At 69.9% G+C, this 115343-nt stretch carries 105 protein-coding genes and 2 riboswitches (2 of these 107 running past the window's edge); of the genes, 36 read left to right on the top strand and 69 right to left on the bottom strand.

Features of this window, described 5'->3' with window-relative positions; genetic code table 11:
• The 3 genes from OG266_RS33085 to OG266_RS33075 form a co-directional block, all read right to left on the bottom strand.
• Positions 1-870: the 5' portion of an RluA family pseudouridine synthase gene (locus OG266_RS33085; protein WP_266465290.1), read on the bottom strand. Its footprint begins 75 nt before the window's first position; only the first 870 of its 945 coding nucleotides appear in the window; its start codon is at positions 868-870; the stop codon falls past the left edge of the window.
• A gap of 112 nt (positions 871-982) precedes the next feature.
• Positions 983-1642: a signal peptidase II gene (gene lspA, locus OG266_RS33080; RefSeq protein WP_266465288.1), complete on the bottom strand. Its 660-nt coding sequence runs from the start codon at positions 1640-1642 to the stop codon at positions 983-985.
• Between the two features lie 88 nt (positions 1643-1730).
• The gene (locus OG266_RS33075; RefSeq protein WP_371550171.1) at positions 1731-2735 is read right to left on the bottom strand and encodes a TraR/DksA family transcriptional regulator; all 1005 of its coding nucleotides are present in this window, start codon (positions 2733-2735) and stop codon (positions 1731-1733) included.
• A 606-nt stretch (positions 2736-3341) separates the two neighbouring features.
• Here OG266_RS33075 and ileS point away from each other — a divergent pair.
• The gene (gene ileS / locus OG266_RS33070) at positions 3342-6485 is read left to right on the top strand and encodes an isoleucine--tRNA ligase (protein WP_371550169.1); all 3144 of its coding nucleotides are present in this window, start codon (positions 3342-3344) and stop codon (positions 6483-6485) included.
• A gap of 447 nt (positions 6486-6932) precedes the next feature.
• Here the strand turns inward: ileS and OG266_RS33065 are convergent, their stop codons facing one another.
• The 16 genes from OG266_RS33065 to rsmH form a co-directional block, all read right to left on the bottom strand.
• Entirely contained in the window at positions 6933-8111 is a 1179-nt protein-coding gene (locus OG266_RS33065) for a DivIVA domain-containing protein (protein WP_371550167.1), read from the bottom strand.
• Between the two features lie 46 nt (positions 8112-8157).
• Positions 8158-8442, bottom strand: a complete 285-nt coding sequence (locus OG266_RS33060) for a YggT family protein (RefSeq protein WP_028803186.1) — start codon at positions 8440-8442, stop codon at positions 8158-8160.
• A 62-nt stretch (positions 8443-8504) separates the two neighbouring features.
• A complete protein-coding gene (locus OG266_RS33055; protein ID WP_266465278.1) occupies positions 8505-9146 on the bottom strand; it encodes a cell division protein SepF in 642 nt (213 codons plus the stop codon).
• 129 nt (positions 9147-9275) lie between these two features.
• Positions 9276-10001, bottom strand: a complete 726-nt coding sequence (locus OG266_RS33050; protein ID WP_266465275.1) for a YggS family pyridoxal phosphate-dependent enzyme — start codon at positions 9999-10001, stop codon at positions 9276-9278.
• The gene (pgeF, locus tag OG266_RS33045; RefSeq protein ID WP_371550163.1) at positions 10001-10741 is read right to left on the bottom strand and encodes a peptidoglycan editing factor PgeF; all 741 of its coding nucleotides are present in this window, start codon (positions 10739-10741) and stop codon (positions 10001-10003) included. The genes OG266_RS33050 and pgeF overlap by 1 nt, the downstream gene beginning before the upstream one ends.
• On the bottom strand, positions 10738-11928 hold the full coding sequence (ftsZ, locus tag OG266_RS33040; RefSeq protein ID WP_266465270.1) for a cell division protein FtsZ: 1191 nt from the start codon (positions 11926-11928) through the stop codon (positions 10738-10740). Before ftsZ ends, pgeF begins: the two co-directional genes overlap by 4 nt.
• A gap of 275 nt (positions 11929-12203) precedes the next feature.
• The gene (locus tag OG266_RS33035; protein ID WP_371550162.1) at positions 12204-12989 is read right to left on the bottom strand and encodes a cell division protein FtsQ/DivIB; all 786 of its coding nucleotides are present in this window, start codon (positions 12987-12989) and stop codon (positions 12204-12206) included.
• A 25-nt stretch (positions 12990-13014) separates the two neighbouring features.
• Positions 13015-14106 (bottom strand): undecaprenyldiphospho-muramoylpentapeptide beta-N-acetylglucosaminyltransferase, encoded by a 1092-nt coding sequence (murG, locus tag OG266_RS33030; RefSeq protein ID WP_266465266.1) that lies wholly within the window; start codon positions 14104-14106, stop codon positions 13015-13017.
• Positions 14107-14112: 6 nt separating this feature from the next.
• Positions 14113-15477, bottom strand: coding sequence for a putative lipid II flippase FtsW (gene ftsW / locus OG266_RS33025; RefSeq protein WP_371550159.1), 1365 nt, complete (start codon positions 15475-15477; stop codon positions 14113-14115).
• A gap of 146 nt (positions 15478-15623) precedes the next feature.
• Positions 15624-17051 carry a UDP-N-acetylmuramoyl-L-alanine--D-glutamate ligase gene (gene murD, locus OG266_RS33020; protein WP_266465260.1) on the bottom strand — a complete coding sequence of 476 codons (1428 nt, stop codon included), beginning with the start codon at positions 17049-17051 and terminating at the stop codon, positions 15624-15626.
• Positions 17033-18106, bottom strand: coding sequence for a phospho-N-acetylmuramoyl-pentapeptide-transferase (gene mraY / locus OG266_RS33015; protein ID WP_266465257.1), 1074 nt, complete (start codon positions 18104-18106; stop codon positions 17033-17035). Before mraY ends, murD begins: the two co-directional genes overlap by 19 nt.
• Positions 18103-19509 (bottom strand): UDP-N-acetylmuramoyl-tripeptide--D-alanyl-D-alanine ligase, encoded by a 1407-nt coding sequence (gene murF / locus OG266_RS33010; RefSeq protein WP_266465254.1) that lies wholly within the window; start codon positions 19507-19509, stop codon positions 18103-18105. Before murF ends, mraY begins: the two co-directional genes overlap by 4 nt.
• A 4-nt stretch (positions 19510-19513) precedes the next feature.
• Positions 19514-21037, bottom strand: a complete 1524-nt coding sequence (locus OG266_RS33005) for a UDP-N-acetylmuramoyl-L-alanyl-D-glutamate--2,6-diaminopimelate ligase (RefSeq protein ID WP_329550271.1) — start codon at positions 21035-21037, stop codon at positions 19514-19516.
• A gap of 188 nt (positions 21038-21225) precedes the next feature.
• On the bottom strand, positions 21226-23178 hold the full coding sequence (locus tag OG266_RS33000) for a penicillin-binding protein 2 (RefSeq protein WP_329548146.1): 1953 nt from the start codon (positions 23176-23178) through the stop codon (positions 21226-21228).
• Between the two features lie 5 nt (positions 23179-23183).
• Positions 23184-23723 (bottom strand): hypothetical protein, encoded by a 540-nt coding sequence (locus OG266_RS32995; RefSeq protein ID WP_371550156.1) that lies wholly within the window; start codon positions 23721-23723, stop codon positions 23184-23186.
• A 276-nt stretch (positions 23724-23999) separates the two neighbouring features.
• On the bottom strand, positions 24000-24956 hold the full coding sequence (rsmH, locus tag OG266_RS32990; protein ID WP_266465248.1) for a 16S rRNA (cytosine(1402)-N(4))-methyltransferase RsmH: 957 nt from the start codon (positions 24954-24956) through the stop codon (positions 24000-24002).
• 449 nt (positions 24957-25405) lie between these two features.
• Between rsmH and OG266_RS32985 the strand changes: the two genes are divergently transcribed.
• The 4 genes from OG266_RS32985 (at position 25406) to OG266_RS32970 (ending at position 31010) form a co-directional block, all read left to right on the top strand.
• Positions 25406-25954 (top strand): carbonic anhydrase, encoded by a 549-nt coding sequence (locus OG266_RS32985; protein ID WP_266465246.1) that lies wholly within the window; start codon positions 25406-25408, stop codon positions 25952-25954.
• A gap of 261 nt (positions 25955-26215) precedes the next feature.
• Positions 26216-27256, top strand: a complete 1041-nt coding sequence (locus tag OG266_RS32980; RefSeq protein WP_371550153.1) for an AAA family ATPase — start codon at positions 26216-26218, stop codon at positions 27254-27256.
• Positions 27253-28617, top strand: coding sequence for a DUF58 domain-containing protein (locus tag OG266_RS32975; RefSeq protein ID WP_266465240.1), 1365 nt, complete (start codon positions 27253-27255; stop codon positions 28615-28617). Before OG266_RS32980 ends, OG266_RS32975 begins: the two co-directional genes overlap by 4 nt.
• Complete coding sequence (locus tag OG266_RS32970; protein WP_371550151.1) at positions 28614-31010, top strand: DUF3488 and DUF4129 domain-containing transglutaminase family protein; 2397 nt, start codon at positions 28614-28616, stop codon at positions 31008-31010. The genes OG266_RS32975 and OG266_RS32970 overlap by 4 nt, the downstream gene beginning before the upstream one ends.
• Positions 31011-31354: 344 nt before the next feature.
• On the opposite strand, the gene OG266_RS32965 is transcribed toward OG266_RS32970, so the two are convergent.
• The 3 genes from OG266_RS32965 to OG266_RS32955 all read right to left on the bottom strand — a co-directional run bounded on the left by OG266_RS32965 (position 31355) and on the right by OG266_RS32955 (position 33550).
• Positions 31355-31753 (bottom strand): DUF3040 domain-containing protein, encoded by a 399-nt coding sequence (locus OG266_RS32965; protein ID WP_266465234.1) that lies wholly within the window; start codon positions 31751-31753, stop codon positions 31355-31357.
• A gap of 275 nt (positions 31754-32028) precedes the next feature.
• Positions 32029-32799 (bottom strand): methyltransferase, encoded by a 771-nt coding sequence (locus OG266_RS32960; protein WP_266465231.1) that lies wholly within the window; start codon positions 32797-32799, stop codon positions 32029-32031.
• Between the two features lie 211 nt (positions 32800-33010).
• Entirely contained in the window at positions 33011-33550 is a 540-nt protein-coding gene (locus OG266_RS32955; protein ID WP_266465229.1) for an SAV_6107 family HEPN domain-containing protein, read from the bottom strand.
• A gap of 192 nt (positions 33551-33742) precedes the next feature.
• Here OG266_RS32955 and OG266_RS32950 point away from each other — a divergent pair, with 192 nt between their 5' ends.
• The 5 genes from OG266_RS32950 to OG266_RS32930 all read left to right on the top strand — a co-directional run bounded on the left by OG266_RS32950 (position 33743) and on the right by OG266_RS32930 (position 39829).
• Positions 33743-34540: an ATP-binding cassette domain-containing protein gene (locus OG266_RS32950; protein WP_371550148.1), complete on the top strand. Its 798-nt coding sequence runs from the start codon at positions 33743-33745 to the stop codon at positions 34538-34540.
• A complete protein-coding gene (locus OG266_RS32945; RefSeq protein WP_371550146.1) occupies positions 34512-36596 on the top strand; it encodes a YhgE/Pip family protein in 2085 nt (694 codons plus the stop codon). Before OG266_RS32950 ends, OG266_RS32945 begins: the two co-directional genes overlap by 29 nt.
• Before the next feature lie 35 nt (positions 36597-36631).
• Positions 36632-37261 (top strand): TetR/AcrR family transcriptional regulator, encoded by a 630-nt coding sequence (locus tag OG266_RS32940; protein ID WP_329548139.1) that lies wholly within the window; start codon positions 36632-36634, stop codon positions 37259-37261.
• A gap of 387 nt (positions 37262-37648) precedes the next feature.
• Positions 37649-38263, top strand: a complete 615-nt coding sequence (locus tag OG266_RS32935; RefSeq protein ID WP_371550143.1) for a DUF4126 domain-containing protein — start codon at positions 37649-37651, stop codon at positions 38261-38263.
• Positions 38264-38320: 57 nt separating this feature from the next.
• Positions 38321-39829 (top strand): phytoene desaturase family protein, encoded by a 1509-nt coding sequence (locus tag OG266_RS32930; RefSeq protein WP_371550141.1) that lies wholly within the window; start codon positions 38321-38323, stop codon positions 39827-39829.
• 54 nt (positions 39830-39883) lie between these two features.
• Here OG266_RS32930 and OG266_RS32925 read toward each other — a convergent pair whose 3' ends face one another.
• The 6 genes from OG266_RS32925 to OG266_RS32900 all read right to left on the bottom strand — a co-directional run bounded on the left by OG266_RS32925 (position 39884) and on the right by OG266_RS32900 (position 44904).
• On the bottom strand, positions 39884-40864 hold the full coding sequence (locus OG266_RS32925; protein ID WP_329548137.1) for a hypothetical protein: 981 nt from the start codon (positions 40862-40864) through the stop codon (positions 39884-39886).
• Positions 40865-40920: 56 nt separating this feature from the next.
• Positions 40921-41844, bottom strand: a complete 924-nt coding sequence (metF, locus tag OG266_RS32920; RefSeq protein WP_266465211.1) for a methylenetetrahydrofolate reductase [NAD(P)H] — start codon at positions 41842-41844, stop codon at positions 40921-40923.
• A gap of 132 nt (positions 41845-41976) precedes the next feature.
• A complete protein-coding gene (gene thiE / locus OG266_RS32915) occupies positions 41977-42648 on the bottom strand; it encodes a thiamine phosphate synthase (protein ID WP_371550138.1) in 672 nt (223 codons plus the stop codon).
• 91 nt (positions 42649-42739) lie between these two features.
• A complete protein-coding gene (locus OG266_RS32910; protein WP_266465206.1) occupies positions 42740-43105 on the bottom strand; it encodes an Rv2175c family DNA-binding protein in 366 nt (121 codons plus the stop codon).
• Between the two features lie 122 nt (positions 43106-43227).
• On the bottom strand, positions 43228-44391 hold the full coding sequence (locus OG266_RS32905) for an NAD(P)/FAD-dependent oxidoreductase (RefSeq protein ID WP_371553044.1): 1164 nt from the start codon (positions 44389-44391) through the stop codon (positions 43228-43230).
• Between the two features lie 108 nt (positions 44392-44499).
• A complete protein-coding gene (locus OG266_RS32900) occupies positions 44500-44904 on the bottom strand; it encodes a hypothetical protein (RefSeq protein WP_371550136.1) in 405 nt (134 codons plus the stop codon).
• Positions 44905-44956: 52 nt separating this feature from the next.
• Positions 44957-45070: riboswitch (TPP riboswitch) on the top strand.
• On the opposite strand from OG266_RS32900, the gene thiO reads away from it, so the two are divergent.
• From thiO to OG266_RS32870, 6 genes are all read left to right on the top strand, one after another.
• Positions 45068-46291 (top strand): glycine oxidase ThiO, encoded by a 1224-nt coding sequence (gene thiO / locus OG266_RS32895; RefSeq protein ID WP_371550134.1) that lies wholly within the window; start codon positions 45068-45070, stop codon positions 46289-46291. It overlaps the preceding riboswitch by 3 nt.
• Complete coding sequence (gene thiS / locus OG266_RS32890) at positions 46288-46500, top strand: sulfur carrier protein ThiS (RefSeq protein ID WP_329548132.1); 213 nt, start codon at positions 46288-46290, stop codon at positions 46498-46500. The genes thiO and thiS overlap by 4 nt, the downstream gene beginning before the upstream one ends.
• A gap of 3 nt (positions 46501-46503) precedes the next feature.
• A complete protein-coding gene (locus tag OG266_RS32885) occupies positions 46504-47298 on the top strand; it encodes a thiazole synthase (RefSeq protein ID WP_326723697.1) in 795 nt (264 codons plus the stop codon).
• 216 nt (positions 47299-47514) lie between these two features.
• Entirely contained in the window at positions 47515-49470 is a 1956-nt protein-coding gene (gene pknB, locus OG266_RS32880) for a Stk1 family PASTA domain-containing Ser/Thr kinase (RefSeq protein WP_266465197.1), read from the top strand.
• Positions 49471-49546: 76 nt separating this feature from the next.
• Positions 49547-50413 (top strand): deoxyribonuclease IV, encoded by an 867-nt coding sequence (locus OG266_RS32875; RefSeq protein ID WP_371550131.1) that lies wholly within the window; start codon positions 49547-49549, stop codon positions 50411-50413.
• Positions 50414-50482: 69 nt separating this feature from the next.
• Positions 50483-50974 carry a DUF4396 domain-containing protein gene (locus OG266_RS32870; protein ID WP_329548130.1) on the top strand — a complete coding sequence of 164 codons (492 nt, stop codon included), beginning with the start codon at positions 50483-50485 and terminating at the stop codon, positions 50972-50974.
• A gap of 31 nt (positions 50975-51005) precedes the next feature.
• Here the strand turns inward: OG266_RS32870 and OG266_RS32865 are convergent, their stop codons facing one another.
• Positions 51006-51638: a sulfite oxidase-like oxidoreductase gene (locus tag OG266_RS32865; RefSeq protein WP_266465188.1), complete on the bottom strand. Its 633-nt coding sequence runs from the start codon at positions 51636-51638 to the stop codon at positions 51006-51008.
• A 156-nt stretch (positions 51639-51794) separates the two neighbouring features.
• Between OG266_RS32865 and bfr the strand changes: the two genes are divergently transcribed.
• On the top strand, positions 51795-52274 hold the full coding sequence (gene bfr / locus OG266_RS32860; protein ID WP_371550128.1) for a bacterioferritin: 480 nt from the start codon (positions 51795-51797) through the stop codon (positions 52272-52274).
• Between the two features lie 8 nt (positions 52275-52282).
• On the opposite strand, the gene OG266_RS32855 is transcribed toward bfr, so the two are convergent.
• From OG266_RS32855 to OG266_RS32845, 3 genes are all read right to left on the bottom strand, one after another.
• Positions 52283-52567: a bacterioferritin-associated ferredoxin gene (locus tag OG266_RS32855; protein WP_371550127.1), complete on the bottom strand. Its 285-nt coding sequence runs from the start codon at positions 52565-52567 to the stop codon at positions 52283-52285.
• A 171-nt stretch (positions 52568-52738) separates the two neighbouring features.
• Positions 52739-54094 (bottom strand): class II 3-deoxy-7-phosphoheptulonate synthase, encoded by a 1356-nt coding sequence (locus tag OG266_RS32850; RefSeq protein WP_266465179.1) that lies wholly within the window; start codon positions 54092-54094, stop codon positions 52739-52741.
• Positions 54095-54229: 135 nt separating this feature from the next.
• Positions 54230-55243 (bottom strand): glycoside hydrolase domain-containing protein, encoded by a 1014-nt coding sequence (locus tag OG266_RS32845; protein WP_371550125.1) that lies wholly within the window; start codon positions 55241-55243, stop codon positions 54230-54232.
• 30 nt (positions 55244-55273) lie between these two features.
• Between OG266_RS32845 and OG266_RS32840 the strand changes: the two genes are divergently transcribed.
• The 3 genes from OG266_RS32840 to OG266_RS32830 all read left to right on the top strand — a co-directional run bounded on the left by OG266_RS32840 (position 55274) and on the right by OG266_RS32830 (position 57614).
• Positions 55274-55420 (top strand): hypothetical protein, encoded by a 147-nt coding sequence (locus tag OG266_RS32840; protein ID WP_371550124.1) that lies wholly within the window; start codon positions 55274-55276, stop codon positions 55418-55420.
• Positions 55421-55566: 146 nt separating this feature from the next.
• Positions 55567-55623 carry a trp operon leader peptide gene (locus tag OG266_RS32835; RefSeq protein WP_073723848.1) on the top strand — a complete coding sequence of 19 codons (57 nt, stop codon included), beginning with the start codon at positions 55567-55569 and terminating at the stop codon, positions 55621-55623.
• A 110-nt stretch (positions 55624-55733) separates the two neighbouring features.
• Positions 55734-57614 (top strand): anthranilate synthase family protein, encoded by a 1881-nt coding sequence (locus tag OG266_RS32830; protein ID WP_371550122.1) that lies wholly within the window; start codon positions 55734-55736, stop codon positions 57612-57614.
• On the opposite strand, the gene OG266_RS32825 is transcribed toward OG266_RS32830, so the two are convergent.
• The 5 genes from OG266_RS32825 to OG266_RS32805 form a co-directional block, all read right to left on the bottom strand.
• Complete coding sequence (locus OG266_RS32825; protein WP_329548126.1) at positions 57566-58561, bottom strand: 2-hydroxyacid dehydrogenase; 996 nt, start codon at positions 58559-58561, stop codon at positions 57566-57568. The two genes, OG266_RS32830 and OG266_RS32825, sit on opposite strands and share 49 nt — an antisense overlap.
• Positions 58562-58668: 107 nt before the next feature.
• Complete coding sequence (locus OG266_RS32820; RefSeq protein WP_266465162.1) at positions 58669-59697, bottom strand: 6-phosphofructokinase; 1029 nt, start codon at positions 59695-59697, stop codon at positions 58669-58671.
• Positions 59698-59840: 143 nt separating this feature from the next.
• A complete protein-coding gene (locus OG266_RS32815; protein ID WP_371550119.1) occupies positions 59841-60521 on the bottom strand; it encodes a response regulator in 681 nt (226 codons plus the stop codon).
• On the bottom strand, positions 60518-61780 hold the full coding sequence (gene macS, locus OG266_RS32810; RefSeq protein ID WP_371550117.1) for a MacS family sensor histidine kinase: 1263 nt from the start codon (positions 61778-61780) through the stop codon (positions 60518-60520). Before macS ends, OG266_RS32815 begins: the two co-directional genes overlap by 4 nt.
• A 31-nt stretch (positions 61781-61811) precedes the next feature.
• A complete protein-coding gene (locus OG266_RS32805) occupies positions 61812-62606 on the bottom strand; it encodes a 1-acyl-sn-glycerol-3-phosphate acyltransferase (RefSeq protein WP_266465153.1) in 795 nt (264 codons plus the stop codon).
• Between the two features lie 175 nt (positions 62607-62781).
• Between OG266_RS32805 and OG266_RS32800 the strand changes: the two genes are divergently transcribed.
• The 3 genes from OG266_RS32800 (at position 62782) to OG266_RS32790 (ending at position 65051) form a co-directional block, all read left to right on the top strand.
• Complete coding sequence (locus tag OG266_RS32800) at positions 62782-63591, top strand: carboxylesterase (RefSeq protein WP_266465148.1); 810 nt, start codon at positions 62782-62784, stop codon at positions 63589-63591.
• Positions 63584-64204, top strand: coding sequence for a hypothetical protein (locus OG266_RS32795; protein WP_371550114.1), 621 nt, complete (start codon positions 63584-63586; stop codon positions 64202-64204). Before OG266_RS32800 ends, OG266_RS32795 begins: the two co-directional genes overlap by 8 nt.
• Before the next feature lie 76 nt (positions 64205-64280).
• Entirely contained in the window at positions 64281-65051 is a 771-nt protein-coding gene (locus tag OG266_RS32790; protein WP_371550111.1) for an endonuclease/exonuclease/phosphatase family protein, read from the top strand.
• A 65-nt stretch (positions 65052-65116) separates the two neighbouring features.
• Here OG266_RS32790 and OG266_RS32785 read toward each other — a convergent pair whose 3' ends face one another.
• The 5 genes from OG266_RS32785 to OG266_RS32765 all read right to left on the bottom strand — a co-directional run bounded on the left by OG266_RS32785 (position 65117) and on the right by OG266_RS32765 (position 69405).
• Positions 65117-66070 (bottom strand): ROK family glucokinase, encoded by a 954-nt coding sequence (locus OG266_RS32785; RefSeq protein ID WP_266465135.1) that lies wholly within the window; start codon positions 66068-66070, stop codon positions 65117-65119.
• Positions 66071-66124: 54 nt separating this feature from the next.
• Positions 66125-66598, bottom strand: a complete 474-nt coding sequence (locus OG266_RS32780; protein ID WP_266465131.1) for a DUF5304 domain-containing protein — start codon at positions 66596-66598, stop codon at positions 66125-66127.
• Positions 66599-66656: 58 nt separating this feature from the next.
• On the bottom strand, positions 66657-67829 hold the full coding sequence (locus OG266_RS32775) for an ArsA family ATPase (protein ID WP_266465128.1): 1173 nt from the start codon (positions 67827-67829) through the stop codon (positions 66657-66659).
• A gap of 250 nt (positions 67830-68079) precedes the next feature.
• The gene (locus tag OG266_RS32770; RefSeq protein WP_371550109.1) at positions 68080-68526 is read right to left on the bottom strand and encodes an SRPBCC family protein; all 447 of its coding nucleotides are present in this window, start codon (positions 68524-68526) and stop codon (positions 68080-68082) included.
• A 123-nt stretch (positions 68527-68649) separates the two neighbouring features.
• Positions 68650-69405, bottom strand: a complete 756-nt coding sequence (locus OG266_RS32765) for a metallophosphoesterase (RefSeq protein ID WP_371553042.1) — start codon at positions 69403-69405, stop codon at positions 68650-68652.
• Between the two features lie 339 nt (positions 69406-69744).
• Between OG266_RS32765 and OG266_RS32760 the strand changes: the two genes are divergently transcribed.
• Positions 69745-71541 carry a long-chain fatty acid--CoA ligase gene (locus tag OG266_RS32760; RefSeq protein WP_266465120.1) on the top strand — a complete coding sequence of 599 codons (1797 nt, stop codon included), beginning with the start codon at positions 69745-69747 and terminating at the stop codon, positions 71539-71541.
• Positions 71542-71739: 198 nt separating this feature from the next.
• Here the strand turns inward: OG266_RS32760 and OG266_RS32755 are convergent, their stop codons facing one another.
• Positions 71740-72882: a glycosyltransferase family 4 protein gene (locus tag OG266_RS32755; protein ID WP_371550107.1), complete on the bottom strand. Its 1143-nt coding sequence runs from the start codon at positions 72880-72882 to the stop codon at positions 71740-71742.
• A 190-nt stretch (positions 72883-73072) separates the two neighbouring features.
• On the opposite strand from OG266_RS32755, the gene OG266_RS32750 reads away from it, so the two are divergent.
• On the top strand, positions 73073-74269 hold the full coding sequence (locus OG266_RS32750; protein ID WP_371550106.1) for a glycosyltransferase 87 family protein: 1197 nt from the start codon (positions 73073-73075) through the stop codon (positions 74267-74269).
• On the opposite strand, the gene OG266_RS32745 is transcribed toward OG266_RS32750, so the two are convergent.
• Positions 74230-75540 (bottom strand): MATE family efflux transporter, encoded by a 1311-nt coding sequence (locus OG266_RS32745; RefSeq protein WP_371550105.1) that lies wholly within the window; start codon positions 75538-75540, stop codon positions 74230-74232. The two genes, OG266_RS32750 and OG266_RS32745, sit on opposite strands and share 40 nt — an antisense overlap.
• Positions 75541-75655: 115 nt before the next feature.
• On the opposite strand from OG266_RS32745, the gene OG266_RS32740 reads away from it, so the two are divergent.
• A complete protein-coding gene (locus OG266_RS32740; protein ID WP_371550103.1) occupies positions 75656-76180 on the top strand; it encodes a PadR family transcriptional regulator in 525 nt (174 codons plus the stop codon).
• 21 nt (positions 76181-76201) lie between these two features.
• Here OG266_RS32740 and OG266_RS32735 read toward each other — a convergent pair whose 3' ends face one another.
• From OG266_RS32735 to OG266_RS32715, 5 genes are all read right to left on the bottom strand, one after another.
• Positions 76202-77398 (bottom strand): hypothetical protein, encoded by a 1197-nt coding sequence (locus OG266_RS32735; RefSeq protein ID WP_371550101.1) that lies wholly within the window; start codon positions 77396-77398, stop codon positions 76202-76204.
• A gap of 31 nt (positions 77399-77429) precedes the next feature.
• On the bottom strand, positions 77430-78452 hold the full coding sequence (locus OG266_RS32730) for an NlpC/P60 family protein (RefSeq protein ID WP_371550099.1): 1023 nt from the start codon (positions 78450-78452) through the stop codon (positions 77430-77432).
• A 216-nt stretch (positions 78453-78668) separates the two neighbouring features.
• On the bottom strand, positions 78669-79700 hold the full coding sequence (locus OG266_RS32725; RefSeq protein WP_266465100.1) for a C40 family peptidase: 1032 nt from the start codon (positions 79698-79700) through the stop codon (positions 78669-78671).
• A gap of 344 nt (positions 79701-80044) precedes the next feature.
• The gene (locus OG266_RS32720) at positions 80045-81394 is read right to left on the bottom strand and encodes an NYN domain-containing protein (protein ID WP_371550098.1); all 1350 of its coding nucleotides are present in this window, start codon (positions 81392-81394) and stop codon (positions 80045-80047) included.
• 32 nt (positions 81395-81426) lie between these two features.
• A complete protein-coding gene (locus OG266_RS32715) occupies positions 81427-81666 on the bottom strand; it encodes a hypothetical protein (RefSeq protein ID WP_266465096.1) in 240 nt (79 codons plus the stop codon).
• Between the two features lie 154 nt (positions 81667-81820).
• On the opposite strand from OG266_RS32715, the gene OG266_RS32710 reads away from it, so the two are divergent.
• Both OG266_RS32710 and OG266_RS32705 read left to right on the top strand, forming a co-directional pair.
• Positions 81821-82552, top strand: a complete 732-nt coding sequence (locus OG266_RS32710) for a rhomboid family intramembrane serine protease (RefSeq protein ID WP_329548109.1) — start codon at positions 81821-81823, stop codon at positions 82550-82552.
• Positions 82549-82830: an Lrp/AsnC family transcriptional regulator gene (locus tag OG266_RS32705; RefSeq protein ID WP_266465093.1), complete on the top strand. Its 282-nt coding sequence runs from the start codon at positions 82549-82551 to the stop codon at positions 82828-82830. Before OG266_RS32710 ends, OG266_RS32705 begins: the two co-directional genes overlap by 4 nt.
• Positions 82831-82843: 13 nt before the next feature.
• On the opposite strand, the gene OG266_RS32700 is transcribed toward OG266_RS32705, so the two are convergent.
• The 7 genes from OG266_RS32700 to OG266_RS32670 all read right to left on the bottom strand — a co-directional run bounded on the left by OG266_RS32700 (position 82844) and on the right by OG266_RS32670 (position 92271).
• Entirely contained in the window at positions 82844-84976 is a 2133-nt protein-coding gene (locus tag OG266_RS32700) for a PQQ-binding-like beta-propeller repeat protein (RefSeq protein ID WP_371550095.1), read from the bottom strand.
• Positions 84977-85046: 70 nt separating this feature from the next.
• Positions 85047-86408, bottom strand: coding sequence for an aminotransferase class V-fold PLP-dependent enzyme (locus OG266_RS32695; protein WP_371550093.1), 1362 nt, complete (start codon positions 86406-86408; stop codon positions 85047-85049).
• Positions 86409-86595: 187 nt separating this feature from the next.
• Positions 86596-86712, bottom strand: a riboswitch (SAM riboswitch).
• Positions 86713-86849: 137 nt separating this feature from the next.
• Entirely contained in the window at positions 86850-87914 is a 1065-nt protein-coding gene (gene trpD, locus OG266_RS32690) for an anthranilate phosphoribosyltransferase (protein WP_266465082.1), read from the bottom strand.
• A gap of 154 nt (positions 87915-88068) precedes the next feature.
• A complete protein-coding gene (locus tag OG266_RS32685; protein WP_266465081.1) occupies positions 88069-89715 on the bottom strand; it encodes a cytochrome bc complex cytochrome b subunit in 1647 nt (548 codons plus the stop codon).
• Positions 89712-90779: a Rieske 2Fe-2S domain-containing protein gene (locus OG266_RS32680; protein WP_371550091.1), complete on the bottom strand. Its 1068-nt coding sequence runs from the start codon at positions 90777-90779 to the stop codon at positions 89712-89714. The genes OG266_RS32685 and OG266_RS32680 overlap by 4 nt, the downstream gene beginning before the upstream one ends.
• Positions 90779-91585, bottom strand: a complete 807-nt coding sequence (locus tag OG266_RS32675) for a c-type cytochrome (RefSeq protein WP_266465075.1) — start codon at positions 91583-91585, stop codon at positions 90779-90781. Before OG266_RS32675 ends, OG266_RS32680 begins: the two co-directional genes overlap by 1 nt.
• Positions 91586-91650: 65 nt before the next feature.
• Positions 91651-92271 (bottom strand): heme-copper oxidase subunit III, encoded by a 621-nt coding sequence (locus tag OG266_RS32670; RefSeq protein ID WP_266465072.1) that lies wholly within the window; start codon positions 92269-92271, stop codon positions 91651-91653.
• Between the two features lie 187 nt (positions 92272-92458).
• Between OG266_RS32670 and OG266_RS32665 the strand changes: the two genes are divergently transcribed.
• Positions 92459-92860, top strand: a complete 402-nt coding sequence (locus OG266_RS32665; protein WP_371550090.1) for a hypothetical protein — start codon at positions 92459-92461, stop codon at positions 92858-92860.
• 23 nt (positions 92861-92883) lie between these two features.
• Here the strand turns inward: OG266_RS32665 and OG266_RS32660 are convergent, their stop codons facing one another.
• The 4 genes from OG266_RS32660 to coxB form a co-directional block, all read right to left on the bottom strand.
• Positions 92884-94146 (bottom strand): Ig-like domain-containing protein, encoded by a 1263-nt coding sequence (locus OG266_RS32660; protein ID WP_329548104.1) that lies wholly within the window; start codon positions 94144-94146, stop codon positions 92884-92886.
• 129 nt (positions 94147-94275) lie between these two features.
• Positions 94276-94674, bottom strand: a complete 399-nt coding sequence (locus tag OG266_RS32655; protein WP_266465063.1) for a cytochrome c oxidase subunit 4 — start codon at positions 94672-94674, stop codon at positions 94276-94278.
• Positions 94671-96410, bottom strand: coding sequence for a cytochrome c oxidase subunit I (ctaD, locus tag OG266_RS32650; RefSeq protein ID WP_326723660.1), 1740 nt, complete (start codon positions 96408-96410; stop codon positions 94671-94673). The genes OG266_RS32655 and ctaD overlap by 4 nt, the downstream gene beginning before the upstream one ends.
• Positions 96407-97366 (bottom strand): cytochrome c oxidase subunit II, encoded by a 960-nt coding sequence (coxB, locus tag OG266_RS32645; protein ID WP_266465056.1) that lies wholly within the window; start codon positions 97364-97366, stop codon positions 96407-96409. Before coxB ends, ctaD begins: the two co-directional genes overlap by 4 nt.
• Before the next feature lie 340 nt (positions 97367-97706).
• Here coxB and OG266_RS32640 point away from each other — a divergent pair, with 340 nt between their 5' ends.
• Positions 97707-99089, top strand: a complete 1383-nt coding sequence (locus OG266_RS32640; RefSeq protein ID WP_371550087.1) for a cysteine desulfurase/sulfurtransferase TusA family protein — start codon at positions 97707-97709, stop codon at positions 99087-99089.
• Here the strand turns inward: OG266_RS32640 and OG266_RS32635 are convergent, their stop codons facing one another.
• The gene (locus OG266_RS32635; protein ID WP_371550086.1) at positions 99090-100064 is read right to left on the bottom strand and encodes a carbohydrate kinase family protein; all 975 of its coding nucleotides are present in this window, start codon (positions 100062-100064) and stop codon (positions 99090-99092) included.
• Positions 100065-100210: 146 nt separating this feature from the next.
• On the opposite strand from OG266_RS32635, the gene OG266_RS32630 reads away from it, so the two are divergent.
• Both OG266_RS32630 and OG266_RS32625 read left to right on the top strand, forming a co-directional pair.
• Positions 100211-100420, top strand: coding sequence for a hypothetical protein (locus OG266_RS32630; protein ID WP_266465046.1), 210 nt, complete (start codon positions 100211-100213; stop codon positions 100418-100420).
• 179 nt (positions 100421-100599) lie between these two features.
• A complete protein-coding gene (locus OG266_RS32625) occupies positions 100600-102150 on the top strand; it encodes a hypothetical protein (protein WP_371550085.1) in 1551 nt (516 codons plus the stop codon).
• A gap of 212 nt (positions 102151-102362) precedes the next feature.
• Here OG266_RS32625 and OG266_RS32620 read toward each other — a convergent pair whose 3' ends face one another.
• Positions 102363-102719: an iron-sulfur cluster assembly accessory protein gene (locus OG266_RS32620; protein WP_266465040.1), complete on the bottom strand. Its 357-nt coding sequence runs from the start codon at positions 102717-102719 to the stop codon at positions 102363-102365.
• Positions 102720-103050: 331 nt separating this feature from the next.
• Here OG266_RS32620 and nadA point away from each other — a divergent pair, with 331 nt between their 5' ends.
• On the top strand, positions 103051-104244 hold the full coding sequence (gene nadA / locus OG266_RS32615) for a quinolinate synthase NadA (protein ID WP_371550083.1): 1194 nt from the start codon (positions 103051-103053) through the stop codon (positions 104242-104244).
• A gap of 94 nt (positions 104245-104338) precedes the next feature.
• Here nadA and OG266_RS32610 read toward each other — a convergent pair whose 3' ends face one another.
• The 7 genes from OG266_RS32610 to OG266_RS32580 all read right to left on the bottom strand — a co-directional run bounded on the left by OG266_RS32610 (position 104339) and on the right by OG266_RS32580 (position 113032).
• On the bottom strand, positions 104339-105160 hold the full coding sequence (locus OG266_RS32610) for an NPP1 family protein (RefSeq protein ID WP_371550080.1): 822 nt from the start codon (positions 105158-105160) through the stop codon (positions 104339-104341).
• Between the two features lie 120 nt (positions 105161-105280).
• Positions 105281-106396 (bottom strand): glycoside hydrolase family 19 protein, encoded by a 1116-nt coding sequence (locus OG266_RS32605; RefSeq protein ID WP_371550078.1) that lies wholly within the window; start codon positions 106394-106396, stop codon positions 105281-105283.
• 228 nt (positions 106397-106624) lie between these two features.
• A complete protein-coding gene (locus tag OG266_RS32600) occupies positions 106625-109660 on the bottom strand; it encodes an efflux RND transporter permease subunit (protein ID WP_371550076.1) in 3036 nt (1011 codons plus the stop codon).
• Between the two features lie 193 nt (positions 109661-109853).
• Complete coding sequence (locus OG266_RS32595) at positions 109854-110537, bottom strand: response regulator transcription factor (RefSeq protein ID WP_266465025.1); 684 nt, start codon at positions 110535-110537, stop codon at positions 109854-109856.
• Positions 110534-111757, bottom strand: a complete 1224-nt coding sequence (locus OG266_RS32590; protein WP_371550074.1) for a sensor histidine kinase — start codon at positions 111755-111757, stop codon at positions 110534-110536. The genes OG266_RS32595 and OG266_RS32590 overlap by 4 nt, the downstream gene beginning before the upstream one ends.
• Positions 111758-111937: 180 nt before the next feature.
• Positions 111938-112216: a hypothetical protein gene (locus OG266_RS32585; RefSeq protein WP_266465018.1), complete on the bottom strand. Its 279-nt coding sequence runs from the start codon at positions 112214-112216 to the stop codon at positions 111938-111940.
• Positions 112217-112237: 21 nt separating this feature from the next.
• Complete coding sequence (locus OG266_RS32580) at positions 112238-113032, bottom strand: PspA/IM30 family protein (RefSeq protein ID WP_266826295.1); 795 nt, start codon at positions 113030-113032, stop codon at positions 112238-112240.
• Between the two features lie 309 nt (positions 113033-113341).
• Between OG266_RS32580 and OG266_RS32575 the strand changes: the two genes are divergently transcribed.
• From OG266_RS32575 to OG266_RS32565, 3 genes are all read left to right on the top strand, one after another.
• On the top strand, positions 113342-113968 hold the full coding sequence (locus OG266_RS32575; RefSeq protein WP_266465012.1) for a DUF3043 domain-containing protein: 627 nt from the start codon (positions 113342-113344) through the stop codon (positions 113966-113968).
• A gap of 83 nt (positions 113969-114051) precedes the next feature.
• Positions 114052-114753 carry a methyltransferase domain-containing protein gene (locus OG266_RS32570; RefSeq protein ID WP_329550268.1) on the top strand — a complete coding sequence of 234 codons (702 nt, stop codon included), beginning with the start codon at positions 114052-114054 and terminating at the stop codon, positions 114751-114753.
• Positions 114754-114812: 59 nt separating this feature from the next.
• Positions 114813-115343, top strand: the beginning of a protein-coding gene (locus OG266_RS32565; RefSeq protein WP_371550071.1) for a S1C family serine protease. The gene runs 540 nt beyond the window's last position; only the first 531 of its 1071 coding nucleotides appear in the window; the start codon lies at positions 114813-114815; the stop codon falls past the right edge of the window.

Genomic DNA, 115343 nt, shown 5'->3' with positions numbered 1-115343 from the left:
CCACTGCCCGTCACCGGGGTGCTCGAAGCCGAGCCGCACCGCGTGCAGCCACTGCCGGGTGAGCCCGAGCCGCTTGGAGAGCGTCGGGTCCGCCCCGTACGTCAGGTCGCCCACGCACGGGTGCCGGTGGGCCGACATGTGCACACGGATCTGGTGCGTGCGCCCCGTCTCCAGCTTGATGTCGAGGAGGCTGGCGGCACGGAACGCCTCGATGAGGTCGTAGTGCGTGACCGACGGCTTGCCCTCCGCCGTCACGGCCCACTTGTAGTCGTGGTTCGGGTGGCGCCCGATCGGAGCGTCGATCGTGCCGCTCATCGGGTCCGGGTGGCCCTGGACCAGCGAGTGGTAGCGCTTGTCGACGACGCGCTCCTTGAACTGGCGCTTCAGCGACGTGTACGCGCGCTCCGACTTGGCCACCACCATCAGGCCCGAGGTGCCGACGTCGAGCCGGTGCACGATGCCCTGACGCTCGGCGGCACCGGAGGTCGAGATCCGGTAGCCCGCGGCGGCGAGGCCGCCGATGACGGTAGTTCCGGTCCAACCGGGGCTCGGGTGCGCGGCGACGCCGACCGGCTTCACGATCACGACGATGTCGTCGTCGTCATGGATGATCTCCATGCCCTCGACGGGCTCGGCCACGATCTGCACCGGGGCGGGAGCCTGCGGCATCTCCACCTCGAGCCAGGCGCCGCCGTGCACCCGCTCGGACTTGCCGACCACCGAGCCGTCGACCGTGACCTTCCCCGCCGCGGCGAGCTCGGCGGCCTTCGTGCGGGAGAAGCCGAACATACGGGAGATGGCGGCGTCGACACGCTCGCCCTCCAGACCGTCGGGCACGGGCAGGTTACGGATCTCGGGAATGGTGCTCACCCGTCGAGTATGCCGGACGGGTCCGACACCGCCCGACCACAGCCCGAACATCAGTACGCGCGGAGGGCTCCGTACGCCGACCCGGAGGATCAGTCCTTGTGGACGGTGAGGCTCAGTCCTTGTGGACGGTCCCGTCCGGGTCGAGCCCGCGGAAGGACAGCAGCACGATCAGGATGCCGCCGCAGACGATCGCCGAGTCGGCCAGGTTGAAGACCGCGAAGTGCTTGGGCGCGATGAAGTCGACGACCGCACCCTCGAAGACGCCCGGCGAGCGGAAGATCCGGTCGGTCAGGTTCCCGAGCGCGCCGCCGAGGAGCAGGCCGAGCGCGATCGCCCAGGGCAGGCTGTACAGCTTGCGCGCCAGCCTGGCGATCACCACGATCACGGCCGCCGCGATCACCGTGAAGATGATGGTGAAGGCCTCACCAAGACCGAAGGCCGCGCCCGCGTTGCGGATCGCCTCGAACTTCAGCCAGTCCCCGATGATCTCGATCGAGTCGTGGTGCTCCAGCTTCGCGACCACGATCATCTTGCTGACGAGGTCGAGGACGTACGCCAGGGCGGCGACCGTGAACAGGACGGCGATCCTGCGCTTGCCCTTCGGCCGCTCGTCCGGGGTCGCGGTCCCGTCCGCGCCGGACCGCTCGGCCGGGGCCGACCCGTCCGAGCCGGAGCCGTCGCCCGACGCCGCGTTCTCGTCGGACTGCTCCGGCCCGGATCCCGCCGCCCCTGGGATGTCCGGCGTACCGATGATGCGCTCCGCCTCTGCCACGTGAGTCCCTCAACCTAGGTTCCTGACTGAGGACGAGGGTACGACACGCCCCCTGGCGCCCACGTGCTCAGGAGCCCTCCCGCGCCGTTCAGTAGCGGCGTTCCTGCTTCTGCTTGCACTCGACGCACAGGGTGGCCCGCGGGAAGGCCTGCATCCGCGCCTTGCCGATGGGGTTGCCGCAGTTCTCGCAGAGTCCGTACGTGCCCGCGTCGAGGCGTTGCAGCGCCCGCTCGGTCTGCTCCAGCATCTCGCGCGCGTTGGCGTTGAGCGCCATCTCGGACTCGCGCGTGATGTTCTTGGTGCCGGTGTCCGCCTGGTCGTCGCCCGCGCCGTCGCCGGAGTCGCGCATCAGGCCCGCGAGCGCCTCCTCGGACGCGGAGATCTCGGAGCTCAGCCGCAGCGCCTCGGACTGGAGCTCCGCGCGCGCATCCGCTACCTCTTCCGGGGTCCAGGGGTCCTCGCCGGGGCGCACCGCGAGCTCGCCGGGCTCCACCAGCGCGGAGACCCGCGCCTTGGGAACAGCGGTGGGCTTCTTCGCCGCCGTGGCCGTACCAGGAGTCTTCTTCGCAACCACCGTCGTGGCTCCCGTCGTCTTCGCGGCCTGGGCCGCGCCCTGGGCCGCGGAAGCGACCGCCGTCTTCGCCGTACTGCTGCTCTTCTTGGCGGCGCGCTTCGCACCGGCCTTCTTCGTAGTACCGCCCTTCGCCGCCCCGGTCTCCTCCGGAACGGCCTCCGCCACCGCGGCCTTCTTCCCGACGGTCTTCCTGGCCACCGCCTTCTTGGCAGGGGCCTTCTTCGCGGTGGCCTTCTTGGCCGCCGTTTTCGAAACAGCCGCCTTCGGAGCGACCGTTTTCGCGTCAGCCGCCTCAGAGGTGGCCGTCTTCGAAGCCGCCGCCTTGGAAGTGGCCGTTTTCCTGGTGGCCGCTTTGGAGGCCTTGGCAGCCGTCTTGGAGGCGTTCTTCACCGGCTTGGCGGCGGCACCGCCCTCCGCCGGTGCCCCCTGCGCGCTCTTCTTCCCACCCACATCCTTGGCCGCCGGACCCGTGGATCTGCCGGACGCCGACTGCTGTACGGCGGTCTTCTTCGCCACCATGGCCGCGGCCCCTTCACATATTGTGATCTTGCTCGCGAATCGTGCTGGGACGATAAATCGACTTCTGGCCCGCGGCAACGGGGCACACCAGCGATTCGCCCGCCCCGCGGGTCCCGCACGACAAGCCTGCAAGCGTTGTGCCCAGCTCCCCGCCGGGTAATCCGCCGAGTCCGGCGTCCCAGGATCCGGACATCCGCACCTCGCCATTCGGGTCACTTCGCAGGCCACCGGGCCACCCCGGAAAACCGGTCGGCCGCTGTCCTCGCGGCGCCGTACACTGAGCGCAGCGAGAAGCGTGGATGGGGACGAGTAGCGGCGTAAGCGGCCAAGAGCGACCCGGGGACGGTGGAAGCCCGGGGGCGAGCGCGACGCGAAGATCACCCCGGAGCCGCCGGAAGAAAGCCTGGGCCCAGCGGCCAAGGCCGGTAGACCCGGTATCGCGACCCCAATGAGGGGGCTCGCCGGAGCACACAGAGCACCGGAGAGCCAAGGAGGGTGGTACCGCGGGAGCGCGCCGCACACGGCGTCCGCAGCGGCTGCTAGGCAGCCGCACAGGCTCTCGTCCCTCCGACGGAAGGCAGAAAGTCCGTTGGAGGAAGTTCGCTGATGACAGCGCCGACGTACCGCCAGGTGCCCGCCCAGATCGACCTGCCCGCCCTCGAGCACGCCGTGCTCGACTTCTGGGCCGAGCAGAAGATCTTCGCCAAGAGCCTTGAGCAGTCCGAGGGCCACCCCGAATGGGTGTTCTACGAGGGCCCGCCCACCGCGAACGGCATGCCGGGCGCCCACCACATCGAGGCGCGCGTCTTCAAGGACGTCTTCCCGCGCTTCCGCACCATGCGCGGCTACCACGTGGCCCGCAAGGCCGGCTGGGACTGCCACGGCCTCCCGGTCGAGCTGACCGTGGAGAAGGAGCTCGGCTTCACCGGCAAGCAGGACATCGAGGCGTACGGCATCGCCGAGTTCAACGCCAAGTGCCGCGAGTCCGTGACCCGCCACACCGACGCCTTCGCCGAGCTCACCGACCGCATGGGCTACTGGGTCGACCTCGACGACGCCTACCGCACGATGGACCCCGAGTACGTCGAGTCCGTCTGGTGGTCGCTGAAGGAGATCTTCAACAAGGGCCTGCTGGTCCAGGACTACCGCGTCGCCCCGTGGTGCCCGCGCGACGAGACCGGTCTGTCGGACCACGAGCTGGCGCAGGGCTACGAGACGATCGTCGACCCGTCCGTGTACGTCCGTTTCCCGCTCACCTCCGGTCCGCTCGCCGGCCAGGCAGCGCTCCTGGTGTGGACGACGACCCCGTGGACGCTGGTCTCCAACACCGCCGTCGCCGCGCACCCCGACGTCACCTATGTCGTCGCGACCAACGGCGAGGAGAAGCTCGTCGTCGCCGAGCCGCTCGTCGAGAAGTCCCTCGGCGAGGGCTGGGAGACCACCGGCGAGACCTTCACCGGCGCCGAGATGGAGCGCTGGACCTATCAACGTCCGTTCGAGCTGGTGGAGTTCCCGGCGGACGTGGAAACCCACTACGTGGTCAACGCCGACTACGTCACGACCGAGGACGGTACGGGTCTGGTCCACCAGTCCCCCGCCTTCGGTGAGGACGACCTCAAGGTCTGCCGCGCGTACGGCCTGCCCGTGGTGAACCCCGTCCGTCCGAACGGCACCTTCGAGGAGGACGTCCCCCTCGTAGGCGGTGTCTTCTTCAAGAAGGCGGACGAAAAGCTCACCGAGGACCTCCAGGAGCGCGGGCTGCTCTTCAAGCACATCCCGTACGAGCACAGCTACCCGCACTGCTGGCGCTGCCACACCGCGCTCCTCTACTACGCGCAGCCGTCCTGGTACATCCGCACCACGGCCATCAAGGACCGCCTCCTCCAGGAGAACGAGAAGACCAACTGGTTCCCGGAGTCGGTCAAGCACGGCCGCTTCGGCGACTGGCTGAACAACAACATCGACTGGGCGCTGTCCCGCAGCCGCTACTGGGGCACCCCGCTCCCGCTGTGGACCTGCGAGGAGGGCCACCTCACGTGCGTCGGCTCCCGCGCGGAGCTCTCCGAGCTGACGGGCACCGACCAGTCGAACCTGGACCCGCACCGCCCGTACATCGACGAGGTCACGTTCCCCTGCCCGCAGTGCGCGCAGACCGCGACCCGCGTCCCGGAGGTCATCGACGCCTGGTACGACTCGGGTTCGATGCCGTTCGCGCAGTGGGGATACCCGTACAAGAACAAGGAGCTCTTCGAGAGCCGCTACCCGGCGCAGTTCATCAGCGAGGCCATCGACCAGACCCGCGGCTGGTTCTACACCCTCATGGCGGTCGGCACTCTCGTCTTCGACAAGTCCTCGTACGAGAACGTGGTCTGCCTGGGCCACATCCTCGCCGAGGACGGCCGCAAGATGTCCAAGCACCTGGGCAACACCCTGCAGCCGATCCCGCTGATGGACCAGCACGGCGCCGACGCGGTCCGCTGGTTCATGGCGGCCGGCGGCTCCCCGTGGTCCGCGCGCCGCGTAGGCCACGGCACCATCCAGGAGGTCGTCCGCAAGACGCTCCTCACGTACTGGAACACGGTCGCCTTCCAGGCCCTGTACGCGCGCACGTCCAACTGGGCGCCCAGCGAGGCCGATCCGGCCCCGGCCGACCGCCCGGTCCTCGACCGCTGGCTCCTGTCCGAACTCCACGCGCTCACCGACCAGGTGACGCAGGCTCTGGAGGCGTACGACACCCAGCGCGCCGGAAAGCTCCTGTCGGCCTTCGTCGACGACCTGTCCAACTGGTACGTACGCCGCTCCCGGCGCCGCTTCTGGCAGGGCGACAAGGCGGCGCTGCGCACCCTGCACGAGGTCGTCGAGACGATCACGCGCCTGATGGCCCCGCTGACCCCGTTCATCACCGAGCGGGTCTGGCAGGACCTGGTGGTGCCGGTCACGCCGGGCGCCCCCGAGTCCGTACACCTCTCCTCCTGGCCGGAGGCGGACCTGTCCGTCATCGACCCGGAGCTGTCCAAGCAGATGGTGCTCGTACGCCGTCTCGTGGAGCTGGGCCGCGCCACCCGCGCGGAGTCGGGCGTCAAGACCCGCCAGCCGCTGTCCCGCGCGCTGATCGCCTCGACGGGCTTCGAGACCCTGGACCGCGAGCTGCACGCACAGATCACCGAAGAGCTGAACGTGAGCTCGCTGGCTTCTCTGAGTGAAGTGGGCGGCTCCCTGGTCGACACGACCGCGAAGGCGAACTTCCGCGCCCTGGGCAAGCGCTTCGGCAAGGGCGTCCAGGCGGTGGCGAAGGCCGTCGCGGAAGCCGATGCCGCCGCCCTCTCCCTCGCCCTGCGCTCGGGCACGGCCTCGGTCGAGGTCGACGGCGAGACGGTGACGCTGGCCCCGGATGAGGTGATCATCACAGAGACCCCGCGCGAGGGCTGGTCGGTGGCATCCGACTCCGGCGCGACCGTCGCCCTCGACCTGGAGATCACCGAGGAGCTGCGCCAGGCGGGCCTCGCCCGTGACGCGATCCGCCTGATCCAGGAGGCCCGCAAGAACAGCGGCCTCGACGTGGCCGACCGCATCGCACTCCGCTGGACCTCCACAGACCCGGCAGTCATCGCGGCCCTCACCGAACACACCCCCCTCATCGCCGACGAGGTCCTCGCCACAGACTTCGCCCAGTCCGAGGCGGACGACACCTACGGCCCCCCGTTCACGGACGAGCCCCTGTCCCTGACGTTCCGCCTCCGCAAGGCGTAACACCGACCGCCGGGCGGGCTGACCCGCCCGGCGGTCGAGAACGAGACGGCACCATCCCGATCCCCCACCCACCCGTGGGGGCCGCGGTTTCAGCCCGTCCGGCGTTCGAGGACAAGACAGCGCCATCCCGATCCCCCACCCACCCACGGAGGCTGTGGCTTCAGCCCGTCCGGCGTTCGAGGACGAGCGCGCAGCGCGACAGGGGGGTCTGGGGGCGCAGCCCCCAGGAACGGGACGGGAAGGGGCGGAGGGGGCGAACAACCCCCACGCCCACCCCCACAACCCCGCACAAGAAGGCCCGGGCCACCAAGATTCTTGGTGGCCCGGGCCTTCGGCGTTGCGTACCCCGCACAGCTGCCCGCAAGGGCGACGCACAAAAGGGCGAGGCCCCCGAAACCGGGGGCCCCGCCCTGAACGCTGCCGACGCCTAAGGCGTACCGCAGGCCGTCAGTTGTCGTCCTCGTCGATGAGGAACCCACGCATCGGCGAGGGAGCCTGCTGCATCGGCGACGGCCCCTGCGGCCGCACCGGCGCCATCGGCTGAGTCATCGCCGGAGACATCTGCTGCTGCCCACCGTAGGAGGGCCCGGCCGGAGCCGGACCGCCACCCATCGGCCCACCGTAGGACGGCGCACTCGCACCGGCCGGAGCCATGGAGGGCGCGGAAGGCGACGGCAGCGAAGCGGCCGCCGGAGTCCGCGGCGGAGCCAGCGAGTCATCAGCCTGGGTCTCCAGCTGACGCAGCTGGGACTCGAGGTAGGACTTCAGCCGGGTGCGGTACTCGCGCTCGAAGCCGCGCAGATCCTCGACCTTGCGCTCCAGCGTGGCGCGGGCGGACTCCAGGGAGCCCATCGCGACGCGGTGCTTCTCCTGGGCGTCCCGCTCCAGCGCGTCGGCCTTGGCGCGCGCGTCGCGCTCCAGGCCCTCGGCACGGCTGCGGGCCTCGCCGACGATCTTGTTGGCCTCGGAGCGGGCCTCGGCGATCGCCTGGTCGGCGGTCTGCTGGGCCAGCGAGAGGACACGGGCGGCGCTGTCGCCACCGGGACCCTGACCGGGCTGACCCATCTGCGGGCCGTGACCGCCCATCGGGCCACCCATGGGTCCGCCCATCGGGCCACCCATCTGCTGCTGCATCTGCGGCTGCATCTGACCGGGGTGCTGCTGCATCTGCTGGCCGGGACCCTGCTGACCCATCGGGCCCTGGCCCATCGGCCCACCCATCGGGCCCTGGCCCATGGGGCCACCCTGGCCACTGGGACCGGCGGGCAGCTGCGGCGCACCGCTCGGCAGCTGGGGCGGGCCGCCCATGGGGCCACCCATCTGCTGCTGCGGCGGGCCCGATATGCCGGCGGGCACGGGGGCACCCGGACCGCGCATGCCCTGCGGCGGGCCCTGCTGTTGGTCCTGCTGCTCGGGCGGCTTGCGCATGCCCTGCTGCTGGTTCTGCGCAGCCGCGCGCGTGGCCGCCGCCAGCTTGGCGCGCAGGTCCTCGTTCTCGCGGAGCAAGCGAGTCAGTTCGGCTTCGACCTCATCGAGGAAGGCATCGACCTCGTCCTCGTCATAGCCTTCTCGGAGGCGGACGGTCGTGAACTGCTTGTTCCGCACGTCCTCGGGGGTCAACGGCATCTCTTCACCTCAACGTAGTCGTCGGCATTCGGCAAGACCGTATCGTTCACAGCCGGCTCACGACGGAGATCAGGATGTAGACGATGATCATCAGTACGAAGAAGGACAGGTCGAGCGCCACGCCCCCGAGACGCAGCGGCGGAATGAACCGCCGCAGAAGCTTGAGCGGTGGATCGGTGACAGTGTAGGTGGCCTCAAGAACGACCACCATCGCCTTGCCGGGCTGCCATGAGCGGGCGAACTGGAAGACGTAGTCCATGACCAACCGGAAGATCAGCACGATGAGGAAACACATCAGCGCGATGTAGAGAACTTGCCCGACCACGCTCATGATCCGTGCTTCCCTCTCCCCTGTTTCCGTACGTTTCCGTACCTTGACTCCGGTCCAGCGTCTCAGCTCTGGTTGAAGAACCCGCCCTCTGCGATACGAGCCTTGTCCTCCGCCGTGACATCGACGTTAGCAGGCGACAACAGGAACACCTTCTGCGTCACCCGCTCGATGCTGCCGTGGAGACCAAACACCAAACCGGCCGCAAAGTCGACAAGTCGCTTCGCATCTGTGTCATCCATCTCAGTCAGATTCATGATCACCGGGGTGCCCTCACGGAAGTGTTCCCCGATGGTACGGGCCTCGTTGTAGGTCCGGGGGTGCAATGTGGTGATCCGGTAAGGCTCTCGCTCGGACACGACCTTGGGCATGATCACCGGGGCGTTCTTCTCCATGCTTTGACGTTCTTGTGTGATGGACGCCACGGGGGCGATTCGCGCCGGACGCCCGGATTCCGCGGCCAGCGAAGCGGAATGCGGCACCGGATCGCGCTGCGCCGGAGGCTGCACCACTCGTACCGATTCGTCCCGTTGGGACTGATGCGCCTGGTGTGACTGGTGCGGCGGCTCGTGCCGCCGACGGTCCCGCTCGGGCTCAGGGTCGAGCTCGGGCTCGAAGTCGTCATCGGGGTCGAATCCCCTGCCGTCGTACCCATCGTCCTCCACGAGGCCGAGGTAGACCGCCATCTTGCGCATCGCGCCGGCCATGCTCTGAGTCCTCCGCTCTGTGGTGGATCGGCTGACGAGTTGCCAAGTGCCCGCGATCCACGAGGTCGTTATGCCCGCCTTCGGCGGTAATGACCATATTTTCTGCTGTGGTCCGACTTCTTGGCGACGTTACCCGAGCCTGGGTCGGACTCCGAGTACCGCAGTACCGACGCGTACATGTGTCGCTCCGGCCGCCACGGCTTGTTCGAGGTCCGTACTCATCCCTGCGGACACCATGTTCGCAGCCGGATGCGTGCGGCGCATAGCAGTCGACAAATCCATCAGCCGCTCGAACGCCGCTTGTTGGCGTCCCGCGTAGCTCCCGGTGAGCGGCGCGACGGTCATCAGCCCGTCGAGACGGAGCCCCGGAGCGTTCGCGACGAGGTCGCCCAACTCTTCGATTCCGCCGACCCCCACGCCTCCCCGCTCCCCCCGGCCGTCCTCCTCCGCGTCCAGCGCGACCTGAATCAGGCACCCCACCTCACGCTCCACCCGCACCGCCTCCTTCGACAGAGCCGTGACGAGCTTGGAACGATCGACGGACTGCACGAGATCCGCGTAACCGACCACGGAACGCACCTTGTTGGTCTGCAACTGACCGACGAAATGCCAGGAGAGGGGCAGATCGGAACATTCCGCCGCCTTGGGCGCCGCGTCCTGATCACGGTTCTCGGCGACCTGCCGCACACCGAGTTCCGACAGGATCCGCACATCACTGGCGGGGTAGGTCTTGGTGACCACGATCAGGGTCACCTCTTCACGCTTGCGCCCGGCGGCCGTGCACGCCGCCGCGATGCGCTCTTCCACTTTCGCCAGATTTCCGGCGAGTTGAGCCCTACGGTCCGTCATGTCCATCAGTCCAGCCAGACATATCCCGCGAGCCGCCCCGTGGTGCGGTCGCGACGGTACGAGAAGTGATCCCGCGATTCGATCGTGCACACCGGCGACCGCTCCCGGTCGTGGACCCCGAGCCGTTCGAGCTGCGCGTGCACCCCGGCGACCACGTCGACCGCCGGAGTCCCCCAACTGGTCTCGCCGTACGCCGCGGGTTCGACGGCGGCGACTTCGGCGCGCATCGCTTCCGGCACTTCGTAGCAACGGCCGCAGACGGCGGGCCCGGTGCGGGCGACGATGCGCGCGGCCTCCGCGCCCAGCGACTCCATGGCGTCGATGGCCTCGGGCACGATCCCGGCGACCATGCCGGGCCGCCCCGCGTGGGCCGCGGCGACCACCCCGGCGACGGGGTCGGCCAGCAGGACCGGGACGCAGTCGGCGGTGAGTACGGCGAGGGCGAGGCCCCGGGTCGCGGTCACCAGACCGTCGACCGGCGGTGTGAACCGGGGGTCGGTCCACGGCCCGTCGACCTCGGCGACGTCCTTGCCGTGCACCTGGTTCATCCAGACCACGCGATTCGCGTCGAGTCCCAGGGACTTGGCGGCCCACAGCCGATTGGTCCCTACGGCGGCGGGGTCGTCGCCGACCGCTCCGCCGAGGTTGAGCTCCTCGTACGGAACGGCGCTCACCCCGCCCCACCTGTCGGTGAAGGCGAAGTGCGCGCCGCTCACTGTGCTCGTTCCGGAGCGCTGTCCTATCACTTCAGGAAGTCCGGCACGTCCAGCTCCTCGGCCGCGCTGTCCGAGTACGAGCGGGACGGCGGGACCGGCGGGGAGACCGGGATCTCGTTCACCGGCTCCGGGGCGGGCGCCGACGTCTCCTTCGGCGTGACGCTGCCGAGGGAGCCGAAGGACGGACGGCTGTCGGAGGAGCGCACCGGGGTGGGCTCCTCGCGCTTGGCCGAGGACGAGCCGAGGACGGTGTCCCGCTTCGAGGGCGGCTGGCCGCCGTCGAAACCGGCGGCGATGACGGTGACCCGCACCTCGTCGCCGAGGGCGTCGTCGATGACCGCACCGAAGATGATGTTGGCCTCGGGGTGCGCGGCCTCGCTCACCAGCTGGGCGGCCTCGTTGATCTCGAACAGACCGAGGTCGGAGCCGCCGGAGATGGAGAGCAGCACGCCGCGGGCGCCGTCGATGGAGGCCTCGAGGAGCGGCGAGGAGATCGCCATCTCGGCCGCCGCCACCGCGCGGTCGTCGCCGCGGGCCGAGCCGATGCCCATGAGGGCCGAACCCGCCTCGGACATCACGGACTTGACGTCGGCGAAGTCGAGGTTGATCAGACCGGGCGTGGTGATGAGATCGGTGATGCCCTGAACACCCGACAACAGGACCTGGTCCGCCGACTTGAAGGCGTCGAGGACGGAGACCTGGCGGTCCGAGATGGACAGCAGCCGGTCGTTCGGGATGACGATGAGGGTGTCGACCTCTTCGCGGAGTTCGGCGATACCGTCCTCCGCCTGGTTGGCCCGGCGCCGTCCCTCGAAGGTGAACGGGCGCGTGACCACGCCGATGGTGAGGGCGCCCAGCGAGCGGGCGATGTTGGCCACGACGGGCGCGCCGCCGGTGCCGGTGCCGCCGCCCTCGCCGGCCGTCACGAAGACCATGTCGGCCCCCTTGAGGACCTCCTCGATCTCCTCGCGGTGGTCCTCCGCCGCCTTGCGGCCGACGGCCGGGTTGGCTCCGGCGCCGAGTCCGCGGGTGAGTTCGCGGCCGACGTCGAGCTTGACGTCGGCGTCGCTCATCAACAGAGCTTGCGCGTCGGTGTTGATGGCGATGAACTCGACGCCCTTGAGACCGACCTCGATCATCCGGTTGATGGCATTGACACCACCGCCGCCGACACCGATGACTTTGATGACTGCGAGGTAGTTCTGCGGTGCTGCCACGTCGAAGGCCTCTCGCCTCGAGTTACGTGTCGTCGCCTCGCACGCTCGCGATCCGACGACTGATGCCGAATGGGACGGTCCGAACGCCGACCCGAACCCTAACGTTGAAGTTTAGGGTTACCAGTGTGTCTGTTCCTTGGACTCTTCCGAACAGGACACTAAGTCGACAAGTGGCGCACGTTCAACGAACACGCCGAACCTCCCGTTTTTCTTTTCACCCTATGTGATCAGCCGTAGCAGTGCCCAACCAGGGTGCTGGCCTGCGCAGATGTGCGTCAACTCCCTGATGACGCAGGGGCGGTGGGAACACTTACGTCGAAGTGCCGCGCCCCGGGAGCGGCTTTCATGAGAGCGGTGAGCGTACGCGCCTTCGCGGCGCCCTTCTCGCCACTCCCCCACTCGACGGTGCGGCCGCCCTTCAACTCCAGCGAGATGGAGTCGTACGAACGGACCTTGACGACCTGGGTGTCGCGGGCGACGGCGGCCGGAATGTCACCGGCGACCGTCACGGCCTCGCGCACCAGCCGGTCGGTCCCGAAGCGGCGTAGCCCTGCCGACTGAGGCACCGTCAATTCCAGCAGCGGCACGCTCTTCGGAGCATCCGAAACCGTCGCGAAACGCACGCCCTTGGCGTCCACTTCGACGAACTTTCCGCCCTTTTCTTCAATCAGGACCGGAGTGCGCTCGGTCACTTTCAGTCCGATTCCATGCGGCCAGGATCGGACGACATCAACCGAGTCAATTCGGGGCAATTTCCGGCGCAGTCGTTCCTCAATGGCATCGGTGTCGACGGAAATCAGCGGGGTTCCGACCGGAACTCCGGCGGCTTCGCGCACTTGCTGATCCGTCAGCACCCGCATCCCGGAGGCCGATACCCGCTCCACGCGCAGCCAACTCGAGCCGTAGAGGACCCACACGGAGGCGGCGCCGAGCAACACCGCGGCGATCATAAGGATGATGAGCGTACGGGGCCTGGACAGCCGCCCGATACGGGGCGGCCGGGGCGGGCCGGACTCCAGCTTCTGCCGTTCACCGCGCTCGGCGGTCGTCGGTCCGGCCACGCTCCCTGCCTTCCCTCATACGCTGCTAGCGGTGGCGTGAGGCGATCGCCTCGTACACCATGCCGACGAGCAGGTCGTCGGCGTCCCGGCGGCCGAACTCGCTGGCGGCGCGGGACATCTCGTACAGCCGGTGCGGGTCACCGAGCACGGGCAGGACGTTGCCCTGGATCCACTCGGGCGTCAGTTCCGCGTCGTCGACAAGGAGGCCGCCGCCGGCCTTGACCACCGGCTGGGCGTTCAACCGCTGTTCGCCGTTGCCGATGGGCAGCGGGACGTAGGCGGCGGGGAGCCCGACGGCGGAGAGTTCGGCGACGGTCATCGCGCCCGCGCGGCAGAGCATCATGTCGGCCGCGGCGTACGCGAGATCCATCCGGTCCACATACGGTACCGGGATGTACGGGGGCATTCCCGGCATCTGGTGGACCTGCGGCAGTTCGTTCTTCGGGCCGACCGCGTGCAGGATCTGGATTCCGGCCTGCTGGAGGTACGGGGCGACCCGCTCGATGACCTCGTTGAGGTGACGGGCGCCCTGGGAGCCGCCCGAGACGAGCAGGGTCGGCAGCGCGGGGTCGAGGCCGAACGCGGCGCGGGCTTCCGGGCGTACGGCAGCCCGGTCGAGGGTGGCGATGGAGCGGCGCAGCGGGATGCCGATGTACCGGGCCCCGCGGAGCTTGCTGTCGGGCGTCGAGACGGCGACCTGGGCCGCGTACCGCGAACCGATCTTGTTGGCCAGGCCGGGCCGGGCGTTGGCCTCGTGGATGACGATCGGCACGCCGAGGCGCTTGGCCGCGAGGTAGCCGGGCAGCGCGACATAGCCGCCGAAGCCGACGACCGCGTCCGCCTTGGTGCGCTCCAGGATCTGCTCGGCCGCCTTGATGGTGCCGCGCAGCCGCCCGGGGACGGTGATCAGCTCGGGGGTGGGCTTGCGCGGCAGTGGGACGGCGGGAATCAGCGCGAGATCGTAGCCCCGCTCGGGTACGAGTCGGGTCTCAAGGCCGCGCTCCGTGCCCAGAGCCGTGATCCCCACGGTCGGGTCCTGCCTGCGCAGGGCATCCGCGAGGGCCAGCGCGGGCTCGATGTGGCCGGCGGTCCCCCCGCCGGCGAGTACGACATGCACCGAAATTCACCGCTCTCCGGACGAACGCGCCGCCGAGGCACGCCGTCGCATTGTGTTCCATCTCCGAGGCCCCGCGGCCCCCGCGGAGCCTCTCACCGCAGCCCGCTTTCTGCCAAAGCGAGGCTGCCGCATCGCGAGCGCCGCCCGCGCGGCGGGGTCGTCGCGCGCGAAGGCGATCAGCAGCCCGATCGCGAACATGGTCGGCAGCAGGGCGGAACCCCCGTAGGAGAACAGCGGGAGCGGGACACCGGCGATCGGCAGCAGACCGAGCACCGCACCGACGTTGATCACGGCCTGGGCCGTGATCCAGGTGGTCACGCCTCCCGCGGCATACCTCACGAAGGGGTCCTCCGTGCGTCCGGCCACGCGGATACCCGCATAGCCTAGAGCCGCGAAGAGGGCGAGCACCGACAGCGTCCCCGCCAGGCCCAGTTCCTCCCCGGTGACGGCGAAGATGAAGTCCGTGTGCGCTTCGGGCAGTTGGCCCCATTTTTCCACACTGGCACCGAGACCGGAACCGAAGAGTCCGCCGGAGGCGAGGGCGTAGATACCGTGCACGGCCTGCCAGCACTGGTCGTTGGGGCCGGGGTCGGTGGCACCGATGCAGGCGAGGCGGCCCATCCGGTTCGGGCTGGTCTTGATGAGGATGAAACCGAGCGTCACAGCGATGGACAGCACACCCCCGAACAGCCGGGTGGGCGCTCCGGACAGCCACAGCAGCCCGAAGAGGATCGCCGTGAGGATGATCGCCGTACCCATGTCACCGCCGAGCATGATCAGCCCGAGCAGCATGAAGGCCACCGGAACCAGCGGCACCAGCATGTGCTTCCACTGCGTCAGCAGCCGCTTGTCCTGCTTGCGGGCGAGCAGATCGGCGCCCCACAGCACGAGCGCGAGCTTGCCGAACTCACTGGGCTGCAGCTGGAAGGGGCCGCCGACGGAGATCCAGTTCTGGTTGCCGTTGACCGCCACTCCTATCCCCGGCACCTGCACCAGGATCATCAGGAAGACGGAGCCCGCCAGCATCGGATACGCCAGCGCCCGGTGCAGCCGCACCGGCATCCGCGAGGCCACGAAGAGCAGCACGCCGCCGATACAGGCCGCCAGGAACTGCTTCCGGAAGAAGTAGGACCCCGGCAGCGACAGCTGCAACGCCGTGATCTGCGAAGCCGAGTAGACCATCACAAGGCCGAGCACGGTGATCAGCAGACTGCCGCCGAGGATCAGGTAGTACGCGGTCAGCGGCCGGTCCCAGGCTTTGCGGGCGCGTACGTAGAGGGTGCGTAGGGGGTTGTCGCGCGGGGGCCGGGCGGCGGCGGGCCGCTTCGAGGCCCGCTGGACAGGGGGGCGGCCGGTACGACTGCCGGGCATCAGCGGCTCCTGTCGCCGCGGGGCGGGACAGGCTGGCACAGCGCCGTGCCACCGGCGGAAAGCCGCCGGCGAAGCACCGACCACGATGGCGTCACGCGTCGCTCCCAAGGATCCCGGGCGCCCGGGACAGCGGCTCAGACCCGCCGTCAGGCGCTCGCGGCGCCGAGTTCGCGAACCGCTTCCGCGAAAGCGTCACCGCGCTTGTTGTAGTTGGCGAACATATCCATGGAGGCGCAAGCCGGCGCCAGCAGCACCGTGTCGCCCGCGTGAGCGAGCCCCCGCGCCTCCTGAACCGCCGCGAGCATCGCCCCAGTGTCGGTCCGGTCGAGGTCGACGACCGGTACTTCCGGCGCGTGTCGCGCGAGCGCTTCCCGGATGAGAGCCCGGTCGGCACCGATCAGCACGGCACCCCGAAGCCGCTTTGCCGACTTGGCGACCAGCTCGTCGAAGGTCGCGCCCTTGGCGAGCCCGCCCGCGATCCACACGATCGACTCGTACGCGGCCAAAGAGGCTTCCGCCGCATGGGTGTTGGTGGCCTTGGAGTCGTCGATGTACGCGACCCCGTCCACATCGGCGACGTGCGAGATGCGGTGGGCGTCCGGCCGGAAGGCCCGCAGACCGTCCCGTACGGCCGCGGCGGGCACCCCGAAGGCACGCGCCAGGGCCGCCGCCGCAAGGGCGTTGGCGATGTTGTGCGGGGCGGGCGGATTGACGTCCGACACCTCCGCCAGCTCTTGGGCGTTCTTCTGCCGGTTGTCGACAAAGGCACGGTCGACCAGGATGCCGTCCACGACACCGAGTTGGGAGGGCCCCGGCGCGGCGAGGGTGAAGCCGATCGCCCGGCAGCCCTCCTCGACGTCCGCCTCACGCACCAGGTCCTCGGTAGCCTTGTCGGCCGCGTTGTAGACGCAGGCGACCCGATTTCCTTCGTAGATACGGCCCTTGTCGGCGACGTACGCCTCCATGGAGCCGTGCCAGTCGAGGTGGTCGGGCGCGAGGTTCAGTACGGCGGCGGAGTGGGCGCGCAGTGAGGGCGCCCAGTGCAGCTGGTAGCTCGACAGCTCCACGGCGAGGACGTCGTACGTCTCCTCGCCGAGGACCGCGTCCAGGAGCGAGACCCCGATGTTGCCGACGGCCGCCGTACGCAGCCCTGCCGCCTTCAGGATCGAGGCGAGCATCTGGACTGTGGTGGTCTTGCCGTTGGTGCCGGTGACGGCGAGCCAGGGAGCCGCATCCGGGCCCCTGAGCCGCCAGGCCAGCTCCACGTCGCCCCAGACCGGGACGCCGGCCTCGGCGGCCGCGGCGAACAGCGGCTTGTCCGGCTTCCAGCCGGGCGTGGTGACGATGAGCTCGGTGCCCTCCGGCAGGGTGGCGCCGTCACCGAGGCGCACGGTGATGCCGAGCGCCTCCAGGTCCGCGGCCTGCGCCCGGGAGCGCTCGTCGTCGCCGTCGTTGACGACCGTGACGACCGCGCCGAGGCCGTGCAGCACACGGGCCGCCGGGATACCGGAGACGCCAAGGCCGGCGACGGTGACGTACTTGCCCTGCCAGTTGGTCACTTCTTGGCTGCCCATCCTGCGTAGAAGAGGCCGAGACCCACGATCACGCACATGCCCTGGATGATCCAGAAGCGGACCACGACAAGGACTTCGGACCACCCCTTTAGTTCGAAGTGGTGTTGGAGTGGCGCCATTCGGAAGACGCGCTTCCCGGTCATCTTGAAGGAGCCGACCTGGATGACCACCGACATGGTGATGAGGACGAAGAGGCCGCCGAGCAGGGCGACCAGGATCTCCGTGCGGGAGCAGATCGCGAGACCGGCGAGCGCGCCGCCGAGGGCCAGCGAACCGGTGTCACCCATGAAGATCTTGGCCGGCGAGGTGTTCCACCACAGGAAGCCGAAGCAGGCGCCCATCAGGGCCGAGGCGACGACCGCGAGGTCCAGTGGATCTCGTACCTCGTAACAGGCGGCCGGGTTGGTGAGGGTCTGCGCGTTGGCGCAGGACTCCTGGAACTGCCAGACACCGATGAAGGTGTAGGCGCCGAACACCATCGTCGCGGCGCCGGTGGCGAGGCCGTCCAGACCGTCCGTCAGGTTCACGCCGTTCGACATGGCCAGGATCATGAACAGCGCCCAGACCACGAACAGCACCGGGCCGATGGACCAGCCGAAGTCCTGGACGAAGGAGAGCTTCGTGGAGGCCGGAGTGTTGCCGCGGTTGTCGGCGAACTGCAGGGCCAGTACCGCGAAGGCGATACCGACGGTCAGCTGTCCGGCCATCTTCGCCTTGGCCCGCAGACCGAGCGAGCGCCGCTTGACGATCTTGATGTAGTCGTCCAGGAAGCCGACCAGGCCCATGCCCGCCATCAGGCCGAGCACCAGCAGACCCGAGAAGGTCGGCGCGTAGCCCGTGATCACCTTGGACATGAAGTACGCGATGATCGTCGCCAGGATGAAGGCGATACCACCCATCGTCGGCGTACCGCGCTTTGCGTGGTGCTCGCGCGGGCCGTCGTCCCTGATGTACTGGCCGTAACCCTTGCGGGCCAGGAGCTTGATCAGCAGCGGGGTGCCGATCAGGGTCAGGAACAGGCCAATGACTCCTGCGAACAGGATCTGCTTCATCATCGGGCGGCAACCTCACCCTCAACGCCGCTGTCGAGCAGCGCGAGCGCCACCCGTTCGAGCCCGACCGACCGGGACGCCTTCACGAGCACGACGTCCCCTGGGCGCAGTTCACTGCGCAACAGGTCGACAGCCGCCTGTGCGTCGGACACGTGCACCGACTCCTCACCCCACGAACCCTCGTTATATGCGCCCAGTTGGAGCCAGGACGCTTCCCTGCCCCCGACCGCGACGAGCTTGCTGACGTTGAGCCGGACGGCGAGCCGCCCGACCGCGTCGTGCTCGGCGAGCGCCTCGTCCCCGAGCTCGGCCATCTGACCGAGCACCGCCCACGTACGACGCCCTCTGCCCATGGCCGCGAGCGCGCGCAGAGCGGCTCGCATGGACTCGGGGTTCGCGTTGTAGGCGTCGTTGACGACCGTCACGCCGTCCGGGCGCTCGGTGACCTCCATCCGCCAGCGGGAGAGGGTGCCCGCCTCGGAGAGCGCACCGGCGATCTCGTCTGCGGACATGCCCAGCTCATGGGCGACGGCGGCCGCGGCGAGCGCGTTCGACACGTGGTGCTCACCGTACAGGCGCATGGTCACGTCACTGCACCCGGAGGGTGTGCGAAGGCTGAAGGAAGGCTGTCCACTCTCCGTGAGACGGACGTTCTCGGCGCGTACGTCCGCTTCGTCGGACTCTCCGAAGAGGATCACGCGCGCCTTCGTACGGGAAGACATGGCGCGTACGAGGGGATCGTCGGCGTTGAGGATCGCTGCGCCGTCCTCGGGAAGGCCCTCGACCAACTCGCCCTTCGCCTGCGCGATCTGCTCGCGGCCGCCGAACTCCCCGATGTGGGCGGTGCCGACGTTGAGGACGAGGCCGATCCGCGGCGGGGTGAGCTCCGTCAGGTACCGGATGTGGCCGATGCCCCGGGCGCCCATCTCCAGCACCAGGAACCTGGTCTCCTCGGTGGCGCTGAGCGCGGTGAGCGGCAGCCCGATCTCGTTGTTGAGCGAGCCCGGCGTGAAGACCGTCGGCGCCTTGCTGCGCAGGACCTGCGCGATGAGGTCCTTGGTGCTGGTCTTGCCGGCGGAGCCGGTGAGCGCCACGAGGGTCGCGCCGAGCCGTTCGACGACATGGCGCGCGAGGGCGCCAAGGGCCGTCTGTACGTCCGCCACGACGATCGCGGGGACGCCGACGGGCCGGGAGGCCAGCACGGCGACCGCGCCCGCGTCGACGACCGCCTGGGCGAAGTCGTGCCCGTCCACGCGTTCGCCCACGAAGGCGACGAAGAGGCTGCCGGACTCCACCTCACGGGAGTCCCTGACGACGGGTCCGGTCACCTGTACCGCCGGATCCGGTATGTCGTACGTCTGCCCGCCGACGACTGCTGCGATCTCGGCGAGAGAGAGGGCGATCACAAGTTCATCCCTGGGTCTTCTGGATAGCTTCGCGAAGCACCTGGCGGTCGTCGAAGGGACGCACCACCCCGGCGATGTCCTGGCCCTGCTCGTGGCCCTTGCCCGCGATCAGTACGGTGTCGCCGGGCCGCGCGCGGGCGACGGCGGCGGCGATGGCTGCGGCCCGGTCCTCGAAGACCTGGACCTCGCCGCGCTCGTGCTGCGGCACCTCGGCGGCTCCCGCGAGCATCGTGGCGAGGATCGCGAGGGGGTCCTCGGAACGGGGGTTGTCGGAGGTCAGTACGGCGGTGTCGGCGAGCCGTGCGACGGCGGCACCCATCGGCATCCGCTTCGTCCTGTCGCGGTCACCGCCGCAGCCGAGCACCACGTGCAGCTGACCTGTCGTCACCTTGCGCAGCGCGCGCAGGACCGATTCGACGGCGTCCGTCTTGTGCGCGTAGTCGACGACGGCCAGATAAGGCTGGCCCGCGTCCACCCGCTCCAGCCGGCCCGGTACACCCTGTACGGCGGCGATGCCGTCGGCGGCGGTCTGCGGGTCGATTCCGGCCACGGCGAGGGAGACGAGCGCGGCGAGCGTGTTCGCCACGTTGAAGGGGCCCGCGAGCGGCGACCTGGCGGTGACCCGCTCGCCCTTGGGGCCGACAGCGGTGAACGTCGAGTCCATGGGGCCGACTTCGACGTTCTCGGCCCGCCAGTCGGCGTCGGGGTGCCCCTCGGCGGAGAAGGTGACGACGGGGACGGTGGCCTCCTTGGCCAGCCGGCGCCCGTACTCGTCGTCGAGGTTGACCACGCCCAGTTTGCTGCGTTCCGGCGTGAACAGCTGTGCCTTGGCCTGGAAGTAGTCCTCCATGCCGGAGTGGAACTCCATGTGCTCCGGGCTGAGGTTGTTGAAGACGGCGATGTCGAAGATGCAGGCGTCGACCCGGCCGAGGACCAGCGCATGGCTGGAAACCTCCATGGCGACCGCCTCGACCCCGCGTTCGCGCATGACCGCGAACAGCGCCTGGAGGTCGGTGGCTTCCGGCGTCGTGCGCTCCGACTTGATGCTCTCGTCGCCGATGCGCGTCTCGACGGTGCCGATCAGGCCGGTGCTCCGGACCGTCTTCAGGCCGCCCTCGACGAGGTACGCCGTGGTGGTCTTGCCGGAAGTGCCGGTGATGCCGAACTGAAGCAGGTCGCGCCCCGGGTGACCGTAGATCGTGGCCGCCAGCTCTCCCATCTGCCCGCGCGGGTCGTCCACGACGAGGACCGGCAGCCCGGTGGCCGCGGCGCGTTCGGCGCCCGTCGGGTCGGTCAGCACGGCGACGGCACCGAGTCCGGCCGCCTGCGTCACGAAGTCGGCGCCGTGCAGGCGGGCGCCGGGCAGCGCGGCGTACAGGTCGCCGGGGCGCACGGCGCGGGAGTCATGGGTGATACCCGTGACCTCCACAGCGGTGCCCTGTGGCTTCTGGGCACCCAGCTGATCGGCGAGTTCCGCCAGGGGTGTGGCGGCGTTCTGAACCGGTCGCGGCGGCCCCGGATATGTCACAGGAACGCCCTTCTGGGTGGTTTGGGACTGATCAGCGTCTGGCACGGCGGTGAGCGTACCGGGCGCACCCCCGCCGGAGCGAAGTGAGGGCGTGGACGGGCCGTGCGGCGGGGTGTGCGGCACGGCGTGGTTCCCGGGATCGGGGGTGATCGTTGTCACGAGGTGTTCCTGGCTGGTTTCCGTGCTGATCAGGGCGTGAAGGTCACGGGGAGATTCGCGGCCTTGGCCCCGGTGGGCGGTACCTGAAGTGTCTTCAGGGCGAACTCCATGACCTCCTTGTAGATGGGTCCACAGATCTGGCCTCCGAAGTAGCTGCCCTTAGTGGCGTTCTGGATCGCGCAGTACACGGTGATCCGCGGGTTGTCGGCGGGTGCGAATCCGGCGAACGACGAGGTGTAGCCGTTGTACTTGCCGGTGGCCGGATCCACGCGGTTGGCCGTACCCGTCTTGCCCGCGACCCGGTAGCCGGGAATGCGCGCCTTGGTGCCGGTGCCCTGCTCGTCGTCCACGACGGACTCCAGCATCTGGGCGAGGGTCTTCGCCGTCTTCTCGCTGACGACCCTTGTCTTCTTGGGCTCGGAGGCGGGCGTGAAGCGGCCGTCGGCACCTTCCGTACCGCGCACCAGAGTCGGCTCGATCCGTACGCCGCCGTTGGCGATCGTCGAGTAGACGGAGGCCGCCTGCAGCGCGCTGAGCGACACTCCCTGGCCGAAAGGAATCGTGTACTGCTGCGAGGTCGACCAGTCCTCGGGGGCCGCGAGGATGCCCTTCGTCTCGCCGGGGAAGTCCAGCCCGGTGTTGCCGCCGATGCCGAACTTGCGCAGGTACGAGTAGAGGACCTTGTTGGCCTCCGTCTGCGTCTTGCCGAGCTGGCCGACCGCCAGGATGGTGCCGATGTTGCTGGACTTGGCGAGCACGCCGTTGAGCGTCAGGTTCCAGGTCGGGTGGTCGATGTCGTCCTGGAAGAGCCGGTCGCCGCGCTGCAGCCGGTTGGGCACGACCACATGCGTCGCGGGCGTGGCGACGTTCTCCTCCAGCACGGCGGCCATCGACATGACCTTGGCGGTGGAGCCGGGCTCGTACGCGTCCTGGACGGCCGCGTTGCCGAGCGCCGCCGGGTCGGCCTGGGAGAGGTCGTTCGGGTCGAAGCCGGGCGAGTTGGCCATCGCGAGGATCTCGCCGGTCTGCGTGTCCTGCACTATCACGTACCCGCTGTCCGCCTTCGACTCCTTCACCTGCTCGGTGATGGCGTTCTGCGCGGCCCACTGGATGTCACGGTCGATGGTCAGCTCGATGTCGGAGCCGGCCACGGCGGGGGTCTCGGTGGAACCGGCGGTGGGCACCTGGAGGCCGCCGGACTGCGCGTACCGGATCTCGCCGTCCTTGCCGGCCAGTTCCTTGTTCAGCTCCTGTTCGAGCCCGCCGCCGCCCTTGCCGTCGGCGTTGACCCAGCCCAGTATCCCGGCGGCGAGATCTCCGTTCGGGTACACGCGCTTGCTGGCGGGGACCGCGACGATGCCCGCGAGGACGTTGACGGTGCTCGGGTCGGTCTCGGCCTTGGCCGCGAGCGTGCTCCTGATGTCCTTGATCTGCTTCCAGACCTGAGGGGTCTGACGGTTCGCGAGCAGGGTGTAGCGCGTGTTCTTCGTCTTCAGCTTCTTGGTGACCTTCTCCGCGTCCTGGCCGAGGATCGGGGCGAGCAGCGCCGCGGCCTGCTCGGGCGCGTCCGCCGTCTTCGTGGCCTTCTGCGTGAACATCGTGGGGTCGGCCGTGATGTCGTACGCGTCCACGCTGGTCGCCAGCTCGACGCCGTTGCGGTCCGTGATCCCGCCGCGTTCGGCGGCCAGCGTGCGCCCGACGTACCGGTTCTGCTCGGCCTTGGCGACATACGTGCTCGCGTCCACGGCCTGCACCTGGAGCAGCCGCACGACGAAGGCGATCATCACCAGGGTCAGCGCGAGACTGACCATACGGAGCCGGGGGCGCGGGCTGCCGAGCCGGATGACGCGGGGGCCGGCGGGCCTCGGCGCGCCCGGGCGGCGCGCGGGGCGGGCGCCGGGGTCCGGACGCCGCTGGCCTGAGGGTCGTACGGGCCTGGCGGGGCCGGGCACTCGGCGGCGCGGCGGTTCCCTGTCGGACACTTCCGTCACCTGCCGGGGATTGTGGAGGGCTGCACGGACGGGGTGGCCGCCGGCGGCTGCGCGGAGGCGGCGGCCGTGGACGGCGTGGGGGTGGGCGTTGGGACCGCGGTCGGCGTCGGGCTCGGCGCGAGGGCGAGGACCTCGGGCGGGCGCACCACCGGGGTACGTGCGGAGGACTGCTGGGCGGCTGCTCCCGGGACGCCCTTGACGGTGCCGTCCGGGTTGAGGAAGGCCGGGTCGCCGCCGGGGACCATGCCCAGTTCGCGGGCCCGGCGCTGGAGGGCGTCGGGGGCGGCGTAGGCGTCCACGTCCCGCTGGAGCGCCTGCTCCTCGTCGGTGAGGCTCTTGGTGTCCCTCTGCAGGTCGTCGAGCTGGAACGACCCTGCGCTGAGCGCGGAGTTCAGCACGAGGAGCCCGATGAGGCCGCCGCCGAGCAGGAGCACGACCAGCAGGACGAAGGGGGTACGGGCGGCCGTCCCGGCACCTGCCGGGAGAAGCCGGGCGAGCCTGGCGGCCCGCCCTCTCAGTTCGGGTTTCCTGCTCACGCGCCCTCCCTGCGGGTTCGGTTTCCCGACTCGCGGCCGCGCCGCGAGTTCGAATCTCCCACCCATGTCGCCTCGCGGGTCGGGATCACCGACTCGCTCCGCTCCGTGAGTTCGGATGTCCTACCCGGACGCCGACAACGCGTCTGGATCCCCAACCCACTCGGTCCCGTGAGTTTGGATGCCGTACCGAGTCGCGGCCCGCGAGTTGGGATGTCCCACTCTCCCGACCTCGCGAGTTCGGGTTTCCGACTCACTCGTCCTCCCTCTCCCCGCGCCTCACTCGGCTTCCTCGCGGATGCGCTGCGCCCCCCGCAGCCGGGCGGGAGCCGCTCGCCGGTTCTCCGCGACCTCTTCCTCGGTGGGAAGTTCGGCACCGCGCGTGAGCAGCTTGAGCCGGGGCTGGTAGCGCTCGGGCACGACCGGCAGGCCGGGCGGCGCCGTGTTGGCGGCGCCGGCCGCGAACACCTGCTTGACCAGCCGGTCTTCCAGCGAGTGGTACGACAGGACGGCGATCCGGCCGCCGACGGCGAGCACCTTCACGGCCGCGGGGATCGCCTGCTCCAGGACGCTGAGTTCGCCGTTGACCTCGATGCGCAGCGCCTGGAAGGTGCGCTTGGCGGGGTTGCCGCCGGTCCGCTTGGCGGCCTGGGGAAGCGAGTCGCGGATCAGCTCGACGAGGCGCGCGCTGTTGCTGAAGGGTTCCTTCGCGCGTTCACGCACGACCGCCGACACGATCCGCTTGGCCTGCTTCTCTTCGCCGTACGCCCGCAGGATCCGCACCAGTTCGCCCGGCGGGTAGGTGTTGAGCACCTCTGCGGCGCTCATGCCGGTCGTCTGGTCCATGCGCATGTCGAGCGGAGCGTCCTGCGCGTACGCGAACCCGCGGTCCGCCTCGTCGAGTTGCATGGAAGAGACGCCCAGGTCGAACAGGATGCCCTGGACGCGCGGGATGCCCAGGCGGTCGAGTACGTCGGGGAGTTCGTCGTAGACGGCGTGCACGAGGGTCGCGCGGTCACCGAAGGGGGCGAGCCGCTCCCCGGAGAGGCGCAGCGCCTCCTTGTCGCGGTCCAGGGCCACGAGACGGGCCTCGGGGAACTGGGTGAGGAGCGCCTCGCTGTGGCCGCCGAGTCCCAGCGTGCAGTCGACGACGACGGCTCCGGGCCCGGTGAGAGCCGGGGCCAACATGTCCAGGCACCGCTGGAGCATCACCGGGACGTGTCGACTCTGGCTCAAGGGGCCCTCTCAGATCCGGCAAGGCAGTACGCACCGCCGGGTCCCCGCCCTCCCCCAGCTGACGCTGGGGGGACCCCCGGAGAAGGGGAGGCCCGCTGGCGCCGGGAGAGTGGCGTCAGCCGACCGGGAGCGGGAGGAGGCCGAGCCGTACGTACGCGCCGCGCACGTGGGGAAACGCCGGAAAATCGCCGGGTTTCCGGGGGAAAGCAGTCCAGCAGGGAGAGCCTCGCCTCCCGCTTCGCGTCACTTTAGTCCACGGTGTCTCGCGGTCAATCAACCGGCATGCGCGTCGTGAGTCCTGCTCCCGATGAAGCCGTGAATCGGAAAGAACAACCCATACGGGCGAGCCGACACCGCCCGTGTGGGTTACCTCACAACAAGCCACGATGACGTTCTTTGTCCCCTCTCACGGCAGGACCGCTTCATATGCGACCAGTACCGTCATAGGCATGACGACCTCCGCATCTGTTCCCACCGGGCCCGAAGGCGCCATATCCAGCGACGGCACCGTGACCGACCGTCTCGTCGACGCGAACCAGCAGTACGCCGCCGCCTTCGCCGATCCGGGGATGGACGCCCGTCCCGTCCTGCATGTCGCGGTGGTCGCGTGCATGGACGCCCGGCTCGACCTGCACGCCGCGCTCGGCCTGGAGCTGGGCGACTGTCACACCATCCGCAACGCGGGCGGAGTCGTCACCGACGACGTGATCCGCTCCCTCACGATCAGCCAGCGGGCGCTCGGCACCCGCAGTGTGGTCCTCATCCACCACACCGGCTGCGGCCTGGAGTCCCTCACCGAGGACTTCCGGCACGATCTGGAGATGGAGGTCGGCCAGCGGCCGGCCTGGGCCGTCGAGGCCTTCCGGGATGTCGAGCAGGACGTACGGCAGTCGATGCAGCGCGTGCGCACCTCGCCGTTCCTTCTGCACACCGACGACGTACGCGGCTTCGTCTTCGACGTCACGACGGGTCTGCTGCGCGAGATCGACCCGGTCTGACAATCTTCATCGGGCCTTCACGGTGGCTTTCTGGGCCTCGTGGGAGCCTCTGTTCACTAAAAATCATGAACCAGGGCCGACCAAAAGACCGCAAGGCAGACATATCGCGGCCAGTTATCCACAGGCGGATGACACGAACCGGTAACGGCAACAAGAATGCGAGTGTGGCGTCACGCGGAACTTTTCCCGCTTGGTGTCCGTGTTTTGGGGTGGGCCGGTCCGCACAGGGCGTCGGCCCGAGAAAGGGCCGAGGAGGGCCGGGTGACGACCTATGACGATCGAGCGAGCCTTACAGATCTGACCGCCACTGTGGAGCGTGTCCGCAGTTCGGTGGAAGGAGTGATCGAAGGCAAGCCTGAGGTCGTACGGCTTTCGCTGACCGTGCTGCTCGCCGAGGGTCATCTTCTGATCGAGGATGTTCCCGGCGTCGGCAAGACCATGCTGGCCAAGGCGCTGGCACGGTCCATCGACTGTTCGGTGCGGCGTATCCAGTTCACGCCCGACCTGCTGCCCTCGGACATCACAGGTGTGTCCATCTGGGACCAGCAGCGCCGGGACTTCGAGTTCAAGCCGGGCGCGATCTTCGCTCAGATCGTGATCGGCGACGAGATCAACCGAGCCTCGCCCAAGACACAGTCCGCGCTCCTGGAGTCCATGGAGGAGCGCCAGGTCACCATCGACGGGACGACGTACGAACTGCCCAGCCCCTTCATGGTAGTGGCCACGCAGAACCCGGTCGAGATGGAGGGCACCTACCCGCTTCCGGAGGCCCAGCGCGACCGTTTCATGGCCCGTGTCTCCATCGGCTATCCCAGCGCGGAGGCCGAACTGCAGATGCTGGACGTCCATGGCGGGGTGAACCCGCTGGACGACCTCCAGCCGGTGGCGCACGCGCACGAGATCGTGAAGCTGATCGACGCGGTCCGCTCGGTCCACGTCGCCGACCCGGTGCGGCGGTACGCGGTGGAGCTGGTCGGGGCCACGCGCACGCACCCCGATCTCAGACTCGGCGCCTCACCGCGTGCCACGTTGCATCTGCTGCGCGCGGCGAAGGCGTCCGCCGCCCTCAGCGGCCGGGAGTACGCGCTGCCGGACGACGTCCAGGCACTCGCCGTGGCGGTCCTGGCCCACCGTCTGCTGCCCACGGCACAGGCACAGCTGAACCGGCGCACGGCCGAACAGGTCGTGCAGGAAATCCTGCAGCGCATCCCCGTTCCCGCCGCGCCCCAGCAGCAGTCCGGCTTCACGGTGGGCCGCGGTGCCACCGCCTACGGCCAGCAGCCGCCGCGGAGGCTTGGATGACGCAAGGAGGGACGGGGTACACCGCCGAGGAGGACAAGGGAGGGCTGCGCACAGCACTCGCCGGGCTCACCACGCGGGGCCGCTCCTTCCTGGCCGCCGGAGTCGCGGCCGCGATCTGCGCGTACGTCCTGGGGCAGAGCGATCTGCTCCGGGTCGGCCTGCTCCTGGCGGTGCTGCCACTGGTGTGCGCAACCGTGCTGTACCGCACCCGTTACCGGGTCGCGGGCAGCCGCAGGCTCGCCCCCGCGCGCGTGCCCGCCGGTTCCGAGGCGCGGGTCCATCTGCGCATGGACAACGTCTCGCGGCTGCCCACCGGACTGCTGATGCTCCAGGACCGGGTGCCGTACGTGCTCGGCCCGCGGCCCCGGTTCGTCCTGGACCGGGTGGAGGCGGGCGGCCGCCGCGAGGTGTCCTACCGGGTGCGCTCGGACCTGCGCGGCCGCTATCCGCTGGGCCCGCTGCAACTACGGCTCACGGACCCCTTCGGAATGTGCGAACTGACGCGCTCCTTCTCGACGTACGACACCCTGACGGTCATCCCGCGCGTGGAGGCGCTGCCGCCGGTGCGGCTGACCGGTGAGGCGAAGGGGTACGGCGACGGGCGCCAGCGCTCGCTGGCACTGGCCGGCGAGGACGACATAATCCCGCGCGGCTACCGCTACGGCGACGATCTGCGCCGGGTGCACTGGCGCCTGACCGCGCGCTACGGCGAGTTGATGGTCCGCCGCGAGGAGCAGCCGCAGCGCTCCCGCTGCACGGTGCTGCTGGACACCCGTGGGGTCGCCTTCGAGGGCGCGGGCCCGGATTCGGCCTTCGAGTGGGCGGTTTCGGGCGCGGCGTCGACGCTGGTGCACATGCTCGAACGGGGCTTTTCGGTACGGCTGTTGACCGACACCGGCAGCTCGGTGCCCGGCGAGGGCGCGGACGGCTTCGCGGGCGCGAGCCCGGAGTCGGCGGACGCGGCCGGACTGATGATGGACACACTCGCCGTCGTCGACCACTCGGACGGCACGGGTCTGTCCCGCGCCTACGACGTGCTGCGCGGCGGGAACGAAGGGCTGCTGATCGCCTTCCTCGGCGATCTGGACGAGGAACAGGCGACAGTGCTCGCCAAGATGCGCCAGCGCAGCGGCGGGGCCGTCGCCTTCCTGCTGGACAGCGAGGCATGGATGCGGGAACCGGCGGACGTCCCCGGGCCGTTGGACAAGAGCGAGGATCAACTGCGCATGCTGCGCGAGGCGGGCTGGACTGCTGTGAGGGTGCCACGGGGGGCGGGGATCGCCGACCTGTGGCGTGAGGCGGACCGGCAGCGCACGGGCGTCGCGTCGACGGGAAGTACGGCGGGGGGTGGTGGCTCATGAGCGGGCGGGCGCGACTGGCGCTGTTCGCGGCGGCGGCCACTCTCATGGCCGCGACTGCTCTGCTGCCGCTGGTCGATCCGGCGACCTGGTTCTTCCAGGCGGCGTTTCTGCTGGCGATGCAGTCCGGTGCGGGCGCGCTGACCCGGCGGGTTCCGCTGGCCCGGCCGCTGACCGTGGCGGTGCAGGCGCTGGTGACGCTGATGCTGCTGACGCTGGTCTTCGCCCGGCAGCAGGCCTTCCTCGGGATCATCCCGGGGCCCGAGGCCTTCAACCAGTTCGGGGTGCTGCTGCAGGCGGGCACGGACGACGTCGGGCGGTTCGCGATTCCGGCGCCGCTGTCCGACGGCATCCGGCTGATGCTGGTCGGCGGTGTCCTGGTGATCGGGCTCTTGGTGGACGCGCTCGCGGTGACGTTCCGCAGCGCGGCTCCCGCGGGACTCCCGCTGCTCGCGCTGTACTCGGTCGCCGCGGGGCTTTCCGGCGGCGGTGCCGCATGGCTGTGGTTCCTGCTCGCGGCCGCCGGCTATCTCATGCTGCTGCTCGCCGAGGGCCGCGACCGGCTCTCGCAGTGGGGCCGCGTCTTCGGCGGAGCGGCGGCGTCCCGAACGCCGGGCCCCGAACCCTCGGGCGGCGCCGTCGCGCCCGTGCGCACCGGGCGGCGCATCGGCGCGGTCGCGCTGGGCATCGCCCTGGTGGTGCCGCTCGCCCTGCCCTCGCTCGACGGCGGTCTGCTGGACGGTACTGGGACGGGTGTGGGCTCGGGCTCCGGAGGCGGTGGCACGATCTCTGCGGTCAACCCGCTGGTCTCACTCCGCGACAGTCTGAACGTGGACGAGGACCGCGAGGTCATGTCGTACCGCACCAACACCGACGACACCCAGGACATGTATCTGCGGATCGTCTCCCTGGACGACTTCGACGGCACGGCCTGGAAGCCGGCCCAGCGGCACATCGTCGATGTGCCGGACACGTTCCCGACGCCGATCGGCCTCGGGAGCGACGTCCAGCGGACCGCGATCCAGACCCGTGTCTCGGCGGCCGACTGGTACGCGCAGGACTGGCTCCCCATGCCCTATCCGGCCACCCAGGTGGACATCAACGGCAGCTGGCGGTACGAGCCGGTGGGGCGCACGCTCGTCGGGGACCACGGCCAGAACACGCGAGGCGTGCAGTACGAGGTCACGAGCCTGCTCGTGCAGCCGACCGCGGAGCAGCTCGCGACGGCGCCGGAGCCGGATCCGGCTCTGAAGCGCGAGTTCACTCAGGTGCCGGATTCGCTGCCCTCGGTGGTGGCCGACACCGCGCGCGAGGTCACCGCGGGCTCGGCCAACCACTACGAGCAGGCGGTCAAGCTCCAGGACTACTTCGCCGTGAGCGGCGGATTCACGTACGACACGGAGGTGCAGGTCGGCAGCGGTTCTGCCGCGATCGCGCGCTTCCTGAAGGACAAGGAGGGCTTCTGCGTCCACTTCTCCTTCGCGATGGCCGCGATGGCCCGCACGCTGGGGATACCGGCCCGCGTGGCGGTGGGCTTCACGCCCGGTTCCACGCAGCCCGACGGTTCGATGACGGTCGGTCTGCGGGACGCGCACGCCTGGCCCGAGCTGTACTTCGAGGGGGTGGGCTGGACGCGCTTCGAGCCCACTCCCAACCGGGGCTCGGTTCCGGACTACACCCAGCCGGAGACGTCCGGCACCGATGTGCCGGCCGCACCGCAGCCGACGCAGTCGGCCTCCGATGCGCCTGCCGCCTCGGCGTCGGCGAGCGAGAGCTGCACGGCGCAGGAGAGGAAGCTCGAGGCGTGCGCGAGCGAGTCCGCGCTGGCCGCGGTGGGCTCCGACGACGGCGGTATGCCGTGGCTCCAGATCCTGGGGCTGGCCTTGGCCGGACTCCTCGTCCTTGGGGTGCCGTTGCTGCCGATGCTGTGGCGCATGCGGATACGGGCCGTGCGGCTCGGCGCGCACGGGCGCACCGACGCGGATGCAGCGGTGTACACGCTGAGTGCCTGGCTGGAAGTGACCGATACGGCGTGGGACTACGGGATCGAGCCGGACGACTCGCAGACGCCTCGCAAGGCTGCCGCGCGGATTGTCCGTCTCGGGCTTCTCGAACCGACGGCGGCGGATGCGGTGCACCGGGTGGCGGCGGCTGTGGAGCAGGTGCTCTACGCTCCGCATCCCCGTCCGACGGCGGGTCTCGCCGAGGACGCCCGTCAGGTCGCGGACGGCTTCCGCACCTTGGCGAGCCGTCCGGCCCGTCTCCGTGCACTCCTCGCTCCCCGCTCAGCCATCCGGGTGGTGTGGGCGGCGTCGGACTACTGGACCGCTCTGGCTGCCCGCCTGGCGGCCCGGCGGGAGACCTTGCTGCGGCGGCCTTCGGGGCAGAACGGCTGACCGTCCCTGCGCTGTGTGCGGCCCTTGCCCTGGCTGGGGCGGGGGCCGCACCGCTGTCAGCAGCGGAGCGCTCTGTTGCCGGGGAGCCCGGCGTGGGGCTGGGGTCGGGGTAGGTCGCGCGGCCCGGCGCTTGCGGGGTGCCGCTCTTTTGGGACGGGCGCCGCCCCTAGCGGCACGCATGCCCACAGCGAGGAAAGGTTGCAGCGGGGACGGTTGCCGCGGCGCGCGTGCCCACGGCTGCGGCGTGAGTGCCGCTGCGCCCGGTTCAGGGCGTGCGTGAGGGGGTGTCCACCGGACTGGTGGACACCCCCTCAGGCGATGTCATTGACCGCGGCGCTCGGGGGCTACTGGCCACCCTGGTCGTCGCGGCGGCGCTGCCAGCGTTGTTCGATGCGGTCCATCATGGAGCGGCGCTGTCGGCCTTGGCTGCGGGCGGCCGGCGCGCCTGGCGCGGTCGGCTGTTCACCCGGCTTGGGGGCCTTGCGCCAACCGGTTACGGCAAGCACCGCGCAGCCCAGCATGACGAGGAAACCCACCACGCTTAGCCAGATCTGCACGGCGACCATTCCGGCCATGAGGAGCGCGATACCCACCAGGAAGCCCGCGACCGCCTGGTAGACCCGTCGCCGGGTATACGTACGCAGCCCGCTTCCCTCAAGCGCTGTCGCGAACTTGGGATCTTCGGCGTACAGCGCTCGCTCCATCTGCTCGAGCATTCGCTGCTCGTGCTCCGAGAGCGGCACGGAGTCCTCCTCATCGTGCAGTCGCCGGGGCGACCGGGGGTCCCCTTCAGGATAGGCAGGGAATCGCCCCCGTGAAACCCGCCCCTCTACGCCAATTAGCCAACCGGAACCCGCCATGACGCCCGGATCCACTGAGGCGTGCATTCCCCAGCGAACGGCCCGTCATGCCGAACGGTCTCCCTCGATCATACGGCGCCGAGCGCCCGATCGGGGGGCCTGTGGCGTACTCCATCTGCAGCCAAGCCCCTGATCAGCGGCGCACCACGGGAGGCGGCTCAGCGCTCACCGGCCCCTTGCGTCTCACCGAGCACATGAAGCTGCGTCGCCACGGAGTGGAACGCGGCGAGTTCGGCCGCTGCGGCCTCCAGCTTCAGCAGTGCTTCCAGGGCCCCGGGCTCGGTGTCCACGAGGACGCCGGGGACCAGGTCAGCGAAGACCCGCACTCCATGCACGGAGGCGACCTTCAGGCCCGCGCCCTCGACCAGCGCGGTGAGCTGTTCGGCGGTGAAACGGTGGGGTACGGGATCACCCTCGCCCCAGCGTCCGTCCGGGTCGTCGAGCGCCTGCCTGGCCTCCTTGAAGTGCCCGGCGAGGGCGCGGGCCAGCACGGCTCCGCCCAGGCCCGCGGCGAGGAGGCTGAGGACGCCTTCGGGGCGCAGCGCGTCCACCACGTTGCGGACGCCGTTGGCCGGGTCGTCCACGTACTCCAGGACTCCGTGACAGAGCACCGCGTCGTAGCCACCGCGCTCGACGACGTCGAAGAGGCCGTGTGCGTCGCCCTGGACGCCGTGCACGCGGTCGGCGACTCCGGCCTCGGCGGCCCGGCGCTCCAGCGCGAACAGCGCGTTCGGGCTGGGGTCGACGACGGTGACGCGGTGGCCGAGGCGGGCCACGGGCACCGCGAAGTTGCCGCTGCCACCCCCGGTGTCGAGGACGTCCAGGGCATCCCGCCCCGTGGCCTTGACCCGGCGGTCCAGGGCGTCCTTGAGGACCTCCCAGACCACGGCGGTACGGAGAGAAGCGCGGGGGCGCATCGGGTCCGACACGGCAGTTGACTCCTCGGCGCGGCACCGCCTCTTGCACGGCGGAGCGATCGGGGGGCCTCCCGGGCCCTTTTCCGGGGCGGAAGGCTTCATGCGCTTCCACCCTAATGGGCAGCGCAGCGAGTCAATACCGACCGGCTCCGGAGTCTCGGGCTCTGTGCCGTGAAGCGTGAGGCTCCTCGGAGGAAACGGCGGTTCGCGGCTCCCGTGCCGGTCAGCCCGCGTCCGGGACTTGCCGGTCTCCGTCCTGCCGGGGCTGAGGCAGCACGGGCTGCAGCACCAGCATCCGCTCGACGAGGCGCAGGAACATCGCCACGTCGCGTATGAGGTCGTCGGCGTCGCGGCTGCCGGCCGCGCCCTGTATGCCCGCCTCGGCGCGGGCACGGCGGGTCGCTCCGGCGGCGAACAACGCGCTCCACTCGGCGAGTTCGGGCGCGATTTCGGGGAGCACTTCCCAGGCGCTCCGGATGCGTGCCCTGCGTCGGGGCGTGGGTTCCGGGCGTCCCCGCGCGGCGAGGACGGCCGCGGCGGTGCGCAGGGCGGCCAAGTGGGCCGTCGCATAGCGCTCGTTGGGTGTGTCGAGGGCGGTCGCCTCGTCGAGTCCGGCGTGGGCCTGTGCGAGCAGTTCGAGGGCGGCGGGCGGGGCCGTGGTCCGGCGGAGCACGGGGTGCACGTCGCTCGCCGGACCGGTCAGTGAGGGGGCAGGGCCGGTGGCGCGGCGCCGGTGGGAGGCGGCTGCGGATGAGTTGGCCATGACGAACCTCCTGTCGTCTGTGTGACGGCTCTGTGGCCGTATGTGTCCATCGTGAGGTATGCCACTGACAATCCGTTCTGACCTGGGCTTTTGCTTCGATCGAAGGTTCGAGATAGTTTTTGCACTGACCAGTCAGTTCAAAAGAATCGGTTCAAGAGCCGCCGGTGTCGGCCGGCTCGAAGAGGGGGAGCTGTGGGCGAGCACCATGGAGTCGCCGTCAGCGCCGAGGGGTTCGGGCTCAAGGGACCGCGCGGCTGGGCCTTCCGCGGCATCGACATCACCGCGGAGCCCGGCTCGCTGATCGCTGTCGAGGGACCGTCCGGTTCCGGGAGGACCTGCCTGCTGCTCGCGCTCAGTGGGCGGATGAAGCCGAGCGAGGGGCACGCGACCGTCGGTTCCTTCCGGCTGCCCAAGCAGATGTCCGCGGTGCGCCGGATCAGTGCGCCGGCCCATGTCCCGGGCGTCACCGACCTGGACCCGGCTCTGACCGTCGGGGAGCACCTGCTGGAACGGGCGCTGCTGCAACGGCGCTTCGGCGGTTCACTGCGGGGGCTGCTGCGGCCCCGCGGGGACCGGGTGACGGAGGCGAGACTGCGGATCGACACGGCGCTGACGGCCGCCGGGCTCGACCGGGAGACGCTGCCCAAGGGTTCCCGGACGTCCGTACGCGACCTGGAACGCCTGGAGGCGCTGCGGCTGTCCGTCGCGCTGGCTCTCATCGGCCGTCCGCGCCTGCTCGCCGTCGACGACCTCGACCTCAAGCTGCCCGACGCCGAACGGGCCGAGGCGTGGGCCTTGTTGAGGTCTCTCGCCGAGTCCGGGACCACGGTCGTCGCGGTGTGCAGCGAGGCTCCTGAGGACGCCGTCGTCGTGTCCACCAGCCCCAAGCCGGCGCCGGAAACCGCGGCGGAGCAGCAGCACAACGACGAGAACACCGAGAACGACAACAAGGAGACGGCCGATGCGCTCGCCGAAACTGGCCTCGCTTGAGCTCAGGCGCTTCGGCAGGGGCAAGCTCCCGCGCGCCGCGCTGGCCGCGCTCCTGCTGCTGCCCCTGCTCTACGGCGCCCTCTACTTGTGGTCGTTCTGGGACCCGTACGGCCGTCTCGACCGCATCCCCGTGGCGCTCGTGAACGCGGACAAGGGGGCGACCGCCGCGGGCAAGAAGGTCATGGCGGGCGACGACATCACCAAGGGGCTGCGCGACAGCGACACCTTCGAGTGGCACGAGGTGAGCGCGGCGGAGGCCCGGGCGGGCGTCGAGGACGGCACGTACTACCTGTCGCTGACCATGCCGGGCGACTTCAGCGAGCGGATCGCCTCCAGCTCCGGGGAGTCACCGGAGACGGGCGCGCTCCAGGTGCGTACGAACGACGCGAACAACTACATCGTCGGGCAGATCTCCCGGACGGTGTTCAGCGAGGTGCGCACGGCCGCGTCCACGAAGGCCTCCCGGTCGTTCCTCGACAAGATCTACGTCTCCTTCTCGGGCATCCACGGGGAGACCGAGAAGGCCGCTAAGGGCGCCGACAAGCTGGAGAGCGGGATCGGCACGGCGGAGAAGGGGGCCGAGGACCTCGCGGACGGTCTGAAGGACGCCAAGAAGGGCAGCGGGAAGCTCTCCACGGGCCTGAAGAAGCTCAACACGGGCGCAGGTGACCTGGAGGACGGTTCGCAGCAGGTCGCGGACGGCACGCAGACCCTGGCCGACAAGGTCAACGGGGTCGCGGACCAGGTGGGCCCCTTCCTGAAGGACAACGAGAAGTCGATCGGCGACACTGCCCAGCTGGTCGCGGACGCCGCCTCGGGGATCCGCGCCAACCTCGGCACCCTGGTCGAGACGGCCCCGGCCGCCGCCAAGGGCGCCCACACGGCCTCCGCCGCGCTCAACACGGTCTACAAGGCACGCTGCGAGACCCTGCCGGTTCCCGACGCCGCGTGCCCCGACCTGAAGAAGGCCAAGCAGGCGGCCGCGGACGTGGCCACGGTCGCCGACGACGTGAACACCCTGATCGAGGACCAGGACGGCGATCTCGACAAGCTCGACAAGAACCTGGCCGTGCTCCAGAAGCAGGCTCAGGCGCTCGCCGACCGCTCGCCGAACCTCTCCGAGGACCTCGCCGACGCCGTCTCCAGGATCAACGAACTGAACGACGGCGCCGGGAAGGTCGCCGAGGGGGCGAAGACGCTGCACTCGGGGCTCGGTACGGCCAAGACCGGCGCGGCGGACCTCGACACGGGCGTGGGGAAGCTGAAGACGGGCGCGAACGACCTCGACGCAGGCCTGTACAAGCTCGCGGACGGCTCCGGGACGCTCGCCGACGGACTGCACGACGGCGCCGACCAGATCCCCGACTACGACAAGGAGGACCGCGACCAGCGCACCGACGTCATGTCGGACCCGGTTCAGCTCGCCTCGCAGGACCTCCACAAGGCGCCCAACTACGGCACCGGTTTCGCCCCGTACTTCATCCCGCTGTCCCTGTGGGTGGGCGCGATGGTGGCGTACATGCTGATCCAGCCGCTCAACCGGCGCGCACTCGCGGCGGGCGCCTCGGCCTGGCGCATCGCGCTGGCGGGCTGGCTGCCGGTGGCCGCCATAGGCGTGCTGCAGACGGCGGCCCTGATGTCCGTGCTGCACTGGGCGGTCGGCCTGGAGATGGTGCACGCGGCCGGGACGGTGGGCTTCCTGTTCCTGGTGACGGCGTGCTTCGCGGCGATCGTGCAGTGGCTGAACGCACGCTTCGGAGCGGCGGGCCGGATCCTCGTCCTCGCCTTCCTGATGCTCCAGCTGACCTCGGCCGGAGGCACCTACCCCGTCCAGACCAGTCCGGACTTCTTCAACGCGATCCACCCCTTCTTGCCGATGAGTTACGTCGTCGATGCCCTCAGGAGGCTCATTACGGGCGGCGGCCTCGGGCCGGTCTGGCAGGCGTGCGCCGTCCTGGCGGCGTTCACCGCGGGCGCCCTGGCTCTCACCGCCCTGTCCGCGCGCCGCAAGCAGGTGTGGACGCTCGACCGGCTGCACCCGGAGCTGAGCCTGTGACCGCGCACACGACCACTCCTGTGACAATCAGGGTCATGGAAAGCAGCAACACCACGGCAGGCGGCGGCAGCCGCCGCGAGGCGACCCGGCAGAAGCTCTACGAGGCGGCCGTCACCCTGATCGCCGAACAGGGCTTCTCCGCCACCACGGTGGACGAGATCGCCGAGCGCGCCGGGGTCGCGAAGGGCACGGTCTACTACAACTTCGCGAGCAAATCCGTCCTCTTCGAAGAGCTGCTGCGGCACGGCGTCGAGCTCCTCACCGCCTCCCTCCGGGAGGCGGCCGAGAAGACCGACCGGGACGGCGGCAGCAAGGTCGACGCGCTGGACGCGATGATCCGGGCCGGCCTCGTCTTCATCGACCGCTATCCGGCCTTCACGCAGCTCTACGTGGCGGAGCTGTGGCGTACCAACCGGGCCTGGCAGTCCACGCTCATGGTGGTCCGGCAGCAAGCGGTCGCGGTCGTGGAGGGCGTCCTGCGCGACGGTGTGGCGAACGGCGAGCTCAGCGACGAGATCGACATCCCGCTGACAGCTTCCGCGCTGGTCGGCATGGTCCTGGTGGCCGCCCTGGACTGGCAGGCCTTCCAGCCCGAGCGCTCCCTGGACGACGTCCACGCGGCCCTCTCACGGCTGCTCCAGGGGCGTGTGAGCGGCAACCGCTAGCGCACCCCGGGACCGGGCGCCCCCTGCACGCACGAAAGCGCCGGTCCGATGTGGCCGCGTCCCCCGCGGGCCAGTCGAACCGGCGCTTCGCCGTGCTCCCCCGTGCTCCCCCCGATCCCCCGTTGGGCCCCGTCCGGTCATCCCCGGGTCCCCCGTGCCTCGCTCCCGCCGACGAATCGGCGGAAGGAGCGGCCAAGGGCGCGAGAACCGTTCCGCCGCCCCGTGTCGGCGGTACCGGAGCCGCGCCCCTTTCCGTGTCTCCACTCTCCCGTTCGCGCAGGTCGGGCCCATCCGCGCGCGTACTCATCTCACTGGCTAGGTACGAGTACTCAGCCGTACGCACTCATGCCCAGGACGCACCGTTGCCGACTGGTTACGATCGCCCCCGTGTCCGTACTCCCCCTGGTCTTCACCAGCGGCTGGGCCAGCGGCATCAACGCGTACGCGGTGGTGCTGCTCCTCGGCATTTTCGGCGCGACCGGCCTGAGCGACGATGTCCCGGAGTCGCTTCAGCGCCCTGAGATCCTCGTCACAGCCGGCGTGCTTTTCCTCTGTGAGGCGGTCGCCGACAAGATCCCGTACGTGGATTCGGTGTGGGACTCGGTGCACACCGTGATCCGGCCCGTGTCGGGCGCGGTGGTCGCGGCGCTGCTCGCCGGGCAGAGCGGTTCGCTCTCCGATCTGGCGGCCGGGGCCATCGGCGGTTCGACGGCGCTGGCGAGCCACACCGTCAAGGCCGGCACGCGCATGGCGATCAACACCTCGCCGGAGCCGTTCAGCAACTTCCTCATGAGCACCGCCGAGGACCTCGGGGTGGCCGGCATCCTCACCTTCGCGATGTTCCATCCGGAGGCCGCGGCGATCATCGCGGCCGTCCTGCTGCTCGCCGGCCTTGTGGTGCTCTTCTTCCTGGTCTCGCGGATCAGACGGTTCCTGCGCCGCAGGGCCCAGCGCCGGGAGGAGAAACGGCTGGCGGCGCGGGTGGCCGAGCCACCCGGCTGATCCCTTCGCGAAAGGGCCGGGGCGGGACTGTCAGTGGTGGCCGATAAAGTCCCTGGCATGGCACGAATTGCGGTGATGGGCGCCGGGATGGGCGCGATGGCGGCCGCCGCCCGGCTGGCCGTCGCGGGCCACCGGGTGGTGGTGTACGAGCGCACGGCGACGTACGGCGGAGCGGTGCGCCGCTTCGAGCTTGACGGCTTCGCGTTCGACACGGGTCCGGGGCTTCTGGCGCTGCCCGCGGTCTACCGCGATCTGTTCCTCAAGACGGGCAAGGAGCCGCTGGAGGCGTGCGTCGAGCTGGTCCAGGTGGACCCGTCGTCGCGGCACGTCTTCGCGGACGGCACGGACGTCTCCTTGCCGAACGCGTCCCGCGCGGGTGTCGTCACCGCGCTGACCGAGGCACTCGGCGCGGGCGCGGGCGAGCGGTGGGGTGACTTCCTGGTGCGGGCGCGCGAGGCCTGGGACCGCACGCGCAGGCCGCTCCTGGAGGAGCCGCTGTGGCCCAACTGGTCGGTGCTCGCCGAGCGCGAGCCCTACCCCGCGGTGCCTCACAAGCGGCTGCTGCGCACCCGGCGGGCGAGCACCCTCGCCGAGGTCGGCGACTGGGAGCTGCGTGACCCGCGCCTGACGGCCCTCCTGGAGAGCCACGCCCTCGCCTACGGGCTCGACCCGCGCGTCGCCCCGGCGAGCGCCGCGGTACTGCCGTACATGGAGCATGCCTTCGGCACCTGGTATGTCCGTGGCGGCATACGGGAGTTGGCGCGTGCGGTGTACGAGCGGTGTGTCGCTCGGAAGGTCGAGTTCGTCTTCGGTGCCGAGGTCACGGGGATCGTCGAGAAGGACGGCCGGGCCGCGGGAGTCGAGCTGCGGGACGGGACCGTCGCCGAGGCGGACATGGTCGTCGGCACGGGGCCCTGGCGGCTGAGCGGCATGAGCCGTCCCGAGCTGTACGTGGGGGACGACGTGGAGCCGAACCCGGAGGCCCTCTTCTCCGGCAAGGTCGTGGTCTGCCTCGCGCTGCGCGGCGCGCGTGAGGCGGGCGCCGCGCACCGCACGGTCGTCCACACCGCCGACCGGGAGGCGGAACTCGACCTCTTCGGACTCGGTACACCGCCCGAGCGGCCGACCGTGTGGGTCGAGCGGCCGGACGACCCGCGGCTGCGCCCCGACGACGCGCACGAGTCCGTGGTGCTCACGGCGACGGTGCCGTCCCAGGCCCATCACGACTGGACGGCGGCAGGAGCGGCGGACGCCTTCGCGGACCGCATGGTCGCCGCCGCCGAGCGGGCCGTTCCCGGGCTGGGTGAACGGGTGCTGTGGCGTGAGGTGCGCACTCCCGTGCACACGGAGGAGGAGACGGGCGCCCAGGGCGGCGGCATACCGGCGCCTTCAATGGCGGGCGCGGCCGGGACCCTGCTGCATCCCGCGAACGGCACCCGCCTGCCTGGCCTGTTCGCGGCCGGCGGCTGGGCCCACCCCGGCGGCGGCCTGCCGCACGCGGGAATGTCGGGCGCGCTGGTGGCCGGACTGATCGTGGAAGGACCGGAGTTCCGGGGCTCGCGGTGACCCCGGTGCGCTGAACGAGAGGAGGCCCGCGCAAGGTCAGGTGCGGGCCGTCACTCAGTACCGGTACTGCTGCTCGTCGTACCCGGTGGCGTTGCCGTTACCGTTGCCGTTCTCCTGGTACGGGTACGGCTGCTCCGGCGGGAGTTCGCCGCCGTACTCGTCGGTGCGCTGCTGCGGCACCCAGACGCCGCCGGGCGGGGTGGTGTCGCCGCCGTAGTTGCCGGTGGCGTACTGGTCCTGTCCGTAGGCCTGCTGCGTGTACTGCTGCTGCTCGCCGCCACCGTAGGTGGTGTTGTCGTACGAGGCACCGCTGTACGTCTGCGTGCCGATGTACGGGTCGGAGTAGGCGGCGTACTGCTGCTGGCCGTTGTCGTAGCCGTACTGCTGCTGGTCGTAGCCGGAGTAGCCGTCGTACGCGTAAGCCTGCTGGTCCTGGGCCTGGGCGGCGGTCGCGTAGGACTGGTCGGTGGTGGCCTCGTAGGACTGGTCGGCCGCTGCCGCGTACGCGTTGGCGTCGTAGATGCCGTACGAGCCGGTGTCGTCGGGCAGGGGCTGCGGCTCGTACACGGCGGTGGTCTCGGCGGCGGCGGGCCGGCCCGAGCCGGGCTGCATGAATCGGTCGGACTGCGCGGGTGAGAAGACGTTGTCCTCGCCGGCGTACTCGTCGTCCTGGGGATTCACCATGCCGTCGGTCGCTTCGAGGCCGGAGACCTCCAGCGACGGATCCTGGTGCTCGGGCTCACCGCGGCGGCGCTTGCTCTTGATCTTGTCGGTGCCCTGACGGTTGCCGACGGCCCAGCCGGCCGCGAACCCGCGGCGGAACGACAGCGTGACGTACGTCTGGCCGACCGCGAAGGCCGCCGCGCCCAGGCCGATGACCACCACGGAGGGAATCAGCACGCCGAGGACCACGCCGAGGAAGCCGGCGAAGGCGAGCAGCCGGTAGCGCAACCGCGCCTTGTACTGCAGCAGGACCTCGCCCAGCAGCCACAGCGCGACGACGCCGAACGCGATATAGAGGACCGTCCAGCCCATGTACGCCCCTCTCCCAGTGGCCGCTACGCAGTGTGTCGTACGTGGGTGCGACCGGTCTAGGCCTGCTGTGGGTGGTGCAGACCCAGATTGTCGTAGATTTCCAGCGTCGCCGTGGAGTTGTTGAGCGTAATGAAGTGCAGTCCGGGGACTCCCTCGGCCAGCAGCCTCGCGCAGAACTCCGTGGCGAACTCGATGCCAATGGAGCGTACAGCCGCTGCATCGGCTTTGGCTGTGAGGATTCGCTCTTTCAGGACGTCCGGGAATGAGGCGTTGCTGAGCTTCGGAAGCCTCTCCAGCATCTTCACACTCGTGACCGGCATGACCTCGGGAATCACCGGAGTCTCACAGCCGGCCGCGGCGACGCGGTCGCGCAGGCGGAGATACGACTCGGGGTGGAAGAACATCTGTGTGATCGCGTAGTCGGCGCCGGCGCGGCACTTGTCGACGAAGTGTTCGACGTCGAGGTCCCAGGCCTCGGAGCGCGGGTGCATCTCGGGGAAGGCCGCGACACCGACGCAGAAGTCGCCGGACTCCTTGATGAGACGGACGAGTTCAGCCGCGTAGGTCAGGCCCTTGGGGTGCGGCACCCAGTCGCCCATCGGGTCGCCGGGCGGGTCGCCGCGGACGGCGAGGATGTTGCGGATCCCGGCGTCCGCGTACTGGCCGATGATGTTGCGCAGTTCCGCGATGGAGTGATTGACCGCGGTGAGGTGGGCGACCGGGGTGAGCGTCGTGTCGACGACGATCTGCTGGGTCTCCTTGACCGTGCCCGCACGGGTGGATCCGCCTGCTCCGTACGTCACGGAGACGAAGTCCGGCGCGACCGCCTCGACCCGGCGCAACGCGTTCCACAGGTTCCGCTCACCCTTGGGGGTCTTCGGCGCGGAGAACTCGAACGAGTACGTCTTGTTGCCGGTCGCGAGCATGTCGCGCACGGTTCGTGCGCGGTCAGTCCTGGTGGAAGCAGATCCGAGGGCCATACCCGCAGGTTAGCCAGGGGGATCGGGTCCCCCAACCGAACGACCGAGAATTGTCCGATTTGTCGACTTCTTGTCCACCCCTCGGACAGCTTCCGGACAGCTTTTCAGGCCATCGGGCCGCTACTCGGGCAGCTACTCGGACAGCTCTACGCCGCGCAGCCGCTTGGCGAACTCTCCCGCCGCCGCTCCCGGGTCGTCCGCCTCCGTGATCGCCCGTACGACGACGACGCGGCGGGCGCCCGCCTCCAGCACCTCGTCGAGGTTGCCGAGGTCGATGCCGCCGATGGCGAACCAGGGGCGGTCGGTGCCCAGCGAGGCCGTGTACCGGACCAGGTCGAGGCCGGGTGCGTGGCGGCCCGGCTTGGTGGGGGTGGGCCAGCAGGGGCCGGTGCAGAAGTAGTCCACGCCCTCCTGGACGGCGGCCGCTGCGGCCTCGGACTCGGCGTGCGTGGAGCGGCCCAGGAGGACCTGGTCGCCGAGGATGGCGCGGGCCGCGGGAACCGGGAGGTCGCCCTGGCCCAGATGGAGCACGTCGGCACCGATCGCGTGGGCGACATCCGCCCGGTCGTTGACCGCGAGGAGCTTGCCGTGGCGTGCGCAGGCGTCCGCGAAGACCTGGAGGTGTTCCAGTTCCTCGGCCGCCTCCATGCCCTTGTCGCGCAGCTGCACGATGTCGACGCCGCCCTCCAGGACCACGTCCAGGAAATCGGCGAGGTCACCCTGGCGCTTGCGGGCGTCCGTGCACAGGTACACGCGGGCGTCGGCGAGCTGGGCGCGTGCGGCCGCGGCGGCGTTGTCGGGCATGGGTGTGTCCCCCATTGTCGGTGCGTGGGGACCACGGCGGCCGGGGTGGTCCGTGGCCGCCGTGGTCCGGACGTCGGACGGTCTGTTCAGGTCAGACGGCGAGCGCCTGGGCGCGACGCTTCACCTCCGTGCCGCGATTCTCGCTGAGAGCCTGCGCGGGGGTACCGGGCAGGCTCGGGTCGGGGGTGAAGAGCCACTCGAGCATCTCTTCGTCGGAGAAACCGTCGTCCCTCAGGAGCGTCAGGGTGCCTGTCAGGCCCTTGACCACCTTGTCCCCGTCGATGAAGGCGGCAGGGACGTGCAGCGCGCGGTTCTCACCACGGCGTACGGCGATCACCTGGCCCTCCTTGACCAGCTGCCGGACTCGGGTCACCTCGACGCCGAACTGCTCGGCGATGTCGGGGAGGGTGAGCCAGGCGGGTACGAGAGCATCGATCTTTGCGTCAATCTCGGTCACGGGACAAGCCTGCCATCCCGGACTGACACTCGGTACCCGAGTCCCGCCCCGACAGGGCGCAAAACACCCAAAACCGATCAGGACCGCTGATGGCCGCCCCCTCGGCGGCGAATCCGTTCCGCCTACGCCGTCGCCGTCTTCAGCGGTCGCGCCGGGTCCGACAGCAGCTCCGGGTTCATCAGGGTGCCCGCCTCGATGAGTTTGCGGCCCTGCGCCAGATCCCTGGGGCGGCCGACCGCCAGGAGGGCGACCAGGCGGCCGTCGTGGAGCCAGCAGACCGTCCAGGCGGCGCCGGACGGGTCGCCGCGCCAGACGGTGGTGTCGGCGGGGGCGTGGTGGCCGACGTACTGGACGAAGCGTCCGAACTGCTCGGACCAGAAGTACGGGACGGGGTCGTACGCGACGGGGGATTCGCCGATGATGTTCGCCGCCACCGTGCGCGGGCCCTGGAGGGCGTTGTCCCAGTGGTGGACCAGAAGGCGGTCCTCGTACCGGCCCGAAGGGAAGGAAGCGCAGTCGCCGACCGCGTAGACGTCCGGAGCGGAGGTGCGCAGATGGTCGTCGGCCACGACCTCGCGGTGGGCGCCGAGCTCGATGCCCGAGCCGCTGAGCCAGGCGGTGGCGGGGCGCGCGCCGATGCCGACGACCACGGCGTCCGCGGGCACCCGGGAGCCGTCGTCCAGGACCACCGCGCCGGGCTCGATGCGCTCCACGCGCGCGTGCGTGCGCAATTCGGCCCCGCTGTCCGCGTACCAGGCGGCCATCGGCTCGGCGACCTCGGCGGGCAACGCCCCGGCGAGCGGCCGGTCGGCGGCCTCGACGACGGTCACCACGCACCCCGCGTCACGCGCCGCCGTGGCGAACTCTGCGCCGATCCAGCCCGCCCCGACCACCACGATGTCGTGCTGCTGGGCGAGCACCGGACGCAGCCGCTCGGCGTCGTCCAGGGTGCGCAGCAGATGGACCCCGGGGACGCCCTCCGCGCCCGGCAGCCGGATCGGTTCGGCGCCGGTCGCGACGACCAGGACGTCGTAGGGCACCGGGCCCGTGGCGGTGTCCAGCTCATGGTCCTCGGGGCGGACGCCGAGCGCCTCGCGGCCGAGCTGCAGTTCGATGCCCAGTGCCTCGAAGTCGATGTCGAAGGCGGAGCCCTCGGCCTTGCCGAGCAGCACGGCCTTGGACAGCGGTGGCCGGTCGTACGGCTGGTGCGGTTCCGCCCCGATCAGCGTCACACCGCCGTCGAAGCCCTGTTCTCGCAGGGCGACCGCGGTCTGCACGCCCGCCATGCCGGCGCCCACGACGACGACCTGCCGTACCGTCCGTTCCTGAACCCGCGTCTTCTCGGTCACCTGATCACCATAGACAGCTGACGATTTGTCAGTCAGCGGGCGTGCTCAGTGACCTGTTCCACATCGCCCGTCCTGACCTGCGCCGCTCGTCCCGGCCTCGTCCACGTCGCTCGGCCCGACCTCTTCCACGACGCTCGTCCCACTGCCTCGCTGCGACTCCCACTCCCAGGTCTCCTCCAGCCGCACGCGCCCGTCGGGCAGCTCCGCCACGCGGGACACGCAATGCCCCGAGGAGGTGCTGCCGTCGCGCTTCAACTGCACGTACCGGAAGTCGAGACGGTCACCCTCGCGGGTACCCAGGAGATGCCCGCGTACGACATCGCCGCCCGCGTAGTCGGCCCAGATCTCGCCGTTCCGCTCGTGGTAGGTGAACCGGGTGCGGGTACCCACCTGACCTGGTGCCTGGTCGGCAACCGGGGACAGGACGAGGCCGTCGAGCGAACGGGCCATGGACGCGGGCTCCCTTACTGAGACATACCGCAGCGGGCTAGGCTGGCCAACGTAAAGCACTCGCGGGAGTCCGGACGCACCGGGCTGAGAGGGAGGCTGGGACGGCCTCCGACCGTACGAACCTGATCCGGGTCATGCCGGCGAAGGGAGGGGCTGGACGCCCATGTCGCGTACACCGTCAGACACATCCCAGACATCAGACGCATCTCTCGCATCTCTTGCATTCCAGTCTTCGGGCACCTCGGACGTCCTTGTCATCGGGGGCGGAATCATCGGTCTTGTGACGGCCTGGCGGGCCGCGCAGCGCGGGTTCACTACCGCGCTCCTGGACCCCGAGCCCGGCGGTGGCGCCGCGCAGGTCGCGGCCGGAATGCTCGCCGCCGTCACGGAACTGCACTACGGCGAGCAGACCCTGCTGGGCCTCAACCTCGCCTCCGCGGACCGCTACCCGGACTTCGTCGCCGAGCTCACCGAGGCGACGGGCCAGGACCTCGGCTACCGCCGGTGCGGCACCCTGGCCGTCGCACTCGACGCCGACGACCGCGCCCACCTGCGTGAACTGCACGCCCTGCAACGTCAGTCGGGGCTCGACTCGGAGTGGCTCAGCGGGCGTGAGTGCCGCCGCCTCGAACCGATGCTCGCGCCCGGCGTACGCGGCGGACTGCGGGTCGACGGCGACCACCAGGTCGATCCGCGCCGGCTCGCCAAGGCCCTGGTCACGGCGTGCGAGCGGGCCGGAGTGGTGTTCCACCGGACGTGGGCCGAGCGCCTGACCGTCGTACGGGACCGGGCCGCCGGAGTCGTCACCGCCGACGGCACGGAGCTGTCGGCGGAGCAGGTGGTCCTCGCCGCGGGCAGCCTCAGCGGGCGCCTCGCGGGCGTTCCCGAAGCCGTACTGCCACCCGTGCGCCCGGTGAAGGGGCAGGTGCTGCGGCTGACCGTGCCGAAGCCGTACGCGCCCTTCCTGAGCCGGACCGTGCGTGCCGTCGTCCGCGGCAGCCATGTCTATCTCGTGCCGCGTGAGAACGGCGAGCTCGTCGTGGGCGCGACCAACGAGGAGCTGGGCTGGGACACGACGGTGACCGCGGGCGGCGTGTACGAGCTGCTGCGCGACGCCCATGAGCTGGTCCCCGGGATCACCGAGCTGCCGCTCACCGAGACGCGCGCCGGACTGCGCCCCGGCTCGCCGGACAACGCGCCGCTGCTCGGCCCCACCGAACTCGACGGGCTCCTGCTGGCGACCGGGCACTACCGCAACGGCGTCCTGCTGACCCCCGTCACCGGTGACGCGCTGGCGCATGCCCTGGCCACCGGCGAACTCCCGGAAGTGGCACGCCCCTTCACCCCCAAGCGCTTCAGCCCGGCCCTCACGGAGCAGCCCGCATGAACCTCCTCGTCAGCGTCTTCGTCAACGGAGAGCGGCAGCGGATCGCCGCGGGAACCGCTCTCGACACGCTCGTCGCGGCGCTCACCCCGGCCCCGTCCGGCGTCGCCGCCGCGCTCAACGAAACCGTCGTCCCGCGCGGGCAGTGGTCGTCCACCTCCCTCTCCGAGGGAGACCGCGTCGAAGTCCTCACCGCCGTCCAAGGAGGCTGACCCATGGCCGACGATCCCTTTGTCCTCGGTGGTACATCCTTCTCGTCCCGTCTGATCATGGGTACGGGGGGTGCGCCCAGCCTCGACGTCCTGGAGCGCTCGCTCGTCGCCTCCGGCACGGAGCTGACGACGGTCGCGATGCGGCGCGTAAACGCTTCCGTGCACGGTTCGGTGCTGTCCGTGCTCGACCGGCTCGGCATCCGGGTGCTGCCGAACACGGCGGGGTGCTTCACCGCCGGGGAGGCCGTACTGACCGCCCGTCTCGCGCGGGAGGCTCTCGGCACCGACGTGATCAAGCTGGAGGTCATCGCCGACGAGCGCACCCTGCTGCCCGATCCGATCGAACTGCTCGACGCGGCGGAGACGCTGGTGGACGACGGGTTCACCGTGCTGCCTTACACGAACGACGACCCGGTTCTCGCGCGGAAGCTGGAAGACGTCGGCTGCGCCGCGATCATGCCGTTGGGCTCGCCCATCGGATCCGGGCTCGGGATCCGCAATCCGCACAACTTCCAGCTGATCGTGGAGCACGCGCGCGTGCCGGTCATTCTGGACGCGGGGGCCGGTACGGCGTCCGATGCCGCGCTCGCGATGGAGCTGGGGTGTGCGGGTGTGATGCTCGCCTCGGCCGTGACCCGGGCGCAGGAGCCCGTGCTCATGGCCGAGGGCATGCGGCATGCGGTGGAGGCGGGGCGGCTCGCCTATCGCGCGGGGCGGATTCCTCGGCGGTACCTCGCCGAGGCGTCGTCTCCTGCGGAGGGGCTGGCTCGGCTGGATCCGGAGCGGCCTGCCTTCTGACTGCCGTCCGTGGTTGCTGCCTCAGGACTTCCCCGCCCGCGCACCGCCCGTTTCCAGTCCGTTGGAAGGTGCGGGTCTCCTGTGGGGGTCCCGCGCCGTCGGCGGCTGCCGCGTGGTTCTCCGTCCTGCGACGTGCGTCACAGGTCGGCTTCAGTACAGCCCCGGTATCGGCTGAACGGGTGGGGGCTGACAGTGGCGGCTCGTACACTCACCTGCGTGGATACGACCCTTCAGGACCCGCTTGTCGGGCAGCTGCTCGACGGCCGCTATCGCGTCGACGCGCGGATCGCGGTCGGCGGGATGGCCACGGTCTACCGGGCCCTGGACACCCGCCTCGACCGCGTGCTCGCCCTCAAGGTGATGCACCCGGCGCTGGCCGCCGACGGCTCGTTCGTGGAGCGGTTCATCCGCGAGGCCAAGTCGGTGGCCCGGCTCGCACACCCCAATGTGGTGCAGGTCTTCGACCAGGGGACGGACGGGTCGTACGTCTATCTGGCCATGGAGTACGTCGCCGGGTGCACCCTGCGTGACGTGCTGCGCGAGCGCGGAGCCCTCCAGCCGAGGGCCGCGCTGGACATCCTGGAGCCGGTGCTCGCCGCGCTCGGCGCCGCGCACCGCGCCGGCTTCGTGCACCGCGACATGAAGCCGGAGAACGTCCTCATAGGGGATGACGGCCGGGTCAAGGTGGCGGACTTCGGGCTCGTACGGGCCGTGGACACCGTCACGAACACGACGGGAGCCGTCCTCGGCACCGTTTCGTATCTCGCCCCCGAGCAGATCGAGCACGGCACCGCCGACGCCCGCGTCGACGTGTATGCCTGCGGAATCGTCCTCTACGAGATGCTGACCGGCGACAAGCCGCACTCCGGGGACTCCCCCGCCCAGGTGTTCTACCAGCACCTCCACGCGGACGTACCGCCGCCGTCGGCCGCCGTGCCGGGGCTGGCGTACCAGCTCGACGAGCTGGTCACCTCCGCGACCGCGCGCAACCCCGCAGTGCGCCCGCACGACGCGGTGGCGCTGCTGGGACAGGTCCTCGAGGCGCGGGCAGGGCTCAGCGCCGAGCAGCTCGACGCCGTACCGCCGCAGGCACTCGCCACGGGGCACCACAACGCCGAGGACCGTACGAGTGTGATCCCGCGCTCGCTGTCCGTGCCGCGCCCGCTGCCGGTGAACGAGCCCGCCGAGTACGCCGATGCCGCCGTGCTCAACCCGACCAGCCGGTTCGAGCGGACCAGCCAGTTCGCGTCCGAGCCGGGCCCGCCCTCGCGACGTGCCCCGGGCGGCTCCCGGCGCGGAATGCTCGCGATCGTCACGGCGCTCCTGCTGGTGCTCGGTGTCGGCGCGGGCGTCTGGTACATCAACTCCGGCCAGTTCACCAAGGTCCCGGCGGTCCTGGCGGTCACCGAGGCGGAGGCCAAGGACCGGCTGGCGGACGCCGGGCTCGACACCGGGCAGGTCGAGCACGCGTACAGCGACACCGTGGAGCGCGGCACCGTCATCAGCAGCGACCCGGACGTCGGCGCCAAGATCCGTGACAACGACTCGGTGAACCTGACCATCTCCGACGGCCCGGAGACGGTGAAGGTGCCCGACCTCCAGGGCTCCACTCTGGCGAAGGCGAAGGCCGCGCTGGAGGACGGCGGCCTGGCGGCGGGCCTGGTCACCCGGGAGTTCAGCGACGACGTGCCCAACGGCTCTGTGATCGGTACGGACCCGGAGGCGGGCACCGAGCGCCACGCGGGCTCGGCCATCGCGATCACCGTCAGCAAGGGCAGCCCGGTGGAGGTGGCCGACGTCACGGGAGCGTCGGTCGAGGACGCCACCGCCGAGCTGGAGGAGGCGGGTCTGAAGGTGAAGATCGCCTCCGCGCAGGTCAATTCGGAGTTCGACAAGGGTCTGGTCGCCGAGCAGTCCCCCGGCGCGGGCAATGAGGCCGCCGAGGGCGACACCGTGACGCTGACGATCTCCAAGGGTCCCGAGATGGTCGAGGTCCCGGACGTCGTGGGCGACAGCGTGGACGACGCGAAGCAGACGCTGGAGGACGCCGGGTTCCAGGTCGACGAGGACCGCGGCCTGCTCAACCTCTTCGGGAACACGGTCAAGAGCCAGTCGGTGGACGGCGGTGACACGGCGCCCAAGGGGTCGACGATCACCATCGAGATCGACTGAGCCGCAGCAAGCCGACCACCAATGACCACGAGGTCCGCCGACAGGGCGGGAGCGCGCGCGTGACACCCTGGCGGGTGTGACCAGCAAGCAACTCCGCAACCCCGTCGGCGGCCATGTCCCCGTGGCCGGCGGCCTCAACTCCGTCGGCCTGAGCTACGCCCGTGAGCTCAAGGCCGAGACCGTCCAGGTATTCGTGGCCAACCCGCGCGGCTGGGCGACGCCCGTCGGAAACCCCCGCCAGGACGAGGAGTTCCGCGCGGCCTGCGCCGCCGAATCGATCCCGGCGTACGTCCATGCCCCGTATCTGATCAACTTCGGCTCGCACACCGAGGCGACGGTCGAGAAGTCCGTGGAGTCACTGCGGCACTCGCTGCGCAGGGGCCGGGAGATCGGCGCGCTGGGCGTGGTCGTGCACACGGGGAGCGCCACCGGGGGCAGGGAGCGTTCCGTGGCCCTCGCGCAGGTGCGCGAACACCTGCTGCCGCTGCTCGACGAGCTGACCCACGACGACGACCCGTTCCTGCTCCTGGAGTCGACCGCAGGTCAGGGCGCCTCCCTCTGTTCCCGCACCTGGGACTTCGGGCCGTACTTCGAGGCGCTCGACGCCCATCCGAAGCTGGGTGTCTGCCTCGACACCTGCCACATCTACGCGGCGGGCCACGATCTGACCGGTCCGAGCGGGATGCACCAGACCCTGGACCTGCTGGTGGACACGGTCGGCGAGGGCCGGCTCAAGCTGATCCACGCCAACGACTCCAAGGATGTGGTCGGCGCCCACAAGGACCGCCACGAGAACATTGGCTCCGGCCACATCGGCGAGGACCCGTTCCGCGCGCTGATGACCCACCCGGCCACCGAGGGCGTACCCCTGATCATCGAGACGCCGGGCGGCAAGGAGGGGCACGCCGGGGACATCGAGCGCCTGAAGAAACTCCGGGAGTAAGGAATACCCCCGGGGGGTATGTAGTTGTTGCTCGCGACAGGAACCGCTACCTGACTCCGGGGGCTTCTCATGCAGCACGACGCGCACACCGGGCACACGCACGAAGGCCACGCCCATGGCATCGGCAAGGTCACCTGGTCCACGGCCGCCCAGGCGACCCTGCACTGCCTCACCGGCTGCGCCATCGGTGAGGTGCTCGGCATGGTGATCGGGACCGCGTTCGGCTGGGGCAATGTGCCGACGCTGATCCTGGCGATCGTCCTGGCGTTCGTCTTCGGCTACTCGTTCACGCTGCGGAGCGTGCTCAAGGCCGGCGTCGACTTCCGGACGGCGTTCCGGGTCGCGCTCGCCGCGGACACCCTGTCGATCGCGGTGATGGAGCTGATCGACAACGGCGTGATCGCCTTCTGGCCGGGCGCGATGGACGCCGGACTCTCGGACGCGTCCTTCTGGTGGGTCCTGGCCCTCGCGCTGGCCGCCGCCTTCGTGATCACCCTGCCCGTGAACAAGTGGATGATCGGCCGCGGCAAGGGCCATGCGGTGGTGCACCAGTACCACTGACCAGCGCAGAAAGCAGGAGTAAGGGCAGGACTCAGAGCTCGGGGCCGTCCCCGGGCTCCTCCTGGTACGAGTAACGCTGCTCGCGCCACGGGTCGCCGACGTTGTGGTACCCGCGCTCCTCCCAGAAGCCGCGGCGGTCCGCCGTCATGTACTCGACGCCGCGCACCCACTTGGGGCCCTTCCAGGCGTAGAGCTGAGGCACGACGAGGCGGAGCGGGAAGCCGTGCTCCGCCGTCAGCAGTTCGCCGTCCTTGTGGGTGGCGAAGATCGTGCGGTCGGAGGCGAAGTCGTCGAGGCGGAGGTTGGAGCTGAACCCGTACTCGGCCCAGACCATGACATGAGTGACGGTGGGCGCCGGCGGGGCGATCTCCAGGATCGTACGAGCCGGAATGCCACCCCATTCGGCCCCGATCATGCTGAACTTCGTGACGCAGTGCAGATCGGCCACGACCGAGGCGTACGGCAGGGCCGTGAACTCCTCGTGGGTCCAGCAGTGCTTCTCACCGTCGGCGGTGGCGCCGAAGACCCTGAACTCCCAGCGTTCGGGGCGGAACTTGGGTACGGGCCCGTAGTGCGTGACCGGCCAGCCGCGCTGCAGTCGCTGCCCCGGCGGAAGCTCCGACTGTGCCGCTTCTCCAGATTCACGCTCCACCGGCTGACCCATGACTCCATCCTGACAGACCTGGGGCAGTGCACATGACCAGCCAAAGTCGGATTCGGGCAACTCCTACTAAGCATGCACTTACTGGACGCCCTCAGGAAGCCGGTGCAAGGATGCGGCGCAACCTGCCAACTCCCCTTCCTGGAAGGAGCCTCTGCGATGCAGGGCGACCCCGAGGTCCTCGAGTTCCTGAACGAACAGCTCACCGGCGAGCTGACGGCGATCAACCAGTACTGGCTGCACTACCGCATCCAGGACAACAACGGTTGGACCAAGCTCGCCAAGTACACGCGTTCTGAATCCATCGATGAGATGAAGCACGCGGACAAGATCACCGAGCGCATCCTCATGCTGGACGGCCTGCCGAACTACCAGCGGCTGTTCCATGTGCGAGTGGGGCAGACCCTCACCGAGATGTTCCAGGCCGACCGGCAGGTGGAGGTCGAGGCGATCGACCGCCTCAAGCGGGGCATCGAGGTGATGCGCGCGAAGGGCGACATCACGTCGGCGAACATCTTCGAGGACATCCTCGAGGACGAGGAGCACCACATCGACTATCTCGACACGCAGCTCGACCTGGTCGAGAAGCTCGGCGAGGCGCTCTACATCGCGCAGCAGATCGAGCAGCCGGACAGCTAGTCCGCCCTCTAGGCGGCCTCGTCCAGCGACGCGGACACCGGAACCTCGGTCGCGGACACCGGAACCTCGGCCGCCGGCACCGGGACCTCGGAGAGGACCGGCCTGCCCTCGTCCACCAGCTCGCGGCGCGGGCACGCGCCCCGGCCCAGCAGGGCCTGAATTCGGCGGACGCACGAACCACAGTCCGTGCCCGCCTTGCACTCCGACGCTATCTGGCGGGGGGTGCAGGCACCGCCCTCCGCGTGCTTCTTCACCTGCGCCTCGGTGACACCGAAGCAGTTGCAGACGTACACGCGGTCCACCTCCCGACAGGGATTTCGTAGGTCGTGCCATCCCGATGATCGGTGAGGCTAACCTAACCTTACCCGCCTGTCAGGAACCGTAAAAGTGCCGTGGGGCGCGGATCGTATGTGATCCGCGCCCCACTTCACGCTCCTGTAACAGCCGAAACGGCTGTCCGCCCGCTACTGGTCGCGGTACATCTCCGCGACAAGGAAGGCCAGGTCAAGGGACTGGCTGCGGTTCAGACGGGGGTCGCAGGCCGTCTCGTAGCGCTGGTGCAGATCGTCGACGAAGATCTCGTCGCCGCCGCCCACGCACTCGGTGACGTCGTCACCGGTGAGCTCGACATGGATGCCGCCCGGGTGGGTGCCCAGACCCTTGTGGACCTCGAAGAAGCCCTTGACCTCGTCCAGCACGTCGTCGAAGCGGCGGGTCTTGTGGCCGGAAGCCGCCTCGTAGGTGTTGCCGTGCATCGGGTCGGTGATCCAGGCCACGGTCGCGCCGGAGGCGGTGACCTTCTCGACCAGCTCGGGCAGCTTGTCGCGGACCTTGTCCGCGCCCATCCGCACGATGAAGGTGAGACGGCCCGGCTCGCGGTCCGGGTCGAGGCGCTCGATGTACTGCAGCGCGTCCTCGGCCGTCGTCGTCGGGCCCAGCTTGATCCCGATCGGGTTGCGGATCTTCGAGGCGAACTCGATGTGCGCGCCGTCCAGCTGACGGGTGCGCTCACCGATCCACACCATGTGGCCCGAGACGTCGTACAGGTGGCCCGTACGCGAGTCGACCCTGGTCAGCGCCGATTCGTAGTCGAGGAGCAGCGCCTCGTGGGAGGCGTAGAACTCGACGGTCTTGAACTCCTCCGGGTCGGTACCGCAGGCCCGCATGAAGTTCAGCGCGTTGTCGATCTCGCGCGCCAGCTGCTCGTAGCGCTGCCCGGACGGGGAGGACTTCACGAAGTCCTGGTTCCAGGCGTGCACCTGGCGCAGATCGGCGTAGCCGCCGGTGGTGAAGGCGCGCACCAGGTTGAGCGTGGAGGCGGAGGCGTTGTACATCCGCTTCAGGCGCTCGGGGTCCGGGATGCGGGACTTCTCGTCGAAGTCGAAGCCGTTGACCGAGTCACCGCGGTACGTCGGCAGGGTCACGCCGTCACGGGTCTCGGTGCCCTTGGAGCGCGGCTTGGAGTACTGGCCCGCGATACGGCCGACCTTCACGACCGGCACGGAGGCGGCGTAGGTGAGGACAGCGCCCATCTGGAGCAGGGTCTTGAGCTTGGCCCGGATGTGCTCGGCGCTCACGGCGTCGAAGGACTCGGCGCAGTCGCCGCCCTGCAGCAGGAACGCGTCGCCCTTCGCGACGGCCGCCAGACGGGCGCGCAGCTGGTCGCACTCGCCGGCGAAGACGAGCGGCGGATACGACTCGAGGTCCGCGATCACATCGCGCAGAGCCTCGGCATCGGGGTACTCGGGCTGCTGCGCCGCGGGCAGGTCTCGCCAGGTCGCCTTGGCGGCGATGGCTTGGGAATCAGCGTTCACGGTCACCCCGTAAACATTACGGGGTCGTGTCGGGCGTCCATCCACCTGCTCATCAATTGAGACGGGGCGCGCTCGATCGGGGCGCGCTCCGGGCGGCCGTACGACGGGTGCGTACGGCCGCCCGGAGCAGGCGAGAGTCGGCTAGTCCACGTCGAGCCGGTTGCGGTCGATGCTGATCTTCACACCGCCGTGGGTCTCGGTCGTGTCGCCCACGTACTGGTGGATGCGCTGGTGGTCGGCCCAGAGTTTCGCGGGGATCGACGGGTCCGTGAGCGTCGACTCACCGTTCCAGCGGGCGAAGTGGATCACGTCGGGCGGGGTGATCGTCTTCACGTTGGCCACCAGGTCGGTGATCAGGGACGAGACGCTGCCGTACGCGCCCGAGCGATAGCCCAGCTGGTGCAGGCGCTCGGTGTAGGCCTCGATGTAGGCGAGCACCCGGGCGGTCACGGTGGAGCCGCGGGTGTAGTGCTCCAGGTCGTTGTAGATCACCGACCCCTTGCCGAGGCCCAGCGCCGCGGCCTGCTTGGCCGCGTCGTCGGCGGCCGCGGTGCCCTGCGGTACCGGGTCGGTGATCGACGCACAGCCACCGCCGCAGCTGCCGCCGTCGGAGGAGGGCTGCCGGCCGACGTACAGCGGGAAGAACCGCCAGCCGTTGGCGTACTGCGTGCGCACCCACGCGGCCGTGAGTTTCGGCTGGGCGCAGGCGCGGTTGAGGCCGCCGATGTAGATGCCGATGGCGCCGTAGTCGGACGCGTCCCGCCAGGCGTCCATCGCCGACTGGCTCGGTGCGGTGCAGGCGTCGAAGCCCTCGCCCCGGAACGAGGTGGCGTCCGCGGGGACGGGCGCCACGGCCGTCTGCTCCGTCTCCGGGGCGGCGACGGGCAGACCGGCGCTGCGCAGGATCCGCTGGATGCTGCCCCGGTCGTCTCCGTACGCGGCGGTCACGGTGATGCGGTCCGCGGTGGCCCTGTAGGTGCGGGCCGTGCGGTTCTCGGTGACGGCGCTCCGCGCGGCGGTGGCGGGCTGGATCAGGAGTGCTTCGGTACGTCCCCTCAGACGCGCCGGGCAGTCCTGTCGGCCGCCGGGCGTGCCGAGGTACACGGCGTGCCGGTCGAAGCGGACACAGGCTTCCGGGTTGGCCGCCAGGTCCACGACCTGCCAGGAGGCGGGGACGGTGAACTCGTGGCCGCGGTAGCTGACCTGGGTGGTGTCGTCGGATTCGGCGGGGCGCGGGGCCGACTGGGCGGCGCCCGGCCAGCCGGCGGCAAGGACCGCGGCTGCGGCGAGGGCCGTGAGCGCGCGTGCGCCGCTCCGGCGGGACAGGGGTGAACGAGCTGCGTGAATGACTCTCTCCTCGGTCGGGCTCCTCGGTCGGGCTGTGAACCCATCAATGGCCGCCGACCGGGCGATCCGAACCCGGTGCCCGCGCGGTTCACGCTGTTGCCCGGCCCCCGGCGTCGGGTAGGGTGCGGCGCATGTTCGCGCATTCGACCCAGACCTGGTGGTGGACCGCTCATCCGGCGGCCCACTGATCGCGCGTACTCAAGACTTCGCGAAGGCCGCCCGAGGGGCGGCCTTCGGCGTTTCCCGGAGCCCGTTCCTCTCTGAGTCGGTCAGACCTCACCGAGAAGGAACAGGACCGATGAACCTGCTCGATCTGCTGGACGATCCCCGTCCGTTCGCCCTGCTGCGCCGCCGCACACCCGGTCACGACCATGACGTGGTCGAGGTCATGCTCGGGCCCGTCAGCACCTGCGACCGCCTCGCCGACCTCCCCGACGAGGGCCTCGCGCTGATCCCCTTCCGCCAGATCAGGGAGCGCGGCTTCGACGTCCGCGACGACGGCACACCGCTCGCGGTACTGACCCCGCAGAAGACGTACGAACTGCCGCTGGAGCGCGCCCTGGCGGAGCTGCCGTCGCACGAGGTGCGGGTCGAGGGCGGCGGCTTCGACGTCGCCGACGAGGAGTACGCGGGGATCGTCGGGCGAGTGCTCCACGAGGAGATCGGAAGCGGCGAGGGCGCGAACTTCGTCATCCGGCGTACGTACGAGGGGCAGATCCCGGGGTTCGGGAAGGCCGACGCGCTGGCCCTCTTCCGACGGCTGCTCGTCGGTGAGCGGGGCGCGTACTGGACGTATGTCGTGCACACCGGGGAGCGGACGCTGGTCGGGGCGAGTCCCGAGGTGCACGTGCGGATGGCGGGCGGCACGGTCGTCATGAACCCGATCAGCGGGACGTACCGCTACCCGGCCGGGGGTCCGACGCCCGAGGATCTGCTCGCCTTCCTCGCCGACGGCAAGGAGATCGAGGAGCTCTCGATGGTCGTCGACGAGGAGCTCAAGATGATGTGCACGGTCGGTGACATGGGCGGGGTGGTGATCGGGCCGCGGCTCAAGGAGATGGCCCATCTCGCGCACACCGAGTACGAGTTGCGGGGCCGGTCGTCGCTGGACGTACGGGAGGTTCTGCGCGAGACCATGTTCGCCGCCACCGTGACCGGGTCGCCGGTGCAGAACGCGTGCCGGGTCATCGAGCGCCACGAGGTCGGCGGACGCGGCTACTACGCGGGCGCCCTTGCCCTCGTCGGACGGGACGCGGGCGGGGCCCAGACCCTCGACTCCCCCATCCTCATCCGGACCGCCGACATCGACGCGGACGGGCGGCTGCGGGTGCCGGTCGGCGCCACCCTCGTCCGGGGATCGGATCCCGCGAGCGAGGTCGCCGAGACGCATGCGAAGGCGGCGGGGGTGCTGGCGGCTCTGGGGGTCCTCGAAGGCAGGCCGCGCGAGGAGGGCGTACGGCCGAAGCTGGCCGACGATCCGCGGGTGCAGGCGGCGCTCGACGGGCGACGGGGCTCGCTGGCGCCGTTCTGGCTGCGGATGCAGGAGCGGACCGACGCGCTGGAGGGGCACGCCCTGGTCGTGGACGGCGAGGACACGTTCACGGCGATGCTCGCGCATGTGCTGCGGTCGTCGGGGCTGGAGGTGACCGTACGGCGCTATGACGAGCCCGGGCTGCGGGAGGTCGTGCTCGCCCATGAGGGGCCGCTGATCCTGGGGCCGGGGCCCGGTGATCCGGGCGATGTCGACGACCCCAAGATGCGTTTCCTGCGCGGGCTCACCGCCGAGGTCCTGCGCACCCACCGCCACGGCGTGCTCGGCGTCTGCCTCGGCCATGAGCTGATCGCGGCCGAACTGGGGCTGGAGATCGTGCGCAAGGAGGTGCCCTACCAGGGCGCGCAGACCGAGGTCGGCCTCTTCGGGCGGCCGGAGACCGTCGGCTTCTACAACAGCTTCGTGGCCCGGTGCGACGACGAGACGGCTGCCGAGCTGGCGGCCCATGGCGTCGAGGCCAGCCGCAGCGACACGGGCGAGGTCCACGCGCTAAGAGGGCCGGGGTTCGCCGGCGTCCAGTTCCACCCGGAGTCGGTGCTGACGCTGCGCGGCACCGGGATCGTACGGGAGTTGCTGGGTCAGCTGCGCGGGACCAGCACGTTCTCCGAGCGGCGGCCCGCGGTGTAGTCCAGGACGTTGCTCAGGGTGGTGTCGATGATCTGGCCAACGGCGTCCACGGTGTAGTACGCCTGGTGGGAGGTGACCAGGACGTTCGGGAAGGTGACGAGGCGGGCCAGGGTGTCGTCCTCGACGGCCTCCAGGGACTTGTCGAGGAAGAAGAGTCCCGCTTCCGCCTCGTACACGTCGAGGCCGACGCCCGTGAAGCGGCCCTCGCGCAGTTGGTCGACGAGGGCCGCGGTGTCGATCAGGCCGCCGCGGCTGGAGTTCACGAGGATCGCGTCGTCCTTCATCGTGCGCAGCGCGGCGGCGTCGATGAGCCGCTGCGTCTCAGGCATGAGCGGGACGTGCAGGGTGATCAGGTCGGACTCGGCGAAGAGCTGCTCCTTGGGGACGTACTTCATGCCGAGGTCCAGGCAGGCCGGGTTCTCGGCGACGTCCCAGCCGAGCAGGTTCATGCCGAAGCCGTGGGCGATCCGGGTGAACGCCTCGCCGATCTTGCCGGTGCCGAGGACGCCCGCGGTGCGGCCGTGCATGTCGCGGCCCATCAGGCCGTCGAGGCGGAAGTCGAAGTCGCGGGTGCGGATGGCGGCGCGGACGATACGGCGGTTGACGGCCATGCCGAGGGTCCAGGCGAACTCGGCGACCGAGTACGGCGAGTAGTACGAGACCCGTGCCGCGGTCATGCCGAGGCGCTCGGCGACATCGAGGTCGATGTTGTTGAAGCCGGTGGAGCGCTGGGCGATCATCTGCGTGCCGCCGGCCGCGAGGGTCTGCAGGACGCGGTGGCCGAGGCCGCAGTTGACGCTGGTGGAGATGATCTCGTGGCCGGCCGCGATGGGAGCGGTGTCCTCGGTCAGGAAGACGTCGAGGCAGCGGACGTCGTGGTGTCCCGCGAAGGCCTTCTGGATCAGGGGCTTCTCGTCGGCCTGCACACCGAACGCCAGAATCTCCACCGGCTACTCCCGTCCTGGAGGGTTATGGGCCGAATATACGGCCCATAACCCCAGGTCGCCGGGTCGACGGAGCGGCAGGACCCACGGACTCAGCCGCCCCAGCCGCCTCAGCCGAAGAAGACCCCGACCTCCTCGTACAGCTTCGGGTCCACCGTCTTCAGCTTGGCCGTGGCCTCCGCGATGGGGACGCGGACGATGTCCGTGCCGCGCAGGGCGACCATCTTGCCGAAGTCGCCGTCCCGGACGGCCTCGATGGCGTGCAGGCCGAAGCGGGTGGCGAGCCAGCGGTCGAAGGCACTGGGGGTGCCGCCGCGCTGGACGTGCCCGAGGACCGTGGTCCTGGCCTCCTTGCCGGTGCGCCTCTCGATCTCCTTGGCCAGCCACTCGCCGACACCGGAGAGCCGGACGTGTCCGAAGGAGTCGAGCGTGCCGTCCTTGAGGACCACGTCGCCGTCCTTGGGCATGGCGCCCTCGGCGACGACCACGATCGGGGCGTACGAGGCCTTGAAGCGGGAGGTCACCCAGGAGCAGACCTGTTCCACGTCGAAGCGCTGCTCGGGGATGAGGATGACGTTCGCGCCGCCCGCGAGGCCGGAGTGGAGGGCGATCCAGCCCGCGTGCCGCCCCATCACCTCGCAGACGAGCACCCGCATGTGCGACTCGGCGGTGGTGTGCAGCCGGTCGATCGCCTCGGTGGCGATGTTGACGGCGGTGTCGAAGCCGAAGGTGTAGTCGGTGGCGGACAGGTCGTTGTCGATGGTCTTCGGTACGCCGACGACGGGGACGCCGTACTCGTCGGTGAGGCGCGCGGCCACACCGAGCGTGTCCTCGCCGCCGATCGCGATGAGCGCCTCGACATCCTGCTTGGCGAGGGTCTCCTTGATCCGGCGGATGCCGTTCTCGACCTTGAGCGGATTGGTGCGCGAGGAGCCGAGGATGGTGCCGCCGCGGGGCAGGATGCCGCGCACGGCCGGGATGTCGAGCTGGACGGTGTCGCCCTCGAGCGGACCCCGCCAGCCGTCCCGGAAGCCGACGAAGTCATAGCCGTACTCCTGCACGCCCTTGCGGACGATGCCCCGGATGACGGCGTTGAGCCCGGGGCAGTCGCCGCCTCCGGTCAGTACTCCGACCCGCATGGAAAGTCCCTTCGCCATGGTTGGCTGACGGGACTCACGCTAATAGTGATCCAGGTCACTTCAGTATGGTGCGGAAGGTCAATTCCGGTGAATTGTGCGGGAGTTGATCACCCACCTTCACTCGAAGGTGGGTAACCCGTGGTTTACGCGTCGTCCAGGCCGCGCTCTATGGCGTAGCGAACGAGTTCCACACGGTTGTGGAGTTGGAGCTTGCCCAGGGTGTTCTGCACGTGGTTCTGGACCGTGCGGTGGGAGATGACCAGGCGCTCGGCGATCTGCTTGTAGCTGAGGCCCTTGGCGACCAGGCGGAGCACCTCGGTCTCGCGGTCGGTGAGCTGCGGTGCCCTGGGCTCGTCGCCGCCCGTGGCGGGCCCGGGGTCGGAGGCGAGCCGGCGGTACTCGCCGAGGACCAGTCCGGCGAGGCCCGGTGTGAACACCGGGTCGCCGACGGCCGTGCGGCGCACCGCGTCGGTCAGCTCCGCCGTGGACGCCGACTTGAGCAGATAGCCCGTCGCGCCGGACTTGACCGCCTCCAGGACGTCGGCGTGCTCACCACTGGCCGACAGGACGAGGACGCGCAGCGCCGGGTTGGCGCCGACCAGTTCCTTGCAGACCTGGACGCCGGGCTTGGCGGGCAGGTTCAGGTCGAGGACGAGGACGTCGGGCGCGGCGGCCTGGGCGCGGCGCACGGCCTGCTCGCCGTCGCCCGCGGTGGCGACGACGTCGAACCCCGCCTCGGCGAGGTCGCGGGCGACGGCATCGCGCCACATGGGGTGGTCGTCCACCACCATGACCTTGATCGAACCCTTGTGCTGCTCACTCATGCTCGCTCCGCCTTCCCCCGTGAAACCTTCGAACCCTTGGACGCCTTCGGATCCTTCGGCGCCTTCGGCACTTTCAGCTCGACCTCCGTGCCCTGCCCCGGGACCGAGATCAGCTCGGCCGCGCCGCCGATCTCGCGCAGCCGGCCGCGGATCGACAGGGCCACGCCGAGCCGCCCCTCCCCCTCGGCCTGGGCGAGCCGCCCCTCCGGGATGCCGGGGCCGTCGTCGCGCACGGTCACGATCACCGCGTCCGGTTCGTCCTCGACCAGGATCCAGGCCCTGGCGTCCGCGCCCGCGTGCTTGCGGACATTGTCCAGGGCGGCACCGACAGCGGCGGCCAGCTCCTTGGCGGCGGCCGGGGCGAGCGGCACGGGTGCGCCGGGCTCGGAGAGCGTCACGCGCGCGGTGGCGTACGGGGCGAGGAGCCCGCGCAGGTCTACGGGGCCCTTGGGGTCCTCGTCGTCGCCCGGTTCGTCGACGGCTCGTACGACGGCACCGAGCGCGGCGTCCTCGGACACCCGGGAGACGGGCACCAGGCCGCCCGAGACCAGCGTGCGCAGCGCCACCTCCTGCTCACCGGCCATCCGGCCCAGCTCGGCGGTCTCGCCGCCGAGGGCAGAGGCGCGCCGCTGCACCATGGCGAGGACCTGGAGTACGCCGTCGTGGATGTCGCGGGCCAGGCGTTCCCGTTCGCGGGTCGCCGCCTCGATCTCCAGGGCGCGGGCGAGGGTGAGCTCGGAGGCGCGGGCGACCTCGACGACGTATCCGATGGCGATGGAGGCGACCCAGACAAGGAGCACGTTGTGGATGGTGTCGCGGGTCGGGGCGCCGCGGTGGACGAGGTTGGCGGCCGCGACGAGCGTGGAGGCGAAGGCCGCCCAGCGCCAGCCGCCCTTGATCGCGAACGCCAGGACGGAGCCGGCGGTCCATATCGACGGCAGGGTCGGACCGCCCGCGTCTATCCGGGCCGCGCTGTCGGCGACCCGGGTGAGCAGGATGCCGGTGAGCGCGATGGTCAGGTCGGCGGCGAGGAACCGCTTGGTGCAGCTGGCCGCGTTGGCGACCCTGGGAAGGGTCGCGATGGTCCACACGAACAGGACGACGTAGTAGGTGATGGCCACCCAGGGCCGGGCGAACTCGTCGTACGCGGTGGCGAAGAGCCCGGTCGCGTACAGCATCGTCAGCACGCGGTAGCCGCTGAGCGCACGCCACAGCGGCTGCTCGACCGACATCCTCATGACTCGCTCGCGCTTGGCCATGTCCCCCACCCCATACCCCTGACGGACTCGCCTAGGAGCCGGCCCGTTCCGTGTCGGCTGCCGAGGCAGCCGCTTCGGCCTCGGCGGCCGTCGCGTCCTTCTCCGCCTGCTTCTGTGCCTGTTCGGCTTCCTTGTGCGCCTGCTTCTCGGCCTTCGCCGCCTCCGCGAGCTGCCGCTTGGCGGCCGTCGCGTACACGTCGACGTACTCCTGACCGGAGAGCTTCATGATTTCGTACATGACCTCGTCGGTCACGGCGCGCAGCACGAAACGGTCGTGCTCCATGCCGTTGTAGCGGCTGAAGTCGAGCGGCTTGCCGATGCGGATGCCCGGGCGCATCAGCTTGGGCATCACCTTGCCCGGCGGCTGGATCTTCTCGGTGTCGATCATCGCGACCGGGATGACGGGCGCTCCGGTGGCGAGCGCCACGCGCGCGAGGCCGCCGGGTTTGCCGCGGTAGAGACGGCCGTCGGGCGAGCGCGTGCCCTCCGGGTAGATGCCGAACAGCTCACCGCGCTCGACGACGCCGATACCGCTCTTGACGGCCGCCTCACCCGCGCCGCGCGCACCGGAGCGGTCCACGGGGAGCTGGCCGACGCCCTTGAAGAAGGCGGCGGTCATCCGGCCCTTGATGCCGGGCGTCGTGAAGTACTCGGCCTTCGCGATGAAGGTGACCTTGCGGTCGAGGACCGCGGGCAGGAAGAACGAGTCCGAGAACGACAGATGATTGCTCGCCAGAATGGCGGGGCCCTCGGCGGGGATGTTCTCGAGGCCTTCCACCCAGGGTCTGAAGGCGAGCTTCAGCGGCCCTCCGATGGAAAACTTCATTGCGCCGTAGATCAACCGAGTGCCTCCTGTGTCGTAGGTCAGACCTTAACCCGGAGCACTGTCAAAGGCCCCGACGACCCTGGTCGGTGTCAGTGCGGTCGCGTACGGTGAAGTACGCCTCGAAGTCCCGGGGCCATTTCTTGCTTCCGCCCGTCTCACGAACAGGAGACCGAAGGTGCCGGTCCTTCCTGGAGCCGAGCCGTTCCGCCACGAAGGCGGAGAGGTCGGCGTCCTTCTGTGCCACGGTTTCACCGGTTCCCCGCAGTCGCTGCGCCCCTGGGCGGAGTATCTCGCCGAGCGCGGTCTCACCGTCGCGCTGCCGCTGCTGCCCGGGCACGGCACGCGCTGGGAGGACATGCAGCTCACCGGCTGGCAGGACTGGTACGCCGAGGTGGACCGCGAGCTGCGCGCGCTCCGCGAGCGGTGCGCCCACGTGTTCGTCTTCGGCCTCTCCATGGGCGGCGCGCTGGCCCTGCGGCTGGCTGCGAAGCACGGGGACGAGGTGAGCGGCATCGTCGTCGTCAACCCCGCGAACAAGGTGCACGGCCTGGCGGCGCACGCCCTTCCGGTGCTCCGGCACTTCGTGCGCACGGTGCCCGGCATCACGAGCGACATCGCCAAAGAAGGCAGCGCCGAGATCGGCTACGACAAGGTGCCGCTGCACGCGGCGCACTCGATGCGCAACTTCTACCGCCTGCTGGACGGCGAGCTGCCGCAGGTCACCCAGCCGCTGCTGCTCCTGCACAGCCCGCAGGACCATGTGGTGCCGCCGGTCGACTCGGAGCGGATCCTCAGCCGGGTGTCGTCCACGGACGTGACGGAGATCCTGCTGGAACAGAGCTACCACGTCGCGACGTTGGACCACGATGCGGACCGGATCTTCGAGGAGAGCTACGCGTTCATCGGCCGGCTCGCACCCGGTGTCGGCAAGGAGTCCGACACTGGTCGAGGGGTTCAGCAGGAAGGGACGGCCACCGGTGGCTGAGCACGAGGCGGACCGCGACGATTCCGAGGAGAAGGGCGTGCCCCTCGGCGATGAGCAGAGCGTGCCCTTCGACGAGGAGGCCGCCTGGCAGGCGATCGTGTCCGGTTACGGCGAGGAGCCCAAGGACCCGCCCGGCGCGAAACCGTTCAAGTCGGTGGAAGACCTGGCCCTTCTCGAGCCCGAGACGAACGACGACGCGGACAGCGACAAGCGAAGCCAGGACGACAAGCCCGAGGACAAGACCGGGGACAAGCCCGCGCCCGCGAAGCCCCTCGGCAGCTCCGTTGCCTTCGCCCCCGGCGTCGCCGGCCCGCGTGACTTCCAGGCCCCCGAGCCCACGGACGACGACTTCGACGACACCGACGAGGGCCACTTCGTACCGCCCGAGCCGCCCCCGCTCCCCTCGGCCGACACCACGGCCAAGTTCGCCTGGCTGGCAGTCCTGGGCGGCCCCGTACTGCTCCTGCTGGCCATCCTGCTCGGCTGGGACATGACCTGGTGGCTCGCCACCCTCGGCATCGGCGGCTTCCTGGGCGGTTTCGCCACCCTGGTGACACGCATGAAGAGCGACGACGAGGACGGCGACGACCCCGGCCGGGGCGCAGTGGTCTGACCGCGCCCCCCCCTCCGCGCGTGGGTCGCTGCGGGGTGCCTGGGGGGCAGGGCTGTGTTGTCGTATCTTGATCGCCATGCCTACGAACTCGTCCGGTGGGGTCAGGGCGCTGCCCAACTCCCGTACTGAATCCGATGGTTCGGCTGTTGTCCGGGTGCTCAGCTACAACATCCGTTCGATGCGCGATGACACTGATGCGCTTGCGCGGGTGATCGGGGCCTGTGCGCCGGACCTGGTGCTGGTGCAGGAGGCTCCGCGGTTCTTTCGGTGGCGGAAGAAGCTGGCTCGGCTCGCGGCGGCTTCCGGGCAGATGATTCTGTCCGGTGGGGCCACCGCGTCCGGGCCTGCGTTGTTGTGCTCCCTGCGGGCGACGGTCGAGCGGACCGAGGATGTTCTGCTTCCGCTCACGCCCGGACTGCACCGGCGTGGGTTCGCCACCGCGGTGGTCCGGTTCGGTGGGGCCCGCCTCGGTGTTCTGAGCTGTCATCTCTCGCTGCAGAAGGACGAGCGGTACGAGCAGGGGGGCATGCTCCTCGAGCGGCTGGCCCGTCTTGGCGCTCCGCATGCTGTCGTCGGGGGTGACCTCAACGAGCGGCCGGACGGGCGCACCTTCAAGCGGCTTGCCGGGGCCCTCCAGGACGGCTGGGCCACCCGGCCCTGGGGCGCTGAGCAGACCTCCACTCCCCAGGACCCGCACCAGCGTATCGACGCGATCTTCGCCACGGAGGGCGTGGAGGTCCTGGGGTGTGGGGTTCCGCTGGGTCTTGACGGTGTGACCGAGGATGACCTCAGGAGGGCGACCGATCATCTGCCGGTGCTGGCCGCCCTCAAGGTGCCCGCCGGGTAGGGACCGCGCACGACGACGCCCGCCGACCCCGAGGGGCACGGCGGGCGCACATCACACAGCGAACGTCACATGATCGGGTCCGGCTCCCGGGCCAGGTCGGCGGCCCCCACAAGCCCCGCCTTGTTCCCCAGCTGCGCCGCGATGACATCGGCGACGGGCCGCCAGTTGCCCCCCACCAGCCAACGCTTGTACGACTTACGAATGGGGTCGAGTACCAGCTCGCCCTCGTCCGACAGACCACCGCCGACGATGAAGGCGGACGGGTCGAAGAGCGAGGCCAGGTCGGCGAGACCGGCACCGGCCCAGCGGGCCAGCTCACGGTAGGAGTCCACCGCGACCGGGTCCCCCTGGCGCGCGGCGACCGAGATGTGCTTGCCCTCGATGCCGTCGGGGCTGCCGTCACCCAGCGCGAGCAGGATCTCCGCGTTCTCGGGGGTCGCGTTGGCCCGCTGCTTCGCGTACCGGACGAGCGCGCGCCCGGAGGCGTACTGCTCCCAGCACCCCTGCGACCCGCACCCGCACAGCAGCCCGTCCGGCACCATCCGGATGTGCCCGAACTCGGCGGCCACCCCGAAGTGCCCGCGGCGCAGCTTGTTGCCGATGATGATGCCGCCGCCGAGGCCCGTGCCCAGCGTGATGCAGATGACGTTCCGGTGGCCCTTGCCGGCGCCGAACTTGTACTCGCCCCACGCGGCCGCGTTGGCGTCGTTCTCGACGACTACCGGCAGCCCCACCCGCGCCTCGACCTCGGCTTTGAGCGGTTCCTGCCGCCAGTCGATGTTCGGCGCGAAGTAGACCGTCGAGCGCTGCCGGTTCACGTAGCCGGCGGCGCCGATGCCCACGCCCACGATCTCGTGCCCGGCGCGGGCACCGTCCACGGCGGAGGCGATGGCGTCCACGATGGCCTGCGGTGTGGTGGGGGTCGGCACCTTGTGGGTCGAGAGGATATTGCCTTCCTCGTCGACCACACCGGCCGCGATCTTCGTGCCGCCGATATCGACGCCGATGGTGAGTCCCATGAATCCCTCAGTTTCGGTCGAGCCCCGCTACGGCCAACCGTACCCGAGCTGCCATTAGTCCAAGTCGATGTGTTCCCCTGGACCGGTGCCCTCGTCGCGAGGATCCGTGTCCCTGGACGTCCAGCGCCGTTCCTGTGCCTCGACGGCCGAGCGGTAGGCGGCGAGCAGCTCGGAGCCCGCGGCCGCCAGGTGGTCGAAGACGTCGGGGTTGCGCTCTATGACGGGTTCGACGGCTGCCTTGGCCTGCTGGACGACCTGGTTGACCACCTGCTGGGCGGCACCGCCCGCGACCGCTCCGAGCAGCGGAGACTGCATTCCGGTCAGTTTGTCGGCGACGGCGTCGACGAGCTTGCGCAGTTCCTCGGCCGCCGAGCCCGGCGGTGTGCCGTACTGGGCGCGGCGGCGGGCCTTCTCCGCCGCGAGATCCTCGGCGGCCGCGGTCGCCCAGGCGTCGGCATCGACGGCGGACGCACGGACTTCGTCAGTCGCTTCCTGAGCGGCGTCGGACGGCGGGCGCTCTTCGCTCATGGCGGTTCTCCTGACTACGTTTCGTCCCTCCGACGGTACCCGAACGGAGGTACGCGGTTCACCGTGTCCGTGGCCACAGATCGGGGTCCGGCGCGAATCGGATCCTCAGCTCGCCCTCGCGCAGGGCGGCGCCGTCGACGGTGCAGCGGCGCAGGGCGGAGGGCAGCGGCACGATCCGGCGGAACTGCCCGGCGGTGACGACGAGTTCGTCGCCGCGCCGGATGAGGTCCAGCTCGTCGCGTATGGCGCCGGGGAGCGGGATGTGCCAGACGAGGACGCCTTCGTCGGCGAGGTGGTCGGTGAGGGGCCACTCGACGGGGGACGGCGTTTCGTTGACGACACCGGGTACGGGGAGCGCCCCGAGGTCGTCGGTGCCGCGCGGGTCGTGCCCGCGGTGCGGGACCTCGTGGACGTCGTACGTCTCCTGCCACTCGTCGAGTGCCTTGCGCTGCTGGGCGGCGAGGGCGGCGAGCCAGGTGTCGTTCGTGGCACCCGGCAGCACGCGGTTCGCCACCAGGGCGTCGACGGAGAGGCCGCGCAGGGCGAGGCCGGTGCCGGCGCTGCGTACGGCATCGGTGCCCGCGGGTCCCGGCTCCGCGACCAGCCGTACGGTCGTGGCCCGGTCCTCGACGACCGCTTCCACGGCGGCCAGTTCGAGGTCCCAGCGGGCCGCCGTCTCGTACAGCCACTCCGCGGGCATCGGGACGCCCGCGAGCCGGCCGAGGACGGGGCGCAGGGCGCGGGCCGCCTGGCGCTCTGCGGGGAGCAGGCGGCGCAGGTAGCGGCGGAGTTCCTCGGGGAGGGCGAGGAGGGCGAGGGCCTGGGGGGTCGGGGGGAGGTCGACGACCAGGAGGTCGTACGTGTCCGAGGTCGCCGCGTCGCGCAGGGCGCGGAGCAGGGCCAGCTCCTCGGCGCCGGGGAGGGGGGTGACTTCCTCGGCGTCCAGGCGGGCGGCGCCGAGCAGGTCCAGGGCGGTGCCGGCGCGGGCCTGGAAGGCGGTGAGGTCGGCGCGGAAGCGCTCTGCGGCGTCGGGGCGCCAGGCGGTGAGGTTGGTGCCCGCCTCCACCGGGGCGGGGCCTGTCCGTACGCCGAGGGCGGCGCCCAGGGTGTCCGTGCGGTCGGCGCTCAGGACCAGGGTGCGGGTGCCCTCGCGGGCGGCTTTCAGCGCGGTGGCGGCGGCGACGGTGGTACGGCCTGTGCCGCCGGGGCCTGTGATCAGGAGGGTGCGCATGAGGGTGAACGGTACCTGGGCTGGCGGGGCGCCTTGGCGGGGCTTGGGTGCACCCCGTTTGTATGGCACCCGGCGCCCGGGCTGGCGTGGAGGCTTTTTTTCGCCCCCTCCGCCCCTACCCGTCCCGTACCTGGGGGCTCCGCCCCCAGACCCCCGTTTCGCCCGAAGGGCTCGTCCTCAAACGCCGGACGGGCTGAAAGATCTCCCCCGGCCGGGACTGAAGAGCGCAGCCCCCACGGACGGGCTGAAATCAGCCCGCCTCCCCCGACTCCACCCGCTTCTTCAGGCCTGCCAGCGCGCGGTCGATGATGACCTTTTCTGCCTTGCGCTTGATCATGCCGAGCATGGGGATCTTTACGTCGACCGTCAGGAGGTAGGTGACCTCGGTGGCGCCGGTGCCTGCGGGCTTGAGGATGTACGAGCCGTCGAGGGAGCGGAGCATCTGGGACTTGACCAGGGTCCAGGAGACCTCGTGGTCGCCGGTCCAGGTGTAGCCGAGGGTCTGGTCGTCCTTGATGGCGCCGGCGTCCATGACGAGTCGCACCTGCTCGGCGCGGCCCTGGCCGTCCGTGGCGAGTACCTCCGCCTCCTTCACCTCGCCGGTCCAGTCCGGGTAGCGGGCGAAGTCGGCGATGACCGCCATGACAACAGCCGGTGCCGCCTCGATCGTGATGCTCGAACTGGTGTGTTCAGCCATCGCCGTGGCTCCTCCAGATACGGTCCGGTGAGGGAGGGTGGTGCGCACGTGTGTGCAGCGTGAAGGCTACCGCGCACCGGACCGGGTGCCGTCACCCGCACCGGGTACGGGAGGGCGGCGGGCTCACCACTCCAGGGCCCACGGCCGCCCGGAGCCCGCGAAGTGACCCACGTTCACGCACTCGGTCGCCCCGATCCGCATCCTCCGCGCCAGCGGCTGGTGGACGTGGCCGAAGAGCGAGTAGCGGGGCCGGGTCCGGCGGATCGCGTCCAGGAGGGCCCGGCTGCCGCGTTCGAAGCGGCGGGCCACGGTGTCGTAGACCAGTTCCGGCACCTCCGGCGGGATGTGCGTGCACAGCACGTCGACCTCGCCGACCGCCTCGATCTTCGCCGCGTACTCCTCGTCGCTGATCTCGTACGGCGTGCGCATGGGGGTCATGAGTCCCCCGCCGACGAAGCCGAAGACCCGGCCGCCGATCTCCACCCGCTCGCCGTCGAGGACCTTGGTGCCGGGTCCGGCGTACTCGGGCCACAACATCGGCATGTCGACATTGCCGTAGGTCGCGTACGTCGGCGTCGGGAACGCGCCGAACATCTCGGCGTACTGCTTGCGCACCGCCTTCTCGATGGCGGCGGCCCGGTCCGACCCGATGCCGGACCACAGCCGAGCCCCGAACTCCCGCGCCTCCTCGAAGCGGCGGGCGGTGCGCAGCTCGACGATGCGGTCCGCGTTCTCCACGCCGAAGAGGTGGGGGAAGATGCCGCGCGAGTGGTCGGCGTAATCGAGGAAGAGTACGAGGTCACCGAGGCAGATCAGCGCGTCCGCGCCGTCGCCGGCTCTGGCCAGGTCACGCGCGTTGCCGTGCACGTCACTGACCACATGAATGCGCGTCCTGCGGTTACCGCCTGGTGTGGGTGCCATGACGATCAAGCGTAGGCCTGTGCGGCATACGTGAATAGAAGAGGGCCGGACCTGCGGTTACTGGCCAGTGAAGAAAGCCGTGGACTACTGTGCGCGAAGGAACACCAACCTGTGTGACGCAGCGAACATCTCGTCGGACCCCCCTGTCGAAGAAGCCATACCGACGGGTAACGTCCGGGCAGTCCAGTCGTACTCAGGATTTCAACAATGATCTCTCTGAGTGCCTGCCCGAGCCTTGGACCGCACCGTCGCAGCACACAGAGTCGTGGCGTCGGCGCCCTATGAGGAGCAGCAGTCTTGCGCGAGTTCAGCCTTCCGGCTTTGTACGAGGTCCCTGCGGACGGAAATCTGACCGACATCGTCCGCAGAAACGCCGCGCAGCATCCCGACGTTGCTGTCATCGCCCGCAAGGTCGGCGGCGCGTGGACGGATGTCACGGCCACCGTCTTCCTTGCCGAGGTACGGGCCGCGGCCAAGGGTCTGATCGCGTCGGGCGTGCTGCCCGGCGACCGGGTCGGCCTGATGTCCCGTACCCGCTACGAGTGGACGCTGCTCGACTTCGCGATCTGGAGCGCGGGCGCGGTCACCGTGCCGGTGTACGAGACCAGCTCGGCGGAGCAGGTGCAGTGGATCCTCAGCGACTCGGGCGCGACCGCCTGTGTCGTCGAGCTGGACGCGCACGCGGCCGCCGTGGAGTCGGTCCGTGACCGGCTGCCCGCGCTGAAGCAGGTGTGGCAGATCGAGGGCGGCGGCGTCGAGGAGCTGGGCCGCGCCGGCAAGGACGTCACCGACGAGACGGTCGAGGAGCGCAGCTCGCTCGCCAAGGCCGACGACGCGGCGACCATCGTCTACACGAGCGGGACGACCGGCCGCCCCAAGGGCTGCGTCCTCACACACCGCAGCTTCTTCGCCGAGTGCGGCAACATCGTGGAGCGGCTGCGCCCCCTGTTCCGTACGGGCGAGTGCTCGGTGCTCCTCTTCCTGCCGCTCGCGCACGTCTTCGGGCGGCTCGTGCAGGTCGCGCCGATGATGGCGCCGATCAAGCTGGGCATGGTCCCGGACATCAAGAACCTCACCGACGAACTGGCCTCGTTCCGGCCGACGCTGATCCTCGGTGTGCCGCGCGTCTTCGAGAAGGTCTACAACTCGGCGCGCGCCAAGGCGCAGGCCGACGGCAAGGGCAAGATCTTCGACAAGGCGGCGGACACGGCGATCGCGTACAGCCGCGCGCTGGACACCCCCTCGGGCCCGTCCCTCGGTCTGAAGATCAAGTACAAGACCTTCGACAAGCTCGTCTACAGCAAGCTGCGGGCCGTACTCGGCGGCAAGGGCGAGTACGCGATCTCCGGTGGCGCCCCGCTCGGCGAGCGCCTCGGGCACTTCTTCCGCGGCATCGGCTTCACGGTCCTGGAGGGCTACGGCCTGACCGAGTCCTGTGCGGCGACCGCCTTCAACCCGTGGGACCGCCAGAAGATCGGTACGGTCGGCCAGCCGCTGCCCGGCTCCGTCGTGCGGATCGCGGACGACGGCGAGGTGCTGCTGCACGGCGAGCACCTGTTCAAGGGGTACTGGAACAACGAGGCCGCGACCGCCGAGGCCCTCGCCGACGGCTGGTTCCACACCGGTGACATCGGCACCCTCGACGAGGACGGCTATCTCCGGATCACCGGCCGCAAGAAGGAGATCATCGTCACTGCGGGCGGCAAGAACGTCGCCCCGGCCGTGATCGAGGACCGCATCCGCGCGCACGCGCTGGTCGCCGAGTGCATGGTGGTCGGCGACGGGCGCCCGTTCGTCGGCGCGCTGGTCACCATCGACGAGGAGTTCCTGGGCCGCTGGGCCACCGAGCACGGGAAGCCTGCCGACTCGACCGCGGTGTCACTCCGCGAGGACGCGGATCTGCTGGCCGCGATCCAGGACGCCATCGACGACGGCAACGCGGCGGTGTCCAAGGCGGAGTCGGTACGGAAGTTCCGGATCCTCGCTCAGCAGTTCAGCGAGGAGTCGGGGCATCTGACTCCGTCCCTGAAGCTCAAGCGCAACGTGGTTGCCAAGGATTACGCCGACGAGATCGAGGCGATTTATCGGGGCTGACGCCCCAGCGACGAAATCCCGCCGTAGGGGCGGGGGTGTTCTCGCGGCTTACCGACCGTGGCTGGTTGCTCGCGCAGTTCCCCGCGCCCCTAAAGGGGCGCTCCTGTGGAGGCGCCCTGTAGGGGCGCGGGGAACTGCGCGGCCAGCCCACAACCACCCGCAGTCGCCGTAGGTCAGCAAGCGGCACCCCGTTAGGCACTACAGCAACTCCCTCAACCGCCCCGCCAGCAGATCCCAGCGCCACCTCTCCTCGACCCACTCACGCCCCCGCTCCCCCATCCGGCGGCGCAGCTCGGAGTCGCCGAGCAGGGCGACGATCCGGTCGGCGGCCTCCTCAGGCGAACCGCCCCGGACGACCCACCCCGTCTCACCGTCAAGCACCGCGTCCGGCGCACCGCCGGAGTCGCCGGCGACAACCGGCAGTCCGGTCGCGGACGCCTCCAGGTAGACGATGCCGAGCCCCTCCACGTCGAGCCCGCCGCGCCGCGTACGGCAGGGCATCGCGAAGACGTCGCCCGCGCCGTAGTGCGCGGGCAGCTCCGACCAGGGCACCGCGCCGGTGAAGCGGACCGAGCCGGCGACCCCCGTCTCGTGTGCGAGCCCCCGCAGCTGCTTCTCGTACGGTCCGCCGCCGACGATCAGCAGCACCGCCTCCGGCTCCTTGGCCAGGATCCGCGGCATCGCGAGGACGAGGGTGTCCTGCCCCTTGCGCGGGACGAGCCGCGAGACGCAGACGACGACCGGGCGGTCGGTGAGCCCGAGCCGGGCGCGGATCTCGTCGCCGCCCGAGCCGGGGTGGAAGGTCTTCTCGTCGACGCCGGGCGGCAGCTGGACCATGCGCGAGGCGGCGTCCGGGGTGAGCGCGGTGGCGATCCGGGAGCGCGTGTACTCCCCGAGGTAGGTGATGGTGTCCGTGGACTCGCCGATCCGGCGCAACAGCCCACGCGCCGCGGGCAGTTGGGCCCACCCGGCCTCGTGCCCGTGGGTGGTGGCCACAAGGCGTCGCGCGCCCGCCCGGCGCAACGCGGGCGCCATCAGGCCGAGCGGGGCCGCCGCCCCGAACCACACCGACGTACAGCCGTGTTCCCGCAGCAGTCCGACGGCGCGCCGGGTGGCCGCGGGCGTGGGCAACAGCATCGTCGTGCGGTCGCGTACGACGGTGAAGGGCTGCTCGGCGTCGAAGGCGGCCGTGGCCTCGGCGCCCTCGCGGCCGCGCTTCCAGGTGGAGGCGTAGACGACGATCCGCTCGGGGTCCAGACGCAGCGCCATGTTGTGCAGGAAGGCCTGGATGCCGCCCGGCCTGGGCGGGAAGTCGTTCGTCACGATCAGGGTCTTGTGCATCGTGTTCGACACTAGCGAACCTATACTCACAGGTCCGCACGGCCGCGCTTGATGGCTTCCGCACAGCACCGCGCGCCATCATGACCCCGCCAGACCACATCCTCGGAGCACTCGCGGGACGCGCGAGATCCGGACGAACAAGGGCCAGGTGCGAATGACGGGCGCAAGGGGGGCGAGGTTCCCGTACGCGATGCTGGGAACCTGGGGTCTGACCAGGCTGGTACTGCTGCTCTTCGTCTTCAAGGTCCTCGTCTTCCCGGGCCCGGACGTCACGAGCGACGTCTCGGTGATCTACCAGGGCTGGTACGAGGTCCTGCGCACCGGCACCTTCCCGCTGGACGACGTCACCTGGCAGTACCCGCCGGCCGCCGCCCTGCCGATCCTCTCCCCCGGGCTGCTGCCCTTCCTCGACTACGCGTCGGCCTTCTTCGTGCTGGCCTTCCTCGCCGACCTCGTGGTGTTCGGGCTGCTCCAGTACGCGGGCCTGCGCTCCGGCAAGTCGCTGCGCGGCGCCTGGGTGTGGGTGATCGGCGTACCGCTGCTCGGGCCGACCGTGTACGCGCGGTACGACGTGATGGTGACGGCCGTCGTGGTGGCGGCGTTGCTCGCCGGGGCGCGCCATCCGCGGGTGATGGGGGCGCTCGTGGGCTTCGGGGCGATGCTGAAGGTGTGGCCGGTGCTGCTGCTCGTCGGCGCCGTGAAGCGTCGTGCGTGGGCCGCGGCGGCGGTCTCCGCGGCGGGGATCGCGGTGCTGTTCTCGGTGTCGATGCCGGGCGCCTTCGCCTTCCTGACCTTCCAGCGCGACCGCGGCACCGAGGTGGAGTCGCTCGGCTCCCTCGTCTTCCATGTGGCCCGGCAGTACGGCTGGGACGGGCAGGTGCTGCTCAACTACGGTTCCGTGGAGTTCCTCGGCGAGGGCGTCGCCCTGGTGAGCACGGTGGCGCTGGTGCTCACCGCGGTCTCCTTCGGCTGGCTGCTGCTGTGGCGGCTGTGCGCGAAGCGGTTCCTGGCGCACACGCTGGCCGACGCCGCGTTCGTGGCGGTGCTGATGTTCACGACCACGAGCCGGGTGATCAGCCCGCAGTACATGGTGTGGCTGGTCGGACTCGCGGCCGTCTGCCTGTGCTTCCGCGGCAGTCGGATGGGCCTGCCGGTCGGCCTGGTGCTGATCGCGTCGTTCGTGACGGTCCTGGAGTTCCCGGTCTGGTTCTCGCACGTCGTGGTCAGCGACGGTCTCGGCGTCACCCTCCTCTTCGTCCGCAACGGCCTCCTGGTGATCGCCACCGTGTCCGCCGCCGTGCTGCTCTGGCGCGACACGGTCTCCGAGCCCTCCCTGGCGCTCCCCGCTCAGGCGGCCCGTACCAGGGAGACCTCGGCGTCCTCCTGACGCCCGGCCCACACCCGGAGTACGGCGCACTGCACGGTCATGGACAGCGCCAGGGCGAGACAGATCCCGGGCAGCCCGAGCCCCGACAAGGCGTAGGCGAGCGGGAGTTGGAACACCGTCCCGAGCAGCGTCACCCGTAGCAGCAGCGGCGCTCCCCCGCTCCCCTCGAAGACCCCGCCGAGTGCGATGAAGCAGGCCATCAGCAGCAGGTAGGGCCCGACGCAGCGCAGGAAGAGCACCCCCTCGTGCGCGACCTCGGGACCGGCGCCGAAGGCCGCCATGATCCAGGGGGCGAGAACGCCGAGCAGCGCCGCAGCGAGCAGCCCGGCCGCCCCCGAGACGAGTACGGCCTGCCGTCCGACGGCATCCCGCTCGTCGTGGCCCGCGCCCCGCAGGTGTGCCGTGTGGATCGAGGCGGCCTGCCGGACCGAGTAGAACGCCATGGTCGCGACGTACATGACCTTGTACGCGATGGAGTACGCGGCCACCGCCGTCACCCCGAGCCGGGCCACGATCGCGACCAGGACCAGCGCCCCGCCCTGCCGCACGGTGAAGTCGGCGGACATCGGCAGCCCGGTCGTCAGGGTGCGCCGGAGTGCGGCTCCGGTGGCCTCCGAGGGCGGGAAGGCCGCCGACTCCCGCAGCAGCGCGTTGCGGCGCAGGGCACGCAGCCCGACCGCCAGGGCCAGGCAGCGGCACAGCACCGTCGAGACGGCGGCGCCCTGGACGCCGTACGCGTGGATGAGCAGCGGGTCGAGTCCGAGGATGAGGCCGTTGGCGAGGAGGGCCAGGCGCATCGGGGTGCGGGTGTCGCCGGTGCCCTTCAGGATGCCGTCGACGAGGTTCTGGGCGAAGAAGACGGCGATGCCCGGCAGGGAGATCGCGAAGTACCCGACGGCGAGGGACAGGGCGCGTCCGTCGCCGCCGAGGACGAGCCGGGCCAGCGGCTCCCGCAGCAGGTATCCGCCCACGGCGACCACCGGCGTCACCACCGCGAACAGCGCCCATCCCCCGCGGACGGCCGCCCGGACCGCACCCGGGTCCCGGGCCCCTCTGGCGTGCGCGACCAGGACGGTCGTACCGGAGGCGAAGACCAGGGCGACGCCGAGCAGCACGTTCTCGGCGTTGGTCGCGACGGCGACGGCGGCCACCGCGGCGCCGCCGAGCCGGGAGACCCAGACGGTGTTGATGATCCCGGCGGCGACGGAGGCGAGCAGGGAGAGGTAGACGGGGTGGGCGAGCGCTATGAGCTGCTTGCGATGGGCGTTCACATGGACTCCCTCGATGTGAGCTACCTCGTTTAGAGGTAGCTCGATAAGAGGTAGCATGTTCGTGCGAGACGCGCAATCGTCAACATCGGCCGCATCGTCCACGAGGAGTCGCCGCATGCTGGAGCTGTCGATCCTGGGCTTCCTGTCCGAAGAGCCCCTGCACGGCTACGAGTTGAAGGAGCGGATCAAGGCGCTGAGCGGCCATGTCCGCCCGGTCAGTGACGGCGCGCTCTACCCGGCGATCACCCGCCTGATCACCGCGGGCAAGCTGGACCAGCACGCGGAGCCGGGCAGCAGCGCGGCCCCCCGCCGCATCCTGTCGCTCACCGACAAGGGGCGCGAGGACCTCCTGGAGCGGCTGCGCCACCCCAAGCAGACGGAGATCACCGACCAGGTCCGCTTCAACACGCTGCTGGCGTTCCTGCGCCACCTCCCCGACCCCCGCGAGCAGGCTGCGGTGCTGCGCCGCCGCCAGGAGTTCCTGGAGACGCCCGCGAGCTTCTTCTACCGGGACGGCAGCCCCGTACGGGCGGAGGAGACCGACGACCTCTTCCGGCAAGGCATGCTCCGGGTGGCGCGGGCGACGGGCGAGGCGGAGCGGAAGTGGCTGGCGGAGGCCATCACACAGCTGGAGAGCTGAACCGGCCGAGCCTGCCGAGGCTCAGCCCAGCTGCGCCTGCAGATAGTCCCGCCACAGTTCCGTGAACTCCTGCGGCGTCGTACCCAGCACATCCCGCAGCGCGTCCTCGACCGCCCCCGACCGCTTCTCGTGCTCACCCACGGCCCGGTAGAAGTCGTTGAGGCGGACCTCGCCCCAGCGGTCCGCGATCAGCCGGCAGGCCATCCAGCCGCCCTCGTACGCCTGCGCCAGCTTCCCCGCGTCCCCGGTGAACCCGAAGTCCGCGTCGACCGGCAGCGCGGCCGGGACATGCCCGTCCACGACGGCACGCTCCAGCTCCGGCGCGACCTGTACGGCGGTGCGCCCGCTGCCGAGGTAGCCGACCCAGTCCGCGTAGCCCTCGGAGAGCCACAGCGGGGTGGCGGCGGTGGTGTGGGTGCGGGTCGCGACATGCGTGGTCTCGTGGGTGAGGACGACCTGTTTGCCGAAGTCGCCGAGGACGCCGTACGCGTCGGGGTTGACGATGATCCGGTCCGCGGGTGCCTTCGCCGAGGCGCCCGCCTCGCCGGTGGTGACCGCCGCGATGCCCTGGTACCCGGACGCCGCGGCGCCCAGCAGCCCCGCCATGCCCTCCAGCGACCTCGGTACGAGCACGACGACATGGGCCGACCAGTCGGTGCCCCACGCCTGGGACACGGCGGGCACGGCACGGTCCGCGATGCCCGCGTAGGCGCGCAGCCGCTCGTCCGACTGCCCGACGCCCATCACGAGGCTGTGCTCACCCCGCAGGACCGTCACCGCCCCCTGCTCCCACAACTGCTCGCTGGCGTCCTTGGCGGGCTCGTCCGAGACGACGTACCACTTCCCGCCGCTACGGGTCAGGCTCAGGTCGCGGGCGGCCGTCACGGGCGCCTTGTCGTAGCCCTCGACGCGGTAGCTCAGCTCGGCGTCGGCGGTGGCCCGGTCGCCGGAGCGGTGGAAGCCGGTCACGCGGTACGACCAGGCCGCCAGCGGGACCTCGCGGAGATTCCCGAACTCGGCGACGGACGCGGCCGATTGACCGGTGGCCCGGTACGCCGGTTCGTCCCGGTCGAGGACGGCCGCCGCCCGCCGGTCCAGTACCCGCTGCACCTCGGCCTGCGCGCTGTCCGAGGCGGTGCGGCCGCCGCAGCCCACCAGCACGGCGAGCAACAGCACCAGGGAGAGCCCCGCTCGCGACGCGCGCCTTCGACCAGCCACGTTCCCGATCGTACGGCGAGTTCGCGCGGGGTCAGACCCTGGTGACCGACGAGACCGGCATCATGCCCACCGGGTCGTAGCGGACGGGCGCGCCCGGGTAGGGCGCGTGGATCACCTGCCCGTTGCCCATGTACATCGCGATGTGGCTGGCGTCGTCGCGGTAGGCGACCAGGTCGCCGGGCTGTGCCTGGGCGAGCGGCACCTGCCGTCCGGCGTTCCGCTGGGCCTGCGAGGTGCGTGGCAGACCGACCCCGGCCTGCCCGTACGACCACTGCATGAGGCCCGAACAGTCGAAGCCGCCGGGCCCGTTGGAGCCCCACACGTACGGACGGCCGAGCGCGGAGCGGGCCGCGGCGACGGCGGCGGCCGCACGCCCCGAGGCGGGGACCGCGCCCCCGAAGTCGGGCATGTCGGAGCGCCCGGAGCGGGAGGCCCGGTCATAGGCGGCGCGCAGGGAGTCCGGCAGCGCGTTGAGCAGCTGCCGCGCCCGGGTCAGCTTCTGCTCGACGGTGCGTTTGTGCTGGGCGACGGCCTTGCGGCTCTTCTCCAGCTCGGCGAGCTTGCCGGTGGCCTCCTCGCGCCGCTGGGCAAGGTCGCGCATGGCGGACTGGAGGTCCTTGAGTTCGCCGGCCTGGTGGGCGTTGATCCGGTCGAGCACGGCGGCCTTGTCGAGGTAGTCGTCGGGGTCGTCGGAGAACAGCAGCGCGAGGGAGGGGTCGATGCCGCCCGAGCGGTACTGGGCCCCGGCGAGCGAACCGAGCGCGTCCCGCATGGTGTTGATGCGTTCCTGCTGCCGGGCGATCTCGTCCTGGGCGTCACTCACCTGCTCGCGCAGCGAGTCGGCGCGCTCGTCGGCCTGGTTGTACTCCTCGGTGGCCTTCTCGGCCTGCTCGTACAGGCGGTCCACCTCGGCCCGGGTGTCGTCCTGGGGCGCTCCGGCGGCCGGTACGGCGCCGAGGGCCGCGGCGGCGGCGGACATCACGCAGACGGCGAAACCGGCGGCGCCGAAGCCCCGGTCGGAGCCGGACGGTGCAAGGCGGCGATGGGACCCCACGAGTGGCCGCACTCCCTTCCGCTGACGCTCCCCCGGAGTTGGGGGAAACGCGGCAGACAGTAGCCGTGCCACTACGCACCGGCCAAAGACCCCGGCGGGCACACAACGTGACACCCCGCCGGAGACGCAGGTCACCGACGGGGTGTGGGGTCAGCTCGAGTCACCGCGATTCGCCCGTTTGGGCGGCGTGGCGACAGGCTCCTGGGAGCGGGTGCGTCAGATCCGGACGCCGAACTGGAAGGGCATGTTGCCGATCGACTCGTAGCGAACGACCGTGCCGGAGCGCGGGGCGTGCAGCACCTGGCCGTTGCCCGCGTAGAAACCGACGTGGTGCTGGTCGCTGTAGAAGATGACCAGGTCGCCGACCTGGAGATCGCTCTGCGAGTAGATCCGGGTGCCGGCACTGGCCTGCGCCTGCGAGGTGCGCGGTATGGAGACACCGGCCTGGGCGTAGGCCCAGGAGGTCAGACCCGAGCAGTCGAACGAAGAGGGTCCCGAGGCGCCGTAGACGTACGGCGAGCCGAGCTTGGACTGCGCGGCGGCGTACGCGGAGGAGGCGCGGCCCGAGGCGGGAGCGGTCGACCCGCCGGCGGCGGCCTGAGCGGCGCTGCTGGCCTGCGCCTCTTTCGCGTCGAGGGCTGCCTGCTCCGCGGCCGTCAGGGTGTTGAGGAGCCGGTTCGCCTCGGCGAGCTTGGCCTGGACTTCCTTCTTGTTCTTGGCCAGCTCGGTCCGGGTGCTGGCGAGGTCCTTGAGCTTCTCGGAGGCTTCCTCGCGCTGCTGGGCGAGCGAACGCTGCTTCTCCTGGACCTTCTTCAACGTCTCGACCTGCTGATTGCTCAGCTGGTCCATCGTGGACGCCTTGTCGAGGTAGTCGTCCGGGTCCGCGGAGAGGAACAGCTGCACGGAGGGGTCGATGGCGCCGGTGCGGTACTGGGCGGTGGCCATCGAACCGAGGCCGTCGCGCAGGTCGTTGAGCTCCTCCTGGCCGCGGGCCACGTTGTCCTGGAGCGTGTCGATCTGCTTCTGGAGCTTGTCCTGCTTCTCCGTGGCGCCGTTGAGCTTCTCGGAGGCCTGCTCGGCCTCCTCCTGAAGCTTGTCGACCTTGGTCTTGACCTCGTCGACGCTCGGCTTCTCGCTCGGCGCGGCGTTCGCGGCATTCGCGCTGAGGACCACGGCGGCTGCCGCGGCGGTGGTGAGCACGGTCACACGGGTGCGGCTCGGCTGCTTGGGACGACGGTGGGACGCCACGAAGGCGAGCTCCTTCTTCCTCCAGCCGCCTGCCGATTGCTCCGACGGGCGGGGCCCCCTCCACCGTCACTCCCAATGAGTGATCACCCGAGCAGAGGTTCGAGGCCTGACCCTAGTGACCTTCTTGTGATCAGTTCAAATCCTGATGGGAAAAATCTCGTTCACCGAGCGCATTCTTTGCACACAACTCACATGCAGTAATGCACATTTGACAGTACGTTGCGTGAAGGTCTCGCCAATCCGGGCATCAAGCCCAGACGTTACGCATGGTGCGTAGGTTGCCTTTGGGGCGTACGCGGCATCCGGCCGAACGCGCGGGCCAACCGTGCGAGAAGCGCTTCGGGCTAACCGTGCGAGAAGCGCTTGAGGAGCACCACCGAGGCCACCGGGCGCGCACCCGCCTTGGCGATCCCGTCGGCCACCTCACGGTCGGTGGAGACGACGATGACCGGCCGCCCCGGCGGCTCGGCGCGCACCAGCTGGCGGATCAACTCGTCCGCCGTGACACCGGCCTTGGAGAACAGCACCCTCACCCCGCGCGGCGGCGCGAGCAGCACGGGCGCGGCCAGCTCGGCCCCGTCGAAGACACACGTCACCTCGGCGCCGGTCTGCGCGGCGAGCTGCGAGAGCTGCCCGAGCAGCCTGAGCCGCTGCTTCTCCAACGGCATCTGCGGATAGCCGGTCTTGGTGACGTTGTAGCCGTCGACCACCAGATGCGCCTGCGGCAGCGCGAGCAACTGGTCGAGGATCGCGGGATCGTTTTCGGACAGCGCGCGGGCGGCGATGTCCTTCGGCGTCATCCGTCCCGGTTCGACCGCGTCGACGGTCTCGGCGGGCCGCACGGAGACGGGCGGCAGCGCGAGCTCCCGCCGCAGCCCCTGGGTGGCCTCGAGCACCGTGTCGAGCAGCAGTCGTACGCGCATGTCCTCGACGCTGCGCCCCTCGCGCGCCGCTCTCCGCGTCGCCTCCAGGGCCGCCTCGGCCTCCCCGAGCCGCGCCTTGAGCCGCCGGGTCTCGCTCTCGGCGGCGGACAGCTGAGCCTGCACCTCGGCCCGCGCGGTGTCCGTCTCGGCCTGGAGCTTGCGCACGGCCGCCTCGCCGCGCTTGACGTCACTGAGGGCGCCGCGCAGCTTGCGGTGAAGCGATTCGGCTTCCTTCTTCGCCGACTCCAGCTCCGTACGCAGCCGTTCGGTCTCCGCCTTCGTATGGCCGCGGGCCTCCGCGAGCTCCTGGCGCAGCCGCTCCAGCTCCGCCCGGCTCTCCTCGTCGGCGCGCTCGGCGTCCGCCCGCAGGGCCTCCTCGCCCGCGGCGGCCACCAGCTTCACCCAGCCCGTGGGTCGCAGCACATAGGCCGCGGCCGCCACGTCCAGCGGATCCGCGGCCGGGGGCGGCGCGCCGGAGTCGAGGGCGCCGGTCAGCTCCGGCTGCGCCTCTCTCAGCTTCTCGGCGATACGCTGCCTGAAGAGCGGGTCGGTCTCCAGCGCGGAGGCCATCGCGTTACCGGCGAACTTGGCCCGCCGATTCGGCGCGAACCGCGCGAACTGCCGCAACTGCGTGGGCAGTTCACCGATGGTCAGCCCGCCGAAGCCGTCGGAGACGATCTGCACGACCCGTCGGCGCACGCCGTCGGGCAGCGGACGGTCGAGCACCTCGGCGGCGCCGTCGTCCGGCTCCCCGCCTGTGGTCTCCACCATCCGTCACCCCAATATCAGTGGGGCCCGCTCCCTCAGGAGCCGGCACCCGGCCTGTCCACGAGTTCCACCTGATCCAACGCGTTGCACCAGCGACAGCGCACCGACTCGATGGTCTCACTGACCACCTCGCGCTCCTCGACCTTGGGCTCCCCGGCGAGGTCGAGGTGCACATATTCGACGACCTTCGACGAACGGGTCACGTCGAACCGCGTGAGGTTGCCGCAGAGCGTGCAGCGCCACCGGGTCTCGGCAGTCGGGAGGGGAACCGTCATGTAGGTGTCGCTTTCCTTCTGGTATCCGTACCGCGCCAGTCTCCCTGGTGCGTATGGCTCGTAACCCTAAGGCCTGGCGGGTACTCGACGCTCGGCCGTCCACTGCGGCGAGGCGGTCTGTGCTCATCCGTCCGGTTACGCCATGCTCTGCACCATGATCGGCAACTGGAGTACGACGGTCGGCAGGACGGTGCGGGGTCGGTCGGCGCCGGTGACGTACGGGCTGATCGTCCTGTGCTGCCTGATCTTCGTGATCGGCCCGGCCTCGGGACTCAATCCGGTGTACGGCACCGGGGACGAGCTGCTGGCCGCCCAGCGGGCCTACTTCCGCCGCTGGGGGGTGGTGCCCTCCGAACTGTTCACCGGGGACGCGCGTGCGGCGCTCACTCCGGCCACGGCCCTGTTCATCCACGGCGGCTGGCTCCACCTCCTCGGCAACATGCTCTTCTTCTACGTCTTCGGGGCGATGACCGAGGAACGCATGGGGCACGTCGAGTTCGCCCTCTTCTATCTGGGCTGCGGTTATCTCGCCCTGCTGGGCTACGCGGCCGCCAACGCCGAGTCCCAGCAGACCCTGGTCGGCGCCTCCGGGGCGATCTCCGCGGTGCTCGGCGCGTTCCTGTACCTGTTCCCCAAGGCCCGGGTGACCAGTCTCTTCCCGTTCCTCTTCTTCCTGCCGCTGCGCTTCCCGGCCTGGGTGGTGCTGCCCTTCTGGGTGACCCTGCAATGGCTGGCGGCGGGCCGCGTCTCCGCCGGTCCCGGGGTCGCCTATCTGGCCCACCTGGTGGGCTTCTCGCTGGGCTTCGTCTACGCGTGGGTGCGCTTCGGCCGTACGGCTAGAGTGAAGACCCCAGCCGCGGCCCCCGAGGGAGAAAACCAGCCGTGATCACCGCGATCGTGCTCATCAAGACCAGCGTGGACCGGATCCCCGAGATCGCGGAATCGATCGCCGCCCTCGACAGCGTCAGCGAGGTCTTCTCGGTCACCGGTACGTACGACCTGATCGCCATGGTCCGCGTGAAGGCCCACGACGACCTGGCGGACGTCATCCCCGGCAAGATCAGCAAGATCCCGGGCGTCGAGGGCACGGACACCCACGTCGCGTTCCGTACGTACTCCCAGCACGACCTGGAGGCGGCGTTCGCGATCGGCCTGGACGGCTGAGAGCCGGTCCCGGTCAGGCGCTGACGTCCACGGCGGCGATTCCGCCCCCGGAGGGAACGTAGAGGCGCCTGTCGCTCAGTACCGGGCTGTGCTGGTCCTCCCCGGTCGACTTGCCGAGCGCCTCGCTCCACAGCGGCTTGCCGTCCAGGCCCAGGGCGCACAGGACGAGCCCGCTTCGCACATAGATTCGGTCTGCGGCCACCGCCGGTCCCGGCAGCCAGTCGCCGCCGATCTCGTACGTCCACGCGGTGGAGCCGTCGGCCGCCCTGATCGCGTCGACGGTGCCCTGCCCGGTGGTGATCGCAAGCGACTTGTTCCCGGTGACCAGCAGCCCGTTGCCGTCCGTCGACCGCTCCCACAGCTTCTTGCCGTCCAGGCTGAAGGCGTGCCGGTTCGTCTCGCCGCCGGACTCGGCCAGGAGGACCTCGCCGACCAGCGCGGGCCGGCCGATGTCGGTGCCCGCGGCGACCGACCAGATCCGGGTGCCGTCGGTGGCGTTCAGGGCCACCAGGCGGTCGCCGAAGGTTCCTGTGTAGATCACTTCGCCCGCCACCAGAGGGATGCCGGTCGGACCGGCGGGCGTGGTGGCGCTCCACAGCACGGCACCGTCGGCGGCGTAGCAGCGCAGGCCTCCCACGTCGGTGTCGCCGGTGGCCACCACCACATCCGCACCCGCGAGAACGGGCGGGGCGTAGCCGTTCTCGCCGAGGGTGCTGGTCCACATGAGCTTCCCCGTCGCGTCCACCGCGCACAGCCGGCGCCGCACCCGCTCCTGGTCCCAGACGACGCAGAAGATCCCGTCCGGGGTGACGACGGGCGTCGACACCTCCTCGCCGAGCTTGAGCGCCCAGCGCCGCCCGCCCGCACGGGACAGCGCCTGCAGCTTCCCGTTCGCGTCCCCGAAGTAGACGACCTCGCCGTCCGGCGACACGGCGACGCAGGGTCCGTACATGCCGCCGAGCCCCGCGGCGTCGTACTGCCAGGCGAGGGCGGCGGGATTCTGCACGCCCGCCGCGGACGCGGTCTCGGGGGACTCCGGTCCTTGCGTTCCGCTCTCCTGCCCGGGCCTGCGCAGCCACAGCCACCAGCCGGCTCCCCCGGTGGCCGCGACCACCGCCCCACCCCCGAAAGCCGTCAACAGCCGCCTCCGCGAAGGCCGTTCGGGTGCCGATGCGACAGTCGGCGCCGAAGCTCCCGTGACCGTCACCGGAGCGACGTACTCGACGCGGCTCTCTCCCTCGCCCGACTCGCGCTCCGGAAGCCACCGTTCGTCCCCCGCGGCCGTCGCCGGTGCGGGGGCGAGCCACCCCGGCCGCAGCCCTGCCCGCAGGGAGGCCGCCGTGTGCCCGGCGGCCGTGACCACTTCCTCCGGGGTGGGCCGCTCCCCGGGCTCCTCCCGCAGACAGGCCTCGACCAGCGGAAGCAAGCGCGCCGGGACCCCCGAGAGATCGAAGTCCCGCGTCATGATGCGCAGCAGGATCACCGAGTCCTGACCCTCCCCGAAGGGCTCGCGGCCGCTCGACGCGTACGCCAGTACGGCGCCCAGCGCGAAGACGTCACTCGGCGGTCCCACCTCGGAGCCGTTGCGGATCTGTTCGGGCGAGACGTATCCGACCGAGCCGACCATGGTGCCGGTGCGGGTCATCGCCGTCGCCTCAAGCGCCCGTACGATCCCGAAGTCGATGACCCGCGGACCGTCCGGTGCAAGGAGGATGTTGGACGGCTTGAGGTCGCGGTGCACCATGCCCTTGGCGTGGATCGCGGCGAGGGCCTCGCCCAGTGCGGCCGCGAAGGTGAGTACCGCGTCCTCGGGCAGCGGCCCGCCGTCGAGGACCGCGTCGCGCAGGTTCGGCCCGTCGACGAACTCCGTTGCCATCCAAGGCCGTTCACCCTCGGGGTCGGCGTCGACCACCCGTGCGGTGTACGTCCCGGTCCCGCCGACGGTCTGCGCGGCCCGTACCTCCTGGCGGAACCGGGCGCGGAAGGTGCGGTCCTCCGCGTGCTCGGCCCGCACCACTTTCACGGCCAGCCGGAGCCCGGCCCGCGACTCGGCGAGATAGACCTCGCCCATGCCGCCCGAGCCAAGCCTCCCGAGCACCTCGTACGGACCGATCCGCCGTGGATCCGTCTCCCGCAGCGCCTGCACTCCCCGCAACTCCCCTGTTTGCCGTACGGCCGCCGAGGGGGAGCGTATACGCCGTGCTCCTGTCAGGCGATTACACGGCCGGGACGCAACGCCCGTCCTCCGTACGGTAGTTCCACTTGGCGCCATCGCGGACGAGCTCCTTGACCGCGCGGACGAAACGCTCGACGTGCTCGTCCGGGGTGCCCGCGCCGAAGCTGACGCGGATGGCGTTGAGGGACTTCTCGCCGGGCGCGGCCTCGGGGGCGCCGCACTCGCCCTGGGTCTGAGGGTCGCTGCCGAGGAGGGTGCGCACCAGCGGGTGGGCGCAGAACAGGCCGTCGCGCACCCCGATGCCGTACTCGGCGGACAGCGCGGCCGCGAAGTGCGAGCTGTTCCAGCCCTCGACGACGAAGGAGATGACGCCGACGCGCGGGGCGTCGTCGCCGAAGAGCGAGAGGACCCGCACCTCGGGCACTTCGGCGAGACCCGCGCGGACGGTCTCGATGAGCTGCTGCTCACGGGCGACGAGCGTGTCGAAACCGGCCTCGGTGAGCGCCTTGCAGGCGGACGCGATCGAGTACACGCCGATCACGTTCGGCGAGCCCGCCTCGTGCCGGGCGGCGCTCTCGTGCCACTCCACGTCCACGCCGCCGTCCGTACGCCGGGACACCTTGCGGCTGGCGCCGCCGCCCGCGAGGTACGGCTCGGCCTCGCGCAGCCAGTCGGAGCGGCCCGCGAGGACACCGGAGCCGAAGGGGGCGTACAGCTTGTGCCCGGAGAAGGCGACCCAGTCGACGTCGAGGTCGCGCACCGACACCGGGTGGTGCGGGGCGAGCTGCGCGGCGTCGAGGACGATGCGCGCGCCGTGCGCGTGGGCGGCGGCGGCCAGTTCACGCACCGGCCACAGTTCACCGGTGACGTTCGAGGCGCCCGTGACGCAGACCAGGGCCGGACCGTGGGGGTCACGGCCGGCGAGGGCGCCCTCCAGGGTCGCGACGGCCTCCTGAGGCGTACGCGGGGCGTTCAGGTAGGTCACCCGCGCGTCCCGCCAGGGCAGCAGCGAGGCGTGGTGCTCGGTCTCGAAGACGAAGACCTGGCAGTCGGCCGGAAGAGCCCCGGCGAGCAGGTTGAGCGAGTCAGTGGTCGACCGGGTGAAGACGACCTGGTCGTCCGCACGGCAGTCCAGGAACTCGGCGACGGTGGTGCGGGAGTTCTCGAAGAGGTCGGTGGAGAGCTGGGACAGGTACCCCGCCCCGCGGTGCACGCTGCCGTAGTACGGGGCGTACGCGGCCACGTCGTCCCACACGCGCTGGAGGGCCGGGGCGCTGGCGGCGTAGTCGAGAGCGGCGTACGTGACCTCGCCACCGGTGACGAGCGGGACGGTGACATCCCGGCCCAGAACGGGCAGCTGGGCACAAATGGTCTGGTCGGCGGCAGCGGTGGAGACAGACATGGCGAGCTCCTGTGAGAGGCAGGGGGAATCACCGCGCGAGCGGGTACGGGGACGTACGGCTCAGCGCGGGAAAAGGTGAAAGGGGTATGCGGAGAGGGGCTCTGCGCCCTATCGCATTCGCTTGCTCACAGAAGGCTCCCTCGAATGACCAGGACCCCTGGGCTCCATCCCTCAATCGAGGGCGAGGGGTCCGCGCTTGCCGTAGACCTCGCTGCCTACGGCCTGGTCTTCACCCGGAGCACCCCGCCACGGACGGAGGGTTGCTGGACAGTCGGCCGGGGCCTCATGACTGTCACTCATGACCTGCCGAAAAACCTACGCGACCCAATCGGGGCACCGCAACCCGTGTCCGGATCCCGGAACGCGAAAGGGGCCGGGCGTCCTGCCCCGGCCCCACTCGAAACGCCACGACGGACCCGCTGGACCCGTCCCGGCCGCCGCCTACGCGTTGGTGGCCGCCACCCACCGCTCCAGCGTCCGCTTCGCCGCCCCCGAGTCGATGGCCTCCGCCGCCTTCGCCATCCCGGCGCGGATCTGGTCCGCGAGCGGTCCGGCGCCCGGCGACAGGGCCACCAGCGCCGCCGCCGAGTTCAGCAGTACGGCGTCCCGCACCGGGCCCGTCTCACCGTCGAGCAGCCGGCGCGCCACGTCCGCGTTGTATGTGGAGTCCGCGCCACGCAGCGCCTCGATCGGGACCAGGTCGATGCCGACGTCCCTCGGGTCGAAGGTCTCCTCGGTGACCTTTCCGTCCCGTACGACCCACACCCGGGACGTGGACGTGATGGTCAGCTCGTCGAGCCCGTCGTCGCCGCGGAAGACCAGCGAGGAGTTGCCGCGCTCCGCGAAGACGCCCGCCACGATCGGCGCCATGCGGGGGTCCGCGACCCCGACCGCCTGCGCCTTCACCCGTGCCGGGTTCGTCAGCGGACCGAGTGCGTTGAAGACCGTACGGATTCCCAACTGCCCGCGCGCGGCGCCCACATGACGCAGCGCCGGGTGGAACTTCACCGCGAAGCAGAAGGTGATCCCGGCCTCCTCGGCCACCTCGGCCACCCGCTTCGTCGTCAGCTCCAGGTTGACCCCGAGCTTCTCGAGCACGTCGGACGCGCCGGAGGCCGAGGAGGCCGCCCGGTTGCCGTGCTTGACGACCTTCGCGCCCGTACCGGCGATGACGATCGCCGACATGGTGGAGATGTTGACGGTCTTCGCCCCGTCACCGCCCGTGCCGACGATGTCGACGGTGTCCCCCGGCACCTCGATCACATTGGCGTGCTCGTACATCATCCGTACGAGCCCGGTGATCTCCGCGACGGTCTCTCCCTTGGCCCGCAGAGCCACCGCGAACCCGGCGATCTGCGCGTCGGTCGCCTCACCGCGCATCATCAGGTTCATCGCCCAGGCGGTGTCGTCCGCGCTCAGGTCACGGCCGTCGAGCAGGCCGTTCAGCAACGCCGGCCAGGAACGGCCCGCCGCGGTGTCGCCTCCAGCGGGGTTCACAGCGCTCATGGTCGCTCCTGGGTTCTCAGAGAGGTACGAGGGTGGACTCACCCCCGTACGTAGGGGTGAGTCCACCCTATCCAGCCCGGGAGACGGCAAAGAGCCCCGTCCATGCAATGGACGGGGCTCCAGCCGTGGCGATCAGCGAGGATCGTCGAGGAGATCAGTGGTGGCCGTGGCCGCTCGTGATCTCCTTGTACTCCTCGACGGTGGGCTTGGGGATCTGCTGGTCCTCCCCGTAGTAGCCCTTGCTGAGCTTGGCGCGCAGCTTCTGCGAGCCCTTCACCTTGCGCTCGACACCGTTCTTGTCGACCGACGGGCCGATCTGGGCCGGCTCGTACTGCTCGTGCGCCGTGAGCGTGTGCAGAGCCGCCTGGCTGAGCGGCTCGTGGATCTCGATGAACTCACCGTGCGGCAGGCGCTTGATGATGCCCGACTCGCGGCCGTGCAGCACCTTGTCCCGGTCCCGGCGCTGAAGGCCGAGGCAGATCCGCTTGGTGATGACGAACGCCAGCACCGGAGCGACGAAGAACGCGATCCGTACGAACCAGGTGATCGAGTTGATCGACAGGTGGAAGTGCGTGGCCCAGAGGTCGTTTCCACCACCGATCAGCAGAACCATGTACCAGGTGATCCACGCGACACCGAAGGCCGTGCGCGTCGGGACGTTGCGCGGGCGGTCCAGGATGTGGTGCTCGCGCTTGTCGCCGGTGACCCAGGACTCGATGAACGGGTAGACCGCGATCGCGACCAGGACCAGCGGGAAGATCACCAGCGGGATGAACACGCCCAGGACGAGCGTGTGGCCCCAGAGGTTGATCTCCCAGCCCGGCATGAACCGGATCAGGCCTTCGGAGAAGCCCATGTACCAGTCGGGCTGGGCGCCGGTGGACACCTGGTCCGGACGGTAGGGGCCCATGGTCCAGATCGGGTTGATCGAGGCGATCGCCGAGACGGCCGCGATGACACCGAAGACCAGGAAGAAGAAGCCTCCGGCCTTGGCCATGTAGACCGGCAGCAGCGGCATGCCGACGACGTTGTTGTTCGTCTTTCCGGGGCCCGCGAACTGCGTGTGCTTGTGGTAGAAGACCAGGATCAGGTGGCCGACCACCAGGCCGAGCATGATGCCCGGCAGCAGCAGTACGTGGATCGAGTAGAAGCGGGCCACGAAGTCGCCGCCCGGGAACTCGCCGCCGAAGAGGAAGAACGAGAGGTACGTGCCCACGATCGGCACGGACAGGACCGCGCCCTCCATGAAGCGCACACCGGTGCCGGAGAGCAGGTCGTCCGGGAGCGAGTAGCCGGTGAAGCCGGTGAACATGCCCAGGACGAACAGCAGGAAGCCGAACAGCCAGTTGACCTCACGCGGCTTGCGGAACGCACCCGTGAAGAACACGCGCATCATGTGCACGAACATGCCGGCGAGGAAGATCAGCGCCGCCCAGTGGTGGATCTGCCGGATCAGCAGACCACCGCGCACATCGAAGGAGATGTGCATGGTCGAGTTGAACGCCTCCGACATCAGCTGTCCCTGGAGCGGGACATAGCTGCCGTCGTACGTCACCTCGTTCATCGACGGGTGGAAGAACAGCGTCAGATACACACCCGTGAGGATGATGATGATGAAGCTGTAGAGGCAGATCTCACCCAGCATGAACGACCAGTGGTCGGGGAAGATCTTGCGCATGTTGGTCTTGGCCAGGGAGTAGATCCCCAGCCGGCCATCCGCCCAGTCGGCGACGCGCTCGCCCGCCGGTGCCTTCTCCCGCGAGGTCGACTCGCCCGAGTCGGGGGTTTTCGTAGTGCTCATCCGCGCTCCCAGAAAGCAGGACCGACGGGCTCTTCGAAGTCGCCGAGCGCCTCGAGGTAACCCTCAGCGTTCACACCGATGCGCAGCTGCGGCAGGGCGTGACCGGCCGGGCCGAAGATCACTCGGGCACCGTCGGAGAGGTCGAAGGTGGACTGGTGGCACGGGCAGAGGACGTGGTGCGTCTGCTGCTCGTACAGGGAGATCGGGCAACCGACGTGGGTGCAGATCTTCGAGTACGCCACGATGCCCTCGTGCGACCACTCGAGTTCCTGCTTGTCCTTGATGTTGTCCGGCTGGAGCCGGACGATCATCAGGGCCGCCTTGGCGATCTCGGTCTGGAACTCCTCGTCGTGCTCCTCCAGGCCCTCGGGCTTGGCGAAGGTGAGCGAGCCGACGACGACGTCCGAGGGACGCAGCGGCTCGTTCGTGTTCATGTTGACGAGCTGCAGACCCTTGCGCCACATCGTGTGACGGAGGCTGGTCCCCGGCAGCGGGCCGAGGTCGCGCAGCAGCATGACGCCGGAGAGCGGGAACAGGGCCAGCGCACCGAACATCGTGTTGCGGATCAGCTTGCGCCGACCGAGCGCGGACTCCTTGGCGCCGTCCTTGAAGTCGGCCATGACCTTGGCCTTGACCTCGGGCGACGCCTCGATCGGGTGACGCTCGTCGGCGATCTCCACGTCGGACATCAGGGTGCGGGCCCAGTGGACCGCGCCCGCGCCGATCGAGAACAGCGCTACGCCGAGCGTCATGCCCAGCGCGAAGTTCAGCGCGCTGACGTGCCCGATCGGGAAGATGTAGACGGCCCTGTCGGCCGGGATCGCCACGTACGAGGCGATGAAACCGACCGTGGCCACCATCGACAGCGTGAACAGGAAGGCGACCACACGCTCGGAGCGCCTCGCTGCCTGCTCGTCGATGTCCTGGACGCGGTGCTCGTGGGGCGGCAGCCCCGGGTCGGCGAACGGGTCCTTCTCGTTCGCGACCGACACGGCACCGTGTCCATGGTCGTCGGTGGCCCGCTCGGCGGGCAGGTTCTCTTCTGGAATGTCTTGGCTACTCATCACTTCTTGGCCTTTGCGGTCCGAGCGGCGACCCAGACGGCGACAGCGATCAGGGCACCGAGTCCGAAGATCCAGGCGAACAGGCCCTCGCTGACCGGCCCCAGGCCACCCAGGCTGAGACCGCCCGGGTCCACGGTGTCGCCACCGTTGACCGCGTCGAGGTACGCGATGATGTCCTTCTTGTTCTGCTCCGACATGATCGTTTCAGGGAAGGAAGGCATGTTCTGCGGGCCGGTCTGCATGGCCTCGTAGATGTGCTTCGGGGAAACACCTTCCAGGTCGGGCGCGAACTTGCCCTCGGACAGTGCACCGCCCTTGCCGGTGAAGTTGTGGCACTGCGCGCAGTTGGTGCGGAAGAGTTCGCCACCCTTGGCGATGTCCGCGCCCTCGGGGCTGACCTGGTTCTCGGTCGGCACCGTGGGACCGGCGCCCAGCGAGGCGATGTACGCCGCGAGCTGGTCGATCTCGGCCTGCGAGTAGATGACCTTCTTCTTCGGGACCTGCGCGCCCGGCTGCTGGGCCGGCATACGGCCGGTGCCGACCTGGAAGTCGACGGCGGCTGCGCCGACGCCCACCAGGCTCGGACCGTCGGAACTGCCCTGACCGCCGGTGCCATGGCAGCTTGCGCAGCCCACGGCGTAGAGCTTCTTGCCCTCGTCGATGGCAAGGGACTGGGCGGTTTCGTCGGCCTGCGCCTGGCTCGCGGGTGCGAACGCGGCGTACAGCCCCCCGGTGGCCGCCAGCGCGAGGAGTAGGACGACGACCGCCGCCAGCGGATGGCGTCGTCGTGCGGAGAGCTTTTTCACGGATTACCCCGGTGTCAGGATCTTCTGCGTCGATGCTTCTGGATGTTTTCGGGCGCCGGGCCCGATTACTTGATCATGTAGATCGTGGCGAAGAGGCCGATCCAGACGACATCGACGAAGTGCCAGTAGTAGGACACGACGATGGCGGCGGTCGCCTGCTCATGGGTGAACTTCCTGGCCGCGTACGTCCTGCCGAGGACGAACAGGAAGGCGATCAGGCCACCCGTGACATGCAGGCCATGGAAGCCGGTGGTCAGGTAGAACACCGAGCCGTACGGGTCGGAGGAGAGCGAGAGCCCGTCCTTCTTGACCAGTTCGGTGTACTCGAAGACCTGACCGCCGATGAAGATCGCACCCATGATGAAGGTGACGATGAACCACATCCGGAGCTTCTTCACGTCCCCGCGCTCGGCGGCGAACACGCCGAGCTGGCAGGTCAGGGAGGAGAGCACCAGGATCGTGGTGTTCGTCGCGGAGAACGGGAAGTTCAGGCTTGACGCCATTTCCTTCCAGTGATCCGGCCCGGTCACCGATCGCAGGGTGAAGTACATCGCGAAGAGGGCCGCGAAGAACATCAGCTCGGAACTCAGCCAGATGATGGTTCCGACGCTGGTGAGGTTCGGCCGATTGACCGACGGGTGCGCGTGCCCGGTTTCTACTGTCGTTGCTGTCGCCACGACCGACATTATGTCGGTCGCTTATCCCGCCCTCACCCCGGGGGGTGCCGTTCGGAGTGTTGATGGGGTGTGTCCAGCCCGTATGGCCCATCGAAGCCCTGTCCGAACCGGTGTTGACGAGGTGTTCGGAGGAGTAGCATCCGCCCAGCGGACCCTGTCCGTCTCGCCTTGAGGACGCCGACGTCTCGGAGGAAGAATGCAGCCGACCGCCACGGTGCTGGTCTACAGCGACGACTCCAACACCCGGGAGCAGGTGCGGCTTGCGACCGGCCGCAGGCCGGCCACCGACGTTCCCCTGGTCGAGTTCATCGAGTGCGCGACGCCCGCCGCCGTCCTGACGGAACTGGACAAGGGCGGGATCGACGTCTGCGTGCTGGACGGCGAGGCCGTGCCGATGGGCGGGATGGGTGTCTGCCGCCAGATCAAGGACGAGATCTTCAACTGCCCGCCCGCCCTCGTGCTGATCGGGCGGCCCCAGGACGCCTGGCTGGCCACGTGGAGCCGTGCGGACGCCGCGGTGACCTTGCCGGTGGATCCTGTGGAGTTCGCCGCCACGCTGGCCTCTCTGCTCCGCAGGAAGGCCCTTGCGGGCGCCTGAGAGAGGTTCTCCGCGCCCCGGTCTCACACTGACTCGGGGCGCAGCCTGGCGCGGTCCTGCGGGGGCGGGCCCTCGGGGGCTCCGCCGACCAGGGCGCTGCCCTTGCGCCACTTCTTCCAGGTGACGTTCCAGTCTCCGAAGCCGTTGCCGAACGGGTCCATGTCCTCGCCGTACGAGTTGATGACCTTCACGATGTCGCCCTCTCGGACGGTCTCGTAGAACCACGCGGCGTTGTCCGTGCTCATTCCGGTGCAGCCGTGGCTGACGTTGGCGTACCCCTGGGAGCCGGTGGACCAGGGCGCGGCGTGCACGTACTCGCCACTCCATGTGACTCTCGTCGCGTAGTACACGGGCAGGTCGTACGAGTCGGAGGTGCCCTCGGCGATGCCGATGCTGGTTCCGCGCATCCGTACGAAGTACTCCTTGCCCAGTACGACCTTGACGCCGTTGCGGGTCTCGAAGCCGGGCTTGCCGGTGGTGACGGGGATCTCGTTGATCGCCTCGTCGTTCCGGTAGACCGTCATCGAGTGCGCGGAGGCGTCCGTGACGGCGATCAGGCGGTCGCCGGTGGTGAGCTTCAGGGGCTTCGCCTCGCCGCCCCAGAGGCGTTCGGCGACCTTGATGCCGCCGATGTTGCTGTGCGCCTGGATGGTGGCGTGGGTGGGCCAGTACTCCTTGGGGCGGTAGTGCAGCGTCTTGTCGTCCACCCAGTGCCAGGCGCCTTCCACGGCGGGCTTCGAGTCGACCTTGAGGGCGCGTTCGACGATGGCGCGGGCGGCCTTGTCCTTGACGGGGACGCTCAGTTCGGCCGTGACGGGCTGGCCGACGCCGTACTTGCCCGCCTCGGGCCCGAAGGTGACGTTCAGGCGCTTCTTCGTCTTGGGGGTGCTGGTGTCGAAGCTGATGACCTTGCGGCCGGGGGCGCCGTCCTCGTCCTCCGTGCTCACGTGCACGGTGTAGCGGGCGCCCGCGGCCAGCGGCGAGGTGCTGTGCCAGCGGCCGCCGTCGGCGGAGAGTTCGCCCGCCACGTAGCGGCCTGACGCGTCCGTGGCCGTCACGTCGGTGATGCGCCCCTCGTCACCGTCGGCGGTGATTTCCAGGGGCTTGTCGGGGTCGGCCTTGCGGCTGTCGCCGGCCGGGCCGTTGAAGGAGATCTGACCCGCCGCGTCGTACGGCTTGGCCGAGAGCGGGTGGCCGTCGGAGCCGCAGGCGGTGACGCCCGCGCCGAGGGCGACCAGCAGCGTGGTGCAGCTGGCTACCGTGCGGAATCGCGGTGAGTGGTTCATGCGTTCACGCTATGAACGGCTGTCGGCCACGGCGCGCCGAGTGAGCCGTGCGGGGGACATATGGCGTGGCAAACGAGGGAGCCCGGACACTCCTGACGGAGTGTCCGGGCTCCCGGTGATCATCGCGTGCTACTGCGTGCGGTTCTCACCGTGGTAGTACTCGAAGACCCAGCCCCACAGGCCGATCACGATGATCGGGGCCGAGAAGTACAGCAGCCACCAGCCGAAGACGACGCCCAGGAAGGCGAGCGCTCCGCCGATGCCGAGCGTGAGCGGCTGCCAGCTGTGCGGGCTGAAGAAGCCCACCTCGCCGGCCTCGTCCGCGACGTCGGCCTCCTTGTCGTCCTGCGCCAGCGCGTCGACCCGCCGGGCCGTGAAGGCCAGGTAGTAGCCGATCATGACGCACAGGCCGAAGCCCAGGAAGAGCGCCGTGGTGCCGGCGGGCTCCTTCGACCACACGCCATAGACGATCGCCATGGCGAGGACGAAGACCGCCAGCCAGAGGAACAGCTTGCCTTGGACCTTCACTTGCCCGCCTCCTTGCCGCCGGCGAGAGCCTTCTCACCGTGACCGGCGTTCTCGAGCTGGTCGAGAGCGGCGATCTCGGGGTGGTGCAGGTCGAACGCCGGGGATTCCGAACGGATCCGCGGCAGGGTGAGGAAGTTGTGCCGCGGCGGCGGGCAGGACGTGGCCCATTCGAGCGAACGGCCGTAGCCCCACGGGTCGTCGACTTCGACCTTCTTGCCGTACTTGGCGGTCTTCCACACGTTGTAGAAGAACGGCAGGATCGACAGACCGAGCACGAACGAGCTGATCGTCGAGATCGTGTTCAGCGCGGTGAAGCCGTCGGCTGCGAGATAGTCCGCGTAACGACGCGGCATGCCCTCGGCACCCAGCCAGTGCTGGACGAGGAACGTGCCGTGGAAGCCGACGAACAGGGTCCAGAAGGTGATCTTGCCGAGGCGCTCGTCGAGCATCTTGCCGGTCATCTTCGGCCACCAGAAGTGGAAGCCGGAGAACATCGCGAACACCACGGTGCCGAAGACCACGTAGTGGAAGTGCGCCACCACGAAGTACGAGTCCGAGACGTGGAAGTCCATCGGCGGTGAGGCCAGGATGACACCGGTCAGACCACCGAAGGTGAAGGTGATCAGGAAGCCTGTCGCCCAGAGCATCGGGGTCTCGAAACTCAAGGACCCCTTCCACATGGTTCCGATCCAGTTGAAGAACTTCACGCCTGTTGGCACGGCGATGAGGAACGTCATGAAGGAGAAGAACGGGAGGAGTACGCCGCCGGTGACGTACATGTGGTGCGCCCACACGGTCACGGAGAGGCCCGCGATCGCGATCGTCGCGCCGATCAGGCCCATGTAGCCGAACATCGGCTTGCGGGAGAACACCGGGATGACTTCGGAGATGATTCCGAAGAATGGCAGGGCGATGATGTACACCTCTGGATGGCCGAAGAACCAGAAGAGGTGTTGCCACAGCAGGGCCCCGCCGTTGGCGGCGTCGAAGACATGTGCCCCGAATTTCCGATCCGCCTCCAGCGCGAACAGCGCGGCGGCGAGGACGGGGAAGGCCAGCAGGACCAGGACCGCGGTCAGCAGCACGTTCCACACGAAGATCGGCATGCGGAACATCGTCATGCCGGGGGCGCGCATGCAGATGATGGTGGTGATGAAGTTGACCGCGCCGAGGATCGTGCCGAAGCCGGAGAAGGCCAGGCCCATGATCCACATGTCGGCGCCGATGCCCGGCGAGCGGACTGCGTCCGAGAGCGGGCTGTAGGCGAACCAGCCGAAGTCGGCCGCGCCCTGCGGGGTGAGGAAGCCGCCGACCGCGATGAGCGAGCCGAACAGGTAGAGCCAGTAGGCGAACATGTTCAGCCGCGGGAACGCCACGTCGGGCGCGCCGATCTGCAGCGGCATGATCCAGTTCGTGAAACCGGCGAACAACGGCGTCGCGAACATCAGCAGCATGATCGTGCCGTGCATCGTGAACGCCTGGTTGAACTGCTCGTTCGACATGATCTGCGTGCCGGGACGGGCCAGTTCGGCGCGCATCAGCAGCGCCATGACGCCGCCGATGCAGAAGAACGCGAACGAGGTGATCAGATACAGCGTGCCGATCGTCTTGTGGTCAGTGGTGGTGAGCCACTTGATCACAACGTTGCCGGGCTGCTTGCGCCGTACCGGCAGCTCGTTCTCGTACGAGTCCTCCGCTGCGTCGGCGGCACCCTGAGGTTCGTTGAGGATGCTCACAGGTTGTTCGTCTCCCGGTTCTTCTCGGGGTCCGTCTGCTCAATGCCGGCCGGGACGTAGCCCGTCTGGCCCTTCTCCGCGAGCTCCTTGAGGTGGGCCTCGTAGCGCTCGGGAGAGACGACCTTCACGTTGAAGAGCATCCGGGAGTGGTCGACGCCGCAGAGTTCGGCGCACTTGCCCAGGTAGGTGCCCTCCGCGTTGGGGGTCACCTGGAAGGAGTTGGTGTGGCCCGGGATGACGTCCTGCTTCATCAGGAACGGCACCACCCAGAAGGAGTGGATGACGTCACGCGAAGTGAGGATGAAGCGGACCGTCTTGCCCTCGGGGAGCCAGAGGGTCGGCCCGGGGTTGTCCGTCTGCGGGTTCCGCTCGCCCGGCGTGCCGACCTCATAGACGCCACCGGCGTTGGCCGGGAAGTCTTCCTTGAACCGGTCCGGAATGGCGTCCAGGTTCTTGTCGGTCGTGGCGTCACCGGTGGAACCGTCGACGTTCTCGATGTAGTTGAAGCCCCAGCTCCACTGGTAGCCGACGACGTTGATGGTGACGTCGGGCTTCTTGTCGAGGCTGAGGAGCTTCGTCTCGTCGCGGGCGGTGAAGTAGAACAGCACCGAGACGATGATGAGCGGGACCACGGTGTACAGCGCCTCGATGGGCATGTTGTACCGGGTCTGCGGGGGAACTTCGACCTTGGTACGGCTGCGCCGGTGGAAGAACACGCTCCACAGGATCAGGCCCCAGACCAGCACGCCCGTGGCGAGCGCGGCCGCCCACGAGCCCTGCCAGAGGGAGAGGATCCGCGGACCCTCGTCCGTGACCGGGGTGGGAAAACCAAGGCGGGGAAAGTCCTTGTATGTGCAACCGGTAGCGGTAGCCAGGACCAGGCCCGCAGTCATTGCCTGCAGCAGCTTCCGCCGCATCGGGCGCCGCGGCGAGCGGTCGGAGCCGTTGGGACTCACGTAGCGCCTTCCCGAGAGTCTCGCCCGCGCTGGTTGGCTACGGCCTTCTCGCTGGTCGCTCGCCGCCCTGGCACACGGGCAGGGGTTTGGATGTTTATGCGGAGCAAACCCTACTGGACGCTATTTGGGGTCGCGCGGGGAGGGGGGCGCAACGCGCCGCTGGGTTTGGCGGAGGGGGTGAGTTGCCCTGCTCTTGGCTGCTTCTGACGGGGGGTTCGGGGCGCCCAGCAGCTCGGCGGGTGACTCTTGCAGCGCGGCTGCGGGTTCGTTGTGGCTGATCGCGCCGTTCCCCGCGCCCCTTGCGGGGCGCTCCCGTGACCGGACGCTTTAGCGTTGCTGTGTGTCCTACTTCGATGCTGCTTCCGCCGCTCCCCTTCATCCCGTTGCCCGGCAGGCCCTGCAGGCCTCGTTGGACGAGGGGTGGGCGGATCCCGCACGTCTGTACAGGGAGGGAAGGCGGGCCCGGTTGCTGCTCGACGCGGCGCGTGAGGCGGCGGCGGACGCCGTGGGCTGCCGGCCGGACGAACTGGTCTTCACCTCGTCGGGTACGCGGGCGGTGCACTCCGGGATCGCGGGCGCGCTGGCCGGGCGGCGGCGCGTGGGAAGCCACCTGATCGTGTCAGCGGTCGAACATTCTTCGGTGCTCCATTCGGCCGAGGTCCACGAGTCGGCGGGCGGGTCGGTGACCCAGGTACCGGTCGGCCGTACGGGCGCGGTGTCCCCTTCGGCGTACGCGGCGGCCCTGCGCCCCGACACGGCGCTCGCCTGTCTGCAGTCCGCCAACCACGAGGTGGGCACGGAGCAGCCGGTGGCCGCGGTGGCCGAGGCGTGCCAGGCGGCGGGCGTACCGCTGCTGGTGGACGCGGCGCAGTCGCTGGGATGGGGCCGGGTGGAGGGCGAGTGGTCCCTGCTCACGGCAAGTGCCCACAAATGGGGCGGTCCTTCGGGGGTCGGGCTGCTCGTCGTACGCAAAGGTGTGCGGTTCGCTCCTCAAGGGCCCGTGGACGAGCGGGAGTCGGGGCGGGCGGCCGGGTTCGAGAACATTCCCGGGATCGTGGCCGCGGCGGCGGCGCTGCGGGCCGTGCGGGCCGAGGCGGCCGCGGAGGGCGCGCGGCTGCGGGAACTGACGGACCGGATCCGGCTGCGGGTGCCCGAACTGGTCCCGGACGTCGAGGTGGTCGGTGACCCCGAACGCCGGCTGCCCGGCGTCGTCACCTTCTCCTGTCTCTATGTCGACGGAGAGACTCTGCTGCACGAACTGGACCGGGAGGGTTTCTCGGTCTCCTCGGGTTCCTCGTGCACGAGCAGCACGCTGACGCCCAGCCATGTACTGAAGGCGATGGGTGTCCTGACCGAGGGCAATGTCCGGGTGTCGCTGCCACCGGGCGTCCCGGAGGCGGACGTCGACCGGTTCCTGTCGGTGCTACCGGCCGCGGTCTCCGCCGTACGGGAGAAGCTGGGCGCCCCGGCCGCGCCGGCGAAGACTGCCGCCGCCGTCGACTCGCTCGTCGTGAACGCCCTGGGCAGGCGGTGTCCGATCCCGGTCATCGAGCTGGCCAAGGTCATCGGCGATGTCCCGGTCGGCGGCACGGTCCGGGTGCTGTCGGACGACGAGGCGGCGCGCCTGGACATTCCGGCGTGGTGCGAGATGCGGGGGCAGGAGTACGTCGGGGAGGAGCCGGCGGACCACGGTTCTGTGTACGTGGTCCGCCGGATGTCCTAGCTACACCAGGTGGGCCTGGACCTCGGCGGCGGCCTCATGGCCGTACGCCTTGGTGAAGCGGTCCATGAAGCTGGAGCGGCTCAGCTGGTACTCCTGCGTGCCGACCGTCTCGATGACCAGGGTGGCGAGCATGCAGCCGACCTGGGCGGCGCGCTCGTGGGAGACGCCCCAGGCCAGGCCGGAGAGGAAGCCCGCGCGGAAGGCGTCGCCGACGCCCGTGGGGTCGGCCTTGCGCTCCTCCTCGGCGCAGCCGACCTCGATCGGGTCCTCACCGACGCGCTCGATGCGTACGCCCTGCGAGCCCAGGGTCGTGACGCGGTGGCCGACCTTGCCGAGGATCTCCTCCTCGGTCCAGCCGGTCTTGGACTCGATGAGCCCCTTCTCGTACTCGTTCGAGAAGAGGTACGTCGCGCCGTCCAGCAGTATCCGGATGTCGTCGCCGCTCATCCGGGCGATCTGCTGGGAGAAGTCGGCCGCGAAGGGGATCGCGCGGGTGCGGCACTCCTCGGTGTGGCGCAGCATCGCCTCGGGGTCGTCCGCGCCGATGAGGACGAGGTCGAGACCGCCGACACGGTCCGCGACGGCCTTGAGCTCGATCTGGCGGGCCTCGCTCATGGCGCCCGTGTAGAAGGAGCCGATCTGGTTGTGGTCGGCGTCCGTGGTGCACACGAAGCGCGCGGTGTGCAGCACCTCGGAGATGCGTACGGAGCCGGTGTCGACGCCGTGCCTGTCCAGCCAGGCGCGGTACTCGTCGAAGTCGGAGCCCGCCGCCCCGACCAGGATCGGCTTGGTGCCGAGCTGGCCCATGCCGAAGGCGATGTTCGCGCCGACCCCTCCCCGGCGTACGTCGAGGTTGTCGACCAGGAAGGAGAGGGAGACCGTGTGCAGCTGGTCCGCGACCAGCTGGTCGGCGAAACGGCCGGGGAAGGTCATGAGGTGGTCGGTGGCGATGGAGCCGGTGACTGCGATACGCACGGCGAGGACACGCTCCTGCGAGAGGGATGTGAAGGGGCTGGCGTTGACAGTTCACGCTACCCGGTCGGCACGCGGGCTTTGAAGCGGCAAAAACTACCCGATAGTAGATCTTTCTTCGCGGGCTGAACCGTGCCTACGGTGCCGCTATGACAAACCTGAAGGTCCACGGCACCGCTCCGCAAGACCTCGAAGGCGATCTGGCTTCATTGCGCGGGGACTGCGCGCGGATGGCCGAGCACTGGACGGCGCCCGCCCCTGTCACCGCCCTCCCCGTCCCGCCCTCCCTCATCCACGGTGTGACGGTGCCGCCCACTTCGGCCCGGCTGCTGGACGCGATGTCGGACTACGGCGACTGACGAACCTGGAAAAGGCGGGCTGAAACAGCGCCCGCAGGGAACCGTGCGCTCCCCCGCTGCGTCCCATCGCTGTCCCCCGTAAAGGGGATGCGGTATACGACCCTCAGCGCCCTCTTTCGGCGCCCCATCTTGACCGGGCCGGGTCGTCTGGACAGCAGTGGAGTCGAAGGAGCGATGCGGTGAGCACCGAGCGACCGGACAACGAGGCGACCGATTCCGCCGAGGGTGGCGAGACGGCGAAGCCGCGCCGGCGGCATTCCCCGGTGGCCGTCGCCTCGGTCGCGGCCGCGGTCCTGCTCGTCGGGGGCGGCGGGGCGTTCTTCGCCACGACCGCGTCCGGTGGCGGGAACGGCAGCAGCGGCTCCGGGACCCCCGGCGGCGACGGCACTCCCCCGGCACTCGCCCTCGACGGGTACTCCGAGAGCGGGACGAGTGACTCGGGCGGTACGGGCGACCCGAACGGCATCGCGCCGGGTGAGCCCAACCCCTACGGAGCTACCTATCGCGTGGACGGCGAGCTCCCCGACGGCCCGGACTCGGCGCCCGTGTACACGGCGAAGGGCGAGGTGACGAAGGCCGAGGTGGCGCGCCTTGCCGAGGCGCTCGGAGTGGCGGGCACCCCGCGGACGGACGGGGAGGACTGGACGGTCGGCTCCACGAACGACGCCTCGGAACCGAACCTCCGGGTGAGCAGGGACGCGCCGGGGACCTGGACGTACAGCTCGTATCTGCCGGGGACCGACAACTGCCCCAAGGACAAGCGCTGCATCCCGGTCGGGTCCAGCGGCCTTGCCGGTCTGCGACCGGGGGCGGTGAGCGAGGAGGAGGCGAAGAAGGCGGCCGCCCCCGTGCTGAAGGCCGTCGGCCAGGACGACGCGAAGCTGGACGCCACTCAGCTCATGAACGACGACCAGGTACGGGTGGTGAACGCGGACCCGGAGTTCGGCGGGCTGCCCACCTACGGCTGGACGACCGGCATCCAGGTCAGCTCCGAGGGCAAGATCATCGGCGGCAGCGGCCAGTTGAAGGCGCCGGTGAAGGGGGACACGTACCCCGTCATCACCGCGCAGGAGACCCTTGACCTGATGAACGGGGCGGCGTCGGCCTCGGGCGGCGGGGCCAACGGCATCGGCGGCTGCGCCAGTCCCGTACCGCTGAAGGACCGGAACGAGGTGCCGTGCGAGGCATCGACCGTGGCGCCGTCACCCGCGTCTGTGACCGTCGAGAAGGCCACGTTCGGGCTGGCGGTGCACTCGGTGGACGGGCGGCAGGCGCTGGTGCCGTCCTGGCTGTTCGAGGTCCGGGCCGTTGGCGCGGAGGACGTCCTCACGGTGACGCATCCGGCGGTCGATCCGCAGTACCTGGTCTCGCCGAAGGCCGCCCAGGAGCCGACCCCGGCCCCCACGCCTTCGCCGACCGGGACGACCACGTCCAGTGACGTCAAGGTGGAGGGCTACACCGCCGACGGCAAGGACCTGACCGTGAGCTTCTGGGGCGGGGTGTGCAGCAAGTACACGGCCTCGGCGAGCGAGAGTTCCGGCAAGGTGACGGTCACCGTGACCGGCACGTCGAAGCCGGACCAGGTCTGCATCATGCTCGCGAAGGCGATCGATCTCACGGTGCACCTGGACGAGCCGCTCGGTGACCGCACGGTCGTGGGGACGAACGGCAAGGAGATCCCGGAGGGGAAGGACCTCGGCGCCGTGGAGAATTCGGCGCAGCCGCAGTAGCGGCGAGCGGGCCGGCGCAGCCGCAGTCACGGCGAGCGGGTGGACACAGCCGTAGTCACGGCGGCCAGATCGGCGCCGCCGCAGAAACGGCGGCAACGTCACCGCGGCCCCGGAAGCGGCCGTGAGCACGCGAAGGCGGCGTCCCTGTCGGAGGGGGACGCCGCCTTCGTACGCGGGCAGCGGTGAGCCGGGCGCTCAGCCGTGGGCGCGACTTAGCTGAAGGAGTCGCCGCAGGCGCAGGAGCCCGTCGCGTTCGGGTTGTCGATCGTGAAGCCCTGCTTCTCGATGGTGTCCACGAAGTCGATGGACGCGCCGCCCAGGTAGGGGGCGCTCATACGGTCGGTGACGACCTTGACGCCGCCGAAGTCCTTGACGACATCGCCGTCGAGGGAGCGCTCGTCGAAGAAGAGCTGGTAACGGAGGCCGGAGCAGCCGCCGGGCTGAACGGCGACGCGCAGCGCCAGGTCCTCGCGGCCTTCCTGGTCGAGCAGGGCCTTGACCTTGGCCGCGGCCGACTCGGACAGCATGATGCCGTCGTTCACGGTGGTGGTCTCGTCCGATACGGACATCTGCTTCTCTCCCGGGTTGTACGGAGACTGCTTGCCGACAATGGCAACCTGCGGGGCCGCGGATTCATTCCGGGCCGAGCGTGTGTCTTTGCCTTCTCTCTTCATGCTCGCACATGCCCACAAGCGCGGACAGCGGCCTGTGGACAACCCCACGGACACCCGCACGCCACCTGCCGTAGCGGCGTCCGGGATTCACGTCACATCGACGTTATGGCCGTCGTCAAAGTGACGTGAAGCAGTTATGATAGATAACGTCATTTCGACGAAAAGGCTTGTCCCGCATGTCCCGCCGGATCGCTCCCACGAGCCGGCGAGCCGCAGAACAGAAAGGGTGCGTGTCGTGACCACCGCCCAGACCCAGGAGCTCGACGTACAGCCGACGCCCCTCGCCCTGCTGCTGCTCGGCCGCGAGGTCGACCCGAGGAGCGAGCGCGGTGTCGAGTGCCCCGGAGACCTGCCCTCGCCGTCCGACCCGGACCTGGTGGAGCGCGCCCGCGCGGCCAAGGAGAAGCTCGGGGACAAGGTCTTCGTGCTCGGCCACCACTACCAGCGCGACGAGGTCATCCAGTTCGCCGACGTCACCGGTGACTCCTTCAAGCTGGCCCGGGACGCGGCCGCGCGCCCCGAGGCCGAGTACATCGTGTTCTGCGGCGTGCACTTCATGGCGGAGTCCGCGGACATCCTGACCGGCGACGACCAGAAGGTCGTCCTGCCGGACCTCGCCGCGGGCTGCTCGATGGCCGACATGGCCACCGCCGAGCAGGTCGCCGAGTGCTGGGACGTGCTGACCGAGGCCGGGGTGGCCGAGCAGGTCGTGCCCGTCTCGTACATGAACTCCTCCGCGGACATCAAGGCGTTCACCGGCAAGCACGGCGGCACGATCTGCACCTCCTCCAACGCCCAGCGGGCCCTGGAGTGGGCCTTCGAGCAGGGCGAGAAGGTGCTCTTCCTGCCCGACCAGCACCTGGGCCGCAACACCGCCGTCCGCGACATGGGGATGACGCTGGAGGACTGCGTCCTCTACAACCCGCACAAGCCGAACGGCGGCCTCACCACCGAGCAGCTGCGGGACGCGAAGATGATCCTGTGGCGGGGCCACTGCTCCGTGCACGGCCGCTTCTCCGTCGACTCGGTGAACGACGTGCGCGCCCGGATACCCGGTGTCAACGTCCTGGTGCACCCCGAGTGCAAGCACGAGGTCGTCGAGGCGGCGGACTACGTGGGTTCCACGGAGTACATCATCAAGGCCCTGGAGGCGGCCCCGGCCGGTTCCAAGTGGGCGATCGGCACGGAGCTGAACCTCGTACGGCGGCTCGCGAACCGTTTCGCGAGCGAGGACAAGGAGGTCGTCTTCCTCGACAAGACGGTCTGCTTCTGCTCGACCATGAACCGCATCGACCTCCCCCACCTGGTGTGGACCCTGGAGTCCCTGGCGGAGGGCAACCTCGTCAACCGCATCGAGGTGGACCGCGAAACCGAGCAGTTCGCCAAGCTGGCGCTGGAACGGATGCTGGCGCTGCCGTAGTCCGCATGGCTGTTGGGTAGGTAAGGGGCGCCGGCCATTGCCGGCGCCCCTTACTCATCGCCCTAGCGGGAGCAGAGGTCCTGCACTCATCGCCCTAGTAGGAGCAGAGGTCCCGCGAGACCTGCGTCGGGTCGCTGCTCGCGCTGCCCCAGTTGTACTCGTCGAACTTGTTGGCCATCGCGCTGCCCTCTTCGACGATCACGTACGAGGTGTTGTCCCCCGCGTAGTCGTCGTTGCGGAACTCGTTGTCCGTGGTCTGCGACAGCCAGTCCGTCAGACCGCCCTGGTTGTTGAACATCGCGTGCTTGCCCCAGCCGACGTAGACGCTGGGCCGCTCCTTGCCGTATCCCCAGTTGTCGGCGTTGATGTCGGCCGACTCGATCTTGGTCCAGTCGGTCAGGACCTTGTGGCCGCCGTGGGAGCTGAGCAGGAGCGAGGAGCGGGTCCACTTGTTGTCGCCCGCGTACTTCCAGGTGGTGACCACGTGCTCGAAGTCGTACGCGTGGCCGATGACGCCGCTGAAGCCGTCCTTGGGGAAGAACAGCGTGTAGATGACCCGCACCTCGGTGCCGAAGCAGGTCTTGACCGTGGTGTACGTCGGGAAGTAGGTGCCCGGGGCGGCGCAGCCGTAGTCGGTGTCCGGCCACGGCCTCAGCTCGGCGGGCGGCGCCTGCTGGTCACCGTTGACGAAGGCGCTCGACGGCCAGCAGGTGTCGTTGCCGAGGGCGCGGGCGAACTGCCAGTCGGGGGCTCCCGCGGCGATGAAGTCGTTCAGATTGCCCTTCCATTCCAGCGGCTCGTTCGCGCTGGCGGTGGGGGCGGAGGCGAAGGTGCCGAGCACGGCCAGCGCCAGGGCGCCGAGGATCGTGCGGTGCGGGCGCATGGCGGTACGGAGGGAGCCGCGGGGGGCGTTCATGACGGTCCTTTGGATCGGGGGGAACCGGATTGCACAAGAGGTGAAACAGGGGGTCGCACCAGCTCGCCACCGCCGTGAGGTGCGGCGGTGGCGAGTGAGGTCACGCGGGGAAGGGAGCCGTCAGCAGTAGAGATTGGCTCCGGGCGTGACGCCGAGGATCCCGGTGAAGCGGTTGTAGGCGTCGACGCGGCTCTGGACCTGCGCGGGGTTGCGCCCGTCGCATTCCAGGGAGCCGTTGATGCTGCGGATGGTCTGGCCGAAGCCGGCGCCGTTGACCATGGCGTTGTGCGGGGTCATGGTGCCGGGACCGTTCTGGGTGTTCCAGTACCAGAGGCCGGTCTTCCAGGCCACCGCGGCGTCGTTCTGCACGAGCCAGGGGTTGTTGAGCAGGTCGATGCCGAGCGCGTCACCCGCGGCCTTGTAGTTGAAGTTCCAGCTGAGCTGGATCGGGCCACGGCCGTAGTACGCCGCCTGACCGGCCGGGCAGCCGTAGGACTGACCCCAGTCGCAGTACGTGGGGTAGTTCGCGGTGTTCTGCTCGACGATGTAGACCAGACCGCCGGTCTCGTGGTTGACGTTGGCCAGGAAGGCCGCCGCCTCCTGCTTCTTCACCGTGTCACTGCCCGTGTTGGCGAACGCCGGGTAGGCGCTCAGGGCGGCGGTCAGACCGCTGTAGGTGTAGAAGGAGTTCCGGCTCGGGAACATCTGGTTGAACTGCGCCTCGGTGACGACGAATCCGCTCGGGGTGGTGCCGCCGCCGGTGGCCGGAGCCGTCCACTTCTGGTTCGCTGCGCCGGTGCAGGTCCAGATCTGCAGCCGGGTGCCGTTGGCCGAGTTGTTGCCGGCGACGTCGAGACATTTATTCGCCGCGGGGTTGACGATGTCACGCGCGGCCGTCACGACCCACTGCTGGTTGGCGCCGCCGACGCAGTCCCAGAGGTGGATCAGCGCGCCGTCGGCGGTCGAGTTGTTCGACACGTCCAGACACTTGCCGAGCGCCCGGATGGTGCCGTCGGAGCCGACGTTCCACTGCTGGGCCGCGGTGCCGTTGCAGTCGTAGAGCTGCACCGCCGTGCCGTTGGCGGTAGAAGCGCCCGCCACGTCGACACACTTGCCCGCGAGGCCGCTGATCTGGCCGGTGGCGGCCGCGGCGGGAGACGCGGGCAGCACACTCAGCAGACCCACGACGAGGGAGCAGGCGGCGGCGTAGGCCGCACGCCTCCAGCCGTTTCTCATGCCCATGTCATACCTTTCGCCGTTTTGCGCTCAAGTGGGGAGTCGAAAGAGGGGGGTTGAACCTTCGCAAGTCCTTCACCGCTTGTTTTAAGGCGTGAACGAAACCGCGTCAAGGTTTTGGTATGGACCAATTCAAGAACGATGTCTGAACAGGCCATGGAATGGCCAAAGGCCCTCCTCCCGGCGCGAGTTGCGCCGGGAGGAGGGCCCTTCAACAGGCAGGAAAGATCAGACTCCGGCAGGCTCCGGTGCCTTGTCCTCGTCGCCCGCGAGGGCAGCCGCCCCACCGGACTTCGCCGCCCGCTTGGCCGCCTTCTTCTTCGCCCGCCGCTCCTTGCGGAGTTCGACCACCGTGTACAGCGTCGGCACCAGGAGGAGCGTCAGCAGCGTCGACGTGATCAGGCCGCCGATGACGACCACGGCCAGCGGCTGGGCGATGAACCCGCCTTCGCCGGTGACGCCGAGGGCCATCGGGAGCAGGGCGAAGATGGTCGCGAGCGCCGTCATCAGGATGGGCCGGAGCCGGTGCCGGCCGCCCTCGATGACCGCCTCGACCGTGCCGTAACCCTGCTTGCGGTACTGGTTGATCAGGTCGATCAGCACGATCGCGTTGGTGACCACGATGCCGATGAGCATCAGCATGCCGATCATCGCCGGGACACCCATCGGGGTGCCGGTGGCGATCAGCAGACCGATCGCGCCGGTCGCCGCGAACGGGATCGAGACGAGCAGGATCAGCGGCTGGATCAGCGAACGGAACGTCGCCACAAGGAGCATGAAGACGATCGCGATCGCCGCCAGCATCGCCAGGCCCAGCGCCGCGAACGAGTCGTCCTGGTCCTGCGAGACACCGCCGATCTCCGCGGTCGCACCGTCCGGCAGCTTCAGCGCGTCCAGCTTCGAGGTGAGGTCCGCGCTGACGGCGCCCGTGTTGTCGCCCGTCGGCTTCGCCGTGATGGTGGCTGCCCGCTGCCCGTCGATCCGGGTCATGGAGACCGGACCGTCGACCAGCTGCACCGTCGCGATGTCACCGAGCTTCACCGCACCCAGCGACAGGTTCTTCAGCTCGGCGAGCGTCTGAGCCGGCTTCGCCGACTTGATGACGACGTCCCGCTCGGTGTCGTCCAGGATCGCCTTGCCGCTCGTCGTGCCGCGCACCGCCTCACCGACGGCAACGCCGAGCGTCGCGTCGTTGAAACCGGCCGCCGCCGCCTTGGAGTTGGCCTTGACCGAGATACGCGGCACGCTCTGCGCCAGGTCGCTCGTCACGTCGGTCACGTCGTCCAGCTTCGCGACCTCGTCACGGACCTCCTCGGCCGCCTCGCGCAGGACGCCCGCGTCGGCCGCCTTCACGACGACGCTCAGATCCTGGCTGCCGAACCCGTCCCCGGCCGCGACCGTGGTCGTACCGACACCGGAGAGCTTGCCGAGCCCCTCCTCGATACGGTCCTGGACCTCGTCGGCCGAAGCCGAGTCCTCCAGCATGACCTGGTACGAGGCCTGGTTGGTGTCCGTGCCACCGCCGAACGCGGCCATGAAACCGGACGAACCGATGGTGACCTGGTAGTCCTTGATGCCGTCGACACCGGCGAGCATCTTCTCGACCTGCTGGGCCGAGGCATCGGTCGCCGCCAGGCTGGTGCCCGGCTTCAACTCCTGCTTGACGGTGAGGACTTCCTGCTCGCCCTGGTCGAAGAAGTTCGTCTTCAACAGGGGCGCCATGCCGAACGTGCCGACGAGGACGACGATCGCGATCGCCACGCTCGTCAGCCTGCGCCGGGTCGCGAAGCGCAGCACGGGAACGTAGAAGCGCTGGAGACGGCTGCGCGCCTCCTTCTCCTCCGCCTTGCGGCGCGCCTCCTCGGCGTCCGCCGGGGTGCCCTTGGGGGCGCGCAGGAACCAGTACGACAGCACCGGTACGACGGTGAGCGAGACGAGCAGGGACGCGAGCAGCGCCGCCGTGACCGTCAGGCTGAAGGAGCCGAACAGCTCGCCCACCATGCCGCCGGTCAGGCCGATCGGCAGGAAGACGGCGACCGTGGTGAGCGTCGAGGAGGTGACGGCGCCCGCGACCTCGCGGACCGCCTTGAGGATCGCCTCCTCGCGCTCCTCGCCGTACCCGAGGTGGCGCTTGATGTTCTCCAGGACGACGATCGAGTCGTCGACGACCCGGCCGATCGCGATGGTCAGCGCGCCGAGCGTGAGCATGTTGAGCGACAGGTCGCGGGTCCACAGGACGATCAGCGCGAGGACCACGGACAGCGGGATCGAGACCGCGGTGACGAGGGTCGAGCGGATCGAGGCCAGGAACACCAGGATGACCAGGACGGCGAAGAGGAGACCCAGCGCGCCCTCGGTCGTCAGACCGTCGATGGACTTCTTCACTGCCGGACCCTGGTCGCTGACGACGGTGATCGTCGCCCCCGCGCCCAGGTCCCCCCGCATGTCCGCCAGCCTGTCCTGGACGGCGTCGGAGATGGCGACCGCGCTGCCGTCGTGGTCCATGGTGACGTTCACGGCGAGACTCGGCTCGCCGTCCGTACGCGTGATGGAGTCGGCGGTGGCCTGCTCCTCCTTGACCGTGGCGACGTCGGCGAGGCGTACCGGCTTCTTGCCCGGGGTGCCCGTGACCATCAGGTCCTGGATCTGCTTCAGCGAGGTGAAGCCGCCGCCGACCTGGACGGTGCGGTTGCTGCCGTCCTCGTCGAAGGAGCCCGCCGGGACGGTCACGCCGCCCGCCTGAAGGGCCTGGCCGATCGCGGCCGAGGTGAGCCTGGCCTTCGCCGTCTTCGTGCCGTCGGGCGTGACGGTGACCTGGAGGTCGCGCACGCCGTCGACGGTGACCTGTCCGACCCCGTCGATGCCCTTCAGGTCGGGCACGACCGTCCGGTCGAGCTGGTCGGAGAGCGCCTGCTGGTCCCTGTCGGAGGTGACGGCGAGCAGGCGATCCGGTTGTCTGACTTTCAGCCGTGTCCTGAGCAGGATGGAGTCGTTGTACGGAGCAGCGGTCAGCTCTCCGAAGCTGATCGACCGAGAAAGCGCCCCGCGCCCAGGAAAGCGACGCGGGGTCCCCGCCCCGCCCGGGTCCACACCGGGCGGAAAGCGTCCGGCGGGGCGGATACCCGAGTCACCGAACCGCCGCGGCCAGCGGTGAGCGAGGCGGCAGGTACCGCACACGATGAGCACCCACGCGGCAGCCAACCGCGCGGGCACCGACTCGGGGCAGGAGTCCAGCCCACGCCACGGGCAGGCCCGAAATCCCAAGTCGGCCCAGGAACACCTCAGCTCATCAGCGACGCTGAATCGGGACAGCCACAGACTGTGGCATACGCGACAGGAGCGGGCCACCTCGTACATGTACGCGGGGCCCGCCCTACGCCCTCGGCGTGCGATCCGTCGCCCTCGGTTCATTTCCTTGTACGGCGCCCACTACAGGCGCAGTACACCCCGGTGGATCTCACTCCACCCTTGGACGGACCAGCCCCGACTCGTACGCGATCACGACCAGCTGGGCCCGGTCCCGCGCACCCAGCTTGGCCATGGCCCGGTTGACGTGCGTCTTCACCGTCAGCGGGCTCACTTCCAGCCGCTCGGCGATCTCGTCGTTGGAGTGCCCGCCCGCCACCTGCACCAGCACCTCGCGCTCACGGCCGGTCAGCGCGTCGAGCCGCTCGGCGCGGGCGGGATCACGCTCGTCGTCCAGGCCGTCGCCCTGCGCGAGGAACTTCGCGATCAGTCCCTTGGTGGCCGCCGGGGACAGCAGCGCCTCGCCGCCCGCCGCGATCCGGATCGCGTTCAGCAGCTCCTCGGGCTCGGCCCCCTTCCCGAGGAACCCGGACGCGCCCGCGCGCAGCGACTGCACCACGTACTCGTCGACCTCGAAGGTCGTCAGCATCACGACCCGTACGTGCGCGAGCCCCGGGTCTGCGGTGATCAGCCGGGTGGCGGCCAGCCCGTCGGTGCCCGGCATCCGGATGTCCATGAGCACGACGTCGGCCCGCTCCTGCCGTACAAGCCGCACGGCCTCGGCGCCGTCGGACGCCTCGCCGACCACCTCCATGTCGGGCTCGGAGTCGACGAGCACCCGGAAGGCGCTGCGCAGCAACGCCTGGTCGTCGGCGAGCAGGACACGGATGGTCATACGGCGGCCCCTCTGGCAGGCGTGAGGTTCTTGACCGGAAGGATCGCATGGACCCGGAAGCCGCCTCCGTAGCGGGGACCGGCCGTGCAGCTCCCGCCGAGTGCGGTGACCCGCTCACGCATTCCGAGCAGCCCGTGCCCGCCGCCCTCTTCCGGCCCCTCGTCCTTCCCGGGCCCGTTGTCCAGAACGGTCACTTCCACGTTCGGTCCCACGCGTACGACGCTGACCTCGGCCTTCGCCTCCGGGCCCGCGTGCTTCTGCACATTGGTGAGGGCTTCCTGGATGACGCGGTACGCGGCGAGGTCCACAGCGGCGGGCAGGCCGGCGTCCTGCTCAGCGCGGGCCACCTCCACCGGGAGCCCCGCGTTGCGGAAGGTGTCGGCGAGCTCGTCGAGGCGTCCGAGCCCCGGGGCCGGCTCGGTGGGCGCCTCGGGATCCCCGGTCTGCCTCAACAAGCCGACGGTGGCACGGAGTTCGTTGAGGGCGGAGCGGCTGGCCTCGCGCACGTGGGCGAGCGCCTCCTTGGCCTGGTCGGGCCGCTTGTCCATCACGTGCGCGGCCACTCCGGCCTGCACATTGACCAAGGCGATGTGGTGGGCCACGACGTCGTGCAGATCGCGGGCGATGCGAAGCCGCTCCTCGGCCACGCGCCGGCGGGCCTCTTCCTCCCGGGTCCGCTCCGCGCGTTCGGCGCGTTCCCTTATGGCGTCCACGAAGGCGCGGCGGCTGCGTACGGCGTCGCCCGCGGCGGCGGCCATGCCGGTCCACGCGAAGATGCCCAGGTTCTCCTGGGCGTACCAGGGCAGCGGGCCCGCGAGCATCGCGGCCGCCGTCAGGACGGTCATCATGAGCAGGCCCACGCGCCACGCCGTGTGGCGGTCCGTGGCCGAGGCGACCGTGAAGAGGGCCACGACTGCGGACATCGCGACCGGGGCTCTGGGGTCGCCGACCACCAGCTCCACGAGGGAGACGGTGCCCGTCGCGGCGAGGACCGTCATGGGGGTGCGGCGGCGGAAGACCAGGGCTGCGGCGCCGAGCACCATCAGGGTCAGGCTGAGGGCGTTCGGGGTGCGGGTGATCCAGGTCGCGCCGTTCTCCGCGTGGGGGTCCACGAAGGAGCCGGCCAGCATGCAGGCGAGGACGCCTGCGGCGAGCGTGGCGTCCACCGCCAGGGGGTGGGCGCGGGCTCTGCACCTCGTGCGCTCTAGGGGGGTGCTCACGTCGTTTACGGTACGGGGCGGGTGCGGGGGTTGGAACGGGTGCTACCTGGTGCCGCCGGGCGCCGGGTTTTTTCGCCCCCTCCGCCCCTACCCGTCCCTTGCTTCCTGGGGGCTCCGCCCCCAGACCCCCGCATCGCGCTGACGCGCTCGTCCTCAAACGCCGGACGGGCTGAAAGATCCTCAGCCAGGGATCAAGCCGTCGTCGCTCAGCATCTCGCGGACCTCCGCGAGGGTCGCGTCCGGGGACGGGAGGATCAGTTCCGAGGGTTCCAGGGCGTCGTCGGGGAGCGGAGTGCCCAGGCGGCGGACCTCCTCCAGGAGGGCACCCAGGGTGCGGCGGAAGCCGGACTCGTCGCCGCTCTCGATCTCGGCGAGCAGCTCGTCGTCCAGCTTGTTCAGTTCGGTGAGGTGGACGTCGTCCAGCCTCACCTGCCCCTCCCCCATGATCCGTACGATCATGTCGCCCTCCTAAGGCGTGGGCTACTGCTTGTCGAAGCGGGGGGTGTCCTGCGGCTGGGACTGCGACTGGCCCTGACCCGTGCCGCCCTCGATCGCCGGCTTCGCCGCGGAGCCTCCGGCCAGCTCGGCCTTCATGCGCTGCAGTTCCAGCTCTACATCCGTACCACCGGAGAGCCGGTCCAGCTCGGTCTGGATGTCGTCCTTGGCAAGACCCGACTGGTCGTCGAGGGCGCCCGAGGCGAGCAGCTCGTCGATCGCGCCGGCCCGCGCCTGGAGCTGCGCGGTCTTGTCCTCGGCACGCTGAATCGCCATGCCGACGTCGCCCATCTCCTCGGAGATGCCGGAGAAGGCCTCCCCGATCCGGGTCTGCGCCTGGGCGGCGGTGTAGGTGGCCTTGATGGTCTCCTTCTTCGTACGGAAGGCGTCCACCTTGGCCTGGAGGCGCTGCGCCGCAAGGGTGAGCTTCTCCTCCTCGCCCTGGAGGGTCTGGTGCTGCGTCTCCAGGTCGGTCACCTGCTGCTGGAGCGCGGCCCGGCGCGACAGCGCCTCGCGGGCCAGGTCCTCCCGGCCGAGCGCCAGCGCCTTGCGGCCCTGGTCCTCCAGCTTGGAGGACTGGTTCTGGAGCTGGTTCAGCTGCAGTTCCAGGCGCTTGCGGCTGGTCGCCACATCGGCGACACCGCGGCGCACCTTCTGGAGCAGCTCCAGCTGCTTCTGGTACGAGTAATCGAGGGTTTCGCGCGGGTCCTCGGCCCGGTCAAGGGCCTTGTTCGCCTTCGCGCGGAAGATCATCCCCATACGCTTCATGACACCGCTCATGGGCTTCGCGCGCCCCCTTCTGACGGACTCCAGCTCCAGGTACTGCAACAGAACCCACAGTACGGGCCCTGCATCCATTACCGCACTGTTCGGGGACGGATGCGCTCATCCCCAAGGACGACTGCGTACGACGCCGCTCCGGCGTAGGGAGTAGGTGGATCTCGGGGTCCACCAGGGGTTCCCGTGGAGCACCTGGGGAATTCCTGCGAGCCCGCCCGGCGAAACCATGCGCAACGTCCCGTCTGTCCCAGTACTTTCCCAGTACAGACGTACGGTGTTGCCGGATCGTTCCCCACTCGAATGACGTCCATGCGCGCACACCGCGTACCCTTGGGTTTTGTGTTTCGTAGCCGCGCCAAGGAAGAGAAGGCACCCGCCGACAAGGCGGCCGTGACCGACTCCAAGCAGACCCGTGATCCGCAGGCCCCCAAGGGCCGCCCCACGCCCAAGCGCAGTGAGGCCCAGACCCAGCGTCGCAGCGTGGCGAACACGCCGACGACGCGCAAGGAGGCTTCCAAGCGGAATCGCGACGAGCGTCGCGCCGCGATGGAGCGGCAGCGTCAGGCGCTGGCCAACGGTGACGAGCGTTATCTGCCCGCCCGCGACAAGGGCCCGGTGCGGAAGTTCGCCCGCGACTTCGTTGACTCGCGGTTCTGCATCGCCGAGTTCTTCCTGCCGCTGGCCGTGATCATCCTCGTGCTGAGCATGGTGCGGGTGGGCTCGCTGCAGAACATCGCGCTGCTGCTGTGGCTCGTGGTCATCCTGCTGATCGTGGTCGACTCGATCGGCATCGCGATCCGGCTGAAGAAGCAGCTGAGCACGCGCTTCCCGGACCTGCCCAGGAAGGGCGCGGTCGCCTACGCGCTGATGCGTACTCTCCAGATGCGTCGACTCCGGCTGCCGAAGCCGCAGGTCAAGCGCGGAGAGCGGCCCTGAGCGCGACATCTTTCTCCGGGGGCGCGGTGGATGCCTGGCTGAGCAAGCTGGGCGGACTGCGTGATGTCGTACGGCAGGAGCTGGTGGCCCGGCAGCTCGACGAGCAGATAGCCGGGCGGTATCCCGTCGGGCAGCGGCTGCGGGTCCTTGACGTCGGGATGGGCCAGGGGACGCAGGCGCTGCGGCTGGCCCGGGCCGGGCATCAGGTGACCGGTCTCGAGCAGGACGCGAAGATGCTGGCCGTGGCCCGTCAGGCGCTGGCCGCCGAGCCCGAGGGCATCCGGGGGCGCGTGCGCCTCATCGAGGGTGACGGGCGCGAGACGGGTGTCCACTTCCTGCCGGGCAGCTTCGACGTGGTGCTGTGCCATGGCGTACTGATGTACGTGCAGGAGCCCGACCCGCTGCTGGCGGGCCTCGCGCGGATGCTGGCCCCCGGCGGGCTGCTCTCGCTGCTCGTACGGAACGCCGACGCGCTGGCCATGCGGTCCGGGCTGGCCGGGGACTGGGCGGCGGCGCTGACGGCCTTCGACACCACCGCGTACACGAACCGCCTGGGCCTCGACGTGCGCGCCGACCGGCTCTCCACGCTGACGTCGACGCTCGCCGGGATCGGGGCGCCGTTGCACGCCTGGTTCGGCGTGCGGGTCTTCACGGACACCGCGGCCGACGGTGCCTCCCTCCCCGCGGACTTGGACGGTCTCCTCGCCGCGGAGGAACGGGCCGGGCGGACCGATCCCTATCGCCAGGTGGCGGCGTTGCTGCACCTGTGCGGGGTGCGGGGCTGACGACCCGTTCGGGTGCGCATGGCAGGTCGGGGCAAGTCCCCGAAAGGGACACTTCGGGCATGGATGTTTCCCGTACCCGTGCCCGGCTGCATCTCCCGCTGGCCGCGCTCGTCTGCTCCGTCGCTCTGATCGCCGGCTGCTCCTCCGGCTCCGGGTCGTCACCCGCCCAGGACGGCACGACGACGCAGGCGGCGGCCCCGGCCGCGGCCAATGACCTCCAGGACGACTACCTGAAGGTGATCAAGGACGTACTGCCGTCGGTGGTGCAGATCCGGGCGAGCGGTGATCTGGGGTCCGGGGTGGTGTACGACGACAACGGGCACATCGTCACCAACGCGCACGTGGTCGGGGACGAGAAGACGTTCAAGGTCACGACCGCCAACAGCGAGGACGAGCTGACCGCGACGCTCGTCTACGCCTACCCGCAGCAGGACCTCGCCGTCATCAAACTGGACAAGGTGCCGGACGGGCTGAAGGCGGCGTCCTTCGGGGACTCCTCGAAGGTGCAGGTCGGCCAGATCGTGCTGGCGATGGGGTCACCCCTCGGGCTGTCGTCCAGCGTGACCCAGGGCATCGTGTCGGCGACCGGA

The sequence above is a fragment of the Streptomyces sp. NBC_00554 genome (assembly GCF_041431135.1).
Classification (GTDB): Bacteria; Actinomycetota; Actinomycetes; order Streptomycetales; family Streptomycetaceae; genus Streptomyces.
Note: the sequence above shows the minus strand (reverse complement) of the source record. Positions and strands in the feature narration are given on the sequence as shown.

Coding starts and splice junctions, on each gene's coding strand:
- OG266_RS32940 (WP_329548139.1), top strand. CDS start 36,632: ATGGAAAGCAGCAACACCACGGCAGGCGGCGGCAGCCGCCGCGAGGCG.
- ftsW (WP_371550159.1), bottom strand. CDS start 15,477: ATGCCCGGCAGTCGTACCGGCCGCCCCCCTGTCCAGCGGGCCTCGAAG.
- OG266_RS32665 (WP_371550090.1), top strand. CDS start 92,459: ATGCAGCCGACCGCCACGGTGCTGGTCTACAGCGACGACTCCAACACC.
- OG266_RS32710 (WP_329548109.1), top strand. CDS start 81,821: ATGATCGGCAACTGGAGTACGACGGTCGGCAGGACGGTGCGGGGTCGG.
- thiO (WP_371550134.1), top strand. CDS start 45,068: ATGTCGCGTACACCGTCAGACACATCCCAGACATCAGACGCATCTCTC.
- OG266_RS32870 (WP_329548130.1), top strand. CDS start 50,483: ATGCAGCACGACGCGCACACCGGGCACACGCACGAAGGCCACGCCCAT.
- OG266_RS32680 (WP_371550091.1), bottom strand. CDS start 90,779: ATGAGTAGCCAAGACATTCCAGAAGAGAACCTGCCCGCCGAGCGGGCC.
- OG266_RS32780 (WP_266465131.1), bottom strand. CDS start 66,598: ATGAGCGAAGAGCGCCCGCCGTCCGACGCCGCTCAGGAAGCGACTGAC.
- bfr (WP_371550128.1), top strand. CDS start 51,795: ATGCAGGGCGACCCCGAGGTCCTCGAGTTCCTGAACGAACAGCTCACC.
- OG266_RS32945 (WP_371550146.1), top strand. CDS start 34,512: ATGCGCTCGCCGAAACTGGCCTCGCTTGAGCTCAGGCGCTTCGGCAGG.
- OG266_RS32575 (WP_266465012.1), top strand. CDS start 113,342: ATGCGCGCACACCGCGTACCCTTGGGTTTTGTGTTTCGTAGCCGCGCC.
- OG266_RS32750 (WP_371550106.1), top strand. CDS start 73,073: ATGCTGGGAACCTGGGGTCTGACCAGGCTGGTACTGCTGCTCTTCGTC.
- murD (WP_266465260.1), bottom strand. CDS start 17,051: ATGGGCAGCCAAGAAGTGACCAACTGGCAGGGCAAGTACGTCACCGTC.
- macS (WP_371550117.1), bottom strand. CDS start 61,780: ATGGCCAAGCGCGAGCGAGTCATGAGGATGTCGGTCGAGCAGCCGCTG.
- OG266_RS33075 (WP_371550171.1), bottom strand. CDS start 2,735: ATGGTGGCGAAGAAGACCGCCGTACAGCAGTCGGCGTCCGGCAGATCC.
- OG266_RS32605 (WP_371550078.1), bottom strand. CDS start 106,396: ATGAGAAACGGCTGGAGGCGTGCGGCCTACGCCGCCGCCTGCTCCCTC.
- ileS (WP_371550169.1), top strand. CDS start 3,342: ATGACAGCGCCGACGTACCGCCAGGTGCCCGCCCAGATCGACCTGCCC.
- OG266_RS32805 (WP_266465153.1), bottom strand. CDS start 62,606: ATGAAGTTTTCCATCGGAGGGCCGCTGAAGCTCGCCTTCAGACCCTGG.
- OG266_RS32900 (WP_371550136.1), bottom strand. CDS start 44,904: ATGGCCCGTTCGCTCGACGGCCTCGTCCTGTCCCCGGTTGCCGACCAG.
- mraY (WP_266465257.1), bottom strand. CDS start 18,106: ATGATGAAGCAGATCCTGTTCGCAGGAGTCATTGGCCTGTTCCTGACC.
- OG266_RS32830 (WP_371550122.1), top strand. CDS start 55,734: ATGAACCTGCTCGATCTGCTGGACGATCCCCGTCCGTTCGCCCTGCTG.
- OG266_RS32660 (WP_329548104.1), bottom strand. CDS start 94,146: ATGAACCACTCACCGCGATTCCGCACGGTAGCCAGCTGCACCACGCTG.
- OG266_RS33060 (WP_028803186.1), bottom strand. CDS start 8,442: ATGAGCGTGGTCGGGCAAGTTCTCTACATCGCGCTGATGTGTTTCCTC.
- metF (WP_266465211.1), bottom strand. CDS start 41,844: ATGGCCCTCGGATCTGCTTCCACCAGGACTGACCGCGCACGAACCGTG.
- OG266_RS32580 (WP_266826295.1), bottom strand. CDS start 113,032: ATGAGCGGTGTCATGAAGCGTATGGGGATGATCTTCCGCGCGAAGGCG.
- OG266_RS32595 (WP_266465025.1), bottom strand. CDS start 110,537: ATGACCATCCGTGTCCTGCTCGCCGACGACCAGGCGTTGCTGCGCAGC.
- OG266_RS32670 (WP_266465072.1), bottom strand. CDS start 92,271: ATGTCGGTCGTGGCGACAGCAACGACAGTAGAAACCGGGCACGCGCAC.
- OG266_RS32815 (WP_371550119.1), bottom strand. CDS start 60,521: ATGAGTGAGCAGCACAAGGGTTCGATCAAGGTCATGGTGGTGGACGAC.
- thiS (WP_329548132.1), top strand. CDS start 46,288: ATGAACCTCCTCGTCAGCGTCTTCGTCAACGGAGAGCGGCAGCGGATC.
- OG266_RS32770 (WP_371550109.1), bottom strand. CDS start 68,526: ATGGCTGAACACACCAGTTCGAGCATCACGATCGAGGCGGCACCGGCT.
- OG266_RS32905 (WP_371553044.1), bottom strand. CDS start 44,391: ATGGCGGGCGTGCAGACCGCGGTCGCCCTGCGAGAACAGGGCTTCGAC.
- thiE (WP_371550138.1), bottom strand. CDS start 42,648: ATGCCCGACAACGCCGCCGCGGCCGCACGCGCCCAGCTCGCCGACGCC.
- OG266_RS32630 (WP_266465046.1), top strand. CDS start 100,211: ATGACAAACCTGAAGGTCCACGGCACCGCTCCGCAAGACCTCGAAGGC.
- OG266_RS32885 (WP_326723697.1), top strand. CDS start 46,504: ATGGCCGACGATCCCTTTGTCCTCGGTGGTACATCCTTCTCGTCCCGT.
- OG266_RS32930 (WP_371550141.1), top strand. CDS start 38,321: ATGGCACGAATTGCGGTGATGGGCGCCGGGATGGGCGCGATGGCGGCC.
- OG266_RS32720 (WP_371550098.1), bottom strand. CDS start 81,394: ATGGTGGAGACCACAGGCGGGGAGCCGGACGACGGCGCCGCCGAGGTG.
- OG266_RS32970 (WP_371550151.1), top strand. CDS start 28,614: ATGAGCGGGCGGGCGCGACTGGCGCTGTTCGCGGCGGCGGCCACTCTC.
- OG266_RS32955 (WP_266465229.1), bottom strand. CDS start 33,550: ATGGCCAACTCATCCGCAGCCGCCTCCCACCGGCGCCGCGCCACCGGC.
- OG266_RS32585 (WP_266465018.1), bottom strand. CDS start 112,216: ATGATCGTACGGATCATGGGGGAGGGGCAGGTGAGGCTGGACGACGTC.
- OG266_RS33055 (WP_266465278.1), bottom strand. CDS start 9,146: ATGGCCGGCGCGATGCGCAAGATGGCGGTCTACCTCGGCCTCGTGGAG.
- OG266_RS32620 (WP_266465040.1), bottom strand. CDS start 102,719: ATGTCCGTATCGGACGAGACCACCACCGTGAACGACGGCATCATGCTG.
- OG266_RS33050 (WP_266465275.1), bottom strand. CDS start 10,001: ATGGACATGACGGACCGTAGGGCTCAACTCGCCGGAAATCTGGCGAAA.
- OG266_RS33065 (WP_371550167.1), bottom strand. CDS start 8,111: ATGCCGTTGACCCCCGAGGACGTGCGGAACAAGCAGTTCACGACCGTC.
- OG266_RS32985 (WP_266465246.1), top strand. CDS start 25,406: ATGACGACCTCCGCATCTGTTCCCACCGGGCCCGAAGGCGCCATATCC.
- OG266_RS32740 (WP_371550103.1), top strand. CDS start 75,656: ATGCTGGAGCTGTCGATCCTGGGCTTCCTGTCCGAAGAGCCCCTGCAC.
- trpD (WP_266465082.1), bottom strand. CDS start 87,914: ATGAGCGCTGTGAACCCCGCTGGAGGCGACACCGCGGCGGGCCGTTCC.
- OG266_RS32755 (WP_371550107.1), bottom strand. CDS start 72,882: ATGCACAAGACCCTGATCGTGACGAACGACTTCCCGCCCAGGCCGGGC.
- OG266_RS32610 (WP_371550080.1), bottom strand. CDS start 105,160: ATGAACGCCCCCCGCGGCTCCCTCCGTACCGCCATGCGCCCGCACCGC.
- OG266_RS32865 (WP_266465188.1), bottom strand. CDS start 51,638: ATGGGTCAGCCGGTGGAGCGTGAATCTGGAGAAGCGGCACAGTCGGAG.
- OG266_RS32715 (WP_266465096.1), bottom strand. CDS start 81,666: ATGACGGTTCCCCTCCCGACTGCCGAGACCCGGTGGCGCTGCACGCTC.
- OG266_RS32975 (WP_266465240.1), top strand. CDS start 27,253: ATGACGCAAGGAGGGACGGGGTACACCGCCGAGGAGGACAAGGGAGGG.
- OG266_RS32685 (WP_266465081.1), bottom strand. CDS start 89,715: ATGAGCACTACGAAAACCCCCGACTCGGGCGAGTCGACCTCGCGGGAG.
- OG266_RS32790 (WP_371550111.1), top strand. CDS start 64,281: ATGCCTACGAACTCGTCCGGTGGGGTCAGGGCGCTGCCCAACTCCCGT.
- OG266_RS32695 (WP_371550093.1), bottom strand. CDS start 86,408: ATGTCTGTCTCCACCGCTGCCGCCGACCAGACCATTTGTGCCCAGCTG.
- OG266_RS32775 (WP_266465128.1), bottom strand. CDS start 67,829: ATGCGCACCCTCCTGATCACAGGCCCCGGCGGCACAGGCCGTACCACC.
- OG266_RS32820 (WP_266465162.1), bottom strand. CDS start 59,697: ATGCGGGTCGGAGTACTGACCGGAGGCGGCGACTGCCCCGGGCTCAAC.
- OG266_RS32785 (WP_266465135.1), bottom strand. CDS start 66,070: ATGGGACTCACCATCGGCGTCGATATCGGCGGCACGAAGATCGCGGCC.
- OG266_RS32925 (WP_329548137.1), bottom strand. CDS start 40,864: ATGGGCTGGACGGTCCTCTATATCGCGTTCGGCGTCGTCGCGCTGTGG.